At 68.4% G+C, this 111217-nt stretch carries 110 protein-coding genes (2 of these 110 running past the window's edge); 52 read left to right on the plus strand and 58 right to left on the minus strand.

What is annotated here, in order from left to right; all coding sequences use genetic code 11:
• Nucleotides 1-639: the end of a xylulokinase gene (gene xylB / locus DDQ50_RS01620; RefSeq protein ID WP_165829656.1), read on the plus strand. The gene continues 819 nt to the left of window position 1, outside the view; the window shows 639 of its 1458 coding nt (coding positions 820-1458); the start codon falls outside the window, past its left edge; the stop codon is at nucleotides 637-639.
• A 9-nt stretch (nucleotides 640-648) separates the two neighbouring features.
• The gene (locus DDQ50_RS01625) at nucleotides 649-1281 is read left to right on the plus strand and encodes a transaldolase family protein (RefSeq protein WP_116754989.1); all 633 of its coding nucleotides are present in this window, start codon (nucleotides 649-651) and stop codon (nucleotides 1279-1281) included.
• Nucleotides 1282-1386: 105 nt separating this feature from the next.
• Here DDQ50_RS01625 and DDQ50_RS01630 read toward each other — a convergent pair whose 3' ends face one another.
• Complete coding sequence (locus DDQ50_RS01630) at nucleotides 1387-2322, minus strand: patatin-like phospholipase family protein (protein WP_116754990.1); 936 nt, start codon at nucleotides 2320-2322, stop codon at nucleotides 1387-1389.
• Nucleotides 2323-2495: 173 nt separating this feature from the next.
• Nucleotides 2496-3146, minus strand: a complete 651-nt coding sequence (locus tag DDQ50_RS01635; protein ID WP_116754991.1) for an FMN-dependent NADH-azoreductase — start codon at nucleotides 3144-3146, stop codon at nucleotides 2496-2498.
• Between the two features lie 79 nt (nucleotides 3147-3225).
• Here DDQ50_RS01635 and DDQ50_RS01640 point away from each other — a divergent pair, with 79 nt between their 5' ends.
• A complete protein-coding gene (locus tag DDQ50_RS01640) occupies nucleotides 3226-3567 on the plus strand; it encodes a winged helix-turn-helix transcriptional regulator (protein ID WP_116754992.1) in 342 nt (113 codons plus the stop codon).
• A 34-nt stretch (nucleotides 3568-3601) separates the two neighbouring features.
• Here the strand turns inward: DDQ50_RS01640 and DDQ50_RS01645 are convergent, their stop codons facing one another.
• From DDQ50_RS01645 to DDQ50_RS01655, 3 genes are all read right to left on the minus strand, one after another.
• Complete coding sequence (locus DDQ50_RS01645; protein ID WP_116754993.1) at nucleotides 3602-4180, minus strand: alpha/beta fold hydrolase; 579 nt, start codon at nucleotides 4178-4180, stop codon at nucleotides 3602-3604.
• Nucleotides 4181-4183: 3 nt separating this feature from the next.
• Nucleotides 4184-5590, minus strand: a complete 1407-nt coding sequence (locus tag DDQ50_RS01650; RefSeq protein WP_377940280.1) for an MFS transporter — start codon at nucleotides 5588-5590, stop codon at nucleotides 4184-4186.
• A gap of 101 nt (nucleotides 5591-5691) precedes the next feature.
• A complete protein-coding gene (locus DDQ50_RS01655; RefSeq protein WP_116754995.1) occupies nucleotides 5692-6045 on the minus strand; it encodes a VOC family protein in 354 nt (117 codons plus the stop codon).
• 123 nt (nucleotides 6046-6168) lie between these two features.
• On the opposite strand from DDQ50_RS01655, the gene DDQ50_RS01660 reads away from it, so the two are divergent.
• The 4 genes from DDQ50_RS01660 (at nucleotide 6169) to DDQ50_RS01675 (ending at nucleotide 9407) form a co-directional block, all read left to right on the plus strand.
• Nucleotides 6169-6657: a toxin-antitoxin system HicB family antitoxin gene (locus DDQ50_RS01660; RefSeq protein WP_116754996.1), complete on the plus strand. Its 489-nt coding sequence runs from the start codon at nucleotides 6169-6171 to the stop codon at nucleotides 6655-6657.
• 75 nt (nucleotides 6658-6732) lie between these two features.
• Complete coding sequence (locus DDQ50_RS01665; protein ID WP_116754997.1) at nucleotides 6733-7578, plus strand: DUF4097 family beta strand repeat-containing protein; 846 nt, start codon at nucleotides 6733-6735, stop codon at nucleotides 7576-7578.
• A 33-nt stretch (nucleotides 7579-7611) separates the two neighbouring features.
• Nucleotides 7612-8574, plus strand: coding sequence for an ATP-binding cassette domain-containing protein (locus tag DDQ50_RS01670; RefSeq protein WP_116754998.1), 963 nt, complete (start codon nucleotides 7612-7614; stop codon nucleotides 8572-8574).
• On the plus strand, nucleotides 8571-9407 hold the full coding sequence (locus tag DDQ50_RS01675; protein WP_116754999.1) for an ABC transporter permease: 837 nt from the start codon (nucleotides 8571-8573) through the stop codon (nucleotides 9405-9407). Before DDQ50_RS01670 ends, DDQ50_RS01675 begins: the two co-directional genes overlap by 4 nt.
• Nucleotides 9408-9494: 87 nt before the next feature.
• Here the strand turns inward: DDQ50_RS01675 and DDQ50_RS01680 are convergent, their stop codons facing one another.
• Nucleotides 9495-9929, minus strand: coding sequence for an Hsp20/alpha crystallin family protein (locus tag DDQ50_RS01680; protein ID WP_116755000.1), 435 nt, complete (start codon nucleotides 9927-9929; stop codon nucleotides 9495-9497).
• 451 nt (nucleotides 9930-10380) lie between these two features.
• On the opposite strand from DDQ50_RS01680, the gene DDQ50_RS01685 reads away from it, so the two are divergent.
• The gene (locus DDQ50_RS01685; protein WP_116755001.1) at nucleotides 10381-11625 is read left to right on the plus strand and encodes a DUF418 domain-containing protein; all 1245 of its coding nucleotides are present in this window, start codon (nucleotides 10381-10383) and stop codon (nucleotides 11623-11625) included.
• A gap of 14 nt (nucleotides 11626-11639) precedes the next feature.
• Here the strand turns inward: DDQ50_RS01685 and DDQ50_RS01690 are convergent, their stop codons facing one another.
• The 4 genes from DDQ50_RS01690 to DDQ50_RS01705 are packed head-to-tail and all read right to left on the minus strand — an operon-like array spanning nucleotide 11640 to nucleotide 14612.
• The gene (locus tag DDQ50_RS01690; RefSeq protein WP_116755002.1) at nucleotides 11640-12059 is read right to left on the minus strand and encodes a carboxymuconolactone decarboxylase family protein; all 420 of its coding nucleotides are present in this window, start codon (nucleotides 12057-12059) and stop codon (nucleotides 11640-11642) included.
• A complete protein-coding gene (locus DDQ50_RS01695; RefSeq protein WP_116755003.1) occupies nucleotides 12056-12979 on the minus strand; it encodes a DUF6282 family protein in 924 nt (307 codons plus the stop codon). Before DDQ50_RS01695 ends, DDQ50_RS01690 begins: the two co-directional genes overlap by 4 nt.
• Complete coding sequence (locus DDQ50_RS01700; RefSeq protein WP_165829657.1) at nucleotides 12976-13851, minus strand: isocitrate lyase/PEP mutase family protein; 876 nt, start codon at nucleotides 13849-13851, stop codon at nucleotides 12976-12978. Before DDQ50_RS01700 ends, DDQ50_RS01695 begins: the two co-directional genes overlap by 4 nt.
• Entirely contained in the window at nucleotides 13848-14612 is a 765-nt protein-coding gene (locus tag DDQ50_RS01705; protein ID WP_116755005.1) for an IclR family transcriptional regulator, read from the minus strand. Before DDQ50_RS01705 ends, DDQ50_RS01700 begins: the two co-directional genes overlap by 4 nt.
• A 158-nt stretch (nucleotides 14613-14770) precedes the next feature.
• On the opposite strand from DDQ50_RS01705, the gene DDQ50_RS01710 reads away from it, so the two are divergent.
• Nucleotides 14771-16126, plus strand: coding sequence for an MFS transporter (locus tag DDQ50_RS01710; protein ID WP_116755006.1), 1356 nt, complete (start codon nucleotides 14771-14773; stop codon nucleotides 16124-16126).
• Nucleotides 16127-16134: 8 nt separating this feature from the next.
• Entirely contained in the window at nucleotides 16135-17244 is a 1110-nt protein-coding gene (locus tag DDQ50_RS01715) for an alcohol dehydrogenase catalytic domain-containing protein (RefSeq protein WP_116755007.1), read from the plus strand.
• A 9-nt stretch (nucleotides 17245-17253) separates the two neighbouring features.
• Here the strand turns inward: DDQ50_RS01715 and DDQ50_RS01720 are convergent, their stop codons facing one another.
• Both DDQ50_RS01720 and DDQ50_RS01725 read right to left on the minus strand, forming a co-directional pair.
• Nucleotides 17254-18264 (minus strand): LLM class flavin-dependent oxidoreductase, encoded by a 1011-nt coding sequence (locus DDQ50_RS01720; protein WP_116755008.1) that lies wholly within the window; start codon nucleotides 18262-18264, stop codon nucleotides 17254-17256.
• 84 nt (nucleotides 18265-18348) lie between these two features.
• A complete protein-coding gene (locus tag DDQ50_RS01725) occupies nucleotides 18349-19263 on the minus strand; it encodes a cation diffusion facilitator family transporter (protein ID WP_116755009.1) in 915 nt (304 codons plus the stop codon).
• Between the two features lie 358 nt (nucleotides 19264-19621).
• Here DDQ50_RS01725 and DDQ50_RS01730 point away from each other — a divergent pair, with 358 nt between their 5' ends.
• On the plus strand, nucleotides 19622-21481 hold the full coding sequence (locus DDQ50_RS01730) for a glycoside hydrolase family 15 protein (protein ID WP_116755010.1): 1860 nt from the start codon (nucleotides 19622-19624) through the stop codon (nucleotides 21479-21481).
• A 9-nt stretch (nucleotides 21482-21490) separates the two neighbouring features.
• Here the strand turns inward: DDQ50_RS01730 and ypfJ are convergent, their stop codons facing one another.
• The 3 genes from ypfJ to recQ all read right to left on the minus strand — a co-directional run bounded on the left by ypfJ (nucleotide 21491) and on the right by recQ (nucleotide 26611).
• A complete protein-coding gene (ypfJ, locus tag DDQ50_RS01735; protein ID WP_116755011.1) occupies nucleotides 21491-22378 on the minus strand; it encodes a KPN_02809 family neutral zinc metallopeptidase in 888 nt (295 codons plus the stop codon).
• Between the two features lie 52 nt (nucleotides 22379-22430).
• Complete coding sequence (locus DDQ50_RS01740) at nucleotides 22431-24605, minus strand: RCC1 domain-containing protein (protein WP_116755012.1); 2175 nt, start codon at nucleotides 24603-24605, stop codon at nucleotides 22431-22433.
• A 164-nt stretch (nucleotides 24606-24769) separates the two neighbouring features.
• Nucleotides 24770-26611, minus strand: coding sequence for a DNA helicase RecQ (gene recQ / locus DDQ50_RS01745; RefSeq protein ID WP_116755013.1), 1842 nt, complete (start codon nucleotides 26609-26611; stop codon nucleotides 24770-24772).
• A gap of 111 nt (nucleotides 26612-26722) precedes the next feature.
• Here recQ and DDQ50_RS01750 point away from each other — a divergent pair, with 111 nt between their 5' ends.
• Nucleotides 26723-27280, plus strand: coding sequence for an ECF transporter S component (locus tag DDQ50_RS01750; protein WP_116755014.1), 558 nt, complete (start codon nucleotides 26723-26725; stop codon nucleotides 27278-27280).
• A gap of 14 nt (nucleotides 27281-27294) precedes the next feature.
• Here DDQ50_RS01750 and DDQ50_RS01755 read toward each other — a convergent pair whose 3' ends face one another.
• Nucleotides 27295-28119, minus strand: coding sequence for an aldo/keto reductase (locus DDQ50_RS01755; protein ID WP_116755015.1), 825 nt, complete (start codon nucleotides 28117-28119; stop codon nucleotides 27295-27297).
• Between the two features lie 140 nt (nucleotides 28120-28259).
• Here DDQ50_RS01755 and DDQ50_RS01760 point away from each other — a divergent pair, with 140 nt between their 5' ends.
• Genes DDQ50_RS01760 through DDQ50_RS01780 form a run of 5 tightly spaced genes read left to right on the plus strand, consistent with a single transcriptional unit; the run spans nucleotide 28260 to nucleotide 32839 of the window.
• On the plus strand, nucleotides 28260-30002 hold the full coding sequence (locus tag DDQ50_RS01760) for an ABC transporter ATP-binding protein (protein ID WP_240614196.1): 1743 nt from the start codon (nucleotides 28260-28262) through the stop codon (nucleotides 30000-30002).
• Nucleotides 29999-30841 (plus strand): energy-coupling factor transporter transmembrane component T family protein, encoded by an 843-nt coding sequence (locus DDQ50_RS01765; protein WP_116755016.1) that lies wholly within the window; start codon nucleotides 29999-30001, stop codon nucleotides 30839-30841. The genes DDQ50_RS01760 and DDQ50_RS01765 overlap by 4 nt, the downstream gene beginning before the upstream one ends.
• Nucleotides 30838-31452 (plus strand): ECF transporter S component, encoded by a 615-nt coding sequence (locus DDQ50_RS01770; RefSeq protein WP_116755017.1) that lies wholly within the window; start codon nucleotides 30838-30840, stop codon nucleotides 31450-31452. Before DDQ50_RS01765 ends, DDQ50_RS01770 begins: the two co-directional genes overlap by 4 nt.
• Nucleotides 31449-32024: an ECF transporter S component gene (locus DDQ50_RS17155; protein ID WP_165829658.1), complete on the plus strand. Its 576-nt coding sequence runs from the start codon at nucleotides 31449-31451 to the stop codon at nucleotides 32022-32024. Before DDQ50_RS01770 ends, DDQ50_RS17155 begins: the two co-directional genes overlap by 4 nt.
• Nucleotides 32024-32839: a siderophore-interacting protein gene (locus tag DDQ50_RS01780; protein WP_116755018.1), complete on the plus strand. Its 816-nt coding sequence runs from the start codon at nucleotides 32024-32026 to the stop codon at nucleotides 32837-32839. Before DDQ50_RS17155 ends, DDQ50_RS01780 begins: the two co-directional genes overlap by 1 nt.
• A gap of 341 nt (nucleotides 32840-33180) precedes the next feature.
• On the opposite strand, the gene DDQ50_RS01785 is transcribed toward DDQ50_RS01780, so the two are convergent.
• The 3 genes from DDQ50_RS01785 to yczR form a co-directional block, all read right to left on the minus strand.
• Entirely contained in the window at nucleotides 33181-35415 is a 2235-nt protein-coding gene (locus tag DDQ50_RS01785; protein ID WP_116755019.1) for a DEAD/DEAH box helicase, read from the minus strand.
• A gap of 233 nt (nucleotides 35416-35648) precedes the next feature.
• Complete coding sequence (locus DDQ50_RS01790) at nucleotides 35649-38726, minus strand: efflux RND transporter permease subunit (protein WP_116755020.1); 3078 nt, start codon at nucleotides 38724-38726, stop codon at nucleotides 35649-35651.
• A 43-nt stretch (nucleotides 38727-38769) separates the two neighbouring features.
• Nucleotides 38770-40206, minus strand: a complete 1437-nt coding sequence (yczR, locus tag DDQ50_RS01795; protein ID WP_116755021.1) for a MocR-like transcription factor YczR — start codon at nucleotides 40204-40206, stop codon at nucleotides 38770-38772.
• A 60-nt stretch (nucleotides 40207-40266) separates the two neighbouring features.
• Between yczR and yczE the strand changes: the two genes are divergently transcribed.
• The 5 genes from yczE to DDQ50_RS01820 all read left to right on the plus strand — a co-directional run bounded on the left by yczE (nucleotide 40267) and on the right by DDQ50_RS01820 (nucleotide 46751).
• Complete coding sequence (gene yczE, locus DDQ50_RS01800; RefSeq protein WP_116755022.1) at nucleotides 40267-40881, plus strand: membrane protein YczE; 615 nt, start codon at nucleotides 40267-40269, stop codon at nucleotides 40879-40881.
• A 342-nt stretch (nucleotides 40882-41223) separates the two neighbouring features.
• The gene (pgi, locus tag DDQ50_RS01805) at nucleotides 41224-42951 is read left to right on the plus strand and encodes a glucose-6-phosphate isomerase (protein ID WP_116755023.1); all 1728 of its coding nucleotides are present in this window, start codon (nucleotides 41224-41226) and stop codon (nucleotides 42949-42951) included.
• Nucleotides 42952-43096: 145 nt separating this feature from the next.
• Nucleotides 43097-43900: a DUF4097 family beta strand repeat-containing protein gene (locus tag DDQ50_RS01810; RefSeq protein ID WP_116755024.1), complete on the plus strand. Its 804-nt coding sequence runs from the start codon at nucleotides 43097-43099 to the stop codon at nucleotides 43898-43900.
• Complete coding sequence (locus tag DDQ50_RS01815) at nucleotides 43897-44520, plus strand: PadR family transcriptional regulator (protein ID WP_116755025.1); 624 nt, start codon at nucleotides 43897-43899, stop codon at nucleotides 44518-44520. The genes DDQ50_RS01810 and DDQ50_RS01815 overlap by 4 nt, the downstream gene beginning before the upstream one ends.
• A gap of 143 nt (nucleotides 44521-44663) precedes the next feature.
• A complete protein-coding gene (locus DDQ50_RS01820) occupies nucleotides 44664-46751 on the plus strand; it encodes an APC family permease (protein WP_116756029.1) in 2088 nt (695 codons plus the stop codon).
• Nucleotides 46752-46948: 197 nt separating this feature from the next.
• Here the strand turns inward: DDQ50_RS01820 and DDQ50_RS01825 are convergent, their stop codons facing one another.
• The gene (locus DDQ50_RS01825; protein ID WP_116755026.1) at nucleotides 46949-47284 is read right to left on the minus strand and encodes a hypothetical protein; all 336 of its coding nucleotides are present in this window, start codon (nucleotides 47282-47284) and stop codon (nucleotides 46949-46951) included.
• Between the two features lie 525 nt (nucleotides 47285-47809).
• Between DDQ50_RS01825 and DDQ50_RS01830 the strand changes: the two genes are divergently transcribed.
• A complete protein-coding gene (locus DDQ50_RS01830; RefSeq protein ID WP_116755027.1) occupies nucleotides 47810-48700 on the plus strand; it encodes an SDR family oxidoreductase in 891 nt (296 codons plus the stop codon).
• Nucleotides 48701-48835: 135 nt separating this feature from the next.
• Here the strand turns inward: DDQ50_RS01830 and DDQ50_RS01835 are convergent, their stop codons facing one another.
• Nucleotides 48836-49906, minus strand: coding sequence for a LacI family DNA-binding transcriptional regulator (locus DDQ50_RS01835; protein WP_116755028.1), 1071 nt, complete (start codon nucleotides 49904-49906; stop codon nucleotides 48836-48838).
• A 188-nt stretch (nucleotides 49907-50094) separates the two neighbouring features.
• On the opposite strand from DDQ50_RS01835, the gene DDQ50_RS01840 reads away from it, so the two are divergent.
• Nucleotides 50095-52110 (plus strand): glycogen debranching N-terminal domain-containing protein, encoded by a 2016-nt coding sequence (locus DDQ50_RS01840; protein WP_116755029.1) that lies wholly within the window; start codon nucleotides 50095-50097, stop codon nucleotides 52108-52110.
• 211 nt (nucleotides 52111-52321) lie between these two features.
• Here the strand turns inward: DDQ50_RS01840 and DDQ50_RS01845 are convergent, their stop codons facing one another.
• The 6 genes from DDQ50_RS01845 to DDQ50_RS01870 form a co-directional block, all read right to left on the minus strand.
• Nucleotides 52322-53044 (minus strand): SDR family NAD(P)-dependent oxidoreductase, encoded by a 723-nt coding sequence (locus DDQ50_RS01845; RefSeq protein ID WP_240614198.1) that lies wholly within the window; start codon nucleotides 53042-53044, stop codon nucleotides 52322-52324.
• A 43-nt stretch (nucleotides 53045-53087) separates the two neighbouring features.
• On the minus strand, nucleotides 53088-55007 hold the full coding sequence (locus tag DDQ50_RS01850; RefSeq protein ID WP_116755030.1) for an alpha-galactosidase: 1920 nt from the start codon (nucleotides 55005-55007) through the stop codon (nucleotides 53088-53090).
• Complete coding sequence (locus DDQ50_RS01855) at nucleotides 55007-55849, minus strand: carbohydrate ABC transporter permease (RefSeq protein ID WP_116755031.1); 843 nt, start codon at nucleotides 55847-55849, stop codon at nucleotides 55007-55009. Before DDQ50_RS01855 ends, DDQ50_RS01850 begins: the two co-directional genes overlap by 1 nt.
• On the minus strand, nucleotides 55849-56790 hold the full coding sequence (locus DDQ50_RS01860) for a carbohydrate ABC transporter permease (protein ID WP_116755032.1): 942 nt from the start codon (nucleotides 56788-56790) through the stop codon (nucleotides 55849-55851). The genes DDQ50_RS01855 and DDQ50_RS01860 overlap by 1 nt, the downstream gene beginning before the upstream one ends.
• Nucleotides 56790-58103, minus strand: coding sequence for an ABC transporter substrate-binding protein (locus DDQ50_RS01865; RefSeq protein ID WP_116755033.1), 1314 nt, complete (start codon nucleotides 58101-58103; stop codon nucleotides 56790-56792). The genes DDQ50_RS01860 and DDQ50_RS01865 overlap by 1 nt, the downstream gene beginning before the upstream one ends.
• 139 nt (nucleotides 58104-58242) lie before the next feature.
• Entirely contained in the window at nucleotides 58243-58989 is a 747-nt protein-coding gene (locus DDQ50_RS01870; protein WP_205663551.1) for an SDR family NAD(P)-dependent oxidoreductase, read from the minus strand.
• A gap of 131 nt (nucleotides 58990-59120) precedes the next feature.
• On the opposite strand from DDQ50_RS01870, the gene DDQ50_RS01875 reads away from it, so the two are divergent.
• The 5 genes from DDQ50_RS01875 (at nucleotide 59121) to DDQ50_RS01895 (ending at nucleotide 64014) form a co-directional block, all read left to right on the plus strand.
• Nucleotides 59121-60155, plus strand: coding sequence for an aldose epimerase family protein (locus DDQ50_RS01875; protein ID WP_133245880.1), 1035 nt, complete (start codon nucleotides 59121-59123; stop codon nucleotides 60153-60155).
• Nucleotides 60156-60249: 94 nt separating this feature from the next.
• Nucleotides 60250-61443: a mandelate racemase/muconate lactonizing enzyme family protein gene (locus tag DDQ50_RS01880; RefSeq protein ID WP_116755036.1), complete on the plus strand. Its 1194-nt coding sequence runs from the start codon at nucleotides 60250-60252 to the stop codon at nucleotides 61441-61443.
• 20 nt (nucleotides 61444-61463) lie between these two features.
• Complete coding sequence (locus tag DDQ50_RS01885) at nucleotides 61464-62213, plus strand: FadR/GntR family transcriptional regulator (RefSeq protein WP_240614199.1); 750 nt, start codon at nucleotides 61464-61466, stop codon at nucleotides 62211-62213.
• Nucleotides 62214-62251: 38 nt separating this feature from the next.
• Complete coding sequence (locus DDQ50_RS01890; protein ID WP_116755037.1) at nucleotides 62252-63190, plus strand: phosphotransferase; 939 nt, start codon at nucleotides 62252-62254, stop codon at nucleotides 63188-63190.
• Entirely contained in the window at nucleotides 63187-64014 is an 828-nt protein-coding gene (locus tag DDQ50_RS01895; protein ID WP_116755038.1) for a putative RNA methyltransferase, read from the plus strand. Before DDQ50_RS01890 ends, DDQ50_RS01895 begins: the two co-directional genes overlap by 4 nt.
• 15 nt (nucleotides 64015-64029) lie before the next feature.
• Here the strand turns inward: DDQ50_RS01895 and DDQ50_RS01900 are convergent, their stop codons facing one another.
• The gene (locus DDQ50_RS01900; protein WP_116755039.1) at nucleotides 64030-64956 is read right to left on the minus strand and encodes a helix-turn-helix transcriptional regulator; all 927 of its coding nucleotides are present in this window, start codon (nucleotides 64954-64956) and stop codon (nucleotides 64030-64032) included.
• Between the two features lie 101 nt (nucleotides 64957-65057).
• Here DDQ50_RS01900 and DDQ50_RS01905 point away from each other — a divergent pair, with 101 nt between their 5' ends.
• Nucleotides 65058-65738: an SDR family NAD(P)-dependent oxidoreductase gene (locus DDQ50_RS01905; RefSeq protein ID WP_116755040.1), complete on the plus strand. Its 681-nt coding sequence runs from the start codon at nucleotides 65058-65060 to the stop codon at nucleotides 65736-65738.
• 17 nt (nucleotides 65739-65755) lie between these two features.
• On the opposite strand, the gene DDQ50_RS01910 is transcribed toward DDQ50_RS01905, so the two are convergent.
• The 8 genes from DDQ50_RS01910 to DDQ50_RS01945 are packed head-to-tail and all read right to left on the minus strand — an operon-like array spanning nucleotide 65756 to nucleotide 73598.
• Nucleotides 65756-66358, minus strand: a complete 603-nt coding sequence (locus DDQ50_RS01910; protein WP_240614200.1) for a helix-turn-helix domain-containing protein — start codon at nucleotides 66356-66358, stop codon at nucleotides 65756-65758.
• Between the two features lie 23 nt (nucleotides 66359-66381).
• Nucleotides 66382-67461, minus strand: a complete 1080-nt coding sequence (locus tag DDQ50_RS01915) for an ABC transporter ATP-binding protein (RefSeq protein WP_116755041.1) — start codon at nucleotides 67459-67461, stop codon at nucleotides 66382-66384.
• A 20-nt stretch (nucleotides 67462-67481) separates the two neighbouring features.
• Nucleotides 67482-68297, minus strand: a complete 816-nt coding sequence (locus DDQ50_RS01920; protein WP_116755042.1) for a carbohydrate ABC transporter permease — start codon at nucleotides 68295-68297, stop codon at nucleotides 67482-67484.
• Entirely contained in the window at nucleotides 68294-69145 is an 852-nt protein-coding gene (locus DDQ50_RS01925; RefSeq protein WP_116756033.1) for a carbohydrate ABC transporter permease, read from the minus strand. Before DDQ50_RS01925 ends, DDQ50_RS01920 begins: the two co-directional genes overlap by 4 nt.
• Nucleotides 69146-69191: 46 nt before the next feature.
• Nucleotides 69192-70502, minus strand: a complete 1311-nt coding sequence (locus tag DDQ50_RS01930) for an ABC transporter substrate-binding protein (RefSeq protein ID WP_116755043.1) — start codon at nucleotides 70500-70502, stop codon at nucleotides 69192-69194.
• A 38-nt stretch (nucleotides 70503-70540) separates the two neighbouring features.
• On the minus strand, nucleotides 70541-71311 hold the full coding sequence (locus tag DDQ50_RS01935; protein WP_116755044.1) for an SDR family NAD(P)-dependent oxidoreductase: 771 nt from the start codon (nucleotides 71309-71311) through the stop codon (nucleotides 70541-70543).
• Nucleotides 71308-72792: an FGGY-family carbohydrate kinase gene (locus tag DDQ50_RS01940; protein WP_116755045.1), complete on the minus strand. Its 1485-nt coding sequence runs from the start codon at nucleotides 72790-72792 to the stop codon at nucleotides 71308-71310. The genes DDQ50_RS01935 and DDQ50_RS01940 overlap by 4 nt, the downstream gene beginning before the upstream one ends.
• Nucleotides 72789-73598: a DeoR/GlpR family DNA-binding transcription regulator gene (locus tag DDQ50_RS01945; RefSeq protein ID WP_116755046.1), complete on the minus strand. Its 810-nt coding sequence runs from the start codon at nucleotides 73596-73598 to the stop codon at nucleotides 72789-72791. Before DDQ50_RS01945 ends, DDQ50_RS01940 begins: the two co-directional genes overlap by 4 nt.
• A 150-nt stretch (nucleotides 73599-73748) precedes the next feature.
• Here DDQ50_RS01945 and DDQ50_RS01950 point away from each other — a divergent pair, with 150 nt between their 5' ends.
• The 5 genes from DDQ50_RS01950 (at nucleotide 73749) to DDQ50_RS01970 (ending at nucleotide 77002) form a co-directional block, all read left to right on the plus strand.
• Nucleotides 73749-74564 carry a BtpA family protein gene (locus DDQ50_RS01950; protein WP_116755047.1) on the plus strand — a complete coding sequence of 272 codons (816 nt, stop codon included), beginning with the start codon at nucleotides 73749-73751 and terminating at the stop codon, nucleotides 74562-74564.
• Between the two features lie 131 nt (nucleotides 74565-74695).
• Complete coding sequence (locus tag DDQ50_RS01955) at nucleotides 74696-75100, plus strand: VOC family protein (RefSeq protein WP_116755048.1); 405 nt, start codon at nucleotides 74696-74698, stop codon at nucleotides 75098-75100.
• Nucleotides 75097-75441 carry a winged helix-turn-helix transcriptional regulator gene (locus DDQ50_RS01960; protein WP_116755049.1) on the plus strand — a complete coding sequence of 115 codons (345 nt, stop codon included), beginning with the start codon at nucleotides 75097-75099 and terminating at the stop codon, nucleotides 75439-75441. Before DDQ50_RS01955 ends, DDQ50_RS01960 begins: the two co-directional genes overlap by 4 nt.
• 86 nt (nucleotides 75442-75527) lie before the next feature.
• Nucleotides 75528-75905 (plus strand): VOC family protein, encoded by a 378-nt coding sequence (locus tag DDQ50_RS01965; RefSeq protein ID WP_240614201.1) that lies wholly within the window; start codon nucleotides 75528-75530, stop codon nucleotides 75903-75905.
• Nucleotides 75906-76078: 173 nt separating this feature from the next.
• Nucleotides 76079-77002: a MerR family transcriptional regulator gene (locus DDQ50_RS01970; RefSeq protein WP_116755050.1), complete on the plus strand. Its 924-nt coding sequence runs from the start codon at nucleotides 76079-76081 to the stop codon at nucleotides 77000-77002.
• Between the two features lie 44 nt (nucleotides 77003-77046).
• Here DDQ50_RS01970 and DDQ50_RS01975 read toward each other — a convergent pair whose 3' ends face one another.
• A complete protein-coding gene (locus tag DDQ50_RS01975) occupies nucleotides 77047-77928 on the minus strand; it encodes an NAD-dependent epimerase/dehydratase family protein (RefSeq protein ID WP_116755051.1) in 882 nt (293 codons plus the stop codon).
• 246 nt (nucleotides 77929-78174) lie between these two features.
• Between DDQ50_RS01975 and DDQ50_RS01980 the strand changes: the two genes are divergently transcribed.
• On the plus strand, nucleotides 78175-78726 hold the full coding sequence (locus DDQ50_RS01980; protein ID WP_165829737.1) for a TetR/AcrR family transcriptional regulator: 552 nt from the start codon (nucleotides 78175-78177) through the stop codon (nucleotides 78724-78726).
• Nucleotides 78727-78922: 196 nt separating this feature from the next.
• Here DDQ50_RS01980 and DDQ50_RS01985 read toward each other — a convergent pair whose 3' ends face one another.
• The 6 genes from DDQ50_RS01985 to DDQ50_RS02010 all read right to left on the minus strand — a co-directional run bounded on the left by DDQ50_RS01985 (nucleotide 78923) and on the right by DDQ50_RS02010 (nucleotide 85728).
• Nucleotides 78923-80044, minus strand: a complete 1122-nt coding sequence (locus DDQ50_RS01985; RefSeq protein ID WP_116755053.1) for an FAD-dependent oxidoreductase — start codon at nucleotides 80042-80044, stop codon at nucleotides 78923-78925.
• Between the two features lie 4 nt (nucleotides 80045-80048).
• Complete coding sequence (locus DDQ50_RS01990) at nucleotides 80049-81362, minus strand: FMN-binding glutamate synthase family protein (RefSeq protein WP_116755054.1); 1314 nt, start codon at nucleotides 81360-81362, stop codon at nucleotides 80049-80051.
• A gap of 26 nt (nucleotides 81363-81388) precedes the next feature.
• The gene (locus tag DDQ50_RS01995) at nucleotides 81389-82078 is read right to left on the minus strand and encodes a GltB/FmdC/FwdC-like GXGXG domain-containing protein (protein WP_116755055.1); all 690 of its coding nucleotides are present in this window, start codon (nucleotides 82076-82078) and stop codon (nucleotides 81389-81391) included.
• Nucleotides 82066-82968, minus strand: coding sequence for a class II glutamine amidotransferase domain-containing protein (locus DDQ50_RS02000; protein WP_116755056.1), 903 nt, complete (start codon nucleotides 82966-82968; stop codon nucleotides 82066-82068). The genes DDQ50_RS01995 and DDQ50_RS02000 overlap by 13 nt, the downstream gene beginning before the upstream one ends.
• Before the next feature lie 45 nt (nucleotides 82969-83013).
• Nucleotides 83014-84354: a type III glutamate--ammonia ligase gene (glnT, locus tag DDQ50_RS02005; protein WP_116755057.1), complete on the minus strand. Its 1341-nt coding sequence runs from the start codon at nucleotides 84352-84354 to the stop codon at nucleotides 83014-83016.
• A 162-nt stretch (nucleotides 84355-84516) separates the two neighbouring features.
• Nucleotides 84517-85728, minus strand: coding sequence for an NAD(P)-binding domain-containing protein (locus DDQ50_RS02010; protein WP_116755058.1), 1212 nt, complete (start codon nucleotides 85726-85728; stop codon nucleotides 84517-84519).
• Nucleotides 85729-85889: 161 nt separating this feature from the next.
• Here DDQ50_RS02010 and DDQ50_RS02015 point away from each other — a divergent pair, with 161 nt between their 5' ends.
• The gene (locus tag DDQ50_RS02015) at nucleotides 85890-86084 is read left to right on the plus strand and encodes a DUF3073 domain-containing protein (protein ID WP_116755059.1); all 195 of its coding nucleotides are present in this window, start codon (nucleotides 85890-85892) and stop codon (nucleotides 86082-86084) included.
• Between the two features lie 32 nt (nucleotides 86085-86116).
• Nucleotides 86117-86605 (plus strand): hypothetical protein, encoded by a 489-nt coding sequence (locus tag DDQ50_RS02020; protein WP_116755060.1) that lies wholly within the window; start codon nucleotides 86117-86119, stop codon nucleotides 86603-86605.
• Between the two features lie 78 nt (nucleotides 86606-86683).
• Here DDQ50_RS02020 and DDQ50_RS02025 read toward each other — a convergent pair whose 3' ends face one another.
• From DDQ50_RS02025 to DDQ50_RS02035, 3 genes are all read right to left on the minus strand, one after another.
• The gene (locus DDQ50_RS02025) at nucleotides 86684-87004 is read right to left on the minus strand and encodes a MarR family winged helix-turn-helix transcriptional regulator (protein ID WP_116755061.1); all 321 of its coding nucleotides are present in this window, start codon (nucleotides 87002-87004) and stop codon (nucleotides 86684-86686) included.
• Between the two features lie 255 nt (nucleotides 87005-87259).
• Nucleotides 87260-87541 carry a hypothetical protein gene (locus tag DDQ50_RS02030; RefSeq protein ID WP_116755062.1) on the minus strand — a complete coding sequence of 94 codons (282 nt, stop codon included), beginning with the start codon at nucleotides 87539-87541 and terminating at the stop codon, nucleotides 87260-87262.
• Nucleotides 87538-87723: a hypothetical protein gene (locus DDQ50_RS02035; protein WP_116755063.1), complete on the minus strand. Its 186-nt coding sequence runs from the start codon at nucleotides 87721-87723 to the stop codon at nucleotides 87538-87540. Before DDQ50_RS02035 ends, DDQ50_RS02030 begins: the two co-directional genes overlap by 4 nt.
• Nucleotides 87724-87910: 187 nt before the next feature.
• On the opposite strand from DDQ50_RS02035, the gene DDQ50_RS02040 reads away from it, so the two are divergent.
• Nucleotides 87911-88450, plus strand: coding sequence for a MarR family winged helix-turn-helix transcriptional regulator (locus DDQ50_RS02040; protein ID WP_116755064.1), 540 nt, complete (start codon nucleotides 87911-87913; stop codon nucleotides 88448-88450).
• A gap of 112 nt (nucleotides 88451-88562) precedes the next feature.
• On the plus strand, nucleotides 88563-89369 hold the full coding sequence (locus DDQ50_RS02045) for an Fpg/Nei family DNA glycosylase (protein WP_116755065.1): 807 nt from the start codon (nucleotides 88563-88565) through the stop codon (nucleotides 89367-89369).
• Nucleotides 89370-89381: 12 nt separating this feature from the next.
• Here DDQ50_RS02045 and DDQ50_RS02050 read toward each other — a convergent pair whose 3' ends face one another.
• Genes DDQ50_RS02050 through DDQ50_RS02065 form a run of 4 tightly spaced genes read right to left on the minus strand, consistent with a single transcriptional unit; the run spans nucleotide 89382 to nucleotide 94988 of the window.
• Entirely contained in the window at nucleotides 89382-91745 is a 2364-nt protein-coding gene (locus DDQ50_RS02050; RefSeq protein WP_465252661.1) for a beta-xylosidase/alpha-l-arabinosidase, read from the minus strand.
• Nucleotides 91746-91801: 56 nt separating this feature from the next.
• On the minus strand, nucleotides 91802-92677 hold the full coding sequence (locus DDQ50_RS02055) for a carbohydrate ABC transporter permease (protein ID WP_116755066.1): 876 nt from the start codon (nucleotides 92675-92677) through the stop codon (nucleotides 91802-91804).
• Nucleotides 92674-93666: a carbohydrate ABC transporter permease gene (locus DDQ50_RS02060; RefSeq protein WP_116756036.1), complete on the minus strand. Its 993-nt coding sequence runs from the start codon at nucleotides 93664-93666 to the stop codon at nucleotides 92674-92676. The genes DDQ50_RS02055 and DDQ50_RS02060 overlap by 4 nt, the downstream gene beginning before the upstream one ends.
• A 35-nt stretch (nucleotides 93667-93701) precedes the next feature.
• A complete protein-coding gene (locus tag DDQ50_RS02065) occupies nucleotides 93702-94988 on the minus strand; it encodes an ABC transporter substrate-binding protein (RefSeq protein ID WP_116755067.1) in 1287 nt (428 codons plus the stop codon).
• A gap of 291 nt (nucleotides 94989-95279) precedes the next feature.
• On the opposite strand from DDQ50_RS02065, the gene DDQ50_RS02070 reads away from it, so the two are divergent.
• Nucleotides 95280-96284, plus strand: a complete 1005-nt coding sequence (locus DDQ50_RS02070) for a LacI family DNA-binding transcriptional regulator (RefSeq protein WP_116755068.1) — start codon at nucleotides 95280-95282, stop codon at nucleotides 96282-96284.
• A 196-nt stretch (nucleotides 96285-96480) separates the two neighbouring features.
• Here the strand turns inward: DDQ50_RS02070 and purM are convergent, their stop codons facing one another.
• Complete coding sequence (gene purM / locus DDQ50_RS02075) at nucleotides 96481-97581, minus strand: phosphoribosylformylglycinamidine cyclo-ligase (RefSeq protein ID WP_116755069.1); 1101 nt, start codon at nucleotides 97579-97581, stop codon at nucleotides 96481-96483.
• 90 nt (nucleotides 97582-97671) lie between these two features.
• On the opposite strand from purM, the gene purF reads away from it, so the two are divergent.
• Entirely contained in the window at nucleotides 97672-99129 is a 1458-nt protein-coding gene (purF, locus tag DDQ50_RS02080; protein ID WP_116755070.1) for an amidophosphoribosyltransferase, read from the plus strand.
• On the opposite strand, the gene DDQ50_RS02085 is transcribed toward purF, so the two are convergent.
• A complete protein-coding gene (locus DDQ50_RS02085; protein ID WP_116755071.1) occupies nucleotides 99122-99766 on the minus strand; it encodes a hypothetical protein in 645 nt (214 codons plus the stop codon). The genes purF and DDQ50_RS02085 overlap by 8 nt on opposite strands.
• Before the next feature lie 110 nt (nucleotides 99767-99876).
• Between DDQ50_RS02085 and DDQ50_RS02090 the strand changes: the two genes are divergently transcribed.
• Nucleotides 99877-100233 carry a hypothetical protein gene (locus DDQ50_RS02090; RefSeq protein ID WP_116755072.1) on the plus strand — a complete coding sequence of 119 codons (357 nt, stop codon included), beginning with the start codon at nucleotides 99877-99879 and terminating at the stop codon, nucleotides 100231-100233.
• 77 nt (nucleotides 100234-100310) lie between these two features.
• Nucleotides 100311-100724, plus strand: a complete 414-nt coding sequence (locus DDQ50_RS02095) for a cupin domain-containing protein (RefSeq protein WP_116755073.1) — start codon at nucleotides 100311-100313, stop codon at nucleotides 100722-100724.
• A 99-nt stretch (nucleotides 100725-100823) separates the two neighbouring features.
• Here the strand turns inward: DDQ50_RS02095 and DDQ50_RS17160 are convergent, their stop codons facing one another.
• The 3 genes from DDQ50_RS17160 to DDQ50_RS02110 form a co-directional block, all read right to left on the minus strand.
• Nucleotides 100824-102218 carry a hypothetical protein gene (locus DDQ50_RS17160; RefSeq protein WP_165829659.1) on the minus strand — a complete coding sequence of 465 codons (1395 nt, stop codon included), beginning with the start codon at nucleotides 102216-102218 and terminating at the stop codon, nucleotides 100824-100826.
• Between the two features lie 154 nt (nucleotides 102219-102372).
• Nucleotides 102373-102705, minus strand: a complete 333-nt coding sequence (locus DDQ50_RS02105; RefSeq protein ID WP_116755074.1) for a hypothetical protein — start codon at nucleotides 102703-102705, stop codon at nucleotides 102373-102375.
• Nucleotides 102702-103112 carry a sterol carrier family protein gene (locus DDQ50_RS02110; RefSeq protein WP_116755075.1) on the minus strand — a complete coding sequence of 137 codons (411 nt, stop codon included), beginning with the start codon at nucleotides 103110-103112 and terminating at the stop codon, nucleotides 102702-102704. Before DDQ50_RS02110 ends, DDQ50_RS02105 begins: the two co-directional genes overlap by 4 nt.
• A gap of 51 nt (nucleotides 103113-103163) precedes the next feature.
• Here DDQ50_RS02110 and purD point away from each other — a divergent pair, with 51 nt between their 5' ends.
• Together purD and DDQ50_RS02120 are read left to right on the plus strand one after the other, a co-directional pair.
• A complete protein-coding gene (gene purD, locus DDQ50_RS02115; RefSeq protein WP_116755076.1) occupies nucleotides 103164-104441 on the plus strand; it encodes a phosphoribosylamine--glycine ligase in 1278 nt (425 codons plus the stop codon).
• Complete coding sequence (locus DDQ50_RS02120; RefSeq protein WP_116755077.1) at nucleotides 104438-105289, plus strand: phosphoribosylaminoimidazolesuccinocarboxamide synthase; 852 nt, start codon at nucleotides 104438-104440, stop codon at nucleotides 105287-105289. The genes purD and DDQ50_RS02120 overlap by 4 nt, the downstream gene beginning before the upstream one ends.
• Before the next feature lie 21 nt (nucleotides 105290-105310).
• On the opposite strand, the gene DDQ50_RS02125 is transcribed toward DDQ50_RS02120, so the two are convergent.
• Nucleotides 105311-105886: a TetR/AcrR family transcriptional regulator gene (locus DDQ50_RS02125; RefSeq protein WP_116755078.1), complete on the minus strand. Its 576-nt coding sequence runs from the start codon at nucleotides 105884-105886 to the stop codon at nucleotides 105311-105313.
• 43 nt (nucleotides 105887-105929) lie between these two features.
• Between DDQ50_RS02125 and DDQ50_RS02130 the strand changes: the two genes are divergently transcribed.
• Nucleotides 105930-106694 carry an MBL fold metallo-hydrolase gene (locus tag DDQ50_RS02130; RefSeq protein ID WP_240614203.1) on the plus strand — a complete coding sequence of 255 codons (765 nt, stop codon included), beginning with the start codon at nucleotides 105930-105932 and terminating at the stop codon, nucleotides 106692-106694.
• Nucleotides 106695-106700: 6 nt separating this feature from the next.
• Here DDQ50_RS02130 and DDQ50_RS02135 read toward each other — a convergent pair whose 3' ends face one another.
• Nucleotides 106701-107462 (minus strand): hypothetical protein, encoded by a 762-nt coding sequence (locus DDQ50_RS02135; RefSeq protein ID WP_116755079.1) that lies wholly within the window; start codon nucleotides 107460-107462, stop codon nucleotides 106701-106703.
• A gap of 138 nt (nucleotides 107463-107600) precedes the next feature.
• Between DDQ50_RS02135 and DDQ50_RS02140 the strand changes: the two genes are divergently transcribed.
• The 4 genes from DDQ50_RS02140 to purQ are packed head-to-tail and all read left to right on the plus strand — an operon-like array spanning nucleotide 107601 to nucleotide 109713.
• The gene (locus tag DDQ50_RS02140) at nucleotides 107601-108461 is read left to right on the plus strand and encodes an Fpg/Nei family DNA glycosylase (RefSeq protein WP_116756038.1); all 861 of its coding nucleotides are present in this window, start codon (nucleotides 107601-107603) and stop codon (nucleotides 108459-108461) included.
• An 8-nt stretch (nucleotides 108462-108469) separates the two neighbouring features.
• Nucleotides 108470-108733, plus strand: coding sequence for a hypothetical protein (locus DDQ50_RS02145; protein WP_116755080.1), 264 nt, complete (start codon nucleotides 108470-108472; stop codon nucleotides 108731-108733).
• Nucleotides 108734-108766: 33 nt separating this feature from the next.
• Nucleotides 108767-109018 carry a phosphoribosylformylglycinamidine synthase subunit PurS gene (gene purS, locus DDQ50_RS02150; RefSeq protein ID WP_116755081.1) on the plus strand — a complete coding sequence of 84 codons (252 nt, stop codon included), beginning with the start codon at nucleotides 108767-108769 and terminating at the stop codon, nucleotides 109016-109018.
• Entirely contained in the window at nucleotides 109018-109713 is a 696-nt protein-coding gene (purQ, locus tag DDQ50_RS02155) for a phosphoribosylformylglycinamidine synthase subunit PurQ (protein WP_116755082.1), read from the plus strand. The genes purS and purQ overlap by 1 nt, the downstream gene beginning before the upstream one ends.
• Here purQ and DDQ50_RS02160 read toward each other — a convergent pair.
• A complete protein-coding gene (locus DDQ50_RS02160) occupies nucleotides 109684-110121 on the minus strand; it encodes a DUF1801 domain-containing protein (RefSeq protein ID WP_116755083.1) in 438 nt (145 codons plus the stop codon). The two genes, purQ and DDQ50_RS02160, sit on opposite strands and share 30 nt — an antisense overlap.
• A gap of 127 nt (nucleotides 110122-110248) precedes the next feature.
• On the opposite strand from DDQ50_RS02160, the gene DDQ50_RS02165 reads away from it, so the two are divergent.
• Nucleotides 110249-111217: the 5' portion of a glycosyltransferase gene (locus tag DDQ50_RS02165; protein WP_116755084.1), read on the plus strand. The gene runs 27 nt beyond the window's last position; the window shows 969 of its 996 coding nt (coding positions 1-969); the start codon lies at nucleotides 110249-110251; the stop codon falls past the right edge of the window.

The following is a 111217-nucleotide window of genomic DNA, read 5'->3' on the forward strand; positions in this document are numbered from 1 at the left end:
CACGACCCGACGGGAAGCATCGACGGGGTCGCCAATGTGACCGGCGGATTCCTTCCCCTCGTCTGCTCGCTCAACTCGACCAAGGTCACCGATGCCATGGCGCGCCTGCTCGGTGTCGACCACACCGAACTGGCACGTCTCGCCCTCGCTGCACCGCTCGACGCCGACCGCCCTGTGCTGGCCGCCTATCTGGATGGCGAGCGTTCACCGCGTCGTCCTGCGGCACGAGGCATGCTGGCGGGCCTGACGTCGTCGATGAGTCGCGAACAGATAGCCCTCTCCGCTTTCGAAGGCGTGGCGCTCGGATTGGTGCGCGGCGAACGCCTCCTCACCTCGCACGGCATCGAGGTGACCGGACGCACGATCGCAGTCGGCGGAGGCGCGCGATCACTCGCCTACCGTCAGGTACTCGCCGACCTCACCGGTCGACCGGTCAACACGGTGGAAGCGCCCGAAGGCACCGCGCGCGGGGCCGCCATTCAGGCTGCCGCCGTAGTCCGAGGGGAGACCGTCGATGAGCTCAGTCGGTCATGGTCTCCCCCCATCACAACAACCACCTCGCCCACCGCAGATCGCAACGACGTCTGGGATCGCTATCTCGCGCTCTCGGACCTCCAAGCCGACGGTCGAACCTTCTAGGAGACAGCAATGCTTTATCTCGACAGCGCGGATCGCACCGCACTCACGCCCCTTCTCGAGACAGGGATCTTCTCGGGGGTCACGACCAATCCGCTCATCCTGCATCGGGCGGGCTTGACCGCAACGGACCTCCCCGCCCTCGCCGACTGGGTCGCCGGATTCGACGGGGCCCGATTCTTCGCCCAGGCGACAGGCCGAACGATCGCCGATGTCCGCGCGTCGGCGGACAGGGTGGCGGCTCTCGGAGACCGCGTCGTGATCAAGCTCGTCTGCAACACTGCGGGCCTGACCGTGGCGAAGGAACTGACCGACGCCGGACGCGAGGTGCTCATCACCGCCGTCTACCACCCGACCCAGATGCTGCTCGCGTCGGCCGTCTCAGCGCAGTTCATCGCGCCCTACGTTCGCCGATCCGGGGAAGCCGGACGAGACGGTACCGCTCTGGTACGCGGTCTGCGAGAGCTCGGATCCGAGACGGGGCCGCGCATCCTGGCAGCCAGCCTGAGCACGGTCGAGATGTTGCAGTCCGCAATGGAGGCGGGCTCCCACGACGCCACGATCTCTCCGGCGCTCGCGAGCTCGCTCCTCGACGACGAGCTGACGGGGGCCGCAGCGGAGGAGTTCGAGGCCGTCGCCCGTTAGGTCCGTGGCGTCCCCTCCGCGGGCGCAGACGATCGGCGCAGTGTCCAGCCGCTCTACGCGACATGTTGTACTCGCGCTCCGATGCCGAGACATGGGACCACGACGTCACTGCCAGAACTCGCCTATGCGGCCGGCGGCGGCCCGGCCCTGCTCGTAGCCGGCTCGGGCCGCAGGGATGCGAGCGGACAGTGCCGTCATGTTGTCGCCGAATGCCGCGAGCGAGGCACCGTCCGGCAGGATCGTCTCGACGCGACTGCCGCCCGCGCGGAGCTCTTCGAGCTGGGTCGCGAGCGGCGTGCCCCACTCCACCGGAGTGAGCACCCGACCGCCCAGGGGCGACAGCACGAGCACGCGCTCGGATCCGGCCGCCAGGTCGGCATTCTCACTCGACCGCCGATAGCCGCCGTCGATGTAGAAGTGTTCGCCGATGCGGTAGGCGAAACCGCCGCCGGCCGTGCTCGCGGCGACGGCGTCCACCAGTCCCACGCCCGAATTCCCGTCGAACACGACCGGTTCGCCCGTGCGGGCGTCGACCGCCGTGAGGAGCACGCGGCGGTCCGGCCACTCGCGAGCGGAGAACCGGGCCTCCACGGCAGCCCGCCATCGGTCGGTGATATCCGACGCCGCTGTCACCTCGAGCGCCATCTCGCCCATCCGTCGCCGGAGATCAGCAGCATCCGCAGATGATGCGATCACCTCGGTCAGTCGACGCAGATGATCGGTTCCGGGCCCGGTGCCGTCGGGTCTCGCCCGCGTCGACGGCGGCGGGGCGGCGAGGAGTTCCGAGAAGAGCCGGGTCGCATCCGCACCGGCGAGCTGCGCCGCAGCCGTCGCGCCCGCCGAGGTTCCGACGGTCAGGTCGGCGCCGGTCACGTCGAGGCCGGCGTCGGCGAGACCGGCGAGGACTCCGATCAGCCAGGCGTTCCCGGCGGCTCCCCCGCCACCGAGGACCAGAGCCCGGCCGGCGCGGGCAGGAGGGTGGGGCAACCCGAACGGATTGGCCGGAGTGAATTGCAGGTCTGAAGTCGAGTAGGTGTCCATCGGAGTGCCTTTCGCGTGATGCGGAAAGGGCACTCCCGGCGGCGACTAGTTCAGCCGCGCGATCGTGGACTGCGAGGGAGCGCCCACTGCGGATACTGCGCTCATGGGTCTCACCTCCTCTCGATCACGATCGTCGCGACGCTAACACGCCGCCGGGTCCACCACCAGAGAGATCAGACGGCGATCTTCGAGGCCAGGAAGCGGCCGTGCTCGCGCGCGGTCACCTCGGCGGCCTCATGCAGCTCCTTGGCCATGTCCGTGAACTGGTCGAGGGCCGGGTTGACTCCCACCAGAGTGAACTCACGCTTCACCACGCGGAGGTCGGCACCCCAGACGTCGGCGATCACGCGCTTCATCCAGTCGGTGGAGTGATCCCAGCCGGCGCGGGGCGTGCCCGGCGAGTAGTTGCCTCCGAGGACGGTCGCGAGCACGGTCGGCTTGCCGGCGATCACCGAGGGCGCTCCGGGTGCCATGCGCGGATCGGTGATCATGAGGTCGACCCAGGTCTTGAAGTGCTGCGAGACGCCGAAGTTGTAGAGCGGCACGGCGAACAGGAGCGCGTCGGCCTGCTCGAGAGCATCGACATCGGCTGCGGCGAGCGCCATCGCCGCGCGCTGCGCCGGGGTGCGAGCGCCCTCAGGGGTCGCCCCGCCCGCCACCGCACTGGCCCATGCCGTCGCGGGGACCGGCTCGGTTCCGACGTGACGGCGGATGATCTCGGCCCCCGGGTCCTCCCGCAGCCACTCGGCTTCTACGACATCGCCCAGGGCTCGGCTCTGCGAGCCCTCTACGCGGATGCTGGCATCGAGACGGAACAGCTTCATGAATCCTCCACTACGTGATGAGCAGTCGCTACGGAAAACAAAGTAACACTGAAAAACCTAGCATGGTAGATTCTTCGTCATGGTCGACGTCGCGCAGGAGCATCGCTCGTGCAATGCGGCCATCACGCTGGCCTTCTCGATCCTCGGAAAGCGCTGGAACGGCGTCATCGTCGGCGCGCTCGAGCAGGGTCCCGCGTCCTTCGTCGTCCTGCGCCGTGCCATCGGCGGGATCAGCGACACCGTCCTGTCCGAGCGCCTCGGCGAACTGGCCGAGGCGGGGCTCGTCCGGCGCACGGTGACCGAGGGGCCGCCGGTCTCGGTGTCCTACGAGCTGACGCCAGGGGGTGCCGAGCTCACCCCGCTGCTCGATCAGATCGGCGAATGGGCGCGCAAGAACATGCGCCGCCCCGGCGCCGAGTAACCGGCAATCACGACCGCTTCGTCCCGCAGCTGCGTCAATCGCGTCGGGCTGCCATCACACCTTTGATGTCGTCGGCGACAGCGCGGAGATCATCGCCGAGCTGGTGTCCGCCGGCGACGGTTCGAGTCACCGAACCCGGGATCGCCGCCGCATAGAGGTCTCGGTGGGCGAAGGGCACGATGTCGTCGTCCCGACTGGCGTAGAGGAATACGGCGGCTTCGGTCGGCAGAGCTTCGGCTACGCGGGGCGGCAGGTCGAATCCGTCTAATGTCCAGTCGGCGTCGCCGCCCGGGAACGGCACAGCGATGAGGCAGACCGCGACCACCGATCGCTCGACCTCTTCCGCGGCCAGGTGAGCGAGCAATTGGAATCCACCGGCCGAATGACCGACGAGGACGGCGGGCCCACCGCCCGACGCCAGCGTCTCGGAGATGGTCCGCCTCCACGCGTCGCCGTCGGGGTCCTCCTCGTTCGGCATCACCGGATATCGCACGGCGAACCCGGCGCCGAGGTGTTCCGCGAGGCTCGCGGCGAGAACCGCGTCCTCGTCATGCGCACCGGCGCCGGCGCCCTGGATGAACACGACTTCGACGATGCCCGGTTCGGAGGGCACCGATCAGCCCTCCGCCGGCTGGAGTCGCGCAGTCGAAGCAGGCGGCTCCTGATCCGAATCCCGGAGGTATTCCTGCGAGAGCATGCGGTACGGCTTGCTCATGAATGCGGCCAACGCGATGAGGACCATCGCGATGCCGGCGAAGAAGAACACCAGCGCGATGCCCCGGGCGTCCCCTTCACCCAGCAGCCAACCCCAGGTGCGCTGCCCCTCGTCCGAGTCGAGCAGGGGGATGACTCCGAACTGGGCGATCGGCGCGATGAGGAACGACGTGACCGGTGCCGCCGCGGACTCGAACGCCTGCGCGAACCCGAACACCCGGCCCTGCTTCTCGTAGGGCACGACGCGTTGAATGACGGTCTGCTCCGCCGCCTCCACAGCGGGGATGGTCACGAGGTACAGGAAGATCCCGATGGCGTAGATCCACCACAACTCGCGGATCGTGAACAAGCTGCCGAGCACACCCATCACGATGACGAGGATGAGCATGGTGCGGATCGGGTTGCGCCCGAGCCCGAACTTCGCGACCAGGAGCCCTCCGACGATGAACCCGGTGGAGGCGACGCCGAGCACGGTGCCCCAGATCTGCACGGGGAAGAGCTCCAGGCCGTACGGGTCCATAAGCGCCATGTAGACGCCCCCGATGAGGTTGTTGAACATAGAGAAGATGATCAGCGCGAACAGAGCGGGGACCGCTCGCACGGCGCGGATGCTTCCCGCGACATCGAACGTCGGCGGGCGCTCGCCATCGGCGTCTCGACGTTCCTCCTCGGGAATGCGGATGAAGGCGAGGTGCGCGAAGGCTAACCCGGTGAACACGATCGCGATGAGCAGCGTGCCCCCCATCCCGATGAAACCGATCGCGAGCCCGGAGAAGACGCTTGTCACGATGAACGCGACACCCTGGACCGTGCCGACCAGACCGTTCGCGTTGGCGTGCCGCTCCTCGGGCACCAGAAGCGTGACCGACGTCGAGAGGACGATGTTGCGCATGTTCTCGATGACGGAGCCGAACAGGATGATCCCGGCGAAGAACCAGAACCACGGCTTGCCCAGATCGGAGAGGTCGCCCTCGGGTGCCGCGAGGTAGATGACTCCTGCGACGAGAAAGGAGCCGAGGGTGACACTGCTGGAGAGGACGAGCACCAGGTGCTTGCGGTGGCGGTCGACGATCGAGCCGAAGAGGATGCCGAAGAAGGCGACGAACAGCATGTAGGTGCCGCCCACGATCCCGGTTGCGAGCACCGACTGAGTCTCGATGTACGCCCAGAAGGTGAGCCCGAACCAGAGGAAGCTCGTCGTGAGATTCGCGACCGCCGTATTGATCAGCACCTGCCTGAAGGTGCGCAGGTTGCGGCGGTTCAGCTGAGCTCTGTCGGCGTCAGCTGCGATCGGTGTCGAATCGGTCACGCGTCGCCCCCACCTCGGCATCAATCCTAATGTGCACACTGTACACATCAAGCTCGGGGGAAGACAGGGGCAACGCGCGCGAGTTCGACCCGCGGTAGCGATCAGGCGGGCTGCCAGAGCTCGATCCGGTTGCCCTCGGGATCGGTCACCCAGCCGAAACGGCCGACGCCCTCCATGTCCTGGATCTCGTCCGCTACATCTGCGCCGACCGCGCGCAGCTGCTCGAGCATCGCGTCAAGGTCCCGCACCCGGAAGTTGAGCATCGTCTGCTGCGTCGACGAGCCGAAGTAGTCGCTGTCCGGCTCGAAAGCCGCGAACACCGTCGGTCCGGCGGACTGCTGCCACATGCCGTAGTGGTCGGAGTCGAGTCCGAGGTTGTCGCGGTACCAGGCGGTGAGCGCCGCCGGGTCCGATGCGCGGAGGAAGTAGCCGCCGATGCCGAGTACGCGTTCCATTTCCGTAGCGTCGCACGTACAGATGCGTGCCGGCCAGGGGCCGCCAGCTCGTCGAATGCATCCGTTCCGAACGTGACACCACTTGCGCTTGACGTGACACCATAGTGGTGTCATATTGGTGGCATGGATCTCGGACCTTATGTCGGCGACCTCCAGCAGCAGCTGGTCGACGCCGCAGCGAACGGCGCGGAAGACACCCGCGCCGCCGCCGAACGACTGACCGCAGCACTCGACGCCGCAACGCGTCTGGTGCTGCTCGATGCGCTCTCCGCCGCGGCGGGTGAGATCACTCGCGACCTCGCGCCCGGTTCGGTCGACCTCCGACTGAGGGGGCGAGAGATCGAGTTCGTCGTGACAGCGCCGACCGCCGATACCGAGACCGACGACCTGCCCGCCGCACCGATCGACATCGACGAGGCCAGCACGTCGCGCACCACACTCCGCCTTCCCGATGCCCTCAAGGCGAGAGTCGACGAGGCAGCCGCCGCAGACGGCCTGTCCGTGAACGCATGGCTGGTCCGTGCGATCGCGACCGCACTCCAACCCCGCCAACGCAGATCCGCCCAGCGCTCCCTGAAGACCGGCGACAGCTTCGCCGGGTGGGCCCGCTAACCGCACACATCACTTTCACGAGCTCCGCGCGCCGCGGGGCCCGCCAGTCACGCCCAGAGAAAGGGAGGCGTCAGCATGCCCACCTACGAAACCCCCACCCCGATCGACGTCGCGATCAAGCTGCCCGTCGGCAGCATCCGGATCATCGCCGGCGAGCGCGCCGACACGGTGGTCACGGTGTCACCCACCGACCCCGGCAAGACTTCCGATCGCCGGGGAGCCGAGGAGACCAGCGTCGACTTCGACGGCCGGCGTCTCACCGTCACGGGACCCAAGCCGCGGGCGTCGTGGATCGGTCCCTCCGAGTCCATCGACGTGCTCGTCGAGCTGCCCGCCGGGTCCCGCCTCACCGCCGAAATCTCGGTCGGAGGAGTACAGACCACCGGCCGACTGGGCGCCACGCGCATCAAGGCCGCGTTGGGGTCCGTCGACCTCGACCGCACCGGCGACCTCTGGCTCCGCGCGGGGCACGGGAGCGCCGCGGTCGGCACAGCTCAGGGCGCCGTCGAGGTCACGGCTGACCACGGTCAGATCCGGATCGGGAAGGTGACCGGCGATGCGATCCTCAAGGCCTCGCACGGCTCCGTCCAGGTCGGCGAGTCCGGAGGCGACATCGAGGCGAAGCTCTCCTACGGCGACCTCGACATCACCACCGCGCTCGGCTCGGTGACAGCCAAGACCGCCTACGGCAGCATTCAGCTGCGCGAGGTGTCGGGCGGCTCCATCGAGGTCGAGAGCGGGTTCGGCCAGGTCACCATCGGCGTGAGGCCGGGCGTGCCCGCGTGGCTCGACGTCTCCTCGAAATCCGGGCGGGTGCGCAACGAGCTCGACGCCGATCGCGGACCCGAGTCGACGGAGCAGACGGTCGCCGTGCGCGCCCGCACCCAGTTCGGCGACGTCCTCATCCAGCGCGCGGCCTGACCCGGCCATCCCGATAGAGAGACAGCAACGGTCATGGCAACTCCCGCCATCGCGGTCAGCGGACTGCGCAAGTCGTACGGCGACAAGGTCGTGCTCGACGGTGTCGACCTCGTGGTCCCCGCCGGAACGATCACCGCTCTTCTCGGCCCGAACGGCGCCGGCAAGACCACGACGGTGCACATCCTCAGCACCCTCTTGCGCCCGGATGGCGGAACGGCGTCGGTCGACGGCGCCGATGTCGTCCGCGACCCCGACACCGTTCGCGCTTCGATCGGCCTCACCGGTCAGTTCTCCGCGGTCGACGGGCTGCTCACCGGCGAGGAGAACCTGCTGCTGATGGCTCGCCTCCGCCACCTCGGAGCCGCCCGGTCCAAGACGCGGGTGGCCGAGCTGCTCGAGCAGTTCGACCTCGTGGAGGCGGCCCGCAAGCCGCTCGCGACCTACTCGGGTGGGATGCGGCGTCGTCTCGATCTCGCGATGACCCTGGTGTCGACACCGAGCGTGATCTTCCTCGACGAGCCGACGACGGGCCTCGACCCGCGCAGTCGGCACACCATGTGGGACATCGTGCGCGACCTCGTCGCCGAGGGCACGACAGTGCTGCTCACGACGCAGTACCTCGAAGAGGCCGACGAACTCGCCGACCGGATCGCCGTACTCGACGGAGGCCGCATCGTTGCGGACGGAACCCCCGACGAGCTCAAACGGCTCGTGCCCGGCGGGCATCTCCGGCTGCGGTTCGCGGACGACTCCGCCCTCGACTCCGCCGCGCATCTCCTCGCCGGGTCGGCCCGCGACGATTCCGCGCTCACCCTCACCGTTCCGAGCGATGGCAGCGTCGACGCCCTGCGGGCGGTCCTCGACACCCTCGCCACGCCGCAGATCGAGGTCGTCGACCTCAGCATCCACACTCCCGACCTCGACGACGTCTTCTTCGCCCTCACCGGCAAGACGGAGCGCCCGGGACTGACCGACACGAAGGGATCCGAATCATGACCGCCCTTACCGCGAGCCGTCCGCCGGTCGCTCCATCGCGCCGACGGTCCCATGTCGTCGCCGATGCCGTCACCATGCTGCGGCGCAACCTGCTGCACATGATCCGCTACCCCGGACTCTCGCTGTTCACGATCATCGGGCCGGTCGTCGCGCTGCTGCTCGTGGTCTTCGTCTTCGGCGGCACTCTGGGTGCGGGCCTGCCCGGGGTCGATCCGGAGGGCGGCCGTGAGGCGTACATCGCCTACGTCCTTCCCGGGATCCTCGCGATCACGATCGCCGGCACGGCGGGGGGAATCGCGATCACCATCTCGATGGACATGACCGAGGGCATCACGGCCCGGTTCCGCACCATGGCGATCTCGCGCGCGTCGGTGCTCGCCGGGCACGTGCTGGGGAACACGATCCAGGGGATCATCGCCGTGGCCCTCGTCCTCGCGGTGGGACTGCTGATCGGGTTCCGCCCCACGGCCGGGCCGCTGGAGTGGCTCGCCGCCGCAGGAGTCGTCGCACTGATCGCCTTCGCGATCAGCTGGATCGGCCTCGCGATGGGCATCCAGGCGAAGTCGGTCGAGACGGCGAGCAACCTGCCGCTCATCCTGACGTTCCTGCCTCTGCTCGGCAGTGGCTTCGTGCCGACCGACTCGATGCCTGCGGGCCTGCAGGAGTTCGCCCGGTATCAGCCGTTCACGCCGTTCATCGAGACGATCCGCGGCCTGCTGCTCGGGACTCCCCTCGGCTGGAACCCGGCGCTCGCGATCGGCTGGGCTGTGCTGTTCGTGCTGGTCGGATACATCTGGTCGACGGCGATCTACGAGCGCAAATCGGTGCGCTGACGGGAGCCGCTCCTCCGCCGGACGGGAAGTCAGGTGGAGGAGCGGATCCGCAGCCCCGCGCCCGTCGAGCGCAGGGCCTCTTATCGATCAGCTCGCGAGCGTCTTCTGGTCCTGGTCGTTCGACGCCTGGTTCTGGACGTGGATCTTGCGCGGCTTCGCACGCTCGCTCACGGGGACGATGACGCTCAGCACCCCGTTGTCGTAGCTCGCCGAGATGCCGGCGGTGTCGACGCCCTCGCCGATGCTGAACTGACGCAGGTAGGACCCCGCAGGGCGTTCTTGCGCGAGCCACTTGGCTCCGCTCACGGATCCGGCGGTGCGCTGCGCCCGAATGGTGAGCAGCTGCCCGTCGACATCGACGTCGACCGAACCAGGGTCCACGCCCGGCAGGTCCGCGTTCAGTACGTATCGGTCGGCATCACGATAGAGGTCGACCGGCATGACGCGGGGCCCCGAATGCGGCTGGAGGAGCGACGCGGCGACGCGATCCAGCTCGCTGAAAGGGTCGAATGTCATTGCCATGAGTATCAATCTCCTTCCGGTTCTGAGAGTTGAGCCAAACCGGCTCAATGCCAGCAAGTTAGCACTCTAGGCACCCGAGTGCCAATGCGGGTCAGCTGAAGAATTGCCCAGAACCGGACCGGGTGTTGCCCCGCTCCGTGTTCCTCGAGAACTACGGGTGTAACGCTCACTACGCCCTGACGGCCTCGAATTCAAGCCCCTCCGATCGCAGCCGTCCGGGTGCAGAATGTGCGAGCAGCTCGAGTTCGGCGGTCGCCCCTCGTTGCGACCGGGCGAAGACGCGCGGCGTGGCTGACACGGCGGCCTCCGGGCTCGAGGCGGATTCATCGAAGCAGCTTCCGTCGTGGGCCACCGTCCTCGCCGTCCGAGATAGCGCACCGCAGCCTGATCGCCGCCCCTGCATTCGTCCGCAGGGCGACCCATCGCCCGCATGTCTGGGTAGCGTGTCTCCATGACGGCGCCCACGGCTGACCGCGCGGGCACCGGGCGCGTCATCGCGATCGACATCGCCCGGTTCATCGCGTTGGCCGGAATGTTCGCCGCCCACACCTGGAATCGCAACGAGGACGGCAGCCACACCCTCATCGGAGAGCTGGTCGCCGGGCGAGCGGCCGCGCTGTTCGCCGTGCTCGCCGGAGTCGGCATAGCTTTAGTCACCCGTCGGTTCCTCGCCGATGGCCAGCCCGGCCGCGCGCGTCGGATGCTCGTCGGGCGCGGAGCCGCGTTGCTCGCGATCGGCCTCACGCTCGGGGTGCTCAGCACCAACGTCTTCGTCATCATCGCGTACTACGGGGTGCTGTTCTGGGTGATGGCCCTCGTGGTCGGCCTCCGCGACCGCTGGCTGATCGTGGTCGCGGCGATCTCGGCTCTCGTCGGTCCGCCCGTCAACGTGGCCGTCCGGCATTCGCTGGGCATCGAGTACGAGGTGGGCACTCCCGACTGGCTCGACCTCGCCGATCCGATCGCACTGCTCCGAGGCCTCGCCGTCACCGGCATCTATCCGGCGCTGACCTGGATCGTCTACGGGATCGTCGGCCTGCTCATCGGGCGCGCGCTGCTTCGCGCATCCGGGGCGGCGGCACGGCGGACCCTGGGGCTGAAAATCGCTGGGCTCGGTGCGGCCTCTGCAGCGCTCGGTGCCATCGTCAGCGCGCTCGCCCTCGACGTGTTCGGAGGGCGGGAGGCGCTCGCGGCGGGGTACCTCAATGACGGCCCGGCGATCGTCGACGTGCTGCTGACCGGCTCGGGGGAAGGGGCGCCCCTGCCCGGCAGCCCGTGGTGGTTCTTCGCTGCGATCCCCCACACCGGCACCACGCCCGATCTGCTGCTGACCGCCGGGATCGCCGCGTTCGTCATCGGCGTTCTGCTTGCTCTGCTGCCCGATCCGTCGCGAGCCGTGCAGCGGATCCTGCTGCCGATCGCCGGCGCGGGCGCCATCCCGCTCACCGTCTATTCGGTCCACGTCACGTTGACGGCGATCGTGCCCGAGGTCGTCGCGATGACCTCACCGAGCGGGGTGGTGCCCTACGAGTACGACTCCGGTCCTGTGCTGTGGCTCGCGCATGTCGTCGTCGCGCTGCTGCTCGGCACACTGTTCGCCCTGATCAAGGTGCGCGGGCCGTTCGAGACGGTCGTCACCGCCGTGGGCCGCTTCGCCGCCCGCCCTCTGCGCACCCGCCGCACCCCCGCCCGCTGAGCGAAGCGAGCGTGTCACCCCTCGGTCGACGGGGGCTCGGGCCAGCTCTGTCGGATGTGCGCGAACTCGTCGGTGTCGAGAACTTCGGCGAGAAGCGGAAACGCCATCATCGGAACGTGGAATCCGCCGACCAGTCCGACGAGCTCGAGAGCGGCGGAGATCTCCTCCACCGTCGCCCCGTGCCTGAGCGCCTCCCCGATGTGGAACTTGCAGCCGTAGGTGAAGTAGACCGCCGCATCGGCTGAGAGCATGATGAGCTCTTTCGTCTTGCGATCCAGCGTCTCATTACGGTGCACGGCGTGCATGTAGGACGTATGGAACTGCTCCAGCAGCGGAGGATCGAAACGCGCTGAGATCGCGAGGTTCGGGTGGACGACGCCGCGATCGGTCTTGATCTGCGCGAGCAGCGAGTTCAGGTCAGTGGTTTGCGTCATGGTGTTTCCTCTTCTGGGGCGGGGATGGGTGTCGTCAGCGTGTTCGCCAGCAGGTGGCTGGGATTACGGCGGAGCATGAGATCGAGTTCAGCCCTCGAGATACCCTCGGCGGCGAGATCGCGGGCCAGGTCGGCCAGCATGATGCTCGACGGGGGACACCAGTCGAAGAAGTAGTCGGTGGTGAGCACGCAACGCTCTGCACCGACGAGACCGACGATGCGGGCGAGACCGGCGGGCGTGATTCGGCCGATCCGGGGATACGTGCCGAGGGCGCAGATCTCGATGAAACCCCCAAGCCGTGCGATCTCGACGATGGTCGCGTCATCGGCACCGATCGAATGACTGTCGGGGTGGGAGAAGACGAAGCGATCGGCGAGGCGTCCATCCCGGGCTATGGCGAGCACCTCGTGGGGCGCGAGATGGCCCGAGTAGACCATCAGTCGGTGCTCGTCGATGACGTCGAGAACAGCGTTCAGCTCGCCAGTCAGCCGACCCTCGTCGTCGAGAACCGTCGTCGATGGAAGCGAATGGGCGTCGAAGTGACCGAGCTGGGTCTCGATCGTGTGCGAGATGCCGCCCCGCTCGACGTCATTGTGGGCACCGACCGTCGGGAGGTACACGACCCCGGCTCCCTGGCGAGCTGCGAGCTCGACCACCTCGGGCCGCATCCCACCTGCGATCGGATTCAATGTCACGCTTCCCACGACGCGAATGCCCTGCACGAGCTGCTCGAGGAGGATCGCGCGGCCCATGGTCGGCCACGTGTGCGACTTCAGCACGACAGCGGTCATCCCCGCGTCGCGGCAGAGCGCGATGTCGTCCGCGTCCGCGAGAGGAGTCCGGAAGTCCCGGGTGATCTCTGGGAAGCCGTGGCGGTGCAGGTCGATCGCGCCCACGAGGATGTCGTCGAAGTCGCTCATGCTCGGATCGGACCGTCGTCGGCTAGGACTGCGCGCTCGAACTCCTCGATCTCACGGAGCCCGACCAGGGCGTTCAGCGCATCGAGCGACTGGATCCTCCCCGACCACGACGAGGAGTCGCCTTCGCGCGCGAGATCTGCGAAGAATTCGACGAACATCCGAGATGCGATGCGAAGAGCCGACGTGGGGTAGAGGACGATCTCGAAGCCGAGCTCGGCAAACTCCGCACGAGTCGTCGACGGAGTGCGGCCGGATTCGGACATGTTGGCGACCTTGAGGCCGGGTACCTCGGCGGCGATGCGCTCGAGCTCTTCGCGACTCTCGGGCGCGTCGATGAACAGGGCATCAGCCCCCTCCGCGTGGAAGCGACGCGCGCGCTCGATGGCCTCGTCGAGATCGTGGGTCGCCCGGGCATCGGTGCGGGCGATGATCAGAGTCGCGTCATCGCGGCGCGCCCTGACTGCAGCGCGCACCTTGCGCACCGCGACCTCGATCGGCTCGACCGACTTCCCGGTGAGGTGGCCGCACCTCTTGGGCCAGGTCTGATCCTCGACCTGAATGGCGGATGCTCCGGACGCCTCGAGACGATGAATGGTGTCCGCCACGTTGCTGACGTCACCGTACCCCGTGTCGGCATCGACGAGGAGCGGCACTGTCGTCGCAGATCGGACCGCTTCCAACGCCTCCCGGATCTCGGCCAGCGCGATCAGCCCGATGTCGGGGACGGCGTGCCGCCAGGCCGCTGTGGCGTATCCGCTCACGTAGATCGCCTCGAAGCCCGCGGCTTCGGCCGCTCGTGCTTCGAGGGCGGTCCCGACACCCGGGATAACCACGGGCCCGTCAGCCTGTGCGAGCAGCTTTCGCAGAGTCATACCTGTTTCCATCCCATCGCCTCGGCGATTTCGACAACGGTTCGCGTCACCGCAGCCGCGAGTTCCACCTGCGAGGCCTCGACACGCGACAGCAGGCCTCCCACGCTCACCGCACCGACGACCGCACCTCGGTCGTCGAGGAGCGGCATCGCGATGGCCCCGACACCTTCGGAGATGTCACCCCGGGTCATCGCGAAACCCCGTGCGCGAGCCGCGTCGACCCGCTCGATCACATCAGCCGCGGTCTTGGAATCGAGAGATCTCACGGCCCCCTCTACCTCGGTATCGTCGAGGGTCGACAGAATCGCCGTACCCGAGGCCCCTATCGTGAGAGGGACCGTCGTCCCCGGCGGGGTTGACAGGTCTCGCATCGGATGCGAGCCCTCGATACGGTCCGCGCAGATGGCGCCGTCTCCGCGGCGGAGCATCAGATAGACGGTCTCCCCGGTCGAGTCCCGCAGATCGCGCAGATGGGATCTGGCCTCGTGTCTGATGTCGAGGGACGACTGGACGACATGAGCCAGCTGCAGCAGCCGGACTCCGAGCCGGTACGTGCGCGTCGTCGGGTTCTGCTCGAGGAGACCGAGGCTCACCAGGGTCTGCGCGAGGCGGTGCACGGCGGCCTTGCTCAAGCCGAGCTTCGTGGCCAGCTGACTCAGACCGAGTTCGGGAGTGTTCTGATCGAAGGCGAACAGAACGGCACCCGCCCGCACCACGGTCTGCAGATCTGATCCGCTCTCCGAACCTTCGATTCGCTCCATGGAACACGAAGGTACGTGCCCGACGTGACCAAATCAATCTCCGATTTCGGATTGACAGCCTCGATGGTCACCCCTACAGTCCATTTCGCCATCCGGATTCGCGGTTCGCAGAGTGAACCATTTCCCCGCCGAGTCCGCTTGAATCCAATGGAGGATCGATGACCGACACCACCACTGCCGAACCCCAAGTCGACCTCAAGGAGGCACGACGGGTGTCGCTCGCCAGCCTCGTCGGCGCGAGTGTCGAATGGTACGACTTCTTCATCTACGGCCAGGCCGCAGCTCTCATCTTCAACAAGCTGTTCTTCCCCGAACTGGATCCGGTGACGGGCACCCTCGCGGGCCTCGCGACCTTCGGGGTCGGATTCGCCGCCCGTCCCATTGGCGGGATCATCTTCGGCCACTTCGGCGACCGGATCGGCCGCAAGACCGCGCTGATCACCACGCTCCTGATGATGGGTATCGCAACGGTCGTCGTGGGCTTCCTGCCCACCTATCAGCAGATCGGTGTCGCCGCCCCGATCATCCTCGTGGCCCTCCGACTCATCCAGGGCATCGCCGTCGGAGGCGAATGGGGCGGCGCTGTGCTCATGGCGGTGGAGCACGCGCCATCGAAGCGGCGGGGTCTGTACGGCAGCTGGCCCCAGGCCGGCGTGCCCATCGCGCTCATCGCGGCGAGCCTCGTGCTCTACCTGCTCTCCGTGACTTTGACCGACGAGCAGTTCGAGGCGTGGGGCTGGCGGATCCCGTTCCTCGCCAGCATCGTGCTGATCGCAATCGGCCTCATCATCCGCCTGAAGATCTCGGAGTCACCGCTGTTCCGCAAGCTGCAGCAGGAGGGCCGTCAGCTCAAGGTGCCGATCCTCGATGTGCTGCGCAACGCGTTCGGTCGCGTCGTTCTTGTCATCTTCGTGCAGGCGGCCCTCAACGTCGGTTTCTACATCATCAGCACCTATGCGCTCACCTACGCGACCCAGAATGCGGGGTTCTCACGCGCCGACACGCTCGTGGCCCTGACCATCGGCGCGATCCTCGACTTCCTCGCCATCCCCCTGTGGGCCGCGCTGTCGGACCGGATCGGGCGACGGCCGGTCATCGTCATCGGCGCCCTCGTGCTCGGCGTGTTCATGTGGCCGTTCTTCCTGCTCGTCGACACCGGTAATCCGGTCCTGCTCGTGCTGGCGGTGAGCATCGGGCTCGTCTTCGGACACGCGCCCTTCCACTCGGTCCTGTCGACGTTCCTCCCCGAGACCTTCGATGTGCAGTCGCGTTACACGGGAGTCTCGCTCGGCTACCAGTTCTCGGGCGCGATCATCTCGGGTCCGACCCCGCTCGTCGCCGCCGCGCTCGTCACCGCGGCCGGCAGCTACTACCCGGTGATCGTCATGATGGGAGTCGCGACTGTCGTGACGCTCGTCTGCCTGGCCCTCCTCAAGGAGACGCAGGGGCGCGACATGAGCCAGCAGCTCAAGGACAGCGCGGCTCCGTCGACGGTCTCCCCGGCGGAGCGCTGAGGGACGCCATGCTCATCACTGGCGCCGTGCTCGAAACGTCGGGAGCACCCGCGCCCTACCGTTCATCGAGACCGCTGACCGTCTGCCAGGTTCACCTCGACGCCCCTGGACCTCATGAGGTCATGATCCGGATCGAGGCTGCGGGCATCTGCCACTCCGACCTGTCGGTGGTGAACGGCGATCGGCCGAGGCCTCTCCCGATGCTGCTCGGTCACGAGGCCGCCGGCGTCGTCGAGGAGGTCGGTGAGGGCGTAACCGACCTCCGCCCCGGTGACGCCGTTGTGGCGAGCTTCCTTCCACGCTGCGGGGAATGCGCCGAATGCCGTACCGACGGGCGTGTCCCCTGCAGCCGAGGCAGCGCGTCGAACGCCGCCGGGGAACTCCTGGGCGGCGGCCGCCGTCTCCGACGCGAGCAGGCCGAGATCGCGCATCATCTCGGGGTCTCCGGCTTCGCGACCCACGCCGTCCTCCACCGCAGTTCACTCGTCCCCGTCGGAGACGGAGTGCCGCACGATGTGGCGGCCCTGATGGGGTGCGCGGTGCTCACGGGCGGCGGAGCAGTCGTCAATGCGGCCCGCCCCAAGGCAGGCAGCAGGCTCGTCGTCGTCGGCCTGGGCGGGGTCGGGATGGCTGCCCTCCTGGTTGCGTTGGCGCATGACGATGTCGAAGTGATCGGGGTCGATGCCAACCCGGCCAAGCTGCGGATCGCGGCCGATCTCGGCGCCCATGCGGTCCACACCCCCGACGACGCCTCTGCGGCGGGGATCACCGGCGATGCGGTGGTCGAGGCGGCCGGCAGTGCACGAGCCTTCGAGACCGCCGTCGCACTGACCGGCCCTGGTGGAACCACGGTCACGGTGGGGCTTCCCCGGGCCGACGCCCGGGCGTCCATTGCGCCGCTCGACCTCGTCGCCGGAGCCCGCTCGATCGTCGGAAGCTACCTGGGTTCAGCGGTGCCCGCCCGCGACATCCCGCGCTTCGTCGAGATGTGGCGGGTCGGACGACTACCGGTCGAGCGTCTGATCTCCGGACGGGTGCCGCTCAGCCGCGTCAACGAAGGGATGGATGACCTGACTGCAGGAACGGCGCTGCGACAGATCATCACGCCCCACACCTGAGCGCCGGGTTCAGACGACCGCGTCCGCCCTGAGCACCGGCAGGACTTCTCTCGCTAGAAGGTCCATCGAACGCAGCGAGTCGCCCACCGGCATGCCCGGCCAGTCGGTGCGCAGGATGAACTCGTCCACACCGATGGTGTCGCGGAAGCTCCGCAACCCCGCGAGCACCGTCTCGGGGGATCCCACGATGAACCGATCCCGCCCCACCTCATCGACGGGTCCGGCCAGGCTCTGATCGCTGACGTGACCGCGCTCCTGCCCCCAGGAGCTGTATCCGGCGTACTTGCGGGCGAGATGCGGCAGGGCGGTCTCCCGAGCGAGCTCGTCCGTCGCCGCGCAATAGACCTCGCGGAAAGCCGCGACATGACTCGGCCGACCCGCGGCCAGGGCGGCTGACCGGTAGCCGGGGGCGAGGTCGGCGAGCGAGCCGGAGTCGGCCGCGGGATTGATGATCCAGCCGTCGGCGAGACGTCCGGCCCTCTCGATGGCGCGCGGCCCCGTTCCCCCGATCCATACGGGTAGCGGGTCCTGGACCGGTCGTGTTCCGATCACCGCCTCATCGAGACGGCACCACTCCTCATCAACGGTCACTGGTCGACCCGACCAGAGCTCGCGGGCGATCTCGAGATTGCGCTCGAACCGGCGAGCTCGCTGAGTCATGTCGATGCCGAAGGCGGCGAACTCCTCGGGCCGATAGCCGATGCCCAGCCCGGCGATGACACGCCCCCCGCTCACGACGTCGAGGCTCGCGAAGTCCTCCGCCATCGCGACCGGGTTGCCGAGTGAGAAGAGGTGGATTCCCGTGCCCAGCGAGAGGCCGGGGGCGGCAGCCGCCAACCTGGCCAGGAACGGGATGGGTTGCGTTCGCTGAGTCCCCGAACTGACGAAGTGCTGACCGGTGAAAAGGGATTCCCATCCACCTGAGGCCGCGGCCTCGGCGAACCACAACTGGTCGTCGAATGCCGCGGAAAGGTCCGAACCCGTCGGGTGCTCGTTGGTGAGGAAGAGGCCGACCTTCATCGCCCCGGACCGCCTGCTGGACCGATTTTCGCTTTCACGAAGAGAGTGTAGTCACCGGCATTCAGACCGGGCAGCCGTCCGAAGTCAGGCGCGTTGCAGGACGTCGGGTTCGAGGTAGATCACACGCGCGGCGGGAACCGCGGCCCTGACCCGCTCCTCGACGGCGTTGATCGCCGCGGCCACCTCGTCGAGCGACCTCGCCGCCGGCATCGCGAGCTTGGCGGCGACGAGCAGCTCGTCGGGTCCGAGATACAGGGTCTTCATGTGGATGATCGAGTCGACGTCATCACCGCTCGTGATCGCCGCCACGATCTTGTTCACGTCCCCGGTGCTCGCTCCCTCGCCGATGAGGAGGCTGCTGGTCTCGATGCCGAGGACGACGGCCACGGCGATGAGGAGGACGCCGATCCCGATGGTGCCGATGCCGTCCCAGGTCGCGTCACCGGTGATCACCGAGAGCCCGACCCCGGCGAGCGCCAGGACGAGACCGATGAGAGCAGCGAAGTCCTCGAGGAGGACGACAGGCAGCTCGGGCGCCTTCGCGCGGCGGATGAACTGGTACCAGGACTGGTTCCCGCGCGTGTGGTTCGACTCCTTGACGGCAGTGCGCAGAGAGAAGCCCTCGAGACCGATCGCGATCACGAGGACCAGCGCCGGAAGCCAGGCGTTCTCGAGAGGGTGGGGATCGGCGAGCTTCTCGACGCCCTCGTACAGCGAGAAGACGCCACCGACGGAGAACAGGATGATGGAGACGATGAACGCGTACACATAGCGGGACCGGCCGTAACCGAATGGGTGCTCCGCGTCGGCCGCTCGACGGGAACGGCGTCCGCCGATGAGCAGGAGCACCTGGTTGGCCGAGTCGGCGAGAGAGTGCACACCCTCCGCGAGCATCGACGCCGACCCCGAGAAGAACGCGGCGATGAACTTCGTGATCGCGATCCCGACGTTGGCCCCGAGTGCTGCGATGATCGCGCGATTGCCGCCAGATGTGCTCACCGATTGATTCTGCTCCTCCGCGGGCACCTTGTTGCACCGATCAGGAGATCGGCGCGGATCAGGATGATTTCTGCGCGGATCAGGACCGGATCGGGGTTTTTACCTGATCCGTGCGACCGGTCCTGATCCGTGCAGATGGGGTGGGAAGGAGGCTCGTTTCGACGGGCTCAACGGGCGGGGCGGGGCGAGGCTCGTTTCGACGGGCTCAACGGGCGGGGCGAGGCTCGTTTCGACGGGCTCAACGGGCGAGGCGAGGCGGAGGCTCGTTGCGACGGGCTCAACGGGCGGGGGCGCGGGGTTCGTACAGGGTCTGATCATTAGGGTTCTAGCGTTCGATGGACAGAGAGGACCCTGAGCGATGGGCCCCACCCCCGCAGACGGCCAGACCGAGATCGACGACGTGAGCGAGAGCCGGCGCGACGGATACGTCGACCTTCGCGACTACGCCGCGATCGGCGACGGCCGCACCATCGCCCTCATCGCCCGCGACGGGCGGATCGACTGGTTGCCCATCCCCGCCATGCACACGGCGCCCCTCTTCTCCGCCCTCCTCGATCAGAGGCGCGGCGGATACCTCGAGCTGCGGCCCACCGGCCCGTTCACCACCCAGCGGGACTACGTCGACGGCACGAACGTGCTGCGCACCCGTTTCACCACCGCCGACGGGGTCGTCGAGGTGACCGATGCGCTCGTCACCGGTGTCGCCGGTCGCCTCCCATGGGCCGAACTGGCCCGCCGCATCGACGGGATCTCGGGCGAGGTCGACATGATGTGGTCGGTGGTGCCCGGCGACCTCTTCGGCGAGAAGAAGATCGAACGGATCGAGACCGCCCACGGCCCCCTCCTCCGTGCGCAGGCGATCGGTATCGCGCTCGTCGGGTTCGAGCACGGCCGCATCGATGCGCCCGACGACGGTCCCGGAAGCGACTTCGACGCGCCGGAGTTCCGCGGCGCCTTCACCACATCGGCGGGATCCCGCCACCTCCTCTGCCTGGTCGGCACCGACGACGAGCCCATCCACCTGCCCGACCCGAGAATCGTGGATGAGGGAGTCGACCGCACCATCGAGAGCTGGGCGACCTGGTCGCGCGAGTTCAACTGGGACGGCCCTTGGGCGGACGCCGTCCACCGGAGCGCGCTCGCGCTCAAGCTCCTCATCTACTCCCCCACCGGCGCCATCATGGCCGCCGCCACCGCCGGTCTGCCCGAGTCGCTCGACGGCGATAAGAACTGGGACTACCGGTTCGCCTGGGTGCGCGACCTCGCGTACACGACCCGGGCTCTTCTGCGCTTCGGCCTGCGCGAGGAGCCTCACGCCGCCGTGTCATGGCTGCTCAAAGCGCTCAAGGCGAACGACGGCGAGATGCAGATCTTCTTCCGGCTCGACGGGAGCCTGCCCGACGGCACCCGCAAGATCAAGGCCGACGGATGGCGCGGGATCGGTCCGGTCGTCGACGGCAATCCCGCTGCGGGTCAGCTCCAGCTGGGCGTCTTCGCCGACATGCTGGCCATCATGAACGGCTACGCCCAGGGCGGCAACATCCTCGACCGGGCGACGAGCGACGTGTTGTGCTCCTTCGCCGACGAGGCCTGCATCCGCTGGGAGGAGAAGGACGCGGGTATGTGGGAGCTCGAGGAGGAGCAGCACTACACGAGCAGCAAGATGGGGTGCTGGCAGGCCATCGAGTCCGCGATCGGGCTCGCCGATCTCGGCGCCATCTCACCGACGACGAAGCAGCGCGCGACCTGGGAGAAGAACCGGCAGCTCATCGTCGACTGGGTCGACGAGAACAGCTGGTCCGAGGAGCGGGGCGCCTACCTGATGTACCCCGGTGGTGACGCCCTCGACGCCTCGGTCCTTCTCCACGCGCCGAGCGGCTTCGACCGCGGCGAGCGCATGTCGCGGACCATCGACCGCATCGTCGAGGAATTGAGCGACGGCACCCTCGTCTACCGCTACAGCGGTGTCGACCAGGAGGAGGCCACCTTCGTGGCGTGCGCGTTCTGGGTCGTCTCCGCCCTGACGTGCGTCGGGCGGCGAGAGGAGGCGATCGCCCTCATGGATCGTCTCGTCGCGCAGGCCAACGACGTCGGTCTCTACTCCGAGATGATCTCCGTCGACGAGCACGATTTCCTCGGCAACCTGCCTCAGGGACTCAGCCACCTGGCTCTCGTCAACGCCGCCGCCGACATCGTGGACACCGCCGACGAGCAGTGACGCCTCCCGTCAGGGAGTCGCGACGGCGAAGGTGTCGCAGGCGGTGGGGCCATCGTTGTAGCCGGTGGTGAACCATTTCTGGCGGGATTCGCTGGAGCCGTGCGTCCACGTCTCCGAGTTCGCCGTGGTGCCCTGGATGCGGTCGTCACCGACGGCGGCCGCTGCGCTCAGCGCGTCGGCGACCTGGGCGTCGGTGATCGGTTCGAGCAGGGCTTCGCCGTACGTGCCGTCGTCCCGCGAGGCGCCTGCGGCCCACGCTCCCGCGTAGCAGTCGGCCTGGAGTTCGACCCGCACTCCGTTGGAGGTGGGGCCGGTCTGGCCGTCCTGCGCCCGTTCGAGCACGCCGGTCAGATTCTGGATGTGGTGCCCCCACTCGTGCGCGACCACGTACATCTCGGCGAGCGGGCCACCCGTGGAGCCGTACTTGCTGCGCAGGTCGTCGTAGAAGGCGGTGTCGATGTAGATCGCGGTGTCGGGTGGGCAGTAGAACGGGCCGACCGCGCTCGTCGCCTGACCGCAGCCGGTGTCGGTGCTCTGATCGAACAGGAAGAAGTCGGGGTCGACGTAGGAGGAGGCGCCGACGGACCCGGCCTCGACAGTCCAGAACGCGGACAACGAGGTCGCAGCCCCGGCCATGCGGCAGTCGACTGAGGCGTTGGCGTCCGCTCCGGTCGAGCAGCCGGTCAGCTCCTCCGACTCCTGACTGGTGCCGCTCCCCGACCCGCCACCATCGAGGACGGGCGCGAGGCCCGTGAGGTCGACTCCGAGGACCTGCGAGAGCAGGAACAGGCCGATGACGACGATGCCGCCGCCTCCGGCGCCGATGGCGACGCCGCGGCCCCGGCCGCGACGTCGCACCTTGCTCGAATCGATGCGCGCATCATCGTCGAAAGTCATGACGCGACGGTATCTGGCGCAACCTGAGATCTGCGCGCGAACTCCGCCCCGCCTACGAGCGCGCGGCCACCGCCCAGGGGCTGGTCCAGCCGATCCTCGAGATGACAGCACGCACCCGGTACGTGTAGGACCCGTCGGTGACGAGGGTGCACTTGCCGTTCACCGACTGCGCACCGGTCGCGCACGCTGCGGAGAACCCGGTCGAGATGGCGGCGGGGGCCGGCGAGGACACGTTGTAGTCCGATCCGTCATTCGAGACCGGCACCGACCCGTTGCCCATGCTGCCGCGGAAGTTACTGCCCCAGCACGAGACGCGGCCATCCGTCATCAGTGCACAGGGTGAGAAGCCGTACGCGTCGAGTTGAGCGACCTGCCCGGTGCCCACGATTCCGCCCGTCACGCGTGTCGGGGTGCTCACGATGGGAACAGGCGACGCCGTCGACAGCCCGAGTCCGAGCCAGCCGGCAACATTCGAACCCCAGCAGTAGACGCTGCCCGATTTCAGCGCGCACATGCTGCCGTATTGGAAGTCGGTCGTCGCGGGACCGCGCATGAACACCGAGTCGGGCTTGGAGAGGCCCGGCGTGGCGAGGAGAGTGGGGCGATCCTTCGCTACAGGCCGTCCGGCCGAGTCGATGCCGCCGCCCATGAGACCCCAGCAGTAGAAGTCACCGGTGTCCGTCTTGGCACAGACCGTGCCGTCACCGCCCGATAGCCCCGTGAACCGCGTGCCCGCGGCGATGGAGCCACTATCGACCGCGATGGGAGCCCAGCTTCCGTAACCCGAGTTCACGCCGGTTCTGTTCGGGAACGGGGTCGAGCCGATACCGAGGGATCCCTGGACCTCGAGACCCCAGCAGGCAATGGAGTCGTCACTGGAGAGGGCGCAATATCCTTGTCCACTCCCCGCGATGCTGACGACGGTCTTGCCCTGCAGCGCTCCGTTGTCGATCGTGCGCGGAGTCATGATCGTGTCTGTTGAGCCGTTCGTTCCGTAGACCCCGTATCCCCAGCAGGCAACTTTGCCGTTGACCGTCAGGAGACAGTTCGCTCCATTGGCGACGCTCACGCTGATCTGCTTGACGCGATCGGACCCGAGCGCGCTCATATTGACCGCCACCGGCTTACCCGCCTCGGAGCTTCCGGCGCCGGGGTAACGTCCCCAGCAGTACGGACGCTGGTCCGACGTGATCGCACAGGTCGTCGCCCCACCCGTCACAACACTCACCGCTCGCTTACCGGTCAATTCTCCGGTCGCGAGGACCGGAGTCGGCTGCGCCTGCCGCCCGTTGTAGACGAACGTCCCATCACCGAGTCGAGGTACGAGGGCGTAGCCCCAGCAGTAGACCTCTCCCTTATTCGTGACCGCGCACTCCGCACTGTCGCGCGAGGAGATCCCCACCACTGAGCTGGGCACGCCGCCGTCGGTGTCCGACGCGGCGAGGAGGTCACCGGTGTAGACGGTTGTCGCGTCGGTGAAGTCGCCGCGCTGCGAACGCTCCACCGTGTAGACGGGCGAATCCGCGACGCCGTTCGAACGGAGCGCGGCCGATATGTCGGACCACTTGAGCGAGGTCGAGACGCCGCTCGGGGAGCCGCTCTTCTCCGCCGTCAACGTCATGGTCGGCGATGTGATGCCGCCCGCGCCGTTCTGAAGAGCGTTGATGACGACGTCGAACGACGCCTGCGCTCCCTGGAAGCGGTCGTCCGCGGCCGTGTCGAGCCACATCCGCAGTTCGACCTTCGACTGCCCACCGGCTGCCAGGGCGCTGCCCTGAGTCTGGAACGAGCCGGGCAGCGCGGCCGCCGGCATGTCGCCGAGCCGCAGGATGGAGGTCACCGGCTGGCCCTGCTCGCTGAAGAGCTGGAACCGGAACATCGCGAGCTGCGCCGCCGTGAGAGGCGCCACCGCCTTCGGATTCACCACCGACAGCGTCCAGTCGAGCGGGATCGTGCCGGTGTTGCGGACCGTGACCCATTCGGAACGCGCCGCGGACGAGGCCTGGCCGTCGGTCATGGGGTAGACGTCGGACACGGCGATCGACGCCTGATCCCGGTCGCCGATGTTGCCGAGCGACAGGAGGGCGCCGGTCACGGTCGCGCTCGCCGAACGGGTCGCCGTGAACCAAGCGCCCGTCATCGAGACGGAGACCCCTCCGATACCCAGCACGAGTGCCAAGAGCCCGACCGCGAGAGCGCGGCCACGAAAACGCACAGAACGTGCCATGAAAAATCCCTGTATCCCCCGGGCGGCCGCAGAAATACCGTCCGAGAAGGGACGGCGAGCCGCTTTCGGACGAGTCTGACGGGGCCGCCGCACGGCTGTCACCTGCGCGGAAAGCGAAAGGTTCGCTCAGCGAACAGAACGCGCGTCGGACGCCGATTCTTGAGTCAGGAGGTGAGGACTTCGAGCAGTTTCTCGCCGTAGCGGTCGAGCTTGGCCTGGCCGACACCGGTGATGCCGGCGAGACCATCGAGCGTGGTCGGACGCACGGTCGCGAGTTCGCGGAGCGACGCATCGTTGAAGACGACGTAGGCGGGGACGCCCTGCTCCTTGGCTTCGGCGGCCCGCCACTCGCGCAGCTCCTCGAACATGGGTTGGGCCTCTGGCGGCAGATCGACGACCGCCCGACGGGCACTGCCCGAACCGGCGGACCGGGCGGCCTTCGGCGATTCCTTGCGCAGCTCGACCTTCGTCGATCCGGACAGCACCCCGGCGCTGCCCTCGGAGAGGACGAGAGTGCCGTACCCGTCATCGGCGACGGCCAGCAGCCCCTGGGCGAGGAGCTGGCGCAGGACGCCGCGCCACTGCTGCTCGGCGAGATCGGAGCCGATGCCCCAGGTCGCGAGCTTGTCGTGACCGTGCTGCGTGGTGCGTGGAGTGGTCTTGCCTCGGAGGATGTCGATGATCTGGCCGCCGCCGAAACGCTGGCCGCGTTCGCGCTGCAGGCGCACGACGGTGGACAGGAGCTTCTGGGCGGGGACCGTGCCGTCCCACGTCTCGGGCTTCTCGATGCAGGTGTCGCAGTTGCCGCAGGGCTCGGCGAGGTTCTGACCGAAGTAGGCGAGCACTTGACGACGACGGCAGTCGACCGTCTCGCAGAGGGCGAGCATGGCGTCGAGGTTGGCGGACAGGCGACGGCGATGCGCCTCGTCGCCCTCGGACGTCTCGATCATGCGACGCTGCTGCACCACGTCGTTGAGCCCGTAGGCGAGCCACGCCGTGGAGGGCAGGCCGTCGCGCCCGGCGCGACCCGTCTCCTGGTAGTAGCCCTCGACCGACTTGGGCAGGTCGATGTGGGCGACGAAGCGCACATCGGGCTTGTCGATGCCCATGCCGAACGCGATCGTGGCGACCATGACGATGCCGTCGTCGCGGAGAAAGCGGCTCTGGTTGGCTGCGCGCACGCGTGCGTCGAGACCCGCGTGATAGGGCAGGGCTTTGATGCCCTGCGCAGCGAGGAACTCGGCGGTCTGCTCGACGCTCTTGCGCGACAGGGCGTAGACGATGCCCGCGTCGCCGTCGTGCTCGTTCTTGATGAACGACAGCAGCTGCCGACGCGGATCGTCCTTCGGGACGATTCGATACTGGATGTTGGGCCTGTCGAAGCTCGAGACGAAATGCTTCGCGTCATCGAGCCGCAGCCGCATCGCGAGTTCGCGATGGGTCGCCTCGGTCGCGGTCGCCGTGAGGGCGATGCGCGGCACGTCGGGCCAGCGTTCACCGAGGTCGCCGAGAGTCAGGTAGTCGGGTCGGAAGTCGTGACCCCACTGCGCGACGCAATGCGCCTCGTCGATCGCGACCACCGACAGACCGCCCGCGTTATGGACGTTGTCGAGCAGCCGGCGGGTGCTCTCGAGCGCGAGCCGCTCGGGCGCGACGTAGAGCAGGTCGACCTGGCCGGCGAGCAGCGCCTGCTCGACGCGGCTGCGCTCGGCGGAGTCCTGGGTGGAGTTGAGGAACTCGGCCCGCGCACCGACCGCGCGGAGTGCCGACACCTGGTCGTGCATGAGCGCGATGAGCGGCGAGACGACCACTCCCGTGCCCTGTCGGGCGAGGGCGGGGATCTGGTAGCAGAGTGACTTGCCGCCGCCGGTCGGCATGAGGACGATGGCGTCGCCGCCGCCCAGAACCTGGTCGATGATCTCGCCCTGCTGTCCGCGGAACGCGTCGTAGCCGAACGTGGAACGGAGAGTCTCGAGGCCTGCTTCGAGTGCGATCGGGGCAGCCATCCGCTCATGGTAATCGCCGCCGCGGACGTCGCGGCGCCGGCATGGAGAACGCGGGACCAAGGTCCCGGTCATGCGCTGGGGAGGGGACGGAGCGCACCCTAGGCTTGGCGCATGCAGCGCCAGACGACAGCGATCCTGCTCACCTGCGCCGCAATCGGCGTGGCCGGTGGGCTCGTCTTCGTGCTCGAGGGACTGATCAGCGGAACCGTCGCCGCAGCGGCCCCGTTCCTCTACGGCGCGACACTCGGCGTCTACTTCCTGCCCGGTGCCATTGCGATGGTCCTCCTCCGCCGTCCGGGTGTCGCACTGCTCTCCGCGGTGATCGCGGGTGTCGTCGTCTCGCCCTTCACGTCGATCTCGGTGCGCGCGATCGCTGCGACCGCCCTCATCGGAGCCCTGCAGGAGCTGCCGTACGCGATCACCCGCTACCGGAAGCGGCCGGTCTGGCTCCTCTACCTCGGCGCGGTCGTGGCCGGCGCGATCTTCAGCGCTGTGGTGCTCGTCGCGTTCGACGTCGTCTCGCTGGCGCCCGGACTCCAGTTCGTCGCCGTACTGAGCTCCGTGCTCGCGCCGGTCGTCTTCACCGCGATCGGGCACGCCATCGCGCTCGGGGTGGCGCGCACCGGCGCTGCTCGCTCACTGGCATGGAGGCCGGCACCCCGCTCCTAGCGCGACGGCATGCGTCACATCTCCTCGTGCGTGTTCGGGTCGCCCCCGAAGAGTCGGCCGTCCGCCCGCCCGAGAGACGAGATCGCGGCGACCTGGTCATGGGTGAGGGTGAACCCGCCGAGCTCGAAGTTCTCCCGCTGACGGTCGGGGTTCGCCGACTTGGGGATCGGCACCGACCCGATCTGCTGATGCCAGCGGAGGATCACCTGCGCCGCGCTCACCCCGTGCGCACGTGCAGCCGAGGCGACCGGCTCCGCCTCCTTGACGGGGGCGGCCTTGCCGAGCGGGCTCCACGCCTCCGTCACGATCCCGTGCTCCTCGTGGAAGGCCCGCAGCTGCTCCTGCGGGAAGAACGGGTGCAACTCGACCTGGTTCACCGACGGCATGACGCCGGTCGCATCGGCGATGCGGAGCAGGAACTCCTCGGTGAAGTTCGAGACCCCGATCGACCTCACGCGACCCTGCTGCTGGAGAGCGACCATCGCGCGCCAGGTCTCGACGAACTTCCCGACGCTGGGGTTCGGCCAGTGGATGAGATAGAGGTCGACGGTGTCGAGACCCAGCGCGGCCGCCGAGCGGTCGAACGAGGCGAGCGTCTCGTCGTACCCGTGGTCGCGGCCCGGGAGCTTCGTCGTGACGACGATGTCGTCCCTCGCGACGTCGGTCTGGGCGATCGCCCTCCCCACAGCGTCCTCATTGCCGTAGTTGACGGCGGTGTCGATGAGGCGGTAGCCGATCTCGAGGGCGCTCAGGACGGCACCGGTGCCCTCCGCTCCCTTCAACGGGTAGGTGCCGAAGCCGATGTCGGGCAGGAGGGTTCCGTCGGAGAGTGCGAGCATGCCTCCACCGTACGACTCCTCCCCGCCGCTGACGCTGGATGCTCGTGCTCGCCTCACTCTGACGGCCGGCCATCCTTGGCTCGCGAAGATAGGTAAGGCTATGCTCAGTTGCGCTCTGATCGCCGACCCGGAGGTGCCGCTTGTCCGCAGCCAGCGCGCCTGCCTCCGACCCGCACCTCGACCGCCCGAGGCCGAGCGCTCTGCTCAGCACCGTGGGCGTCTCGATCCTCCACGAGGGCGGGACTCGACCCACTCCCCTGGCCGTCGACCTCGCCGTTCACCCCGGTGAGGTGCTCCTCGTGCTCGGGCCCTCGGGGTCGGGCAAGTCGACGCTCGCCCTCGCCCTCAACGGACTCGTGCCACATGCCGTGCCCGCGAGCCTCGAGGGCGAGGTGCTGATCGGCGGACGATCCTCCCGCGAGATCAGCGTCGCCGAGGCGAGCCGCACGGTCGGCATGGTCTTCCAGGATCCCGACGCACAGATCGTGACCGGGACGGTGCTCGACGAGGTCAGCTTCGGCCCCGAGAACCTCCTCGTCCCCACCGACGAGGTTCTCGCGCGAGCCGAACGCGCCCTCCGCGAGGTCGGACTGTGGGAGCGCCGGTCCGAGAATCCCGACCGCCTCTCCGGCGGCGGACGCCAACGCCTCGCCATCGCCTGCGCACTGGCGATGGGGTCGCCGCTGCTCGTGCTCGACGAGCCGACCGCCAACCTCGATCCCGTCGGCATCGACGAGGTCTACGCGGTCCTGCGCCGGATCGTGCGGGACGATCGCCGCTCGGTCCTGCTCATCGAGCACAACCTCGACGCCGCGATCGATCTGGTCGACCGCGTGCTGGTCCTCGACCGCCTCGGCAGGGTCGCCCTCACCGGAACCGTCGACGAGGTGCTCCGCCACCGGGTCGACGAGGTGCGGGCGCTCGGCGTCTGGCTGCCGATCGCGACCCTCGCCGCACTCGACCTCCGCGCTGCCGGAATGGATCTCGACCCCCTTCCCCTCACCGCGCGCGAGCTGACGGCCGGACTCGACGCGCTGCCCGAACTCCCCGCACCTCGTCTCCCCGGACCCGAGGGCGAGCACCGCGCACCTGCGGTCGAGGTCAGGTCGCTGTCGGTCGTGAAGCGCGGCACGACACTTCTCGACGACGTTGAGCTGTCGGTGCCCGCCGGCGAGATGCTCGCGATCATCGGAACCAACGGAGCGGGCAAGACGACGCTCCTCCAGGCGATCGCGGGTGTGGTCCCGCCCCCTCGCGGCACCGTGACCGTCGGCGGCCTCGACCCGGCGAAGGCCGACGTCCGCACGCTCGCGGCGACCATCGGATTCGTCTTCCAGAACCCCGAGCACCAGTTCCTCGAGCCCTCCGTCGCCGACGAGCTCGCCCACGGACTGCGGATCAGAGGCATCCCCGCCGACGAGGTGGAGCATCGGGTCGACAGGATGCTCGCCCGGTTCGGACTGACCGAGCTGCGAGCGCAGCACCCCTTCCTCCTCTCGGGCGGGCAGAAGCGCAGGCTCTCGGTCGGCACCGCGCTCATCGCCGGCGCTCCGGTGCTCGCGCTCGACGAGCCGACGTTCGGGCAGGACCGCGAGCACGCTGCCGAGCTGCTCGACGTGCTCGCCCGGCTGCGCGACGAGGGAACGACGGTGCTCATGGTCACCCACGACCTCCAGCTCGTCGCGGACTACGCGGATCGGGTCGCGGTCCTCTCCGGCGGGAGACTGCTCGGCGCCGGCCCCACCTCGACCGTGCTGGCGGGCGACCTCATCGAGCGGGCCGGCCTCCGACCACCACCGCTCACGCGTGCGATGCGGGCGTTGGCGAACCATCCCGAGTGGCGCTCCGTCAGCCGCCTGGCCGACCTGCCGGTCGCCCCATGACCGCGGCGACGACGGCGATGATCGACCCGTTCGCCGTGAGACCGGACTACGGACCCGTCCGATTCCTCTACCGGCTCAATCCGCTGAGCAAGATCGCGGCCCCGCTGCCCGCGATGATCGCGTTGATCTTCGTGCGCGATCCACTCACCCCCGCGATCTTCCTCGGCCTGACCTTCGCTCTCATCCTCATCGGCGCGAAGCTCTCCCGACGCGCAGCACTCGGAATCCTCCTCGGCATCCCCGCGGCGCTGATCGTCCTGACCCTGAGCTTCGCGCTGTGGACCGATCCTGCCCGTACCGCGGACACGACGAACCTGTTCACGATCGCCGACTACCGGTTCAACACCGGTGCGCTCTACATCGGCGCTTCCACGGCGCTGAGGCTCACGACCCTCGCCGCCCTCGCCCTGCTGGGCGGCCTGACGACCGACGGCCCCGACCTGGTCCGATCACTCGTCCAGCAGCTGCGCGTGCCGTACCGGATCGGGTACACCGCACTCGCCGCCTACCGGTTCGTGCCGCGGTTCGCGCACGAGCTCGAGATCATCCGCGCCGCCCATCGGGTTCGCGGCATGGCAGGTGGACGCGGCCCGATCGCGGGGCTCCGGCGCTACCTCGGCTATGTGGTGCCGCTCCTCGCGAGCGCGATCCGGCACGCGGAGCGGGTCGCACTCTCGATGGATTCGCGCGCGTTCGGCGCCCACCCGACCCGCACCGAGCGTCACCTCGTTCCGTTCCGCACCCGCGACTGGCTGTTCATCGCCGCGTTCTGGATCGTCAGCGCTCTCGTCCTGCTCGCCCTCCCCCGCGATTTCCTTCCCCTGATCGGAGACCGATGACCTCTCACGCCGTGCCCCCGACCCGGAGACGCGCCAGCACGCGCTTCCTCATGACCTGCGCCGTGCTCGGTGTCGCCGGCGGACTGCTGTCGATCGCCCTCAACTGGGCGAGCGTCGGCTTCGCGACCGTCGGCGTCGTCTTCTTCGGGGTGACGATCGGCTTGTGGGTCCTCCCCTCGATCATCGGGCTGGCCCTCCTCCAGCGCCCGGGTGCGGGAGCCCTCATCGCGGTGCTCGCCGGGCTCGTGAACGCCCCGTTCACCCCGTTCGGATACGCGCAGATCCCCACCGCGCTCATGATGGCGGTGCTCGTCGAACTGCCGTTCCTCGTCACGCTCTACCGCGTCTGGAAGCCGTGGCTGTTCTACGTCGGGTACACCGTGCTCCTCACCGCGTTCTCGACCCTCTGGTTCGTCGCAACGGACATCATGAGCAGCCCGGCGCTGCTCGTCGCCGCCTACGCCGCCTCGGCGATCGCGTCTCTGTTCTTCGTCTGGCTCGCGCTGCTCCTCGCGAAACGTCTGCGTCACGCGGGAGTCGGCCGCACGGTAGCCCGGCCGGTGCCGCCAGTCGCCGCGTCGCCCTACGGCAGCGGTGGTGCGACGTCGTGAGCCGCTTCCCGACCCGGTACCTGCTCACCTGTGCGGCCATCGGCGCGGCCGGGGGCGTCCTGCTGATCCCCGCGAACAACGTCGCCGCAGCCGTCTCCGCCTCGCTGCCGCCGCTCTACGCCGCGATCGTCGGAGTATGGATCCTGCCCGTCATCACCGGCCTCGCGCTGCTGCGTCGCCCCGGGGTCGGGGTGCTCGTCGCCCTGCTCGCGTCCCTCGTGACGGTCCCGTTCACTCCGTACGGCGCCCGCTCGATCATCACCGGCCTCATGGTCGGGATCGCGTTGGAGCTGCCGTTCGCGATCGCGCTCTACCGGCACTGGCGGCCGTGGCTGTTCTTCGTCGCCGCTCTCCTCGTCGGCGGGCTCTACGCCGGCGTCTCGTTCAACAGCCTCGATCTGCCCACCTTCCCGGCGGGGGTGCAGATCGCCTTCGTCGCCCTCCTGCTGGTGAGCGTCGCCGTCGCGGTCGCGCTCGGTCTGTGGTTGGCGCGTGCGGTCGAACGCACCGGCGTCGTCCGCGGGATCGCTCGCCCGAGAGCGGCGACTCCGGGTGCAGAGGCGGTTCGCTGATGGCGCGCGGACTCCCCCGCAGGGTCGAGCCCGATGAGAAGGTGATCCTGCACGCCCACGTGCTGCGCACCGAGCGGGTCAGCCCCTCGTTCCAGCGGGTGACGATCACCGGCGAGGCGCTGCGGCGCTACGCGCCCCTCGGGTACGACCAGTGGTTCCGGCTCTTCCTGCCCGCGCCCGGCCACAACGATATGAAGCTGCCGAAGAACCCGGGCGGGCTCCTCGGGTATGCGCGGTTCCTCGCCATCCCAAAAGCCTCGCGCCCCGCGCTCCGCAACTACACGACGCGGGCGTACCGACACGGGGTCGAAGGCGGTGCGCTTCCCGAGCTCGACATCGACTTCGTGCTGCACGGCGATGAAGGGTTCGCCTCCGGATGGGCCGCCCGCGCGCAGCCCGGCGACGAGGTCGCACTTCTCGACGAGGGCATCCTCTACGTGCCGCACGAGACGACGAGACGGCACCTGATCATCACGGACGAGACAGGACTGCCGGCACTGGCCGCCATCGGCGAGTCCCTCCCGCGGGATGCGGTCGGCGATGCCGTTCTCGAGGTGGCCGATCGAGCGGATGCCGAGTTGATGACCCTGCCTGCCGGGATGACGCTCCATGTGCTCGAGAGGGCCGAGGGGCTGCATCCCGGGTCGGCCGCTCTGGCGCGGGTGGAGGAGTTGGCGCTCGACGTCGACGGCCTGTATCCGTTCGCGGTCGGAGAGTCGTCGCTGGCAACCGGTGCGCGCCGGCACTTCGTCAGCGAGCGCGGGCTCCCGAAGGAGCAGATGACGTTCTGCGGCTATTGGAAGGCCGGACACTAGCTCGAGGTCTGCGACATGGCGGACCTGCGCTTTGCTTCGCTCAGCGGGCGGGGCGGGCGAACGTGAGCCCGCCCGCAGAGCGCAGCGACGCGAAGGGCCTCCGCTTCAGGTAGGCGCTTCGACGGGCTCAGCGGGCGGGCGGCGGCGTCCCGGACCGTGGGCCTTCGCGTCGCTTCGCTCTGCGGGCGGCAGGCCCCCGCCCGCTGAGCGCAGCGAAGCGAAGGGGATCCACCCGCCCGCTCGCGATGACGAGCTCGACGGGCGGTAGGAGCACGGCCTGGCCACCGACGACGAAGGGACCGGGCCATCGGCCCGGTCCCCTCGATTCGGTAGGTCAGTCGTCAGCGTGCGACGAGATCCTTGATCGTCTTGTCGCCGGGCGAGACGGTCGTCGCGACGGCCTTGATCTCGGCGCGGCTCAGCAGCTCCTCCATCTTGCGGCGACGGTTCTTGCCGATGAGGGTGACGACGATCCCCGAGTGGCCAGCGCGACCGGTGCGGCCGGCACGGTGCAGGTACGTCTTGTACTCCTCGGGCATGTCGGCCTGGATGACGAGTCCGATGTCGTCGACGTGGATTCCGCGTGCGGCGACGTCGGTGGCGACGAGCACGTCGACCTTGCCGCTCGTCAGACGCTCGAGGCTGCGGGTCCGGCGGGCCTGGTTCAGGTCGCCGTGCAGGCTCGTCGCGGGAACCCCCATGTCGCTGAGCTCGTCGGCCAGCTGCTCCGCGAACGCACGGGTGCGGGCGAAGACCAGGGTCTTGCCGCGACCCGCGGCGAGCTCGGCGACGAGGCGGACCTTGTCGCCCTGGTCGATGAGCAGCAGGCGATGATCGATGTTGGAGTTCGACTGATCCTCGCCGGCGACCTCGTGGACCGACGGGTTCGGCAGGAACTCCTCGACGAGCGATGCGACACCCGAGTCGAGCGTGGCCGAGAACAGCAGGCGCTGCGCATCGGGACGCGTGAGACGCAGGATGCGCTGCACGGGCTCGAGGAATCCGAGGTCGCACATGTGGTCGGCCTCGTCGAGGACGACGACGGAGACCTCGGACAGGTCGAGGTGACCCTGCTCGACGAGGTCCTCGATGCGGCCGGGCGTGCCGATGATGATGTCGACACCGCGGTTGAGCGCACCCACCTGACGGGCCTGGGGAACGCCGCCGTAGATCTGCGTGGTGAACAGGCCGACGCTGCGCGCGATGGGCTGCACCGTGCGGTCGATCTGCAGGGCGAGCTCGCGGGTCGGGGCGAGGATGAGCGCACGGGGTGCACGTCCCATGGCCCGCTTGGCGCCGCCGCCGTTCTCCATGAGCCGCTCGACGAGAGGCGCGCCGAACGCGATGGTCTTGCCGGAGCCGGTGCGGCCACGGCCGAGCACGTTGAGCCCGCTGAGCACGTCGGGGATCGTCGCCGCCTGGATGGGGAACGGCGACTCGGCGCCGAGCTCCGCGAGGGTGCGGACGATGTTCGAACCGAGCCCCAGGTCTCCGAACGTGACGCCCTCGACCTCTGACGCGACGGTCGCGGTCGCCTCGAGGCGTTCGAGGACGACGTCTTCGACGTTCGCCATGTCGCGGTTCGGGCGGCCGTAGAACTCGGACTCGCCGTAGTTCACGCTGCGCCCCTCTGCGGCACGGGGGCGCTCGAAGCGGCCGCCCTCGGGACGCTCGTGACGAGGAGCGCGGTCGTTGCGATCGAAAGTGCGCGCGGGACGCTCGTCGCGGACGGGACGGCCGTCACGCGTCGGGCGGGCGCCGGGCTCGTAGGCGCGGGCGGAGCGGTCGCCGCGGGGGGCGCGATCGTTGCGATCGTTCGTGTACGGACGGTCTCCACGAGGGGCACGGTCGTTCCGGTCGTTGGTGTACGGACGGTCTCCACGAGGGGCACGGTCGTTCCGGTCGTTGGTGTACGGACGGTCCCCACGAGGGGCACGGTCGTTCCGGTCGTTGGTGTACGGACGGTCCCCACGAGGAGCCCGATCGTTCCGGTCATTCGAGTACGGACGATCCCCACGAGGAGCCCGATCGCTCCGGTCGTTCGAGTACGGGCGATCCCCACGAGGAGCGCGGTCGCTCCGGTCGTTCGAGTAGGGACGGTCACTGCGCGGGGCGCGGTCGTCGCGCGAGTAGCGGTCGTCGCGCTGCGGGCGCTCGTCGCGCTGCGGGCGCTCGTCGCGCTGCGGGCGGTCGTTGCGGGAGTAGCGGTCGTCACGAGCGGAGGCGCTGTTGCGACCCCCCGAATACCGGTCGTCGCGGGGTGCGCGGTTGCGGTCACGGTCGCCGAAGCGCTCGTTCTGACCCTGACGTGCACGGCGCTCTTCGCCGGCCGCGGCGCCGGGGCGCTTCGGACGCGACTCGGGCGGGGTCCAGTCGGGACGACGCTCGCGACGGTCGTTCGTCTCGGGGCGTCCACGAGCGGCGCGGTCGTCGTTCGACCAGCGGTTCTTGGCGGGCGCCGCGTCGGACGCGGGACGGTAGCCGCGGTGCTTGGGGCTGACGCTGCTCGGCTTGCTGCCGCGCGCTGCGCCCGCGCCACCGCGGCGGGGAGAGGAATTACCACTGAATGAAGGCATGAAGAAGTGCTCCTGAAAAGGGCCGCAGAATGGCGGCATGATCCCGGGCACATCGGCGGCCGGGCCGGATTCGAATCGGATGTTGATCCAGCGATCCGCTGGCGGAACCGGCCCTGCGTGATCACAGTGCCCTGGAATAGATCTGAATCAGGGCCGCACCGGCGTCACCGATGCTCTCGTCACGAGCCGACCGAACTACGTTACCGGAACATCGCCGGTCTGTCACCAGCCGATCAGACGGCGGATGCCTGCTCGCGCTCGGCCTCGCGCGCCCGTCGGAGCCCCGCCCGGCGTTCGAAACCGCCGTACACGAGCGAGTAGAGGACGGGGAGGACGACGAGCGTCAGCACCGTCGACGACACCAGTCCCCCGATGACGACGAGGGCGAGCGGCTGCGAGATGAACCCGCCTCCGCCGGTCAGACCGAGGGCCATCGGCAGCAGCGCGAAGATGGTCGCGAGCGCGGTCATCAAGATCGGACGGAGACGGCGGGTGGCGCCCTCCGTGACGGCCTGGACGACGGGCAGTCCTCGATCCCGATACTGATTCACCAGGTCGACGAGCACGATCGCGTTCGTCACCACGATTCCGACCAGCATCAGCAGGCCGATGATCGACGGGACGCCGAGCGGGATGCCCGTGACGACCTGGAGCAGGATCGCGCCGGTCGCCGCGAACGGAACCGAGACGAGCAGCAGCAGCGGCTGCAGCAGGCTGCGGAAGGTCGCGACCATGACCACGTAGACGATGAGGATGGCGGCCAGCAGCGCGAGGAAGAGCTGGCTGAAGGCGTCACCCTGGTCGGACGAGACCCCACCGAGGGTCGCATCGGTGCCGGTCGGCAGGTCGATATCAGCGAGCGCCTGCGTCACCTGCGCGTTCGCGGCGGTCAGGTCGTCGGACGCGGGGGTGACCGAGACGGTTGCGCTGCGGGTACCGTTCACCGTCGAGATGCTCGACGGGCCGTCGGTCACTTCCACTGCGGCGAGGGAGTCCAATCGGACAGGCCCCCGAACCGTCGGCACCTCGAGTGCGGCCAGACCGTCACGGGTCGTCGGCACCGATGTCGGCTCGACGTAGATCGTCAGCTGCTGGTCGTCGATCGTGATCGACCCGAGCGCCGACGGCTGCATGGCCTGCGAGACGAATCCGGCGAGCGCGACCTCGGTGTAGCCGGCGGCGGATGCCGCGTCTCGATCGACGGCGACCTGGATGAAGGGCTGGGCGGCCTCCAGGTTGCTGGTCGCCTCGGCGACCCCGTCGAGGTCGCGCATCGCCGTCAGGACCTGGTCGGCCGCAGCCTGCAGGTCCTCCTGGTTGCTCGCCGTGATGTCGACGTCGATCGCGCTCGAGGTGCCGAATCCGCTCGACGCCGCCACCGAGAACGTGCCGGCGTCCTCGAGGGCGTCGAGGGTGTTGCGCACGTCGACCTGCAGGGCGTCCGCGTCGGCGTCGTCGCTCGTGGTGATCGAGTAGGTGGCCTGCGTCGATCCGCCGCCTCCCCTGAACGCCGCGAGCGCCCCGCCAGCGCTGCCGAGCGAGACCTGGACGGTCTCGATCCCATCGATGTCCTGCAGCGCCTCCTCGGCGCGCTTCGCCGCGGCGTCCTGGACTTCGAGGCTGGTCCCGGGGTCGAACGTCTCGGTGACGGAGAGGGTGTTCTGACCGCTCGAGCCGAGGAAGTTGGTCTTCAGGAGCCCCAGCAGCGGAACCGTGCCGGCGAGGATCACGAACGCGATGACGAGCGTGATCACCTTGTGCGCGAGGGTCACGCGCAGAAGCGGGAGGTACCGCTTCTGCAGGCGCGTCGGCTGCTCGGCGGATTCGGCGCCGTCGGAGTGGCGGTGGACCTTGGGCGCCTTCAGCACCCAGTAGGCCAGCACCGGGACGATGCTGAGGGAGACGAACAGCGACGCGGCGAGCGCGATCGTGATGGTCAGCGCGAAGGGCCGGAAGAGCTCGCCCGTCGCTCCCTGCACGAACGAGATCGGGAGGAAGACGGCCACCGTCGTGATCGTCGACGCCGTCACGGCGCCGGCGACCTCGCGAACGGCTCGGGCGACCGTCGAGAGCTTGTCGTCATGGTCGGTCGCGAGATGCCGCTTGATGTTCTCGATGACGACGATCGAGTCGTCGACTACGCGCCCGATCGCGATCGTCAGAGCGCCGAGGGTCAGCAGATTGAGCGTGTACCCGGAGAACTGCATGCCGATGAACGTGATCAGCACGGAGGTCGGGATCGAGATGGCCGTGACGAGCGTCGCCCGCACGGAGAGGAGGAAGACGAGGATCACGATGACGGCGAACACCAGGCCGAGCAGACCCTCCGTCGCGAGCGACTCGATCGACTGCTCGATGTACGGCGCCTGATCGAACACGGTCGTGAACGTGACGCCGTCGAGCTGGTCGGAGATGCCCGGCAGGGCGTCGGTGACGAGGTGGGACACCTCGACCGTGTTGGCCGCGGGCAGCTTGGTGACGGCGAGCGTCAGCGCGGGTTCGCCGTTGACGCGGGAGATCGAGGTGACGGGGTTGTCGACGAGCGCGACCGTCGCGACGTCGCCGATCGTCGAGGTTCCGGCCGCGAGGGGCAGCGCGGCGATGTCGTCGACGGAGCCGAGTCGGGTTCCGGCCTGAACCGAGAGGGTCGAGCCGTCCTGCGTGATGCTGCCTGCCGGGACGAGCGCACCGCTCGATCGGACGACATCGCCGATGGCGGCGGGGGTCAGGCCGAGAGCCCCGAGCGCGGCGGTGTCGGGCGTGATCGTGATCCGCTGACCGGGAGCACCCGACAGCGTGACGCCGCGGACCCCGGCGAGTTCCTCGAGCGCGGGCAGCGCGACGCGGTCGAGGTCGTCGGCGAGAGTGGTGCTGTCACCCGACGCGGCGACCTGGATGATCGGGAAGTCGGAGATGCTGCCGCTGAGAACCTGCGGATCGAGGTCGTCGGGAAGGATCGAGCGAATGCGGTTGATCGCCGCCGAGACCTTGTTCTCGCTCGCGGCGAGATCGACCCCGTAGGTGAAGGTCGCGCTGACGACCGAGCTGCCCGCACTGGAGGTCGCCGAAGTGCTCTCGACCCCCGCCACCCCGCGGATGGCCTGCTCGATAGGGGTACTCACACTGTCGTTCACGACCTCGGGAGACGCCCCCGTGTAGGTCGTGATGACCGCGATCTGCGGGAACTCGATCGACGGGATCAGCTCCTGTTTGAGCGAGGTCAGCGCGAGTCCGCCGAACACCGCCGCGACGATCGTGATGAGCGCGATGAGCGCCCTGTTCTTGAGGCTGGCGATCGCGAGGAGATGCACCTTCGCGATTATCCCGGATCGATGTAACGGGGAAGCATCGGTCTCAGACGACCGCCGACAGCGACGACGTCTCGCTCGAGACGGGCGCGTCGGCCACGTCCGCCCATACCTCGGCGAGGATGTCGACCGCGTTGCGCACAGCCTCCGGCCCCGGACCGAACGGGATGCGGATGAACCGCTCGTACGCGCCGTCGAGACCGAACCACGGGCCGGCCGGGATGCGCAGGCCGCGATCGCGGGCGCCGATCGCGAGCTGCGAGCTGACCGGCCGGTCGAAATGCACCCAGGCGGCGAGCCCCCCGTCGACTCGCGGCATCCGCCAGCTCGGCAGCCTCTCGGCGAGCGCTGCAGCGAGGGCGTCGCGCGCGATCAGATGCTCAGCTCGGCGGTGCTCGAGGATGGCGTCCAAGTCGGCGAGCAGCTCGGTCACGATCAGCTGGTCGAGCACGGCCGTGCCGAGATCGCCGTGCGGCCGGGCGATCGCGAGTTCGGCGATGACGTCCTCGCTCGCTCGCAACCAGCCCACCCGGAGTCCGCCCCACATGGTCTTGCTCGCCGAGCCGATAGTGACGACCGAGGTGCCGGCCGGTACCACAGCCGCGAAGGGTGCACGCCGGCCGCGGTCGATGTCGAGCTCCCCGGTCGTCTCGTCGATCAGCAGGGTGCTGCCCGACTCGCGGGCCGCGCGGGCGATGCGCTCGCGTGTCGTCTCCGGCATGGTCCGCGCGGTCGGGTTGTGGAAGTCGGGCATCAGGTAGGCGACCTTGGGCGCGACGCCCCGGATCAGCTCGACGGCCTCATCGGCCTTCCACCCGTGGGTCGCGTCGACGGCGAGCGGGATGAGCCGTGCGCCGGCCAGACGGAGCGCCTCGTAGGCGTGCGGGTAGCCCGGGGACTCCACCACCGCACGGTCGCCCCGGCCGAGCAGCACCCGGGCGGCCAGGGTGATGGCGGCCTGGGCGCCGGAGGTCACCATGATCTGGGTCGGCCGGGTGGGCAGTCCGCGCGCTGTGTAGCGTTCGGCGAGCGCTTCTCGGAGCTGCGGGAGTCCGATGAGTTCGTATCCGGGACCTCCGAGCACCGACGGCAACGCGCTGACCGCTCGTTCGGCGGCCCACTGGAACCCGGGGGTCGCCCCTGCGGACGCGGTCGTGAAGTCGAGCCGGGGCCCCAGCGGGCCGAGCGACCCGTGCCGGTGGGCGTGGGTTCCGGGAATGCGGATGATGCTTCCCGATCCGCGCCGGGTCTCGACGTAGCCCGATGCACGCAGCTCATCCAGCGCGGCGCCGATGGTCGTGCGGCTGACACCGAGCCGGTCGGCGAGTTCGCGCTCGGACGGGAGTCGGCTTCCCGCCGGGATCCGGCCGTCGATCGCGAGCAGCCGGATGCGTGCCGCGAGCACCGCGTAACCGGCCCCGTCACCGTCGCGCCAGCCGGCGAGCAGGTCGGCGAGCTGCTGCGGGCTGACGGTGCGGACCATCAGACCACTGTAGCGAAAGTGGACCTTTTCTTAGATACCAATTCGCGTTTCACTCATGATATGGGTTCACGTCATTCCGTCCGCATACCGACTCTTCTCGTCGGGCTCGCGCTGTACGGGATCGCCGACGGCATGATCGTGCAGGCCGCGATCGGCGTGAGTCCCTGGGCGGTGCTCGCACAGGGGATCTCCACGCAGACCGGCCTGCTCTTCGGGGTCGTGACCAACGTGATCGGAGCGCTCCTCCTTCTTCTCTGGATCCCGCTGCGGCAGAAGCCCGGGGTCGGGACACTGCTCAACGTGCTCATCGTCGGTTCGATGGCCCAGGTCGCGATCTGGCTGATCCCCGCCCCGGAACCGATCGTCGGGAAGGTCGCCTTATTCGCCGGCGGACTTCTGCTGCTCGCGGCTGCGACGGGGATCTACGTGGGAGCCGACTACGGGGCAGGCCCCCGCGACGGACTCATGACCGGCGTCTCCAAGCGATTCGGCTGGCCGATCTGGCTGTCGCGCTCGACGATCGAGATCACCGTCCTCGCGGCCGGCTGGCTGCTCGGCGGCAATGTCGGCGTCGGGACGCTGGCGTTCGCCGTGTTCATCGGACCGCTCTGCCACCGCACCATCCCGCTGCTCGCGCTGCGGGCACCGCGAACAGCGGCCCCCGCGGCCGGCTGAGGTCACCGACAAGGCAGGCACCCGCCGCCCGTTGAGCCCGTCGAAACGAGTGGCCGCACCCGCCCGCCCGCCCGCCCGCCCGCCCATTGAGCGCAGCGAAATGAAGGGCGGAGGCGAGGGGTCGTTCCTCCCTTCGCATCGCTTCGCTCAGCGGGCGGCGTCTTCGCATCGCTTCGCTCAGCGGACGGGCTCTTCGCTCGGCGGGCGGGGCGTTTCGACGGGCTCAACGGGCGGCTACCTCGGCTCGACGGGCGGGTGGCGGTCAGATGGCGGCGATAGGTTTTCTGGTGACCCGTGCCGTGTGCGCGGCAGCACCCACCGACCTGGCTCCGGGAGAATCCCATGACCGAATCCGCTCCGCTCGACCCGACGACCACGGATGCGTGGCAACTGCTCTCAGATATCGCCACCGACTTCTCACCCGACCTGCGCGCCTGGTTCGCCGACGACGCCGGACGGGCCGAGCGCTACACCTTCCAGGCCGGCGATCTCACCGTCGATCTGTCGAAGAATCTGCTGACCGACGAGATCCTCGCGCAGCTCCTGCAGCTCGCCGAGCTGAGCGGCGTCGCCCCTCGCTACCGGGCCATGATCTCGGGCGAGCACATCAACGTCACCGAGGACCGGGCCGTCCTGCACACGGCGCTGCGCCGCCCCGCTGAAGGATCCGATCTCGAACCGCCGAAGGGCTTCACCGTCGACGGCCAGGACATCGACGGCGACGTGCACGCAACGCTCGACAAGGTCTACGCGTTCGCCGACAAGGTGCGCTCCGGCGAATGGACGGGCGTGACCGGCAGGCGCATCGAGACGGTCGTCAACATCGGCATCGGCGGTTCCGACCTCGGCCCGGTCATGGTCTACGAGGCGCTCAAGCCCTATGTGCAGGCCGGTCTCGAATGCCGCTTCGTGTCGAACATCGACCCCTCCGACATCTACGAGAAGACCGCCGACCTCGACCCCGAGACCACTCTCTTCATCGTCGCATCCAAGACGTTCGGCACTCTCGAAACCCTCACGAACGCACGCCTCGCACGGCAGTGGCTGTGGGAGCGCCTCGGTCGCTCCGGTGCGATCGCCGACACCGACGAGGCCCGCAGCGGAGCCGTCGCCAAGCACTTCGTCGCCGTGTCCACCGCGCTGGAGAAGGTCGCCGCCTTCGGCATCGACCCCGAGAACGCCTTCGGGTTCTGGGACTGGGTGGGCGGGCGCTACTCCGTCGACTCCGCCATCGGCACCTCGGTCGCCGTCGCGATCGGCCCCGATCGGTTCCGCGAGTTCCTCGCCGGATTCCACACGATCGACGAGCACATGCGCAGCACACCGCTCGAGCGCAACGTGCCCGTGCTGATGGGACTGCTGAACGTCTGGTACGCCGACTTCCTCGGAGCCCAGAGCCACGCGGTCCTGCCGTACGCGCAGTATCTGCACCGGTTCCCCGCCTACCTGCAGCAGCTCACCATGGAGTCGAACGGCAAGAGCGTCCGCTGGGATGGTTCGCCCGTGACCACCGACACCGGTGAGATCTTCTGGGGCGAGCCGGGCACGAACGGCCAGCACGCCTTCTACCAGCTGATCCACCAGGGCACCCGCCTCATCCCCGCCGACTTCATCGCCGTCGCCAACCCAGCGCACGGTCTGACGGATGACAGCGGCGACGGCGGAGCAGTCGAGCCGGGCGCTGACGTGCACTCCCTCTTCCTCGCCAACTTCTTCGCGCAGACCAAGGCGCTCGCCTTCGGCAAGACAGCCGAAGAGGTCCGCGCCGAGGGCACGAAGGAGTCGATCGTCTCGGCCCGCACCTTCAGCGGCAACCGACCCACCACCTCGATCCTCGCCCCGGAGCTCACCCCGAGCGTGCTCGGTCAGCTGATCGCGTTGTACGAGCACATCGTGTTCACCGAGGGCACCATCTGGGGCATCGACTCGTTCGACCAGTGGGGTGTCGAGCTCGGCAAGCAGCTCGCGCTGCAGATCACGCCGGCGGTCGACGGCGACACCGACGCACTCGACGCACAGGACTCGTCGACGAAGGCGCTCATCGCGAAGTACCTCGAACTGCGCCGGTGACGGCCGGCGGTTGAGAGGAGGGGGCGGATGCTTCGGCATCCGCCCCCTTTCTTTTCCCCGAGCACGAACGAAACGCTTGCATCCTCCGATAAACGCGATATATCGTGTGTCTCGTCAACGCGATATATCGTGAAGGGAGACGCGGATGGCTCAGGAGAAATGGTTCGTCGACGGGCCCCGTGTGATCGATGTCGAGCATGTCCGACGCCTCAAGGTCGGCCTCATCGGCGGTGAGATCACGATCATCGGACACGACGACCCGGGCGCTCGTGTCGAGGTCCACTCCGTCTCGGGCAAGCCGCTCGCCGTCTCGATCGACGGGGACCGCCTCGAGATCGACCACCCCCAGATCGGATGGGACAACTTCCTCGACGTTTTCGGAGCGTTCCGGGACCGCGCCCGTGCCGACGTCACCGTCATGGTGCCCCACTCCGTCGCACTGAAGCTCGGCGTCGTCCGCGCCTCCGTCCTGGTCTCGCGCCTGATCGGCGACGCGTCGATCAGCACCGTCACCGGCGAGGTCGTCCTCGACAGCCACCGGGGCGACGCGCAGTTCAACGCGGTCAGCGGCGAGGTCTCGGTCCGCGCTCACGTCGGCGGCATCTCGGTCAACACCGTGAGCGGCGATGTCACCGCATCGGGTGAGATCAGCCGGTTCGCCTGCGACAGCGTCAGCGGCGCCGTCTTCCTCGACATGGTCGGCTTCCCCGAGTCGGTGGCCACCAACTCGGTCACCGGCGGCGTGACGGCGCGTTTCGAGCCCGACGTACCGCTCCGCTACCGGATCAGCACCGCGACCGGACGACTGCAGCTCGACGACGAGCACATCACCGGCCTGCGCGGCGAATACGTCTCGAGCAAGGGAGCCGCCCCCGGCGCCCAGGCCGTCGACTTCCGCGCGAACAGCGTCTCCGGGTCGATCTCGGTGCTGCACGGGATCCACGCGTGAGCCCCGCGGTCTTCGGGCGCGGCCACCTCCGCCTCTACCTGCTCGCACTGCTCGACGAGCGGCCCCGGCACGGCTACGAGCTGATGCAGGCACTGACGGAGCAGTTCGGGGGAACCTACGTTCCGAGCGCCGGCACCATCTACCCGCGTCTCGCGAAGCTCGAGGACGACGGGCTGGTCACGAAGCAGTCCGACGGGCGCAAGACCGTCTACGCCATCACCGACGCCGGCCGGGTCGAGCTCGAGTCCCGCCGCGACGAACTGGAGGGGATCGAGGGTCAGGTCACGGACTCGGTCCGGCATCTCGCCGACGAGGTCCGCCGCTCGGTGGACGACGCCATGAAGACGCTGCGCGCCGACCTCGCCGCCTCCGCCCGCGACGCCCGGGAGGGCGCCCGGTCCTCGGGGCAGCAGGCTCGACGCGACACCGACGACGCCCGTGTGACGTCGCGGATGCGACTCCAGGACGCGGACTCCGCAGTGTCACGGTTCCGCAACGAACTCCGCTCCGACCTGCGTATCGCCGCCGAAGGCGGGACGCTCAGCCAGGAGACGACGGAGCTGATCTCCGCGGGACTCGACGACCTCCTGGGACGCATCCGGGGCAGTCTCGGTCGCTGAGCAGGCGCTCGCCCCCCTGAATGGGGACTGAACGCGCTCCCGTGGCGGTATTGACAGCGCAAGGGCCGGGAGTAGTGTCGTCGCTCGTGACTCAGACCCCGGAGGCCGGCGAGGCCGACGGCGGCAGCACCGTCAAACGTTGGTTGATCGGCGACAAACTGCCGAGCGATCAGCTCGAAGGTCAGCTGCTGCCCAAGCGGTACGCGCTCCCGATCTTCGCGAGCGACCCGCTCAGCTCGGTGGCGTACGCGCCGCAGGAACTGCTGATGATCCTGCTGCTCGGCGGGCTCGCGTTCCTCAGCTTCGCTCCCTGGGTCGCGGCCGCGGTCGTCGTGCTCCTGATCGTCGTCGTGGCGTCCTACCGTCAGCTGATCAAGGCGTACCCGTCCGGTGGCGGCGACTACGAGGTCGCGAGCAAGAACCTCGGCGAGAAGGCCGGGCTCGTCGTCGCGTCGGCGCTGCTCGTCGACTACGTGATGACCGTCGCCGTCTCGGTCGCGAGCGGTGTCGACAACATCATCTCGGCACTTCCGGGACTCGCACCGCTGCGGGTCGAGCTCGCGATCTTCTTCGTCATCCTCCTCGCCGCGGTGAACCTCCGGGGTGTCCGCGAGTCGAGCAAGGCCTTCGCGGTTCCCACCTACCTGTTCGTCGCGAGCGTGTTCATCATGGTCGTGGTAGGTCTCGTCCGCACTGCCCTCGGCGATGCACCCGTCGCCGAGTCGGCGGGATACGAGGTTCAAGGCGAGCAGCTCACACAGGCCGCGTTCGTTCTGCTTCTCCTCCGCGCGTTCTCAAGTGGCTGCTCGGCGCTGACCGGAGTCGAGGCGATCTCGAACGGCGTCCCGGCTTTCCGCCGACCGAAGATCCGCAATGCGCAGTCGACCCTCGTGCTCATGGGCGGCATCGCGATCGTGCTCTTCGCCGGCCTGACCACCCTCGCCCTGATCGCCGATGTCCACTACGCGGAGCGCACCTGCGACCTCATCGGTTACGCGAACTGCGGCGACGTGCCCCAGCGGAGTCTGATCGCGCAGATCGCGTCGTCGGTCTTCGGCAACAACTCGATCCTCTTCTTCGTGATCCAGGCCACGACGGCAGCGGTGCTGTTGCTCGCTGCGAACACCGCATTCAACGGCTTCCCGCTGCTCGGCTCCGTGCTCGCGAAAGACGGCTACGCGCCCAAGGCTCTCTCGACCCGCGGCGACCGCCTCATCTACTCGAACGGCGTGCTGATCCTCGCCGCGTGCGCCGCCGTCATCCTGCTCGTCTACCAGGCCAGCGTGACCGGCCTGATCCAGCTGTACATCATCGGCGTCTTCGTCTCGTTCACCCTCGGACAGACGGGCATGGTCCGGCACTGGCTGCGCGAACTGCGGGCCGGTCGGGGCAAGGCGAGCACCATCTGGGGGGCACTGTCGATCAATGCGGTCGGCGCTTTGATGACGGGCAGCGTCCTCATCGTCGTCACGATCACGAAGTTCACGCACGGCGCATGGATCGTGTTCGTCGTCATGCCGATCCTCTACACACTCATGCTCGGCGTGAACCGGTACTACCGCGACGTCGAGAAAGAGGTCGAGATCGACCCGCACGTGACCTTCGGGTCCGTGCACGACCACGCGATCGTCCTCGTCGGCCGCCTCCAGAAGCCGACGCTCAAGGCACTGGACTACGCGATCGCCGCCCGCCACGAGAGCCTCGAGGCCGTGCACGTCTCGGTCGACGACGAGGCGACCGACAAGCTCGAGGCCGAGTGGCGCTCGATGAACATCAAGGTGCCGCTCTGCGTGCTCCGCTCGCCGTACCGCGACATCGGCTGGCCGCTGGTGAAGTACATCCGCAAGCATCAGGAGCACAGCGGCGGCGAGGTCGTCACCGTCTACCTGCCGGCCTTCATCGTCGGCCACTGGTGGGAGCGGCTGCTGCACAACCACAAGGCGCGGCGCATCCAGCAGAAACTGGCGCTGCAGCACGGCGTCGCCATCGCGATCGTGCCGTGGCTGCTCGACTCGTCCGACCTCATCTACGGGCGCCGGTCCCGTCCGGTTCCCGGCCAGGATCGACGCGGAGAGCCGGTCCGCCCCATCTCGCGCACCCCGCTCCGGCCCGCCCGGGAGGACGCGACCCGCTCGGCCGTGGCCACCGCGAACGCCCTGCGCCCGAAGGACCCGGACGTCGAGATCGTCAAGCCGATCCCGGTCAACAAGAAGCAACCCCGCAAGAAGTAACCGGCCCGCCGCCCGCCCATTGAGCCCGTCGAAATGAAGGGCAACGAAGGTGAGCCCTGCGCTTCGACAGGCTCAGCGGGCGATGGGCCGAGCCCGCCCATTGAGCGAAGCGAAATGAAGGGCTCCCGGCCGCCTCGCTACCTTCGCATCGCTGCGCTCAGCGGGCGGGGACGAGTCGCGTGCGACTCCCGTCGAGTTCACGCACGCGGCGGTTGTCGACCAGCGTCAACGCCGTACTCCGCATCGAAGAGGGTGATGCGCTTCGCGCGCGCCCGTAACGTGGCGACTCCTGACAGGACCGAGAAGATAGCGATTGCGACATAGCCCGCCACCAGCCACCAGTAGAGGGCATCTTCGGGGCTGCGGGATGAGTTGAGGGCACCGATGGCTGCCCAGCCCAAACCCACCACGATTCGCGCGATGCCACTCACCCGGCCCCGGTCGGCATCCATCCTCTTGGTGATGAGGCCGGATACCGGTGACGCGGGCGTCGGCTCGGTATCAGTCACGCAGGACAGATGAATGCGGACCATCCAGCCGAGTCCTTCGCTTCGACAAGCTCAGCGGGCAGGGCACGCTCGACAGGCCGCCACTCGGCGGGTCGATTCGTCCCGGCCCTGCACCGAGCCCCCGCCCACTGAGCCCGGCGAATGATAGGGGTCGAGCCTGCCAAGTCCCTTCGCTTCGCTGCGCTCAGCGGGCGGGAAGCTGACCGCCCATTGAGCCCGTTGAAATGAAGGGCGACCAAGAAGACACCCGCGCTTCGACAGGCTCGGCGGTCGGACCCAGCCCGCCCATTGAGCGAAGCGAAATGAAGGGTCGAAGGAGACACCCGCGCTTCGACGAGCTCAGCTGGCGGCCCGCCTAGCCCGCCCATTGAGCCCGTCGAAATGAAGGGCAACCAAGAAGACACCTTCGCTTCGACAGGCTCAGCGGGCGGTACCCGCACGAAGGTGACCGCGGCTCAATAGTGGGATTTGGCCGTGTCCTTCGTGCGCTGGAGCCGTGAGTCTGGGCGCTCGCTGGAAGTTAGTTGGAGACCGCCGTAGCGTCGAACCATGGTTGATCTCTACGAACCCCAAGACGTCACGAAGAAGTACCCGCAGCCCCCGTTCAAGCCCCAGCAGCAGCCGGTCCCCGGAACCATCTTCCAGATGGACCCGCCCGCCGATCACGGCGAGGAGAGCTACAAGGGCTCCGGTCGTCTCGCCGGCCGCAAAGCCCTCATCACCGGAGGCGACTCGGGAATCGGTCGCGCGGTCGCGATCGCATTCGGTCGGGAGGGTGCGGATGTCGCCCTCAACTACCTGCCCGAAGAGCAGAAGGACGCCGAGGACACAGCCAAGTACGCCGGCGACGGCGGTGCGAAGGTCGAGCTGATCCCCGGCGATCTCGCCGATGAGGCCTTCAACGCCGAGCTGGTCGAGAAGACGGTCGCCGCGCTCGGCGGACTCGATCTGCTCGTCATGATCGGCGGACGCATGCCGACCGTCTCCGGCATCGAGGACTTCGACACGGAGGTCTTCGACAACCTGCTCAAGGTCAACGTGCACTCCCTCTTCTGGCTGACGAAGGCCGCGAAGAGGCACCTGAAGCCGGGCGCCTCGATCATCACGACGTCGTCGATCCAGGGCTTCGTGCCATCGCCGACTCTCGTCGAGTACGCGGTGACGAAGGCCGGCATCGCCAACTGGACCCGCGCCATGGCTCAGCAGCTCGCCGAGGACGGCATCCGGGTCAATGGTGTTGCCCCGGGACCGTTCTGGACTCCGCTGCAGCCGTCGAGCGTGCCGAACGAGAAGATTGAGGAGTTCGGCGCTGAGGCCGCGTACGGCCGCCCCGGTCAGCCGGTCGAGCTGTCGTCGACCTACGTCTACCTCGCGTCGCAGGACTCGAGCTACACCAGCGGCGAGACCATCGCGGTCACGGGCGGCACCCCCACCCACTGACCCAGCGGTTCCGACCTACTCGTCGGCTTCCACGAAATGCCCTTCGACAGCTTCACTGTCGAGGGGCATTTCCGTGCCACCGGTGAATGACGCGCGGTCGCGCCGCGACCCGACAATCGACGGGAGGCGATGAGGTCACATCGGGTCCACGACAGGAACAGGACGTTCGCCGCCTCCTGAGCCGCGCACGACGAGTTCGGGGGTCACGAGGCGGTGCGCCTCGCCCGGACGGGGTTCGCGCATCGAGATGTCGCGGCCCGAGACACCCATCAGCAGCTCCAGCACGCCGTCAGCGACCATGCCGAGACGCTGTTCGACGCTCGTCAACCCGACTGCCGCAGCCACGGGCGTGTTGTCGAATCCGGTGATCGCGACGTCCGTACGTCCCAGCGCAGTGGTGGCGATCAGAGCGCCAAGGGCGAGCGAGTCGCTGGCCGTCGCGATGGCGTCGACGTCGGGTCGACGATCGAGGAACTCCGCCACCGCGACCCTGGCCGCGGTGACGTCCTCCTCGGCCTCGATCGAGAGCGAGGCGAGCTCGGACTCGGAGGCTCCGCGCGACGACATCGCATCGGCCCAGCCGCGACGCCGGTCGTCTCCCGTGGCGGACGGGCTCGGCCAGCCGAGGTAGGCGACGCGGCGAGCGCCGGTGGCGATCAGATGCTCGGCTGCGGCGCGCAACCCGGCGCGTCCGTCGACGTCGACCCAGTGATGCATCGGATCGCCCATGTCGTCGGCAGCCCACGGTCGGCCGAAGGTGACGAACGGGATGCCCTGGTCGAGCAGCCACCGCGTGCGGAGGTCGGAGTGCGAGGTCGAGGTCAGCACGAACGCATCGGCGTCCCGGTCGTCGCGGAGCCGCTCGATCTGCTCGATCTCCCCCGCGTCGTCGTCGGCCGTGAAGAGCAGGACCCGCATGCCGCGCGCGTACGCCCCCTCGGTGAGGGCATGGAGGAACCGGTCTAGCACGGAGCCGGAGATGCCGTCGCCCATGGCGGCGAGACGGATGCCGATCGTCGACGACTTCTGACTCCGCAGACGACGGGCCGAAGCATGCGGACGGTAGCCGAGCTGTCCGATGGCGTCCTCGACTCGGGCGCGGGTCTCGGGACGGACGATCTCGGGCGAGTTGACGACGTTCGAGACGGTCTGACGCGAGACCTGTGCGATGCGTGCGACGTCGTCGATGGTGGGCTTGCCTGCCATCGTTGCTCCCTCCGAGTCGGCCCCGCACCGGCGGACACCGGCGCTGCCATGATCGTCCCACCCCGGCGCTCGAGAACAGCATCCCGCATTTCGCTTTGATCGTTCAAATCAGAATGGATAGAGTGACGACCGGCCGACCTCGGCATCACCCCCCGCACCCTTGACGCTCGACAGAGGAGTCCTCGCTCATGGCCGGTCTGCAACCCCTTCTCGACTCGGCGACCGTCGTCCTGGCCGCGCCGGCCCAGGCGTGGTCGGATCGCTCGGGCGAGCTGAGCGGCAAGGGCATCTCGGGCTTCTACGTCGGCGACCGACGCGTGCTCAGCCGGATGAACGCGACCGTCGACGGCAGCGTCCCCGAGATCATCTCGACGTCGGCGGCGGCGGATCGGGCCGAGTTCGTCTCGCTCCTGCGCACCGTCGACGACGCCTCCCCCGATCCGCGCGTGCGCCTGCGCCGGAATCGCGTCGTCGGACCCGACGGTCTCCGCGAGGAGTTCACCGTCGAATCGACGCTCTCGACACCGGTCGACCTGATCCTCGCCGTGACGATCGAGGCGGACTTCGCGCGCATGGACTCCATCAAGTCCGGCCTCGGCGACGATCTGCCCGCCGCCCTCCCGACGGTCGACGGCGCTACGGCGACCTGGACCCACGTCGGAGTGACCGCCGCGCTGACGGCTCCCGATGCACGTCTCAGCGCGACACGCACGACACTCGTCGTCGAGTGGAACGTCACGGTCGCTCCCAAGTCCCAGGCGACGGTGGCCCTGGACGTGACAGCCCGGATCGACGACGCCGTCGTCACCGCGCCCGCGTCCGCGTCGCCGTGGGAGGGCGTGTCGGTCCATGCCGACGATGTCCGCCTGCGCCGGTGGGTCGACGCGGCCCTCCGCGACCTCGGCTCCCTCCGGATGAGCGTCGCCGACTCGGACGATGTGTTCCTCGCCGCGGGCGCACCGTGGTTCTTCACGCTCTTCGGCCGTGACTCCATCTGGGCGGCACGGATGATGCTGCCGTTCGGGACCGATCTCGCCCGCGACACCCTCCGCGTCCTGGCCGGCATGCAGGGCACGCACTCCGACCCGCAGACCGCGGAGCAGCCGGGCAAGATCATGCACGAACTCCGCTCATCGAGCCTGGAGCTGCCGGGCGAGGGCATCGTGCTGCCGCCGCTCTACTACGGCACCGTCGACGCGACCGCCCTGTGGATCTGCCTGCTGTCCGACGCGTGGCGGTGGGGTCTCGACGATGCCGAGATCGAGCCGCTCATCCCCCACCTCGAGGCCGCCCTCGCCTGGCTCAGCGACTTCGGCGACAGCGACGGCGACGGCTTCCTCGAGTACATCGACGAGAGCGGACGCGGACTCGCGAATCAGGGCTGGAAGGACTCCGGCGACTCCGTCCAGTGGAATGACGGAACCCTCGCCAAGGGACCGATCGCACTCTGCGAGGTGCAGGCCTACGCCTACGAGGCCGCGATCGGCGGAGCAGACCTGCTCGACCGATTCGGACGCGACGGCGGCGATGAATGGCGCCAGTGGGCGGAGTCGCTCAAGAAGCGCTTCGCGGAGCAGTTCTGGGTCGACGCCGACGGCGGCGCGTACCCGGCGATCGCGCTCGACGCCGACAAGCGCCCCGTCGACTCGCTCACCAGCAACATCGGTCACCTGCTCGGCACCGGCCTGCTGTCCGCGGAGCAGGCGGGGCTCGTCGCCCACCACCTCGTGTCGGAGCGGCTCAACTCGGGCTACGGGCTCCGCACGATGGCCACCGACGCGGCGGGGTACTGGCCGCTCAGCTACCACGGTGGTTCCGTCTGGGCGCACGACACCGCGATCGCGATCCTCGGCCTGCGCCGCGAAGGCTACGTCGCCGAAGCGGCCGAGCTGAGCGAGGGCCTGCTCCGCGCCGCCGAGGGCTTCGGCTACCGCATGCCCGAACTGCACTCGGGCGACGCCTTCGGCACGGTCGGCGCACCCGTACCGTACCCCGCGGCCTGCCGCCCGCAGGCCTGGTCGGCCGCCGCCGCGGTCGCGGTGCTGGCCGCCGCCGCGGGGCTCGAGCCCGATCGGGACAGCGGAACCCTGATCGTCGAACCGGGTGACTCCCCCCTCGCCCGCGGCGTGATCGTCTCGGGCCTCGCAGTCGGGGCCGACCGCTTCACCCTCGACGCCGACGCAGGACGCCTCTCACGCGAGTGATGCCTGCACCAGCCGTCGAACCGCAGGTGCACCGCGCCTCGATACGCGCTGCGCGCTCCTCGATCTCGCAGAAGTGGGCACCCGCCGCCCGTTGAGCTCGTCGAAACGAAAGTGCGCCACGCCTCGATACACGCTGCGCGCTCCTCGATCTCGCAGAAGTGGGCACCCGCCGCCCGTTGAGCTCGTCGAAACGAAGGCGGGACGCGGGCGCTCAGTAGGTGGCGCGACCGCCGCTGATGTCGTAGACCGCGCCGGTCGAGAAGCTGATCTCATCGGAGGTCAGCCAGGCGACGAGAGCGGCGACCTCCTCGGCACGACCGACCCGACCCATGGGGATGAGCGAGGTGATGTGCGCGAGCACCTCGGGTGAGGTCGCCGCGTTCATCGGCGTCTCGATGACGGCGGGCGCGATCGCGTTCACGATGACGCCCGTCTTGGCGAGCTCCTTGCCGAGCGACTTCGTGAGCCCGATGACAGCGGCCTTGCTCGCCGAATAGGCGCTGAGGTTGGGGTTGCCGTCCTTGCCCGCCATGCTGGCCATGCTGACGATGCGCCCCCAGCCGCGCTCGATCATGCCGGGTACGACGGCTTTCGTGACGTTGAACAGCCCGTTCACATTGACGTCGAACGTCTTCTGCCACTCGGGCAGGTCGATCTGCCAGAACGGCTTGTTGGGCCCCACGACACCCGCACTGTTGATGAGGATGTCCACGGGTCCGACCTGAGAGACGGCGGCCTCGACCGCGGCCGGGTCGGTGATGTCGATGCTGACGTCGGCACCGGCGGAGAGGTCGAAGGTGACGACCTCGATCCCGTCGGAGCGCAGCCGGGCTGCGCAAGCCGCACCGAGTCCGCTCTGACCGCCGGTGATGATCGCTCGTCGCGTTCGTGCATCCTGCTGGGGTTCCACATCGACTCCCTTGTTCTCGTTCACTCTTGCACCCCGCGCGGCCGCGCATCGGAGCGATCGGCCGGGCTCAGTCGTCGCGCCCCTCGGGGTCCTTGATCCGCGAGGCGAGGATCAGCCACGAGGTCGCGGGGCCCACGACCTCGATGCCCGCCTCCATGAGCGCCCGGCCCGACTCCTCGCTCACCGCCGCCCCGTCGCCGAGAATCTCGACGCGGTAGCGCGCGTCGGGCTCGAGCGCGGTGAAGCGCAGTCCCCCGGCCACGGGCTGCCCGTCGAGCTGGAAGGCCGCCAGCAGATGCTCGGTTCCGAGCTCCAGCTGCAAGCGCGGCGCTCGTTCGCCGCGGCCATGGCGGAGCGGGGCCGCTGTCAGCCGCCGCAGACGCCCGGCTCGGACCAGCGGCGCGAGTCGGTCGCGGTAGATCGCGACGTGCTCGCGGAGACGCTCGAAAAGGTCGTCCCGGAGCCCGGTCAGCTTCATCGACACCCCGAATCGCTGCAGCATCGCCGCTCGGAGCATCGCGTCGAACGTCGAGGCGGAGATCGCGCCGAAATCGACCGCCTGGTCAGGGTTGTCGCCACGCCATTCGGACCAGCTCCAGTGCAGCATGGCGGCCGGCGGCAGCATCAGGCTCGCTCCCCACAGGACCTGGAGGTGATGCTCGGTCCAATCGGGGTCGGAGAGGAACAGGCAGTGCACGTGCTGCGCGAGACCGAGGTCGATCCGCAGACCGCCCGACGAGCAGGCCTCGAGGATGACCTCGGGGTGCGCCTCGCGGAACTCGTCGAGCACCCGGTAGAGGCCCTGATAGTGGCGCAGCAGGCCATCCCCCGCGCCGTGGCCGTGGTCGGTCCGGTCGCAGCCGCTTCCGGGATCGACGTTGAAGTCGAGCTTCAACCAGGTGGCACCGGTCGAGGAGACCGCGCGATCGAGGGCGTCGGCGACGAAGCGGCGCGACTCCGCGGATCCGAGGCAGACGTAACCGAGGAACGTCGGATCGTCGGGGTCGAGCCCGACCCCGGTCGGCTGGTGCCCCGCGGGCGCGCGGCGCAGAGCGAGCAGTTCGGGGTGCTCGCGCCGCAGCCGAGATCCGGCGCCCACCGCCTCGGCCTCCATCCAGATGCCGAATTCCGCGCCCGACGCCCGAACGGCGTCCGCCAGAGCAGGAAGACCGGAGGGGAAGCGCGCGCTGTTGACCTGATCCCAGTCGCCCCGTTCGAGCTGCCAGTCGCTGGACGCCTCGGGCCTGCCGAACCAGCCCGCATCGAGGGTTGCGACCTCGAGACCCGCATCGACCGCCCTGAGGGACTCGGCGAGGAACACCGCCTGATCGATATCGACGTCCTCGTAGGGCCACCAGTGGTTCCACTCGGTGGGCATCCGCTCCGACCACTGCGACCGCGGGATCATGTCGGCGCCGACAGCGCTCACGAGGAGCAGTCCGGCCGACTCGATGTCGGTCGCCACCGATACCAGGACGGCCGGAGCCTCGAAGCTCTCACCCGGCGCGAGGGCCACCGCGAAGTCGGCGGGCGAGATACCCGCTGTCACCCCGCCCAAGCCGTCGACATCGATATGCCAGTTGCCGCTCCACGCGACGGTGATGACGACCGCTGCACCGTCGCGCTCCAGCCCGAGCCACGGGTGGATGCCGAGCGACGATCGTCCCGCGCTGGTTCGCAGGGCGAGCGCGCCTTCGAGCGCCTCGACGACGGGTTCGAACTCGCCACCCCACGCGGACTCGAAGTGCAGCGAACGCCACCGCCCGGGTTCGAGCTCAGCGGTGAAGGCGTCGGCGTGCGTCACGGTGACGGTCTCGTCGGACACGTTGAAGAGGCGGAGCCGGAACTCCCACACTCCCCCGTCGGTCCCGCGCGGCTCGGCCCACCAATCGGCGGATACCCCGTCGGGCAGATCGTCGGAAGGACCGACCCCCGAGAGGACCTGCCCGGCGAGGTGGATCCGGTCGCCGGTGAGTTCCGCCGCCATCAGCGCCCGAGGCTCGCGCCGAGGCCGCTCATGACGTACTTCGCGGCGAACGACAGCAGGACGAGCGGCGGGAGCGCCGTCAGGATCAGACCCACCGCGACGAACGGCTGATCGTTGGTGAACCGGCCGCCGATCTGCGCGAGCGCCGGAGTGAGCAGTCGCAGCTGATCGTTCGGCAGCAGGATGTAGGCGAAGAGGAGCTCGTTCCACATCGCGATGAACTGCAGCACGAGGAGCGTCGCCAGACCGGGGATCGCCATGGGGCTCGCCACGTTGAGGAACGTCCGCCAGAATCCGGCGCCGTCGACCCGGGCCGCCTCGAGCACACTCGTGTCGAGCGCGCGGTAGGTGACGGTGAGGAAGAAGATGGCGAACGGCAGCCCCGTCGCCACATAGACCAGGATCAGGCCGGGCAGCGACCCCACCAGTCCGATCCGCGACAGCAGCAGGTAGATCGGGATGATGAGCACCTGGGCCGGGATGAGCATGACCGACACGAGAGTCGCCGAGATGTACTTCGCACCCGGCACCGGGTATTTCGCGAGCGCGAACCCGGCGAGACCGGCCACGAGCAGCTGGATGACCAGACCGAACCCGACGACGATGACGCTGTTGAGGATCGCCCGGCCGAGCCCGTAGTTGTTCCAGACGGTGACGAAGTTCGACAGGGTCAGCTCGCTCGGGATCCCGAACGGGTTGGCGAGGTAATCGGCTCGAGTGCGGAACGCGGTGAACGCCAGATAGATGATCGGATAGGCGATCGACAGGCCGACGAGGCACAGCACGATGAAGATCGGGACGCGCGCCCGCCGGGGCAGCGTGGACGAGGTGGTCGTGGACATCAGTCGTCCTCCGTCGCTCTGAAGAATCGCAGCTGGATGAGGGTCAGGCCTCCGATGAGGAGGAAGACCATGACCGCCAGCGCCGAGCCCTCGCCCAGGCGGCTCGACGAGAACGCGAGCGTGTAGATCAGGTAGTCGAGAGTTGTGGTGTCGTAGCCCGGACCACCGGCCGTCATGACGAAGATGAAGCCGAAGAGGGCGGTGAACGTGTAGAGCACGTTGAGGATGGAGACGAGCGCGACGACACCGCGGATGTTGGGAAGCGTGATGTACCAGAGGCGCTTCCACCAGCCGGCCCCGTCAACGGTCGCCGCCTCGAAGATCTCGGGATTGATCGACGAGAGGCCGCTCAGCAGGATCAGGGTCTGGTAGCCGAAGCCCGACCAGACGAGGGCGACGATGATCACCGCGATCGAGGTGCCCGCGCTCGAGAAGAAGTCGATCGGCGTTCCACCGGCCGCGACGATGGCGGCGTTGACGGGGCCGCGGTAGGAGAAGAGCGACTTGAACATGAGGCCGATGACGGCCGTCGAGAGCACGTTCGGCACGAAGAAGAGGACTCGGAAGAGCTTCCATCCGCGGATGCGCTCGTAGAGCAGCACCGAGCAGACGAGCGCCGCGACGATGACGAGCGGCACCGAGATCAGGAAGATGATGTTGGTGAGGAACACCTTGTGCAGCAGCGGGTCCGCGAGCAGCTTGGTGTAGTTGCCGAGGCCGATGAAGTCGAAGTTCAGGCCGTTGGTCTTGTTGAACGAGATCCAGACGGCGTAGCAGACCGGGTAGATCATGAACCCGATGACGAGCACGATCGCGGGGGCGACGGCCGCGAGGCCGATCATGCGCTCGCGGCGGCGCCACGGGGCCAGTTTGGGGGGACGCCCCCCGGCCGCCCCCGCCGAAGCGGGGGCGGCCAGGGAGGCGACGGCTGGTGCAGTCATCAGCCAGCAGTCTCGCTGTCATAGGCGGCCTGCAGCTGCGACACGGCGTCTTCGGGCGTTGTCTGCCCGGTGTAGACGGTGGCGTTGACCTTGTAGAACAAGTCGATGACCGACTGGGGCATGACATTGTCGAACGGGTAGACGACATCCTCGGCTGCAGCCACGTACTCGGCCTCGGACTTGAGGTAGTAGTTCGTGATGACCGAGGTGTCGGCCTGAGCACTGTTGGACGGCTCGGTCTGGAACAGCTCAACGTACTGATCGATCGTCGCCGGCTCGGCGAGCTTGTTCAGGAACTTCTTCGCGAGGTCCTGGTTCTTCGAGTAGTTCGTGATGCTCACCGCGACGTTGGGTCCGCCGGCGATGGTGCTCGGGTACTGGGCGCCGTCGAGCATCGGGATGGGGAACACACCCGCATCCTCGCCCATGGCTTCCTGCAGAGCGCCGTTCTCCCACGCACCGGAGATCATGAACACGCCGTTGCCCTGGACGAAGCCCGTCAGCAGGTCGGCGTTGCCCACGCTGCCCGCATCGGGGTTGGTCAGACCCTTCGAGTAGAGCTCGGAATAGGCCTTGTACGCCTTGACCATCGCGGGGTCGTCGACGGCGATGTCGCCGTTGTACATGTCGGTGAAGGCCGAGGGGCCGAGTTCACCGCCGACGAGGGCCGCCATCACCCAGGCGCCGACGTAGCCCTCCTGGTTGGGCGTCCAGAACGGGACGGCATCGGTCTTGCCGAGCGCGTCCTCGCCGAGCGAGACGAGGTCCTCCCACGTCGCGGGCGGGGTGCTCAGGTCGAGCCCCGCCTCTTCGGCGAGGGCCTTGTTGTAGAAGACGTAGAAGTACGAGCCTCCACCGTAGGGAAGGGCCAGGAGCGCACCGTCCTCGGTGTACCCCTTGCGGACGGTGTTCCATCCGGTGAGGTCGCTCAGCGTCTCATCGCTGAAGGTGCCGTCGAGGTCGAGGAGGAAGTCGGAGTAGTCGACCGTGTTGCCACCGGTGTAGCCGACACGGATGTCGGGACCGTTGCCGGCGATCGACGCGGCCTGGAACTGGGCGCCGTCCTGGGCGATGTCGCCCGAGGTGGTGACGATGTCGACCTTGACCCCGGGGTTGTCCTCCTCGAACTGCGTGGCGACCTGGTTGAGGAACGAGTTGTCGGCGATGGCGCCGTCATCCGTCTTCTTGGTCAGCAGACCGCCGTCCCAGATGGTGAGGGTGGTCTCGCCGCTGTCGTCGCCTGCCGAGCAGGCGGCGAGGCCCGCCACGAGTCCGGCGGCCACCACGATGGCCCCGATACGAGTGCGTTTCATTGCTGGTCCTTCCTGTGATGCTTCTCTTGTGCTGGACGGCTCCCGCTGCAGGAGCCGCTTGGTGCGGTTTGAGCGATGCGTCCGTCGACATCGACGGACGACCGCGTGGCCGACGCTTGAACGATCCAATTACTACACATCAGAAGGTGGCCGCCAGTCCACCATCCACGGGGAGAACGGCTCCGGTGATGTAGGTATTGGATGCGGAGACGAGGAATTCGGCGGCGACCGCGACCTCGTCGGGGGTTCCGGGACGGCGGAGCGGGAGCCGCCCGTGCTCGAGGTAGACCGAGGCGAACCAGTCGGTCTCGTACTCGGTGCCGCCATCGGGCAGCACCGCCATCGGGGTGTCGATGAAGCCCGGTGCGAGGGCGTTCACCAGGATGCCGTCGGGTGCGAGGTCGACGGCCAGTGCACGGGTGAGGTTGTGAACGCCGCCCTTGCTCGTCGCGTAGGCGTACACCCCGGCCTGAGCCTGGAGGCCCTGCACGGATCCGATGTTGAGGACTCGCGCTGTCGACGACTCGCGGAGGAACGGGAGGACGGCGCGTGTGACGACGACCGTGCCGGTGAGGTTGACGTCGATCGTGCGGCGGTAGAGATCGAGATCGGCGTCGTCGAGAGAGGTCTCGGTGGCGATCCCCGCTGAGTTGACCAAGACGTCGAGGCCGTCGAGTCGCGACGCGAGAGCACCGACAGACTGCTCGTCGGAGACGTCGACCAGATGAGCGCTCGCCCCGAGCTCATCGGCGAGGGCGCCGAGTCCGACCTCATCGCGATCGGCGAGGACGAGTCGATCGCCCGCTGCAGCGAGACGCCGCGCGATGGCCGCGCCGATGCCGCTCGCGGCGCCCGTGACGAGCACGGTGCGGGGGGACTCTGACATCGACATTCCTACCGAGCGAACAACAATGGTCTGACCTAAAGGTACTCGACGAGAACCCCGGTGGGGCCGTCTGCGAGCGACTCTAGCGTCTCTGGCCTTTAGATAATACCTTTTCCCCAGGAGGTGGTCCGGTGTCGGCATTCGAGCCCCCGTCCTCCCCGCTTCCTGCGGTGGGAATCGCGTGGTCGCACGGCAGCGCGACCGTATCGCCGCTCGCCGCCATGCTCCTCGATGCCCGATTCGACGTCGACGGACGCGTGGTGCGGCCGTTCGCCCGAGCGGAGTGGACGCGTGACCAGTCCCTCCACGACGCCGTTCCCGCAGGCGAACCGGAGCACATCCGGGCGCTGGGCGGCGACTTCGTTGCGCTTCCGTTCGGGTCCGCCGAGGTGCCGAGCGACGCCGGTGTCGACTGGGCCGCCGTCGCGGGTCCGGCGAACGATCCGCCGCACGGGCGGGCGGCCGACGCTGAATGGGACATCACCGAACTGACGGCCGGGTCGGTGACCCTGGCGCTCGATCTCCCGGTCGATGATCCCTTCGCACGCCTGGAGCGCACGATCCGCGGGATCGCCGGACAGGCCGCCATCGAGTTCGAGCTGCGGATCCATGCCCGCCGCCCCCATCGCGCGCCGCTCGGCCTGCATCCGATCTTCCGCATGCCCGAGCAGGGCGAGACACTGACGCTCGCGTCCCGGTTCGCGTCAGGACGGACCTATCCCGGCAGCGTCGCCTCCGGGAGTGCGCTGCTGATCCCGGGTGCGGAATTCGCTGCGCTCGACGGAGTCCCCGGCCCGGCGGGTCCCGTCGACATCTCACGCCTGCCCTTCGCCGAGACAACCGAGGAGGTCGTCCAACTGCTCGAGGCGCGCTCCCCGGTTTCGCTCACGTGGTCGTCCGGGTACTCCGCGACACTCGAGTGGGACGACGAAGTCCTGCCGTCGGTCCTCCTCTGGATCTCGGACCGCCACCTGCAGGACGCCCCGTGGAACGGCAGGTACCGCGGGCTCGGCGTCGAGCCGATCGCCTCGGCGTTCGACTTCCCGGCATCCACCTCGACGGCGCTGAATCCCCTCGCCCGGGCCGGGTCGGTGACATCGGTCCGCCTGAACCCGCACGAGCCTCTCGTCCTCCACCATCGCGTCATCATCAAAGGTACGACCTGAAGCGAAAACCTCGTCGAAAGTTGCGCCGCCTGAGAGCGGCTCCGGCGATAACGTATGATCTAACCGACCAAGGGCGAGACGGAGGACTCCCATCGTGCGAATCGACGCAGTGGATTTCTTCTACGCGAGCATGCCCGACGTGACCCTCGAGGCCGACGGCAGCCAGGATGCCCTGCTCGTCAGGGTGAGCGCCGGCGGCTATGTGGGCTGGGGCGAGTGCGAGGCATCGCCGCTCGTCTCGGTGGCGGCATTCATCACCCCGCGCTCGCACGGGGTGTGCCAACCGGTCGAGGCCTCGGTGCTCGGTGAGGAACTCGACGGTCCCGACGACATCCGTCGCATCGCATCCCTCGTCGAGCGCAACAGCATGGATCTGCTGCAGGCGGCTCACACCTTCTCCGGCATCGAGATCGCCCTCTGGGATCTGCTCGGACGCGCTCGGGAGCAGCCCGTCTGGCAGCTCCTCGGCTACGAACGCGCTTACTCGAAGACCCCGTACGCGTCGATCCTGTTCGGCGACACCCCCGCCGACACCTACGCACACGGAGTGGCTGCGGTCGCGCGCGGGTTCAATGCCTTCAAGTTCGGCTGGGGCCCATTCGGCACCGGGACCGTCGCGGCGGACGCCGACCACCTGCAGGCGGCGCGAGAGGCGATCGGCTCGGACCGTCACCTTCTCGTCGATGCGGGTCAGATCTTCGGGGCCGACGTCGATGCGGCCGCGGAGCGACTCGGAGCGCTCGAGGCCGCGTCGGTCATGTGGCTCGAGGAGCCGTTCCGGGCATCCGAGTTCGACGCCTACGCCGCGCTCGCTGCGCGCGCCACGACCGTGCGCCTGGCCGGCGGCGAGGGTGCGCACGAGGAGGCGATGGCCCGCAATCTTCTGAAGTACGGGCACGTCGGATTCCTCCAGATCGACACCGGCCGGATCGGCGGGATCGCTCCCGCGAAACGCGTCGCCGATCTCGCGGCCCAGGCCGGCATCACTTTCGTCAACCACACCTTCACCTCGCACCTGGCGCTCTCGGCGTCGCTCCAGCCGTTCGCGGGGCTGGCCGATCACCGGATCTGCGAGTACCCGGCCGAGCCGAAGCAGCTCGCGGTCGACATCACGAGCAACCACCTGCTGCCCGATGCCGACGGCGAGATCCACGTGCCCGACGCACCCGGGCTGGGAGTCGAGGTCGATCTCGACGCTCTCGCTCCGTACCTCAGGTCGATCGACATCTCCGTCGACGGTGAGACGCTGTACTCTAGCCCGCAGTCGGGCCGCGTTCTGCTCGGATAGTGCTGACCACTGGAGGGCCGTTGAGCAACAGTGCGTCACCGCCGGACGTGCAGTCCGGCTACTCGATGCGGGGCCGACAGGGTCATGTGATCGAGGCCATCGGCCGCGCCATCGTCGGCGGCGTGTACCAGCCGGGAGATCTGCTTCCGCGAGAGGCGGAGCTGACCACCGAGCACGGCGTCAGCCGCACATCGGTGCGGGAGGCCATGAAGGTCCTCGCCGCGAAAGGCCTGGTCGACATCCGCCCCAAGGTCGGCACGCGCGTCCGCCCGAAGGATCTGTGGAACACGTTCGACTCGGACCTGCTGACCTGGACCCACTCCGAGGGCTTCGGCACCGAGCTGATGCAGGACCTCATCGAGCTTCGGCAGATCGTCGAGCCCAACGCGGCCCGCCTGGCCGCAGGGCGCGCGTCGATGCAGGATCTCGGCCAGCTGGAGAAGACGGCTCTGGCGATGGCGGCGAACGCGCACGACAACGTGGCGTACGCCGAGTGGGACGTGGCATTCCACATGGCCGTCTACGCGGCCTCCCACAACACGTTGCTGCAGCGATTCGGCATGCTCGTCGCCGATTTCATGAAGATCGCGTTCGACGTGCAGCAGGCCGCCGCCAGCGAGTCGCTCACCGAGGACGCGGCCCGGCACATGCTCGTCTTCGAGGCGATCAACCGTGGCGACGCGAATGCGGCCACCGACGCCATGCTCGAAGTGGTCCTCGACGGCAAGAGCGCGCTCTTCGCCGCGCTGACCGAGCACTCGAAGGACTAGGCCCTCCCGCCGATATCCCGCAGCGAAGGAGCGCGCCCGTGTCCCGTCTGTCCTGGGCCGATCTACCGTCCCCGTTGCGGCGACGGATCGAGTCGACTCTCGGTGGCGAGGTGGTGGCCGACAGATCCTCCACCGGAGGCTTCTCGAAGGGAACGGCGTCCCGGGTCGAGACGCGCACCGGGGGCACCGGATTGGTCAAGGCTGTGAGCCGCGCACACGATGTCGACAGCTACGACCTCTACCGACGCGAGGGCGCCGTTCTGCAACTGCTCGCCCCGCTCGCCCTCCCGGCTCCCGATCTGCGACTGGTCATCGATGACGGCGACTGGATCGCGCTCGTCTTCGACGTCGTGGACGGGCACCACCCGGCGGCCGACGATCCCACCGCGCATCGCGCGGTGCTCGACGGGCTGGTCGGGATGCCCGCGATCGAAGTCCCCATGCCGGCTCTTGCCGACGCCGCCGCGGAGATCTCCGCTATGACCCGGGGGTTCCGCGAGATGACGGCGTTCGCGGGCGCCGCGGCCCTTCCCGCTTGGGCTCGGGACCACCATCACGAACTCGTGGCACTGACCCGATCCGCCCCTGGTGCCATCCGCGGGAACCGCCTCGTCCACTTCGACTTCCGCGCGGACAACGCGCTCATCGACACCGATGGGCGGCTTCGCGTCATCGACTGGACCTGGGCGTCGGTCGGCTGCGGCTGGCTGGACTCGCTCACCTACCTCCTCGATGCGCGAGTCCACGGCGGGGGGTCCGACGCCGACGACCTGATCGAGACCCACCCCGTGTTCGCCGACGCCTCGCGGGGCGACATCGACTCGGCGCTGGCCTCGTTCGCCGCTTACTTCCTGTACGCGACCTCGCTTCCCTCCCCCGCCCATCTGAGCGACCTGCGAGCCTTCCAGCGTCTCGAGGCGTCGGTTGTGCTCGAATGGTTGGCGATGCGACGCGGATGGAAGATCGAGGGCGGGTGACCGCGGGCTCTCTGGCGTCCTGGCTGCGCTGTCCGATCTGCGGGCGTGATCTCGACGCGCTCGGCGACGAGGTTCTCGGCTGCTCGAGCGGGCACCGATTCGACGTCAGCAAACGCGGCTATGCAGGGCTCCTCGTCGGGAAGGCCGCGGCAGCTCGTCCTGTGACGGTGGGGCAGCTCGATGCTCTCGATCCTCTGTTCGCCGCCGGCCTGTTCACGACGACGACCGACGCGCTGGATGCGGTGCTGCCGCGCACCGCCGAGGCGCGCATCCTCGACGCCGGATCGGCTGCGGGCCATCTGCTCGGGCCGATCCTGGCGAACCGGTCGCGGGCCGGCGCTCTCGCCGTCGGCGATAGCCCCGCCGTGGTCGCTCGCTCGATGCGGAACTCCCGCAGCGACGGGCTGCTCTGCGACACCGCACACGACTGGCCGGTGCGCGACGGGACGGCGACCGCCGTCGTGAACCTGCTGGCACCACATCGGCCTGCCGAATTCCACCGACTGCTCGCGCCCGGCGGCGTGTTCATCGCGGCCGTCGCGGGGTACGACCACCTCGCCGAGCTGCGTCCCGCCGGCGAATACCCCGAGTGGCGGGACGCGGCGGCCGAACTCGTCGACGATGTCTTCCCGTGGTTCGAGCATGACCAGTCACGGACCGTGACCGAGCAGCACGAGACCAGCGGAGCGACGGGGCCCGCCCTTGTCGAGGCGCGCGAACTCATCGGCGGCACGGCCACCGCCCGCGCCGTCGAACCGCCGGCCGGCAGCATCACGATCGACCTGACCGTCATCCGATTCCGTCGCAGACGTCGGCCGGTCTGATCGGCCCGGACCCGATTACCGCTCGTCGCGGACGAGCGGGAGCACGGCGGGAGCCCCGGCGATCGACCCGTACTCGTTCGGCTCGCAGACCATGTCGGACGAGAGCGGGGCGGTGGCGAACTGCTGGAGGCCGGTGACGCGCAGAAGGTCGAGTCTCGCCTCCGCCTCGCTTCCCGGTGCCACGGTGTAGACCACGATCCGCAGATCGCCGCCCGGCACGGTCAGAACATCGCAGTCCACCTCGATCGGCCCGACGGGTGTGCGTGTGACCGTCTTGCGGCTCGATCGGTGCTCGGCGACTCGCGCCTCGGCCCATCGACGTTCGAACTCGGGCGACTCCGCGCGAAGTCGCGTCACGAGATGGGCGAGGGCGCCATCGTGCGGGTACCGCCCCACCGCGGATCGGAGATCGGCGGCGAGATCCCGCGCGAAGTCCTCTTCGTGCTGCTCGTCGAACTCGGTGCCGTCGTGGCCCGAGGTGAAGTGCCGCCAGACGAGGTTCCGGTCGATCCCGGTGAATCGGGAGGGGTCGCCGTTGAGGGCCGCCCAGAGCGGGTTCCACATGAGGATGTCGTGCGTCGCGGAGAACACGGCGAGGGGCACATCGCCCAAGCGGTCGACGATGCGCTGCACTCCGGGCGTGATGTGCCGTGGCACGACGCCGCGCGCGGGCGGAGCGGCCCCGGCCGCGCGGTAGAGGTGATCGCGTTCGCTCTCGGTCAACCGCAGGGCGATCGCGAGCGCCCCCAGCATCTGCGATGACGGATTCGTCGCCCTGCCCTGCTCCAGGCGCACGATGTAATCGACGCTGACCCCGGCGAGCGCGGCGAGCTCCTCGCGTCGGAGGCCCGAAGTCCTGCGGCCGGCGCCGGCGGGCAGACCGACCTCGGTCGGGCTCACCCGGTCGCGCCACGACCTCAGCACCTCGGCGAATTCACTCATCTGCTCATCTTGCGCCTCGGAAATGCCTCCATGCTGGTACTCGCAGTCCCACCGTCAGACGGTGCCTGGGCGACGCGAGGCAGACGGCGCAGTCTGAGGTCATGACAACGACACTCATCACCGGGGCCAACAAGAGCCTCGGACTCGAAACCGCCCGACGACTGATCGCCGAGGGCCACACCGTGTACGCCGGCATGCGCGACCTTCAGAGCGGTGACGCGGCTCGGGAGCTCGGGGCGATCCCGGTCCAGCTCGATGTCACCGATGCCGGCAGCGTCGAGGCGGCCCTCGCCTCACTGCCGGAGCTCGACGTTCTCGTCAACAACGCGGGAATCCTCGGCGCCTCGTTCGGCGTCGACGATCTCGACGCCGCAGCCATGGACGCCGTTCTGCAGACGAATGTCGTCGGGATCGTCCGGGTCACCCAGGCCGCTCTGCCTCTTCTGCGCCGCTCCGCGAACCCCGTCGTCGTGAACGTAGCGTCGGGTGTCGGCTGGCCGATCTTCCTGCGCACCGAGACGCGTGACGAGTTCCCGGTCGGCGCCGTCCCTTATGCGGCGTCGAAGGCGGCGGTGATCACGCTGACCGTTCAGTACGCGAAGAACCTGCCCGAGTTCCGCATCAATGCGAGCGATCCCGGATACACGGCAACCGACTTCAACGGTCACGGAGGGCACCAGACGGTCACCGAGGGAACCGACGCGACGGTCGCGCTCGCGCTCCTCGGCCAGGACGGGCCCACCGGCGAATTCCACGACCGCACGGGCCGCATCGACTACTGAGCGTGCACCGGAACGGGTCAGTGCTGGTTCTGACCGATGGCCAGGAAGCGGATCGGGACCTCGAGCAGCTCCTGCGGCCCGTGCGGGGCTTCGCCGTCGATGAGCAGCGAGTCGCCGGGGCGCAGGTGGTACCTGTACGAGCCGTGGCCGTAGACCATCTCGCCCTCGAGCATGTAGAAGAACTCGGTGCCGGCGTGCTGGAACTGCGGGAACACCGCCGAGCTCTCGGTCAGGGTGACGAGGGTCGGGTCGATCGCGCCGTCGATGCCTTTGAGCAGGCCGAGCTGGCGGTACTCGTGGCCGAGCCGGGTGCCGCTGCGCACGGTGACGCTGCCGCTGCCCGACGGGGTGAAGACGGCCTCGCGGTCGACATCGGCACCACGGAACAGCGCTGTGACCGGAACGCCGAGGCCATCGGCCAGCCGCTGCAGGGTGGTGAGACTCGACGATGTGGTGGCGGTCTCGACCCGGGAGATCATCGCCTTGGAGATGCCCGTCTTGGTCGCCAGGTCTGCGGATGACATGCGCTGGGCGGTGCGGTACTCGCGGACCCGTTCGGCGATGACGGCCTCAAGCCGACCGGTCGTCTCCGACTCGTCGGAGCCCTCGGTGGTCGTCACCGGCTCATACTATTCGGCGGTGCTCAGCTCTCCCGAACGTTCAGCCGCTCGCCCGACTCGCGGTCGAAGAGGTGCCAGGCTCCGGGACGGACCCGGATCCCGACCGTCGCCGACTCCGCCATCCCGGACAGGTTCGACGCCTCGACGACGCTGGTCAGCGTCAGTCCCGACGCGGAGAGGGAGACGATCGCGCGCGGTCCGAGCAGCTCGATCAAACCGACCGTCGCTGTGGCGGGCGCCGAGATCGCACCCGGGGCCTCGACGAGCAGGTCGTCGGGCCGCACGCCGAGCGTCACGGCGCCGTCCTCCTGGTCGGTCTGCAGCTCGAAGCGCACGCCGGTCTCGGAGACGAAGGTCCCACGCTCGATCACCCCGTCGATGAGATTCATCTTGGGGCTTCCGACGAAGGCCGCGACGAAGGTGTTCGCGGGAGCGCTGTAGACCTCGAGCGGAGTGCCCTGCTGCGCGATGCGTCCCTCCCGCATGACCACCATGCGGTCCGAGAGCGTCATCGCCTCCTCCTGGTCGTGGGTGACGTAGAGCGACGTGATGCCGAGCCGGCGCTGGATCTGGAGCAGCTCGGTTCGGGTCTCGACCCGGAGCTTGGCGTCGAGGTTGCTGAGCGGCTCGTCGAAGAGGAACACCGACGGCTGCCGGATGATGGCGCGTCCGATGGCCACCCGCTGCTGCTGCCCGCCGGAGAGGTCCTTCGGCTTGCGCCCGAGCAGGTGGCTGAGGCCGAGGGAGTCCGCGACCGAATCCGCACGCTTGAGCGCCTCGGTGCGGGGAGTCTTCGTCGCGCGCAACGGGAAGGCGATGTTCTCGCGCACGCTGAGGTGCGGGTAGAGGGCGTAGTTCTGGAACACCATCGCCACGTCGCGATCCTTGGGTTCGAGGCCCGTGACGACCCGGTCGCCGATGGCGATGTCGCCCGAGGTGATCGGTTCGAGACCGGCGAGCATCCTCAGTGACGTCGATTTGCCGCAGCCCGACGGCCCGACGAGCACCGTGAGCGAGCCGTCGGGCAGGACGAGGTTGAGGTCGTCGACGATCTGCGTCTGGCCGTAGCTCTTGCTGACGTTGGTGAATGTGACAGTTGCCATCAGTTCTCTTCTTTCGAAACCTAAGACTTGACCGCGCCGCCGCTGATGCCCTGGACGAGCTTGCGCTGGATGAAGAAGCTCGCGATCACGACGGGGATCACGGCGATGAGGATGGCGGCGCTCATGGAACCGAGCTGGACGCCGCGGAAGGTATTGAACCCTGCGATGGCCACCGGGAGGATCGCCGCCTTGCCGGGCGCGAGGATCAGTCCGTAGAACATGTCGTTCCAGGACAGGGTGAAGCCGAAGATGGCCGCCGCTCCGAGCCCGGGCAGCACCTGCGGGAGGACGACCCGCCAGAACGCGCCGAACCGGCTGAAGCCGTCGACGCGCGCCTGCTCCTCGAGCGAGCGGGGCACCGCCTCGAAGAAGCCGATGAGGAACCAGGTGACGACGGGGAGCACGAAACTCAGGTGGGCGAAGATCACCGGCACGAGGGTGTCGTTCAACCGGAGCGCGTACGCCATGGTGAGGAACGGGAACACCAGCACGGCCGGCGGAAGCACCTGGGCCGCGAGCATGCCGAACCTCGTCGCCGTTCCGCCCGCCCGGTACTTGGCGATCACGTAGGCGCCCGAGCTGCCGACGACGACACTGATCAGAACGGTCGTCAGTCCGACGATGGCACTCCGTCCGGCGGCGTCGAGGATGCCCGACGAGAGCACGTTCTCCCAGCTCGCGAAGGTCGGAGCGAAGAACACCAGGTTCGGGTCGTTCAGCTGCGACGGTGTCTTGAAGCTCGCCAGGGCGATCCAGATCATCGGGAACAGGACGAAGATCGCTGCGGCCCACAGCAGTGCGATGCGTGCGATCGCCAACCCGCTGACTCGTCTCATGCGCTTCGGTTCCTCTCGAGTCGACGGAAGGCGACGACGATCACGGTGAGCACGACGGCCAGCACGACGAACGCCATCGACGACGCCTCACCCAGGCGGAAGAACTGGATGCCGGTCTGATAGGTGAAGTACTGGATGGTCTGCGTCTCGGTGCCCGGACCGCCCCGGGTGGTCGCGTAGACGTATTCGAACACCTTGAGGGCGTCGAGCGCGCGCAGCAGGATCGCTACCACCAGCACGGGCGCCAGCAGCGGCAGTGTGATGCGGCGGAAGATGTACCAAGGGCCGCCGCCGTCGACACGGGCGGCCTCGAGCGGCTGCTTCGGGATGGACTCGAGTCCCGCGAGAAGCAGCAGGACCATGAACGGCGTCCACTGCCAGACGTCGATGAAGGCGAGCGTGAAGAGCGCCCGCCCGGGCCCGAAGAAGTCGTAGTTGATCCCGATACCGCGCAGCAGTTCGGGGATGGCGCCGATCTGGTCGTTGAGCAGGAAGCGGAACGTGAGCCCGACCGCGATCGGGGTGATGAACATGGGCGCCAGCAGCATCGAGCGGGTGACGTCGCGCGCCCACTTCTGCTTCTGCAACGACAGGGCGATGGCCAGACCGATCACGAGCTCGAGCCCGACCGCCACGACGACGTAGAGGGCCGTGACGCCGAACGCCTCCCAGAACGATGCGTTGGTGAAGGTCGACGCGTAGTTCGCGATGCCGACGATGTCGGGGGCGCCGCGATCGGTGAGTTTGTAGTCGGTGAAGCTCAGGTAGAGGGCGTAGAGCAGCGGGAACCCGACGACCGCGACGAACACGGCGATGAGGGGCGCGAGCATCCCGTATTTGAATCTCACGATCCGCATCCTTTCCGCGTCATCGGGTGTCGGGTTCCCATCCGTCTCAGCCCTGGATCTTGACCGCGGCGGCCTGCGCTGCGCTCAGAGCGTCCTCGACGCTCTTCGTGCCTGCCACGGCTTCGTTCAGCTCGGTTCCGACGGCCTGGATCATCTCCTCGCCGCCGGCGCCCTGGCTGAGCGGTGCTGCGTCGGAGAGGATCTCCTTGACCGCCTCGTAGTAGTCCGCGCCGAAGCCGTCGTCGAGGACCGCTTGGTCCTCGAGGGTGCTCTCGCGGATCGCGGCGCCGCCGGCGCTGACGCGCTCGACGTCCACGGCCTTCGAGGTGATCCAGGACGCGAACGCCCATGCGGCGTCGGGTGCTCCCGAGTTGGTCGGAATCGCCCAGCTCCAGGCGCCGAGCACCTGCTTGCCACCGGGCATCGGCGCGAGCTTGAACTGGCCGGCCAGGTCGCCGGAGGCGCCGTCGGGGTCGTTCAGTGCGGGGAGGTTCCAGTTGTAGCTGATCATCGAGGCAGCCTCTCCGCTCGAGACCGAGCGGAACGCCTCGTCGAAGGCCCAGTTGAGGCTGTTGTCCGGGGCGGCGTTCTCGTACGCGGTGATGTACGCCTCGAGTGCGGCCTTGGCCTCGGGGGTGTCGAGGCTGGGGTTGCCCTCGTCGTCGTAGATCGAGCCGCCGGCTGCGAACAGCCAGTTGGCCCACTCCTCGAAGATCTTGTATCCGCGCTGCGGCTGCATCGCGATGCCCGAGCGATCGGCGGTGGTCAGCTGCTGGACGTCGTCGACGAGCTCGTCGAGGGTCGTCGGGACCGAGAGCCCCGCCTCCTCGTAGTCGGCCGTGTTGTAGAGGTAGCCGAGCGCGTAGTTGTAGAACGGCACCCCGTATCGGACGTCGTCGACGGTCGTGATGTCGGTGAGCGGGGTGAAGAAGTCGTCGGCGTCGTAATCGGTCGTCGAGTCGATCCGCTCGTCGAGCGGCTCGAGGAAGCCCGCCTGCGCGAAGTCGACCATCCACGGGTTGTCCGCCACGATCAGGTCGTAGGCGGGGTCCGGTGACTGGAACGACGAGACGAGCTTGTCGCGCATCTGGTCGAAGGTGAGGGATTCGATGTCGATCGTGATGTCGGGGTAGACCGTGTTGAACTCCGACACCAGCTCTTTGACGATGTCGGTGTCCGGCACGTTCTCCATCAGGATGCGGACGGTCCCCTCGGTGTCGGTGGGGATGTCGCCGAGTCCGGATGATTCGACTTCGGCGGGGCCTCCCGATCCGGCGCATCCGGTGAGCGCGATCGCGATCGCGCTCGTCAGGGCAACGCCGGCGGCGAACCGACCCGATTTCTTGGTGAGTGACATGACAGGTCCTTTGCTGGAGGGTGCGGGTGGGAAAGAGGTCAGTCCATGAAGGCGCCGCCGTTGATCGCGAGCGCCTCTCCGGTCATGAAGGCGGAATCGTCGCCGAGCAGGAACGCCACGACCCGCGCGACGTCCTCCGGCTGCTCGAGCCGGCCGAGGGGCGTGTCGTCGATCCAGAGCTGCTTGACGGCCTCGGGTTCGGTGCCGCGCAGCTCGGCCTCCCAGGCCAGCTCGCGCTCCTGCATCGGTGTCGCGACGTAGCCGGGGCAGATGCTGTTGACGCGGATGCCGTGCTCGGCGAGCTCGAAGGCCATCGCCTGGGTGAGCCCGACGACCCCGAACTTCGAGGCGACGTAGTCGGCGAGGAAGGGGACCTTGCCCTGCTTGCCGGCCATCGAAGCGGTGTTGACGATGGCACCGCGTCGGCCGGTGCGGACCATGGCGCGCGCGGCGGCCTGCCCGCAGACGAAGACTCCCTTGAGGTTGATCTCGAGGGTCTTGTCGTACTTCTCGATGGGCATCTCGAGGAAGCGCTGCATGAAGGAGATGCCGGCGTTGCTGACCCAGGCGTCGAGGCCCAGGCGATCGGCGACGTCGTCGGCGACCCGCGCCGCGTCGTCGGGTGAGCTGACGTTCAGCACCGCGGACTCGTGGGACTGCCCCGCGCTCGAGTCGAGACCGGCTGCGGCCTGTTCGGCGGCCTCGCCGTTGATGTCGGAGACGACGACCTGCCACCCGCGCTCGGCGAGAGTGGAGGCGATGGTCCGACCGATGCCCGATCCGGCTCCGGTGACGACGACGGTCTTCATTGGCGGGTTCTCCTTGCCAGTTTGTGCGAGATCGGGGCGACGGCCGCACCGAGCTCGCGCCATTCGAGGTAGGCGCGGTCGTAGATCTCGACCTTGTGCGGGTCGGGGACGACGGGGGATCCGAGGGTGATGAAGCGGGCGGTGTCGGACCAGTCGTCGAGCGATCCGATTCCGACGGCCGCGATGAGAGCCGCGCCGAGCGAGGCACCAGGGTGATCGACGACGGGGAACATCTCGGTGCCCAGCACCTCGGAATGGATCTGCTTCCAGAGGGTCGACTTGCTGCCGCCGTTGGTGATCGACACCCGACCCAGCTCGATGCCCATGTCGCGGAACACCTCGACGTGGTGGCGGAATCCGAACGCGATCGCCTCGAGGACCGAGCGGTAGAGGTCGGCTCTGGTGTTGCCGAGGTGCAGACCCGCGAACGTTCCACGCAGGTCGGGGTCGTGCAGCGGGCTCTTCTCACCGAGGAAGTAGGGAAGGCAGAGCACCTCGGCGGGTCGGCTCTCGGTCGCCTCGATGTCGAGCTGGGCGAGCGATTCGCCCCCGATGAGGCCCTGGTACCAGCGGATGAGACTGCCGCTGGTGGCCATGCAGCCGTTGGGCAGCCAGCGGCCGGGCACCGGGTGGGCGTCGAGGTAGAGGCGCTGGTCGACGATGGGGGTGTCGCTGGCCACCAGGATGTCGCCGGCACCGCCGAGTTTGACGAGCCAGTCGCCGTGCTTCTCGACCCCGGCCGCGAATGCGGACAGGACGTGGTCGGCTCCGCCGACGACGAGTGTCGTTCCCGTCCGCAGTCCGGTGCGCTCGGCGATCGAGGCGCTGACGGATCCGACGACGCTGCCCGGTGCCTGAACCGGGGGCACCAGGTCGGCGTCGAGGCCGGCAGCGGCGAACACCTGCGGCACCGGCTCTCCGGCGATGGTGAACAGACCCGATTCGAGCGCCCAGTTCAGTTCGACGTGAGGCTCCGCGCCCAGTGCCATGAGCACCCAGTCGTACGAGCCCACGATGAACCGGGCGGCAGCGAGGTCTTCGGGGCGGTTCTCGTGGAACCAGCGAATCGTCGGGGCGACCGATTGTTGGGTGAGCGCCGACCCGGTGAGGGCCACGAGGTCGAGGTCGGTCAGCTGGCCCGCGAGGCGGTCGACCTGGTCGTTGGCGCGAGCGTCGTTCTGCAGGAGCGCACGACCCACGGGTGCGCCGTCGTCGCCGACGAGGATGACCGCGGGAACCATGCCCGAGGTCGCCAGCGCGCCGATCTCGGAGGCATCCACCGAGGACTCCGCGAGGAGCTGCTGGATCGAGTCGATGATGTTGGCGAGCCACTGCGCGGGGTCGGCTTCCGCCCAACCCGCGTTCGGGCTGTACAACGTGGCCTCGCGGGAGGCCTGGGCGACGATGCCGCGTTCGGTGTCGAAGAGGACGGTCTTCGTACCGGTCGTGCCGATGTCGATGCCGATCGTGTAGCGGCTCATGCGCTCGCCGCGCCCAGGTCGGCTGCCTCGCGCCCCGGTCCCGGAACGCAGACCACGTTGGCGCCGACGGCGCGTGCTCCGACCAGGGCGGGGTGATCGGTGGGGCCGTCGGTGACGAGCGCGTCGACGGCGCTGAGGGGCGCGATGCTCATGAGCTGCACCCGGCCGAGCTTGGTCTCGTCGGCGACGACGATCACGCGGTCGGCCGCCTTCATCGCCGCGCGCTTCACGCTGCCCTCTTCACGGTGGTACTCGGAGACGCCGCGGTCGGAGTCGACACCGGCGATGCCCATGACGTAGGTGTCGCAGTTGTACCGACTGAAGGTCTCCTCGGTCTCGGAGCCGATCAGGCTCAACTCGCCGGGCCGCACGCGCCCACCGGCCATGAGCACGGTGGTGTCGGGCTCATCGGCGAGTTCGACGGCGACCAGGATGCTGGGCGTGACGATGGTGAGGGCGAGGCCCCGCCCCCTGATGGCCTTCGCGACCGCCAGGACCGAGCTGCCGCTGTCGAGGATCACGGTCTCGTGGGGCTGCAGCAGATCGACCGCGGCTTCGGCAATGTGCATCTTGCCCTCGGCGGCCGCGGCGGCTCGCGTCTCGAAGGATGGCTCGGCCGCCTTGCCGCGCAGCAGGATGGCGCCTCCGACGACGCGACGCACGATGCCCGACGCCTCGAGGGCTTCGACGTCGCGCCGGATGGTCATCGCGGAGACGTCGAACTCCTCGGCGAGCGTCGCGAAGTCGATCTCGCCGTCGGCGATGACGCGCTGTTCGATCAGCGCCCTTCGCGTCTTAGCTGCCATAGCTACATCCAAACCGACTTTTGTTACTCGATCACACTTCGTGTGTTTCAAACATGTAAATTCACCGCACTTCGCCGCGGTATGTGTGAATATATGACAGACAAGGGCCGTCGTCTAGTACGCCGGCACATCTCAAACGAAAGGCTCGCAATGAGCGACTGGCTCGGATCCGTCTTCCCCGTCATCAAACCCGTCATCGCGATGCTGCATCTGTCTGCGCTGCCCGGCGACCCGGGGTTCGACACCGCTGCGGGCATCCGCGCAGTGGTCGATCGGGCGAAGTCGGAGCTCGCGGACCTGCAGGAGGGCGGGGTCGACGGCATCATGATCTCGAACGAGTTCAGCCTCCCCTACCTGACCAAGACCGAGCCGATCACGGCGATCAGCATGGCCCGCATCATCGGCGAGCTCCTCGGCGACATCCGCATCCCCTACGGAGTGAACGTGCTCTGGGACGGCCGAGCGTCGATCGATCTGGCCGTCGCCACGGGCGCACAGTACGTGCGTGAGATCTTCACGGGCGTCTACGCGAGCGACTTCGGCCTGTGGAACACCAACATCGGCGAGGTGGCCCGCCACCGCGCGCGTGTGGGCGGCGGCGACGTGAAGCTGTTCTTCAACATCGTGCCCGAGTCAGCGAAGTACCTCGCGGACCGCGACCTCAAGTCGATCACCGAGACGACCGTTTTCGCGACGCTGCCAGATGCGATCTGCGTCTCAGGACTGACGGCCGGAGCGCCGACCGACGTTCAGGCTCTCGCCACGGTGAAGAGCGCCGCCGGCTCCGTGCCGGTGTTCGTGAACACCGGGGTCCGCGCCAACAACGTCGGCGACCAGCTCGCCATCGCCGACGGCGCCATCATCGGCACCTACTTCAAGAAGGACGGCGTGTTCGAGAACCGCGTCGAACAGGCTCGCGTGCACGAACTCATGGGAGCCGCGCGGGACGCCCGCGCATCCTTCTGAGCCTCTGGTAACCCTGACGAAGTCGGGCGGTCATCCGAAGATCCGCGAGACCGCCCGACAACCGACGTGTCGGGATCAGCGAGTCCGTCGGGGATCTTGACGGGGCACTTCGATTTTAGAAGTATGGCCGCATGAGCCTGTTCATCACCTGCCCCGTCGCGGACGTCGAGCGCGCGACGGCTTTCTACACCGCGCTCGGCTGGACCCTGAATCCCGAGATGTCCGACCACAACGTGTCGTGCTTCGCGATCGCGCCCGAGCAGTACGTCATGCTCGGCAGCCGCGAGATGTACGCGAGCGTCGGCGGGGTCGAGGAGCTGATCGGCGGGCCCGGAACACCGTCGAAGGTCACTGTCTCGTTCGACCTCGGCAGCCGCGAGGCGGTCGACGAGCTCACCGAGCGCGCCGGTGCCGCGGGCGGGCGGATCGGCGACACCGACGATTACCCGTTCATGTACCAGCGCCAGTTCGACGACCTCGACGGTTATCACTACTCGCCGTTCTGGATGAAGCCGGACGCCGATCCGACAGCGTGAGCGACCTCGCCGCAGCCCTCGACATCGTCGGAGCGCGGTGGGCTCTGCTCATCGTGGAGCGCCTGCTCAACGGGCCGCAGCGATACGGCGACCTGCAGCGCGACCTGGGAGTGCCGGCGAGCATGCTCGCGACCCGCCTTCGCGAACTCGAAGCAGCGGGGGTGCTCGTTCGCCTGCCCCTCTTCCACAACACCCGCGCCTACGCGCTCACCGATCGCGGAGTCGCCTTGCGCGAGGCGATCTCCGCGCTCGGACGGTGGGGCGTTGCGGAGGCCACCGTCGAAAGCGACGTCCTCAATCCGGGAGCCGCCGCCCGGATCGATCGGCTCCGCCGAGAATGAGCCCTCCCCTCCCTGAGGCTGACGCTTCCGCCCTGTAGTGAGCGTTGTAGAGTCGGCCCACCCTTAGCCGATCGACAGGAGCGGTGATGACGTCGATGCGCATCGAGCTGATCCCTCTACGCTGCACCGACGTCGACCGCGGCCTCGCCTTCTACGTCGACCGAGTCGGTTTCGCCCTCGATCACGACGTGCAGCCCGGCAACGGCATGCGGATCGTGCAGCTCACGCCGCCGGGGTCCTCGTGCTCGATCGTCATCGGCTCGGGCATGGGCATGTCGGATGGCGCCGCCGTGCACGGCATCCACCTCGTCGTCGACGACCTCGAGGCTGTCCGCTCCGAACTGCTGTCGCGCGGCGTCGAGGTCTCCGAAGTGAGCGACATGGGCGGCGGGGTGCGTTATGCCTATTTCGAGGACCCGGACGGCAATTCCTGGGCGCTCCAGGAGATCCGACTCCCCCACTGAGGCGCCTGGCGGTTGGGGCGCTCACAACTGCGCCGCCCCGAGAGACCCGGCTGCCGTTCAGCTGCGCGCACCGGCCGAGGAGGCCGGCCCGGGAGGTGGGGTCGGCTTGCACATGCCGCAGCGTCATCTGGTCTGCTCGAAGCACATCCCGTCCCGATGCGAAAGGTCCGCAAATGCGCCCGTTCCCGACCCCGCCCCGTGAGGTTCTGATCGGCGACGCCGCTGCGTTCGTCGGCATCACTCCCCGTGCGATTCGCCACTACCACCAGGTCGGCCTGCTCCCCGAGCGCGAACGGGGCAGCGACGGCCGTCGCCGTTACGGCTACGAGGAGATGATCCGGCTGCTCTGGATCCGTCGCATGGCCGAGGCGGGGATCGCCCTCGATGACATCCGCGACGCCTTCGTCGACGCCTCGACGGGCGGCGCCGACGGCGAGGACGAGGTCGCGCGCGTCCTCGCCCGTCTGGAGGACACTCTGGCCGCTCACGAGGCCGAGCTGCAGCGGAAGCGGGCCTCGGTGCAGCGCATGCGGAACCTCGGCGGCCGTCTGGGATTGCTCGACGATCTCGTCTCCGGCCGCCTAGAGGGCGTTCCGGAGGGCACATTGCGACAGGACGACCTGGATGCCCTGCTGGTCACCGAGCGGATCTTCGGTCCGCTCGGCGCCGCCGTCCAGGCGGGCCGCTTCGTCGCTCTGGCCTCCGACGAGGCGCTGCGAGCAGAATCCGACCGCATCGACGCCGCCGAGGAGGCCCTCGACGACACCGTCGCGATCGATGACCCCCGAGTGGCACAGGTCGCGGCCCAACGACACGCCTTCGAGACCGCGCTCATGCGCGTCATCGAGGAGTCCGGTCAACTCGAGGAGGACGACGCTCTCTTCGACGCCTGGGACGAGCTGCACCCGCCCGCGGACGCCGACTCGACGAGCGGCGCCGGACCGGCAGAGGGCTCCCGGGCGAGGAGCGCGGCGGAGACCATCTGGAAGATGCCCTACGACTTCTCGCCGGCCCGACTGCGGCCCATGGAACTGGCGGTCCTTCTCGGCGCCTCCGAGGCACCGGCGGCCGACATGGGGCGCGAAGAACCCGGGTGACGGAAGCCTTCCTCACCCCGACGATCGGGTCTCGGGCGGGCGACTCACGACGTGTAGTAGCCGGCCTCGAGGTCCTCGAGCAGGGTCGGCCCGGTCGGCTCCCACGCGAGGAGGTGTCGTGTGGCGGAGCTGGAGGCGGGCTGGTCGCCGCCGAGTAGGGCGCCGAACATGCCGAGCTGATCGGAGTCGACGGATGAGGCCGTCAAGCCGGTCTTCCTCGCGATGACGTCGGCGACCTCGCGCATCACCACCCCCTCCTCTCCGACGGCGTGCAGCACAGCCCCGGCGGGTGCCGTCTCCAGAGCGAGACGGAACAGCCGGCCTGCGTCGCTGATATGCACCGCGGGCCATCGATTCGACCCGTCTCCGACGTAGGCGGCAGTTCCCAACTGACGGTCGAGCCCGACCAGCATGGCGATGAGGCCATTACGGTCTCCTTCTCCGTGGACGGAGCGCGGCATCCGCACGAGTCCCGACCGGATGCCGCGCTCTGCCAGCGCCAGCACCGCCCGTGCCGTGCGGGAACGCGACCCGGCCGGTCCCGCGGGATCGAGCTCGTCTCCCTCGGTGGCCAGCTGACCGAGACTCGTGGGAGTGCCGGACGCGGCGAAGAATGCCTTGCTCGTGCCGCCCAACGCATCGCCGAGTCGTTCGAGGAGACGCACCTCGTTATCCACGGCCGAGTCGAACTCGGCAAAATCGAGAGTGAAGGCGAGATGCGCGGTGGCGTCCGCGTCCAGCGCCTCGGCGACCAACAGATCGTGATCACCCATGTCACCCATGACGGGCGTGACACCAACGAGACGCACCCTCTCGGCCGAGGCTTCCGATCGAACGAGACCTCGAACCTCGTGGCCTGCCGCGACCAGCTCGGTGGTGAGAGCTGTCCCTATCCAGCCGGAAGCTCCGGTGACGAATACGCGCATGTGATCGCTCCTGTCGACGAGGATCCCCGCTCTTCGCGACGACCCGATTGAGCCCATCGATTGATGCGACTCTGACACATCACAATACCCGTGATGTGTCAGAGTCGCATCACTTGGCCGCCGATCAGCAGTTCGTGCGTTCAAAAAGCACCATTGGCGGTCAACCATGCAACCCGATCACATCACTAGAATCGGGGGATGGCGCGATGGCAACCGGATACGCGGGGGAGGCTGCTGCACGCCGCCGTGGAGCTCTTCGCCGAGCGCGGATACGACGACACGACCGCAGCTCAGATAGCCGATCGGGCCAATGTGACACGCACCACGCTGTTCCGGCACTTCGCCGACAAGCGGGAGATCTTGTTCCAGGGACAGGACGAGCTGGTCGACCTCGCCGTGAAGGGCGTGCAGGATGCGGCGCCGGGCAGCACTCCGCTTGAGATCCTCCGGGCCGGGATTCTGCCGCTCTGCACGGTTCACACGGAGGACAGGCGGCAGGTCCGTCAGCGGCTCGCGGTCATCATTCCCACCAGCCTTGAGCTGCAGGAACGCGCAGCTTTCAAACGGTCCGCGATCACTGATGCCCTCGCTGGCGCCCTGGCCGCGCGATTGGGCGATCCGCATCAAGCCAGCATGCTCGCGGATGCCGGGGTACGCGCGTACTACGACGGCTATGCGACGTGGATCGATTCCGACGAGAGCGATGCCTTGATCGATCACGTCAGCGCCGTACTAGCGAAGGTCGAGTCCGCTCTCGTGGGTCTGGCCTTCTCGACGCTGGCGATGGCCCGCACCTGACCGCGATGCGTGCGGGCGCCGCCCGAGAGGACAGATCCGGAGGAATGGATCGAAAGCAGCGACCCAGCCGAGCGACAACTGCGTGTCGGTGTTCCTGAAAACCGTTGGCTTCTGCAACTGCCGCCGCACCCCTCCCCCTCCCGGAGCCACGGCGCAGGCCGACAAATCGCCTCAGAGTCCGTGCGTGTCGCTGAGGTCAGGCGGCGTGGGCGGGGAGGCGGAAGAGGTCGGGTGCGTCAGCCGTTCCGGTGGCGACGTCGGCGATCAGCTCACCGAGCAGGGGCGCGAACTTGGCGCCATGACCTGAGCACGGGGACGCGACGACGATCGAGCCGATGCGGTCGATCACGAAGTTCTCCGTCGGGGTGCTCGTGTAGAGACACGTCGTCTCCGCGTACGGGACCGGCTCGACGTCCGGAAGCTGCCGCCGCACGTAGTCGATGATCCGTTCCCTCGCCTCGCGTCGCACCAGCCCATCCCGACCCGAGGCGGTCGTGGGCAGCCCGAAGTCGTGCTCAGCGATCTTGAATCCGCGGAACCCGGCGTCGCGACCGCCGGGCAGCGAATAGACGCTCAGCCGATCCTTGTTGACAAAAATCGGCCAATCGGTCGGATCGCCGACCGATTCGGGGAACGCGAAATGAAACGCCTGCTGCTGAGTGACCACCAGCGGGGGCAGCCGCGCCGCCCACTCCCCCGGCAGCACATCGAGTAGTTCCGGCAACCAGGCGCCCGCCGACACGATCAGCACGGCGCAGTCGATCTCTTGCCCATCGGTCGACGTGACCACCTGACCGGTCGGACACTCCCGGATGGCCGCCGCAGCCCACCCCGTGAGCACCTGCGCCCCCGCGAGGCGAGCCTGCTCGACCATCGTCAGCACCGCCCGCTCCGCATCGATGACACCGGCACCGGCGTGATGGACGACATCCCCGTCGAAGCGGTGCTGCGGCCAGCGCTCCATCGCGGCTCCGGCGCTCAGGCGCTCGTTGTCGAGCCCGAGGCGCGTGAGGCTCGCGACGATGCCATCGAGGTCGCGACCGTCGCCGAAGTCGAGGCCACCCGTGATGGTGAGGATGGCTTCCCCGGATGCAGCCTCGAGCTCGCGCCAGCCATCGAGCGCTCGCACGGTCAGCGCGGAGTGGAACTCGTCGGGGTACGCGTGCCGGAAGATGCGGGCGCTGCCGTGAGAGCTCCCACCCGCGTTGGCCGGAGTGGTCGCCTCAGCGAGCACGACCTCCTCGCCGTGCTGCGCCAGCCGCCATGCCGTCGCGGCACCCGCGAGACCGGCACCGAGCACCAGGTACTTCGTCTGCATCGGTTCAGAGTCCTGCGCCGGGAATCCACGAGGTGCCGGCCAACGGAACACGAGCCATCGCGGCCGACTCGATGGTCAATGCGACGAGGTCTTCGGGCTCGAGATTGAGTACATGCGATTTTCCGCATGCACGTGCGATCGTCTGCGCCTCAAGGGTCAGAACCCTCAGATAGTTGGCCAGACGCCGCCCACCCTCGATGGGGTCGAGTCGCGCGGACAGCTCGGGGTCCTGCGTCGTGATGCCCGCGGGATCGCGACCGGCCTGCCAGTCGTCGTAGAACCCTGCCGACGAACCGAGCTTCTGGTACTCGTCCTCCAGCTCGGGCGCATTGTCGCCGAGAGCGATGAGCGCGGCGGTGCCGATCGACACCGCATCCGCCCCGAGGGCCAAGGCCTTCGCGACGTCGGCTCCTGTTCTGATGCCTCCTGAGACGATCAGCTGGACCTCGCGATGCACCCCCAGACCCTGCAGTGCCTCGACGGCGGGTGGGATGGCGGCGAGAGTCGGGATGCCGACATGCTCGATGAAGACGTCCTGAGTCGCCGCCGTGCCTCCCTGCATGCCGTCGAGCACCACGACGTCGGCGCCGGCCTTCACGGCGAGCTGGGTGTCGTAATAGGGCCGGGACGCACCGATCTTCACGAAGATCGGCTTCTCCCAGTCGGTCAGCTCGCGAAGTTCGGCGATCTTGATGGTCAGATCGTCCGGGCCCGTCCAGTCGGGGTGCCGGGCGGCGGACCGCTGGTCGATGCCGACCGGCAGGGTGCGCATGCCCGCGACGCGCTCCGTGACCTTCTGGCCCAGCAGCATCCCGCCGCCGCCGGGCTTCGCCCCCTGGCCGAGCACGATCTCGATGGCGTCGGCCGCGCGGATCGCGTCGGGGTTCATGCCGTAACGGGACGGCAGGTACTGGTAGACGAGCGTCTTCGAGTGGCCGCGCTCCTCGGGCGTCATCCCGCCGTCGCCCGTGGTCGTCGACGTTCCGACGGCGCTGGCACCGCGGCCGAGCGCCTCCTTCGCGTTGGCGGACAGGGCGCCGAAGCTCATACCCGCGATCGTGATCGGGATATCGAGATGGATGGGCTTCGACGCGTGCCTTGCGCCGAGGGTGACATCGGTGTCGCACCTCTCGCGGTAGCCCTCGAGCGGGTAGCGCGACATGCTCGCGCCCAGGAATAGGAGGTCGTCGAAGTGCGGCAGCGCACGCTTCGCCCCCGCCCCGCGGATGTGGTAGATCCCGGTCTCGGCCGCGCGCTGGATGCCGCGGATCGTGGCCCGGTCGAACGTGGCGGATTCGCGCAGCGCCCGGTCAGTCATGGTGGTTCTCTTTCCCGTGGGGAGTGTCAGTACGCCGAGGAGTTCTCGGAATGGAAGTGGTACAGCGTGCGCGCCGAGCCGTAACGGCGGAACTCGGACGGCGACTCGGTGCGGCCGGCCGCCGCCAGCAGTTCGGCCAGTTCGGCGAGATGCTCTTCGCGCATGGGCTTCTCGATGCAGTCGGACCCCAGGGAGCGCGCCTGCCCCTTGAGATAGATGCGGGTCTCGTAGATCGAGTCGCCGAGCGAGTCGCCGGCGTCGCCGCAGATGACCAGACGGCCGGCCTGCGCCATGAACGCCGACATGTGGCCGACGTTGCCGCCCACGACGATGTCGACCCCCTTCATCGAGATTCCGCAGCGGGCACCGGTCGTGCCGTCGATGACGAGGAGACCGCCGTGCGCGGTCGCGCCGGCCGACTGCGACGCGTTGCCCTTGACGTGCACGCGCCCCGACATCATGTTCTCGGCGAGCCCCGTACCGGCGCTGCCCTCGATCGTGACCGTGCCCTTCTGATGCATTCCGGCGGCGAAGTAGCCGACGTGGCCGTCGATGACGACGTCGATCTCGCTGTCGATCCCGACGGCGACGTTGTGCGCGCCGCCCGGGTTCGTCACCCGCCAGTGCTCGCCGTCGTGCGCCTTGTGCAGCGCCGAGTTGAGCTCGCGCACCGTCGAGACGTGAAGGTCGACGACCTCTTCGTTCAGAACTCCCACGTGTACACCTCGCCGGGTTCAGGTTCGAAGATGTTGGCCGTCTCGATGCCGGGCAGGTCGACGAGCGCGCGGTACTCCGACGCGACGGCGACCCACTGGTCGGTCTCGGCGATGATCGCGGGCTTGCAGGCGATCGGGTCGCGGAGCACCGCGAGGCCGTCGGCCGTGGTGACGACCAGCGTGTAGAACCCGTCGAAGGTCTCGCGCAGATTCTCGAGGCCCGTCGTCAGGTCGTCGCCCTCGCGCAGGCGCATCGCCAGGTAGCGGGCGGCGACCTCGGAGTCGTTCTCGCTGTCGAACTCGATTCCCTGCGCCCGAAGACCGCGGCGGATCGTGGCGTGGTTCGAGAAGGAGCCGTTGTGCACGAGGCACAGGTCGTCATCGACCGTGAACGGGTGGGATCCCGAGGCGGTGACCGCCGACTCCGTCGCCATCCGGGTGTGGGAGACGCCCTGGGTGCCCGAGACCGACGCGAGGCCGAAGGTCTCGGCCAGGTCGACGGGGTTGCCGACGCCCTTGAGGTTGGCGACGTGGGTACCGCGTCCGATCTGGCGCGCGCCCGGTGCGACGGCGCGGAGGGCGGCGGTCAGGATCGCGGTGTCGACCGCGGCGCTCACGAGCGTCGTATCGCCGAGTGTGCGGACCTCGACCGCGCCGGCGGACGGGAGCTCCGCGGCGAGCGCCGCCGACAGCTCCTCGTCGCTGGACGGGCTGTCGAGCAGAGTGACGGTCGACTGCCCAGCGTGGACGAAGCGCTCGACGTCGTACACGGCGATACCCGCCGAGTCGGGTCCGCGGTCGACGATCTCGCAGAGCATGGCGTGCATCATCGATCCGAGCTGCGGGCGCAGCGCCGGATCCTTGAGCTGCAGCGCGGCGATTCCGCACATGAGCCCACCTTCTTTCTGTTGCTGATCTCGTTTCGAGGGGTGCGGTCAGACCGCGGTGAGGTAGTTGTCGACTTCCCAGCTGGTCACGGTGTTGTGCCAGCGGAAGAACTCGTCCTGCTTGACGCCGGCGTAGTACTCGGCGACCCGGCCATCGAGGCCGAGTGCGTCGATGAGCACCGGGTCGGCGCGGAGCGCGTCGACCGCGTGCAGGAGAGTAGGCGGGAGGGCCGCGGCGCCGGGCTGCGGGACGCCCTTCTTCCCCGGATCCCCCGGGTCGGCGTCAGCACGGACACCGGAGAAGCCTGCGGCGAGCGTCGTGGCGATGGCGAGGTAGGGATTGGCCGAGCCGTCGCCGCCGCGAAGTTCGATGCGGTTCCCGTCGGGGACGCGGATGAAATGCGAGCGGTCGTTGCCGCCGTATCCGGCCGTCGTGGGCGACCAAGTCGCTCCCGACTCCGTCGTGACGGCGCCGCGGCGCTTGTAGGAGTTGACCGTCGGCGCGAGGAACGCGGAGAGACCGGCCGCGTGTTCGAGCACTCCCGAGACGAACGAGTAGGCGAGCGGCGACAGCCCCAGACCGCGCGCATCGTCCTCGGCGGGGAACAGCGCCTGGTCGCCCTTCCAGAGCGAGATGTGCATGTGCATTCCGTTACCGGTGCGGTCGGTGAAGGGTTTGGGCATGAAGGTCGCCGTCATGTCGGCCTCCTCCGCGAGCATCGAGATGATGTAGCGGAGGGTGACGACCCGGTCAGCGGTCTGCAGGGCGTCGGAGTACTTGAAGTTCTGCTCGAACTGGCCGGCGCCGTCCTCGTGGTCGTTCGCGTAGTTGTCCCACCCGAGTGAGTTCATGGCCTTCGAGATCGAGGCCAGGTGGCCGAACATGCGTGTGACACCGCGAGCGTCGTAGCAGGGGCGGCCCGAGGTGTCGCGGGCGTCGGCGGTCACGAGTGTGCCATCCGCGTCCTTCTTGAGGAGGAAGTACTCGACCTCGGCGCCGACCATCGCGGTGATGCCCTCGGAGTCGAGTTCCGCCAGCAGGTTCTTGAGGATCACGCGGGGCGCGTAGGGCCACGGCTCACCGTCGACGTAGGGGTCGCAGTGCACGAGCGCGAGGCCGGGGCGGATGAAGTCGAGGTTCGTGTAGCTGCTCGGGTCGGGCATGGCGATCAGGTCGGGATCGGACGGCACCTGGCCTATGGCGCCCGCCGCGAACCCCGCGAATCCGAGCGCACCCGCCTCGAGTTCGTCGAGCGCCTGGACGGGCACGAGCTTCGCGCAGGGCTTGCCGTTCATGTCGACGAATGTGGCGAGGAGGAACTCGACGCCGTCGGCCTTCACACGTTCAGCGAGGGTGGCGGGGGTGGTCGCCGCGAGTGGGTCTGTCATCTGGACTCCAGGGGCGTTGCATGTCAGTGAACGAGGTTTACTGAAACAACGGTAGCCCGTGCGGCGACGCGAATGAGCCGTCCGGCGTTAAATCCGTGTTACGACGCTGAGGCCATCGACGACGGCTCGACAGCCATCCCCCGACGGGTACTGCGCCCCCGCTCAGTCGTCGGCGAAGAAGCGGGACAGGATCGAGACGCTGTCCGTCGAGGTCGTCACAGAGGGTGCCGCTGAGGCGCCCATCGGATCGCCGAGCGGAGCCGACGCCGCGAGGATCGGCTCGGGCTCACTGGAAGCACGCCGTCCCCCGAGCGCGGTGAAGACCTGACGCGCGAGAAGCCGGCCGGCGCGGTTCGCGCCGATCGTGCTCGCCGTCGGGCCGTAACCGGCGAAGAAGACGCGGGGATCCCGCTCCGCCGCTCCTGTGGTCACCACGACGCCGCCGGCCTTCTCGTGCAGTCGCAACGGGCTGAGGTGGCGGATGTCGGGGCGGAAGCCGGTCGCCCAGATGATCGCGTCGATTCGATCGCTGCTGCCGTCGGGCCAGACGACCGAGTCCTCGGTCAGTCGCTCGAAGAGCGGACGGGCGACGAGCACGCCGCGTTCGATCCCCGCGGCGATCCGGCGGGTCTTGGCGACACCCGTACCGCTCACGATGCTCGGGAGCGCCTTGCCCGCCCGCGCGGCGGCATCCTGCTCCGCCACCGCGTTGATCGCGTCCTCCAGATCGAGCGATCCGTGATCGCGGTAGTCGATCGGACGGCGGGACGTCCAGAACATCTTCGCCGCGACCCCCTCGAGCTCGAGGAGGAAGCCGATGGCGGACGTGCCGCCGCCGACGACGAGAACGTTCTTGCCGCGGAACTCCTCCGCCGAGATGTAGCTCGACGTGTGCACCTGCCGCCCCTCGAACTGCCACGCACCCGGATAGTAGGGAACGAACGGCGCACCCCAGGTTCCGGTCGCATTGACGAGCGCGAGTGCGGTGATCTCCCCGGCGGATGTCTGGACGACGAGGTCGGCACCACGGTCGAAGACGGCGCCCACCGTCACCGGGCGCTGCACCCGGAGGTCGTAGAACTGCTCGTACCGGCGGTAGTAGTCCTCGACCACCTCGCGCGCGGGCAGGCTGCGATCGGCGGTGTCGAAGCTCACCCCGAGGGCTTTCATGCCGGGCAGGTCATGAACCCGGTGAGCGGAGCCGAGGCGCAACGACTCCCACCGGTGCTGCCACGCCCCACCCGTCGACGGTCCGCGGTCGACGATGATCAGGTCGGTGCCCGGCTTGAGTCCGAGCTTCTGGAGGTAGTAGGCGACCGAGAGTCCGGCTTGGCCCGCGCCGATGACGACGACGGACGCGGTCTGTCGATTCACTCTCCACCTCCCCCGTCCCGTAGTGTCGCGTATAGATGAGTGACGCTACTCAATGGTGCCCCATCTTGCCCGTGCTAAAGTGGGCGCGAGTTTTTCGCATTCCCTGTTGAGGTCCGCCGAAGTATTACCCGCCGGCGAAGAGTGGTGAGGGGGTCACGCACATGGGGCGCGGCCGTCAAAAAGCAAAGCACACCAAGGTGGCACGCGAGCTGAAGTATTTCAGTCCGGCCACCAACTACGACGCGCTCGAGCGCGAGCTCGGCACGGGCCCCGGCCCGGGTGATGCCGAGTACGACAAGTGGGCGGAATACGCCGAGGAGTCCGCGGAGAACCGCGACGAGTCGCGCAGCGCCTGAATTCCCGCCACGAGATCGTCGAGTGAACTGACGTGATCGAAGACTGGAGCGACTTCTTCGTCGCGACCGTCGGCGCAGCCGCCGCATTGGCCGGTCTCATCATCGTGGCGATGACCGTCAACATTCAGACGATCCTCAAATCGCCATCCATGCCCTCACGGGCGGGCGCGACGATCGGGTCGCTGGTGCTGCTGGTCGTCGTCGGTGCTGCGTCGCTCATCCCGTCGATCACCGGCGAGTGGCTCGGCGTCGCGGCACTGGTGGCTGTCGCCGGTCAGGCGGTCTTCGCGGGCCGGTCGGCGTACATGCTGTTCCGCCACGACCGTCTGGCACCCCGTGGACTCAATGGCGTGAAGGCCGTGCTCGCGGTCGTCGAGATCGTTCCGTTCATCATCGGCGGAGTCCTCCTCGTCACCGGCGCGACCTCGGCGGGGATGGTCGCCGTGGCGATCGGATTCCTCCTCGTCTTCGTCCTGGCCGCGATCAACGCCTGGGTTCTGCTCGTCGAGGTACTTCGCTGACACCGGTCCCGCGAGACTGCCCTACCGGGAACGCACGGAACCTGCCTCGAGCAGATCAGGTCGCCTGAAACGACCTGCTCAGCACTCGCGACTCATCTCCTCGGTCACCCGGCGGAGGAACAGGCTCACCAGTTCGGCCTCTTCGGGGGAGAGATCATTCGCGAGATCGCGGATCCGCGCCGTCAGAGGATCGACGTCGTCCGGGTCCTGGGTGGTGTCGTCGGGGATGACGAGCTTGCGCCTGCGGTCGCCGGGATGATCCTCGCTGTGGGCGAGTCCGGTGCGCTCGAGCCGTTGGATCAGCGCGGACACCGACGCCGACGTGATCTGAAGATGCTCGGCGATCTCCTTCGGGCTGATCGGATCGCCGCTCTTCGCGCGTTCGAGGATGAGGCGCATGGCGGTGCGATCATTGTCGCTCGGCCCGCAGTCCCCCTGTCGGCGTCGCGCGAGGTGCGCTTCGGCGCGACGAAGGTCTTGGACCGCCCATGCCGCGTCGACTGAGGGCGTTACTTTCGTCTCTGAAGTCGATGAAGCTTCCACAGACGCCTCCGTAGGCCATCAAATGCTAGACAGCCTACGCTTATTAACGACGAGTGGCGCCGCGATCCAGCCTCTACGGAGTGCGGATGCGATTGCCTGCCCCGGGTTCGGTCAGCCGCCCATCGTCGCGCCGGCCATGATTCGCTTCAATCCGCGCAACTCCGATTCCAGCTCCGGGCCGGTTATCTCGCCGGCGAGATAGGCGGCGCGACTCTCGACGAGGTCGCGCGTCAGCCGATCGGCGAGGGCTGGCGATTTCCACCTCAGGTCCGAGAGCTCCTCGAGAAGTCGACTGACTGCAGCGGAGTCGCCCCTGACTGCAGCTCGGATGGGCCGCCCCTGACTCGGGACGACGGTCGGGGCCGCGTCATGGGCCGACAGATAGAGAGTCACAGTGCCGTCAAGCCGATCAAGGCGAGCACGAGGGTGACCGCACCGAGGATTCCGCCGGCGACGACCACCGCTTGAGCCGGCGACTCCTGCGCCAGCGCGCGAACCTGCACGACCTCGAGGAAGGCGTCGGAATGATTGTCGGAGGCACGAACCGGTGGGGGCGCCGGGAGATCGACGGACATCGTCTCGCCTTTCACTAGTCGGACTAACTGCTAGACAGACTAGCTAGATTTGCGAAGTTCGCCAGACCGCGTATCTGAGTGTCGGCCGTGAATCGTCTCGACGGCAGGGTTCGGGTCGCGCGGCTCGAAATGACTCGACTCCATCGCGGAGGATCCACACAGCCCTGGCGGGATCTAACATTCTGGGATGGGCCGCCCTCACGACGACGACGCGTCCGGGTACTGGTACTCCGACGCCGAGGCCGCCTCCCCTGTGGAGCTGTTGAATCTTCTGCGCCGCTACCGCGCAGCGGAAGTTGCCATGCGCGCTCGCACACGCGCCTCGATGAAGATGAACGAGACGGACCTTCTCGCGATCAGATACCTTCTCCGCGAAGCTCGAGCGGGTCGTCACGTGAAGAACCGCGATCTGGCGGAGCGGCTCAACATCTCGTCGGCCTCCGTGACGGTCATGCTCGATCGACTCGAGCGCAGCGGCCACATCGAGAGGCGCCCGCACCCGACGGATCGGCGGGCGATCGTCGTGGTGGCCACGACCGACTCCGACCGCGAGGTCAGGGAGACGCTCGGAGAGATGCACCAGAGGATGCTCCACCTGGTTGAGGACATGACGGACGGCGAGCGACTCACGGTGGCCCGCTTCCTCGCCGGCATGACAGCCGCCGTCGAAGAGGCCAAGGACCTCGACGCCGAGCTCCGAGAGATCGTCCGCGATTCTCGGGCGTGATCAGCCAGTGGAACGCTAGTTCGCACGGCTACAAGAGTGTCTAGGAAAACAATCACCGCGTCATCTCGAGCGATACGAACGTTTTCGCGAGATGAGATGACGGAGGGCACCCGTGCCTGAAGGCGACAGCGTGTACCGACTCCGCGCGCGCCTCGCCCCGGCTACGACGGGGAAGACGATCGTGGCGGGCGAGCTGCGTTCCGGTCCCGCCGCCGGGACGAGTGTCGCCGGTGCGCGCCTCATCGATTACGGAACCCACGGCAAACACCTGATGATGCGGTTCGACACCGGCAAGACGCTTCACACCCATCTGCGGATGCAGGGCTCGTGGACGATAACGGGCGCTGGCCGCACCCTTCCACGGCGTGAACTGCACCGGGTGAGGGTTCGCATGCTCTTCGACGACTCGACGACCCTGTGGGGAATCGACGTCCCCGTCGTCGAGCTGCTCCCCACCGCCGAGGAGCGCTCGGTGCTCGCTCACCTCGGGCCGGATCCGCTCAGGGACGACTGGGATCCGGCCATCGCTGCAACACGGTTGAGGTCGGATCCCGGCCGGGCGTTCGTGGCGGCCCTGCTCGACCAGCGGAACCTGGCCGGTCTCGGCAACCTGTGGGTGAACGAGCTGGCGTTCCTGACGGGGATCAACCCGTTCGCGCCGGTCGGGGCCGTCGATGTCGACGCCCTCGTCGAGCGGGCGGCACGGTCTCTGCGACTCTCCGCCACCGTCCCGGGGATGTACCAGGTGACGACTGGCGACACCAGGAGAGGCCGCTCGCACTGGGTCGCCGGTCGCGCCGGGCGCCCGTGTCTGCGATGCGGCACCACGGTGCTCGTCCGGGCCGAGGCGGTCGCGGATCCACAGCAGCGACGCACGTGGTGGTGTCCGAACTGCCAACCGATGCGGTCGAACACCTGACGGGCGACCGCGTCACCTCGGTTCGAGGACGGGCTGGGAGGAGCTGACGAACGGTGTCTCGGGTTCCACCTGCTCCGCGTCGCTGACGACGACCTCGACGAGACGCTCGTCAGCGATCGTCACCCGGTAGACGGGTCCGGTGATCGCGAGCGCCGTCTCGGTCTCCCGCTCCGCGCAGGAGGGGCCGACCCAGAGCTCGACATCACCGGGCTCGACGATGCGCTGGTAGGCGGCATCGCTGAAGGCGAGGCGGCTCGTCGGGACCCGGAAGGAGACCCGCACCTCGGCGCCTGGCTCGAGGTGGACGCGCTGATAGCCCAGCAGTTGCGCCACCGGGCGCGTGACGCTCGCGTAGACATCGTGGGCGTACAGCTGAACGAGATCGGTGCCCGCGCGCGGGCCGGTGTTCCGCACCGTGACCGTCGCCGTGAACGCATCGCCCGCGGCCACCTCGGACGCATCCAGGTCGAGAGCGCTGCGTTCGAATGTCGTGTAGGTCAGTCCGTGACCGAACGGGAGGACGGGCGCGCTGTCGGCGCTCGTCACCTCGGAGGCGCCGCCGAGCAGGGGGTGCAGGTAGGAGAAGGGCTGCGCACCCGCGCTCCGCGGAAGCGACACGGGCAGATGGCCGGATGGCGCGACCCTGCCGGAGAGCACGCCGGCGATAGCCGACCCGCCTTCCTCCCCGGGGAAGAACGCCTGGACGACCGCGGCCGGGGCGGCAGGCCCGGAAACCGCCCAATCGATGGCGTACGGTCGGCCCGTGAGAAGCACCATGACGACGGGCGTGCCTGTCGCGATGATCGCCTCGACCAGGTCGCGCTGAACTCCCGGAAGATCGAGACTCTCGACGTCATTGCCCTCGCCGACCGTCCCGCGGCCGAACAGGCCGGCCCGATCCCCCACGGCGACGATGGCCAGGTCCGAATCCTGCGCCGCTTGGAGAGCAGCGGCGAATCCGGATCGATCGTCGCCCTCGACCGCGCAGCCTTCCACGACGGAGAACTCGCTGCCGGGAAGCTCATCGCGCAGCGCCTCGGCCAGGGTGGGGATGTCGAAGCCGAGCGGAACGTCGGGGTGATGGGCGAGCACGTGGTTCGCGAACGAGTAGCAGCCCATGAGCGCCTCGGACGAATCGGCGTTGGGACCGATCACCGCGATGCGGCGACCCGACGCGCCGACCGCACCGGTGAGCGGCAGGACGCCGTCGTTGGTGAGCAGCACCAGAGACTCCTCGGCGAGGCGACGGGCGATCTCGCGGTGCTCGGGGGTGTCGAGGTCGATGGTCCGAGGCGGAGAGGCGAAGTCGGCGTCGAGCAGTCCGAGCTCCTCCTTCTGAGCAAGAACGCGCAGCACCGCCTGATCGACCAGAGCTTCGTCGGCGAGACCCGCACGGATCCTCTCCCGCAGGGGCGCGAGGTAGGCGTCGCCGCTCGGCAGCTCCATGTCGATGCCCGCGGCGAGCGCCAGCTCGGCGGCGACCCCCTTGTCGGCTGCGACCGCATGGGTGAGATGCAGGAAGGCGACCGCGAAGTAGTCGGAGACCACGACACCGTCGAATCCCCACAGCTCGCGCAGGATCCCCGTCAGGTACTCCGGTGTCGCGGCGACCGGCATGCCGTCGATCTCGGCGTACGAGTTCATGACCGACCTGGCGCCGCCGTCGAAGAGCGCCATCTCGAACGGCGGGAGGAGGACGTCGGCGATCTCCCGCCGCCCCATGTGCACGGGCGCGTGGTTCCGTCCCGACTGCGAGGCGGAGTAGCCGACGAAGTGCTTCAGCGTCGCGTGCACCCCTTCGGCCTGCAGTCCCTTCACATACGCGGTCGCGATGGTGCCGACGACGTACGGGTCCTCGGCGATGCACTCGTCGACGCGTCCCCAGCGCGGATCGCGGATGACGTCGAGCACCGGCGCCAGCCCCTGATGGATGCCGAGCTCGCGCATCGAACCTCCGATGAGACGCGCCATCTCCTCCACCAGCTCGGGGTCGAAGGCGGCTCCCCAGCCGAGCGACGTCGGGAAGGTCGCCGCCTTCCACGCCGCGAGACCCGTGAGGCATTCCTCGTGCACGAGAGCGGGGATGCCCAGCCGCGTCTCCGTCTGCAACCGCCGCTGCTCAGCCCACAGCCACTCGGCCCGCTCCACCGGATCGACCGGCCGCGTTCCGTAGACCCGGGTGAGGTGGCCGATACCCGACACCGTCGCCTGGTCGTAGCGGCTCGACGACTTCATCTCACCCGCCATGGGAGCGACGACGTCGCCGCCCTGGTCGACCCAGTAGCCGACGATCTGGGCGAGTTTCTCCTCGAGCGTCATCCGGGCGTGCAGGGTACGGACACGATCGGACACCGAGGGCAGGCTTGTGACGGTCACGGCCTTCTCTTTCTTTAGCAGGAATGGAACAGGGCCGTACGGGCCGGGGTGAGGCGTCAGCCCTTGACTGCCCCGGTCAGGCCGCCGACGATGCGGCGTTCGAACACGCTGAAGAAGATCAGCGCTGGGATCATCGACAGGGAGGTGAAGGCGAGGACCTTCGCGGTGTCGACGGAGTACTGGGACGAGAACGCCTGCACCCCGAGAGGCAGCGTGAACACCTCGGAGTTGTTCAGGATGAAGAGGGGCAGCAGGTAGCTGTTCCAGGCCGCGATGAAGGCCAGGATCCCGACGGTGATGACACCGGGAGTGGCCAGGGGCACCACCATCCGCCAGAAGAACCCGATGCGGCTGCAGCCATCGATGAAGGCGGCTTCCTGGATCTCATCCGGGATCGCCCGCAGGAACGGGACGAGGATGATGATGGTCGTCGGAAGCGCGAAGGCGATCTGGGGCAGGATCACCCCCGGCAGGGAGTTCATCAGTCCGAGGTTCTTGATCACGATGTAGAGCGGCGTGATCGCGACCGTCATCGGGAACATGAGCCCCGCCGCGAACAGTGCGTACATCGCCCCGCGTCCACGGAACCGGTAGCGGGCCAGCACGTAACTGGCCATCAGACCGAGCACCACCACTCCGACGGTCGTCGCGGTGGCGGAGATGATCGAGTTCAGCACCTCCTGCCAGAACACCCCGCCCGTCAGCACGTCGAGGTAGTTCCCGACGTTCCACGGGCTGGGCAGACCCGACGGGTCGGTGGTGATCTGCGAGTTGGTGCGGAAGCCCCCGATGATGATGAAGGCGACCGGCGCCAGCATCGCGATGATCACGACGACCGCCACGACATAGGCGACGGGGGTGCCCCAGCGCCGCGGTGTCTTGGCGACGGAGATCTGCCGCTGAGGCGGCTTCACTGCGGTCAGGGTGGTCATGGGGTCTTCCCCTTCTCAGTCAGCGCACCATCGGTGTCGCGCCGCAGGACGAATCGCTGGTAGACGAGGGCGACGGCCAGCGAGATGAGGAACAGCACCACGGCGACGGCGTTGCCATAGCCGTAGTTGCCGGCGTTGCGCCCGTTGGTCACCAGATAGGTGGCCATCGTCGAGGTGCCCGCCGTCGAGGAGACGTACTGACCCCAGATGATGTAGACGAGATCGAAGAGCTGAAGCGCCCCGATGATCGACAGGAACGCCCAGATGCGCAGCGTCGGCGCGAGGAGGGGGAGCGTGATCCTCCGCTGGATCTGCCAGTAGGAGGCGCCGTCGATGGCCGCCGCCTCTGACAGCTCCTCGGGGATGCCCTGCAGGCCGGCGAGGAACAGGATCACCGCGAACCCGACGTACTTCCAGGTGATGATCACCATGAGCGACCAGATCGCGATGTCCGGATTCGACAGCCAGTCCTGTGTGAGCGAGCCGAGACCGACCTTGTCGAGCAGCCCGTTCACGGCGCCGTTCGTCTGGAGCATGAGGCTCCACCCGGTGCCGACGACGACCTCGGAGATGACGTAGGGCACGAAGATGAGCACACGGATGACGGACTGGCCGCGCAGCTTGCGGTTCAGTAGAAGCGCCAACAGGATCGCGGCCGGCCCCTGGAGCACCAGGGACAGCACGACGATGATGCCGTTGTGCTGGACCGCCGCGATGAACGTGGGGTCCTGGATGATCGTGAGGTAGTTCTTGAACCCCACGAAGTCGGTGGGGATCCCGTAGCCCTGCCAGCTGAAGAAGCCGTAGTAGGCCGCCATGACGACGGGGAAGATGACGAAGCCCAGGAAGACGATGAGGGCGGGGCCCGTGAGCAGAGCGATCTCGAGCCGTCCGCGCCAGTCGGTCTTCCGACGGCGGGGTGCCGGGGGCGGCGTCACAGCAACGCCGCCCCCGGCTGTTCCGAGATCAGTCTGCGAAGGGTTCTGCAGGGCAGGACTCTCGCGTACTGACACTTTCCCTCGACCTACGCCTTCGCTGCTGCAGCGTTGACGGCCTCGACGAGCTCCTCGGGGCCGCCCTTGCCTGCGAGCAGGTCGACGACTCCGACGTTCAGCGCGTTGCCGACGTTCAGTCCGTAGACCGTGTCGAGCCACTGCGACACGTACGGAGCTGCGTTGTAGGCCTCGAGGATCTGCTTCAGGTACGGCTCGGTGACCGCCTCCTGAGCGACGGTGTTGACGGGCGGAGCGTTGAACGCGGCGTAGTACTCCTTCTGGACATCGGCCGTGCCGATGTAGTTGAGGAAGTCGACGCACTCGGGCGGAGCCGAGGCGGAGCACGAGTAGCCGTCGACGCCGCCGAGGATGGAGCCGGGCTCACCCTCTCCGCCGGGGATCTCCGGGAAGGGGAACCAGGCGAGGTCGGGGAGGGGCTTCTCGTCGGGGGTCAGCGAGGCGATCACTCCCGGATCCCAGGCGCCCATGAGCTCCATGCCGGCCTGGTGGTTGGCGAGCAGACCCGCCGAGCTGCCGGCGCCCTGCTGCGCGGAGGTCGTCAGGAAGCCCTCGTTGAACGGCTCGGTGTCGGAGAAGGCCTGCAGGTCCTCGCCCGCCTTGATCCAGCACTCGTCGGTGAACTCCATGTTGTCCGCCGCGTCGGCGAGCGTCTCGGGGCTGCACTCGCGGAGGGCGAAGAAGTAGTACCAGTGCGCGGCCGGCCAGGCGTCCTTCGCACCGAGGGCAACGGGCTGGACGCCCGAGTCCTTGAGCTTCTGCACCGCGTCGTCGAGTTCGTCGATCGTCGTCGGGTTGGCGGTGATCCCCGCCGCGTCGAAGAGGTCCTGGCTGTAGAACAGGCCGCCGGGGAGCACGGCGACCGGCATCGCGTAGAGCTTGTCGTCGAGCGTGTTCGCGGAGAACGATCCCTCGGGGATCTCGCTGGTCACCTCGTCGGACACCTTGCCGGTGAGGTCCATGACCTGGCCTGCGGCCACCATCGCCGCCATCTTGCCTCCGCCGCGCTGCAGGAAGATGTCCGGGGCGTCACCCGAGTTCAGTGCGGTCTGCAGCTTGCCGTCGAGGTCCTCGTTCTGAATGGACTGGACATCGATCGTGACGCCGGGGTTGGCCTTCTCGAAGTCCGCGGCGGTCTTCTTCCAGAACGCCTGACCGGCACCCGTCGTCGAGTTCTGCCAGAGCGTCATCGACACTCCGTCACCCGAATCGCCCGAGCCTCCGCCGGCACATGCGCTGAGCATCAGCGCCCCGACTGCAAGGGTCGCTGCCCCTGCGAGAACCTTTCTAACCTTCATTGGTTCCAACCTGTCTCTTCGTTGAGTAGCGCTCCGCGGGGGCGAAGCATCTGGTGTTTCCCGCCCGGCGAGGGCGGTGCTGTGGCGAAGGTCTCCGCCTCATGGCCGCATCAGCCGAGTCTCGACGCACCTTCGGAGCGGCTGCCGGCAGCGAAGAGAGCGCGCGGTAGCCAATCGAGTACAACGTCGTAAACCCGAATGAAATCACGGATGCGAGTAATGGTGAGCGCTCCCACCGGCACTGTCAAACGTTTTCGAAATCCTTTTCGGAAAACGGTTACGATGGCGCCCATGACCCGCCGACCGACCATCAGCGATGTCGCGGCCGCCGCCGGCGTCTCGATCGCGACAGTCTCGAAAGCGGTCAACGGTCGCTACGGCATCTCGAGCGAGACGTCGCAACGAGTGCTGCAGGTGGTGGCCGAGATGGGGTACGAATCCAGCCTCGTCGCCAGCAGCATGCGCTCGCGGCGCACCGGGGTGATCGGTGTGCTCGTGGCCGACTTCGAGCCCTTCAGCGCCGAGATCATGAAGGGAGTCGGCATCGGGCTGCGAGACTCCAGCTACGACCTCCTCGCCTACGCCGGCTCACGTCAGGGGGACAGCGAGGGGTGGGAGCGTCGCTCCCTCAGCCGCCTCAGCGGCACCCTGATCGACGGGGCGATCGTCGTCACCCCCACCGTCGTGACGACGTCGGCCGAGGTGCCGATCGTCGTGATCGAGCCCCACACCGGGCACGCCGACAACCCGACGATCGAGTCCGACAGCTTCGGCGGCGCACTGCAGGCCACCCGCTACCTCGTCGAGCTCGGACACACCCGGATCGGATTCCTCGGCGGACGACCCGACCTGCGTTCCGACGGTCTGCGCGACGCCGGGTATCGACGCGGCCTCGCCGAGGCGGGCATCCCCTACGACCCTCGGCTGGTTCGCAGCGGTTTCTACCAGGAGGCCGCCGCCCGCGGCCCGGCCGTCTCGCTTCTGACGCTCCCGCAGCGGCCGACGGCGGTCTTCGCCGCGAACGACCTGTCGGCGATCGCGATCGTGAAGGTCGCCACCGAACTCGGGATCGATGTGCCGCGGGACCTGTCCGTCATCGGGTTCGACGACATCCCCGAGGCCTCGCAGATGAACCCGCCGCTCAGCACGATCCGCCAGCCGATGCAGAAGCTCGGAGGTGCCGCCGCGGGTCTGCTGCTGGCCCTGATGGCGGGCGAGTCGCCCGAGGCGACGAGGATCCGGTTGCCCACCCGACTGGTCAAGCGGGCGACGACGGCGCCGCCGCGGCGGGCGTGAGGCTGCATTCCGGTACGGGAATATCCGCGGTGTAGCGCTTCGACGGGCTCAGCGGGCGGCCTGGCGCGTAGGTCCACGACCCCGCCCACTGAGCGCAGCGACGTGAAGGCCGCACCAGCGACGCCTGCTGAGCCCGTCGAAGCGAAGATCACCGCCCGCCCACTGAGCGGAGCGAAGTGAAGGACCTCGCGAACCCTCAGCCCGCGTAGGCCCCGACGAGCCTGACGGCTCCCCCGTCGACGCCCTTGGCGCCCTGCTCGAACGCGGCGAGGTCGCGAGCTCCCGAGCCGACGAACCCGACTTCCCAGGACTCGATGCCGAGGGTTGCGAGCGTCGCCGCGACCGCGCCGGCCACTTCGGGATCGACGACGGCGAACATGCCGACACCGAGGTTCCAGGTCTCCTCGTGGTCGGTCACCGAGGTGCGCGAGATCGAGCTGAGCACCTGGAAGACGGAGGGCGGCGTCCAGGTCGATCGGTCGACCTCGGCCCAGGTGCCGTGCGGAAGCACGCGGGCCAGGTTCGCCGCGATTCCTCCGCCGGTGACGTGGCTGAAGGCGTGGACCGCGTCGGCCGCGATCGGGTCGTTGAGCAGCTTGAGGAGCGCCGCCGTGTAGAGCCGAGTGGGCTCGAGCAGCGCCAGCCCGACGGGACCACCGAACTCGTCGAGGTCGTCGGTGTATCCGATGCCGGCGTCGGAGAGGATCTTGCGGACAAGCGAGAAACCGTTGCTGTGCAGACCCGACGAGGCCATCGCGATGATCGCGTCGCCCTCGCGGACCTTCTGCGGGCCGAGCAGGCGGTCGGCCTCGACGACGCCGACGGCAGCGCCGGCCAGGTCGTACTCATCCGCGCCCAGTAGGCCGGGGTGCTCGGCTGTCTCGCCGCCGACTAGCGCTGTCCCGGTCGCCTCGCAGGCGCGCGCGACTCCGCCGACGATCTCGGCGATGCGTTCGGGAACGAGCTTGCCGCAGGCGATGTAGTCGGTGAGGAACAGGGGCTTGGCGCCGACGACGACGATGTCGTCGACGATCATGCCGACGAGGTCCTGCCCGACGGTGTCGTGCTTGTCGAACGCCTGCGCGATGGCGACCTTCGTTCCGACGCCGTCGGTGCCTGACGCGAGAAGCGGCTTGCGGTAGCCGAGCAGTGCTGTGGCGTCGAAGAGTCCGGCGAATCCGCCCACTCCGCCGAGCACTTCGGGGCCGTGGGTGCGGGCGACCGCGGCCTTCATGAGTTCGACCGCGCGGTCACCGGCGGCGGTGTCGACACCGGCCTCTGCGTAGCTGTTCGCCATCGGCTGTGGGCTCCAATCGCCGGAGGCCGCCCGGGCCATGGCAGACTTGCTCGGTAAGCCACCACTCTACGGTCTGGAGCACCCGGCTCAATGTGCGGCATCGTCGGCATCGTCTCGTCCGAGCCCGTCAACCAAATGGTGTACGACTCTCTTCTCCTGCTGCAGCATCGCGGCCAGGATTCGACGGGTATCGCCACGGTTGAGGGCAGCACTCTCCACATGGTCAAGGCCAAGGGGCAGGTGCGCGAGGCCTACCGCACGCGCGACATGCGCTCGCTGCCCGGGACTCTCGGCCTCGGCCACGTGCGCTACGCCACGAAGGGGTCCGCGTCGAACGACGAGGAGACGCAGCCGTTCTACGTGAACGCGCCGTACGGCATCGTGCTGGTGCACAACGGCAACCTCACCAACACGCGCGAGCTGACCGATGAGCTGTACCGCATCGATCGGCGCCACCTCAACACGTCGAGCGACACCGAGCTGCTTATCAACATCCTCGCCAACGAGCTGCAGTCGCAGATCGGTCCCGGCGAGCTCGATCCCGATCAGCTATTTACCGCGGTGTCGCGGGTTCACGAGCGGGTGGAGGGGTCGTACGCGACCATCGCGCTGATCGCCGGCCACGGGCTGCTCGCCTTCCGCGACCCGTTCGGCATCCGGCCGCTCGTGCTGGGTCGCCGCGCGGGCGAGAGCGGCGGCGTCGACTGGATCGTGGCATCCGAGACGGTTGCGCTCGAGAGCCAGGGCTACGAGACCGTCCGCGAGGTCGATCCGGGCGAGGCGATCTTCATCACCTCGGACGGCGAGTTGCTCAGCCGTCAGTGCGCGAAGAATCCGACGCTCATCCCGTGCTCGTTCGAGTACGTGTACCTGGCGCGTCCCGACTCGGTCATGAACGGCATCTCGGTCTACGAGGCCCGTCTGCGTCTCGGCGACCGCCTCGCCGACACCGTCGCCGCGTACACGCCGATGGGCGACATCGACGTCGTCATGCCCATCCCCGACTCGTCCCGCCCCGCGGCCATGCAGGTCGCGCAGAAGCTCGGCATCGAGTACCGCGAGGGGTTCTACAAGAACCGCTACGTGGGCCGCACGTTCATCATGCCCGGGCAGGCGCAGCGCAAGAAGAGCGTGCGTCAGAAGCTCAACGCGATGGGGACCGAGTTCAAGGGCAAGAACATCTTGATCGTCGACGACTCGATCGTGCGCGGCACGACGTCGAAGGAGATCGTCGACATGGCCCGCGCGGCCGGTGCGAACAAGGTCACCTTCAGTTCGGCTGCTCCCCCGGTGCGCTACCCGCACGTTTACGGCATCAACATGCCGAGCCGTCGCGAGCTCGTCGCATTCGACCGCAAGATCCCCGAGATCGCTCGCGAGATCGGCTCGGACTACCTGATCTATCAGGAGATCGCCGACATGGAGGCCGCCATCCTCGAGGGCTCGTCGGTGTCACGCCTGGAGAAGAGCTGCTTCGACGGCGACTACGTCACCGGCTCCGTCAGCGAGGAGTACCTCCGCTGGGTGGAGGCCACCCAGCTCAGCTGACCTGGTCCCGCGCTGTCCGGACCCTCGACACGGCATCGACGAACGCGTCGGGCGCCCGGCGCAGAAGAAATCCGGAACGGACGTCGAGTCCGAGCTCGAATGTGCTCTGGTCGACGTGGCCGATGCGCAGAACCGCACCGGACGCGGGCCCGAGTCTGGCGACAGCGTTCGAGAGAACGGGTGCCACCGCAACGTGGGAGATCTGGTCCCACGGGATGGTGGTGATGACCTCGTCGGATCTGACCACCCTCCTGAACTCCACTCCGCGGTCGGTCAGAGCGACGAGTCCGATCGTGAAACTCGAGATGCTCGACCCGCTCGACAACGGGTCGTCCTTCAAGAACTTCGTGAGACCCGGGACTGCGTTCACCACCCATGCTGCATGGATTCCCGGCGACCTCCGGAGGTCTCGGAGGCTCAGAGCCATCACCCCGAAGTAGCCGAGGTAGATCAGAACGATCACGGCCACGTTGATCAGCAGGAGGGCGGACTTCGGAAAGTCCTCGCTTTCGCGCAGTCCGAGGAACTGGAATACAAGTAACACCACGGCGGCCACGGTGCTGACGATCGTGATCGTGAGCAGCCCGGGGTCGCGCCGGGGCGGCGGGTTGTACGAATCCAGGTCGGCGGGAGTCATCGCCGCAACCTCATCGACGCGGGTCGACGAGGCCGCCCCGATCGGGCGAGTTCATCGCACCCACACCGCCTCGTGTGGCTGAGACGGATTTCGCGTCCTAGCCTCGTGCCATGGAGGTCGCCGAAACGGTGTTCCCGTGGCTCAGCTGCGGCGTCGCCCTGTTCGCTGTTCTCGCGCTCCCGCTCTCGCTTCGCAAGCCGAACCGGCTGCGCGACCTGCAGTTGACCTTGAACGCCGAGCCCAACGGCTACGTGGTCTTCGGAGTGCTACTCGGTATCACCGCACTCGGATCGGCTCTGCTCGGAGTGGTGCTCGTCGGGAATGGCTTCGCCTACGCCTGGGGTATCTTCGCGATCGCCGCCGCGCAGCTGGTCGTGATCGGCCAATACATCGTCATCGCTCGGCTCCCGTTCCCGACCTTCCATGAGGACGAAGACCCGGAGACCGACGAGATTGCGCCAAAGTAGGGCGCCCACTCCGCCTTCGTCGCCTGCTGCCCCGGTGATGTGACCCGCGAGGCGCGGGCTCTGTCGACAATCAAGGCATGACCGATCCCAGAGAGCCAGCTCCGACCAGAGACGCTCGGCAGGACGCCGTCTCCATCCCCGACGTGCTGGAAGGGTTGACCGCGTTCTGGTCGCAGCAGATCGTCGGCCAGGCCAACGAGACGCTGCTCAAGGTGGCGAAGGGCATAGGGTCCACCAACTGGCACTCGCATGATGATCAGGACGAGACGTTCCTGGTCTTCGACGGCAGCCTCACAGTGCAGCTGCGCGATCGCGACGTCGTCCTCGGACCCGGCGACCTGTTCATCGTGCCTCGAGGAATCGAGCACTGCCCGACCGCGGATCTGGAGACCCGTTTCCTCATCCTCGGCACGAGTATCACCTCCAACGCCGCGGGCGGTAAGCCCGATTGGAGCTACGGCGACTCGGGTCCCGACACCTCTCCGCGCTGACCTCTGCGCAGATCAAGAAGATGGTCGTCGGATCGCGCGACGTCCGCCGATTTCGACCCGGATCGGGCCCGATCTCCTCGATTCGTGTCGGAGGGCGGATCAGGCGCGGGTGCGGCGGTTCGCGGTGAGGGTCAGCGCCCCGGCTCCGAGCAGCAGCGATGCGAGGATCGTCCACGGCGCGAGTTCGAACCCGGTGTCGGGCAGGCGCGGCGCGCGGGCGGCAGCGGGGGACGCCGAACGGTAGGCGCTGATGCCGTACTTGTTGGCCGAGGCGATGTCGACCGTGTAGGTCTGCGCCGGGTCGAGCCCCGAGATGTCCGTGCTCGTGGCGCTGCCCGGCAGGTTGAAGCGCTGCACAACCGCGCCCGACGAGTCGCGGACCCGCACTAGGCGGTCCGTCACCGTGACGCTCTCGAGGTCGGCCCAGATCGCCGACAGTAGACCGTCGCTCGACGACGTCGTGGACACCGTCGCAGGGGCCGACGGTGCGGCGGCGTTCGCGGTGACCCGGATCTGGCCGGTCGCGTAGTCGTAGCCGACCGTGCGGCCCAAGAAGAACTTATTGCCCGTGTTGAGGTGCCCGTCGGTGATCGTGTTGTAGACCGAGAACGAACCCGGACCCGAGTCGACGGCGAGCCAGCTCGCGAACGAGGTCGCGCCGGTCGAGGCCGCGAAGGCCACCGAGGTACCGGCATGCAGGTGACCGATCTTCGTCTGGGTCGTGGCAGTCGTCGGCGAGGTGATGTGCGCGTAGGGCGCGAACGCCGCACCCGCGACGATGCCGCCCGGTGCACCCGTGTCGATGGTGGTGGCCTGGCACACCGATTCCTGCTCGATCTGCCAGCACAGGTCGATCGGCTTCTCGTAGACCGGGTACGCGGCACTGTTCGGATAGCTCAGGCCGGTCACCGCCGCTGCCAGCAGAACGGTCGTCGACGAGCCGGCCGCTGCCGGTGCACCCAGGGTCAGCGTCCCGCTGGTGTCGCCGAAGTTCAGTGTGTGACCGGCCGACAGGGTGGTGTCGTCGAACTGGAGGAACGGGCTGTACCACTTCACCGTCGTGGAGGTTCCCGAGTCGATCGCCTCGTCGAGCCCCTGACTGATGCCCAGGACACCGTCGATACCGGGCATCGCGCAGCCGGTGCAGCCGCTGCCGTCGAGGAAGTTGATGCCGGTCGCGGTGTTGCCGCCGATCGAGAAGTCGGCAGTGGACACGGTGCCGACGACACTCGACCCCACGTAGGTGACCGACGCTGTGGCGCCTGTCGCGACCGCTCCGGCAACGGGCGAGTACATGACGAGGGCTTCGGAACCGGTGTCGAGGACGACCGTGTAGGGGTCGGGGTCACTGCCGAGCAGGATCTCCACCGTCGGGTAAAACGATCCGCTGTCGCCGGTGTCGGCGAACGTCACCGGGATATCACCGGGTGCGGCAGCGGCAGGCGTCGCCCCTGCCAACGCGGATGCGGCGACCAGAGCCGCTCCCACTGCCAACGCCGACACCCTCGCGAAACGGCGCACAGAACCCATCTCGAAACCCCCCGGTCCGCGCCCCCGCGGACATCCTGCTACCCAGAGATCTTCACGGGCGATCGTCACGCTATCAGGGCGCAAACGGGGGCGCCGGGAGGCTCAGCCCCCGCGCGTCTCAGAGCTGCGAGCCGGCCTCGTCGTCGTCGCCGTTCTCGCGCTGCCGGACGACCTCCACCTCGCGGGCGTTGCGTCGAGACGCCCGGTCGACGATCAAGGCGACGACCGCGCCGGCGGCGCCGAAGACGACCGCGGCGATCAGGAGCAGGAAGCCGAAGATCTGCAGGGGCCCGAACTCCCCGTCGGCGGGGAACGCGAAGGTGAGGATCAGCGCCACGATCGCGCCGACGATCACCCCGGCCAGCACAAAATTGAAGATGCGCGGGGAGCGCCTCACCCGTGCGGTGACGCGTTCGGTCTCGTCACGAGGGGCTTGGGGTTCGTCAGTCATGGCTGGTCAAGTCTCGCCGATTCGGGAGGCGACTCAAGAACGGAGGGGAAACCGGCGATGGGCAGCTGCTCGGACAGGTCGGCGCGCAGACCGGACGCGTGCACCCGAGCCGTCTCGACAGCCTGCTGCCAGGTGAGGGCGCCACCCGCGAGAGCGAGCCACGTCGCGGCATCCATCTCGACGACGTTGGGCGGTGTGCCGCGGGTATGGCGGGGGCCCTCGATGCACTGCACCGCCGCGAACGGGGGCACCCGCACCTCGACGGTGTTGCCCTCGGCCCGTTCGGCGAGGAGCTGCAGGGTGAAGCGGACGGCAGTAGCGAGATCCTGTCGGCCCGCGTCGGGGTCGGCCTGCACACGAGAGACGGCCGACCAGCCGTCCTCGTCGGAGATCCTCGCCCGAGCCACGGCTCAACGCTACTCTCCGCGCCCGACAGCTCCCCCCGATAGCCTGGGACGGTGCGAATCCTGGTCCTCGGCTCCGGTGCCCGCGAGCACGCCATCGTCGACGCCCTCACCAGGTCGGGCGGTGAACACCAGGTCGTGATCGCGCCCGGCAATCACAGCATCGCCGAGACCGCGACGATCGTCGGCATCTCCGACATCGAGGACGGCGACGCGGTGTCCTCGTTCGCTCTTGAGAACGCGATCGATCTCGTTGTCGTCGGGCCAGAAGCCCCGCTCATCGCGGGGGTTGCGGATGCGCCGCGCGAACGCGGGATCCCCGTGTTCGGTCCGAGCAGGGCCGCGGCCCAGCTCGAGGGCAGCAAGGCGTTCGCGAAGCGGATCATGGCGGAGGCCGGAGTACCGACCGGACGGGCGACCCGGGCCGGGACGCTCGCGGAGGCCGAGCACGCGCTCGCCGAGTACGGGGCGCCCTACGTCGTCAAGGCCGACGGGCTCGCCGCGGGCAAAGGCGTCCTCGTGACGGCCGATCTCGAGGCCGCGACCGCGCACGCACGCCACTGGCTTGGTCACGGGCCGGTCCTCATCGAGGAGTTCCTGTCGGGTGACGAGGTGTCGCTGTTCTTCCTGAGCGACGGGCACGACGTGCTGCCCCTCAGTCCCGCGCAGGACTACAAGCGCCTTCTCGACGGGGACGAGGGCCCGAACACCGGCGGAATGGGCGCCTACTCCCCGTTGCCCTGGCTCGCGGACCGATTCGGCACCGAACAGGACTTCGTCCAGCGGGTCCTCGATGACGTGGCCCAACCCGTCGTCCGCCAGCTCGAGCACGAGGGCACCCCGTTCATCGGCCTCCTCTACTGCGGCCTCATCGTCGACGGCGACCGCATCAGCGTCATCGAGTTCAACGCCCGCTTCGGCGACCCCGAGACCCAGGTCGTGCTCCCCCGACTCGAGACCCCTCTCGGCGACCTGCTGCTGGCCGCGGCATCGGGCGAGCTGGCAGGACGGGACTGGCCGGAGTTCTCCGACGATGTCGCGGTCGGCGTCGTCCTCGCCAGTGAGGGCTATCCCGAGGCCCCTCTCACCGGACGGCCGATCACCGGATGGCAGCAGGCACTCGCGGTGCCCGGCACGCGGATCGACCACGCCGCAACCGCCTGGAGCGACCATCACAACGGCCTCGTCGCCACGGGAGGGCGAGTGCTCACGGTCGTCGCGACCGGCGGCGACTTCACCGAGGCCCGCGAGCGCGCGTACCAGGCGCTGTCGCACCTGAGACTCGAGGGCGGACAATTCCGCTCCGACATCGCCGCGAAGGTCACCCGATGAGTGCCGCCGAGATCCCCGGCTGGGCCCACACCTATTCGGGCAAGGTCCGCGACCTCTACCGCCCCGAGGACGGCGACACCGGAGTCCTGCTCGTCGTCGCGAGCGACCGGGTCAGCGCCTTCGACCATGTGCTCGAACCCGGCATCCCCGGCAAGGGCGAGCTGTTGACCTCGCTCAGCCGCTGGTGGTTCGACCACCTTCCCGTGCCGAACCACCTCATCGAACCGCAGCGCCTTCCCGTCGAGGTCGAGCGCCGGGCGATGCTCGTGCGCAGCCTCGACATGTTCCCCATCGAGTGCGTCGTCCGCGGGTACCTGTCCGGCAGCGGATGGGCGGAGTACCAGCAGTCCCAGAGCGTCTGCGGCATCGGCCTCCCCGCCGGGCTCACCTCGGGCGACCGTCTGCCGGTGCCGATCTTCACGCCCGCGTTCAAAGCGCCGATGGGCGAGCACGACGAGAACATCACCTTCGCTCGAATGATCGAGATCGTCGGCGCCGATGCGGCATCGGAGCTCCGCACCCTGTCCCTCGACATCTTCCAGCGCGCAAGCACGATCGCCGAGTCGAAGGGCGTCATCCTCGCCGATACGAAGTTCGAGTTCGGGCGGGACACCGACGGGGTCATCCGACTGGCCGACGAGGTGCTCACGAGCGATTCGAGCCGCTACTGGGATCAGGAGGCATGGGTGGCGGGGGTGCGCGGGCAGAGCTTCGACAAGCAGATCGTCCGCGACTGGCTGTCCGCCCACTGGGACGGCACCGGAACGCCCCCACCACTGCCCGATGAGATCGTCGAGCGCACGTCGGCTCGCTACGCCGAGCTGCTCGACCGCTTCACCGGCGCCTGACCCGACGACATGACGGGCGGTTCAGTCGATCGGGGCTGAGCTGCTGAGCGCCGCGGCGATGGTGCGGATTCCGAACGCGAACGCCTCATCGACGTCGCCGCCCATCCGGAAGGCGCCTGCCAGCTCCATGCTGATGAAACCGTGGGCCCAGGCCGTCACCAGGCGCGCGCCGTCGAGTCCTCGGTCAGGGCCGGTCAGTGTCTCGACCGCTTCGAAGACCGGTTCACCGGCCCGTGCGAGCGCTTCGGGATCGAGGCCCGACGAATCGGGGGCGCCCGCGAAGACGAGTCGGTACGCAGCAGGGTGCTGACGCGCGAAGGCACGGAAGGCGGTCGCCAGCGCGGCCAGGCGGTCGCGTACGTCGCCACCGGTGTCCGGGACCTCCCGGAGCGCGGATCGGAGCTCGGCGAGCGCCGACTCCGCGACGAGCGCGATGAGGTGCTCCCGGTTGGTCACGCGCTTGTAGAGCGACGGCGCCTTGACCCCTACGCGCTGTGCGACAGCCTGCATGGTGAGGCCGGTGAGTCCGTCGGTCTCGAGGATCGAGGTGGCGGCGTCGACGATCGCATCGAGAGAGGTGCGGTCCGGTGTCGGCATGGTTCTCCAGCACTGTTCGGTATGGCTATTGCAATTAGCCATCATGGCTACGTACCATAGCCATACTACTCAGATCCTCCTCGAAGGGATGAACAACATGAAGCTGGCACCGGGCCTGCACCGCATCGGCAACGACATCGTCGCCCTCTATCTCGTCGTCACCGACGACGGCATCACCGTGATCGACGCCGGCTTACCGGGCCAGTGGCACGACCTCGCGAAGGAGCTCGCCACTATCGGACGGACCGTCGGGGACATCCGCGGCGTGATCCTCACCCACGGTGACAGCGACCACGTCGGGTTCGCCGAGAGGCTCCGACGCGACCACGGCGTCGCGGTCTACGTGCACAGCGCCGATGCCGCGCGCTCGAGGGGCGAGGAGAAGACCTCTCCCGCCTGGGGATCGCTCAAGGTCGGACCGCTCCTGGGCTTCATGGGGTACTCGATCCGCAAGGGCGGCCTCCGCGCTACTCACCTGAAAGAGGTCGTGCCGGTCTCCGACGGAGATGTGCTCGATCTGCCCGGCGCACCCGTGATCATCGGCATGCCCGGGCACTCCCCCGGCAGCATCGCGATCTCGGTTCCCGCGGTGGACGCGGTCTTCGTGGGCGACGCCCTGACCACGCGCCACGTGCTGACGGGGGCCGTCGGTCCGGCGCCCGCGCCGTTCACCGATGACCCGGCGGAGGCGATCGAATCGCTCCGCCGCATCGCCGGCCTCTCCGCCACGTGGGTGCTGCCCGGGCACGGCGCACCCTGGTCGGGTGGTGTCTCCGAGGCCATCCGGCTGACCACGGCTGCCGCCTGAGCCCTCCTACTGCGCCTGGGTGACGCTCATGATGACCGACGACGCGTTCCAGTAGACGGTGTACTGCTCGGTCCCGAGGTACAGACCGGTCCGGTCGAAGATGTCCTCGTTGGCGCAGGACGAAGCGGTGCCACCGGCGACCCTGACGCCCACGACGAGGCAGTAGTCGCCGTCGACGTCTCGTGCGGTCCATACTCCTCCGAGGTCACCGACCTGGCCGACGTATCTCGAACTCGCGGGGTCGATCCGGTCCACGCTGCTCGGCAGGACGTCGCGTTCCCCCTGGGGCAGGGCGAACCAGCGGTCGAGGCCGTCCGTTCCGAGCTCCTCCGGCGTCTGCGGCACCGAGTAGATGGCACGACCCGTGGTGGGGTCGTAGACCGAGGTGGGGAGACCCGGGTCGACGGCGGTCGGGGCGTCGGCGGAGGCCGCATCCTCCGGCATCAGAGCCGCGATCGCCGCTGCGGTGGCGGCACTCCCGACCGCGGCCGCCACGACGGCGGTCACGAGGAGAGCGGGCCACGGTGAGCGCCGCCTGACGGGCACCGCCGTGGCGGGCGGGGAGTCCTGCTCCGGGTCCCAGGCGGCGAAGCGGTCATCCGCCTCCACGGCGGCACTCTCGTCGACGGGGACCGGGCTCTCGAGAACGGCGAGGCGTTCGCTCTCGCGTCTCTGCAACTCGGCCGACGCCTCCCTCACCTGCTCGCGGGTGGAACCGCGGCCGAAGACGATTCTGCGGAGCACGTCATCGGGTTCGTCGACAACCATGCCTCACCCTCGCACGCGACGAAGTCCTGCCGCACGTCGCCCCGCGCAGGAGTCAGCGGAGCAGCGGCGAAAGGCGTGCCCGATGAGCGGGTGCCACCACCGGTCGACACGGTCAGCCGCGAGGGGGACACTGGACGCGTGCCAGAACTGCCCGAAGTGCAGGCGCTCGTGACCGACCTCGCCGCACGACTGACCGGTCGCACCATCGACCGGGTCGACATCGTCTCGTTCGCCGTGCTCAAGACCTTCGACCCGCCCGCGTCCTCCCTATCGGGGCAGACGATCACCGGGGTGAGCCGCCACGGCAAGTTCCTCGACATCGAAGTAGGCGACAAGCACCTCGTCATGCATCTCGCCCGCGCCGGCTGGCTGCGCTGGCGGCAGGCCGAGCCCGCCCCCGCCACACGACTCGGGAAGGGTCCGCTCGCCGCACGACTGGTGCTCGACGACGGATCCGGCTTCGATGTCACCGAAGCCGGCACCAAGAAGAGCCTCGCGATCTGGGTCGTCACCGATCCGCAGACCGTACCCGGCATAGAACGACTCGGCCCCGATCCTCTCGACGACGACTTCACCGAGGAGACCTTCGCCCAGATCCTCGCCGCCGCCGGACGTGCGCAGATCAAAGGCGTCCTCCGTGCGCAGAGCAACATCGCGGGTATCGGCAACGCGTACTCCGACGAGATCCTCCACGTCGCGAAGATGTCGCCCTTCAAACCTGCCGCCATGACCGACGACGAGCGCCACCGCCTGTTCGAGGCCATGCAGGTCACATTGCGCGAGGCGGTCGCCCGGGCCGACGGGGTGGCGGCATCGGAGCTGAAACGGGAGAAGAAGGAGGGCCTCCGGGTCCACGGACGAACCGGGCAAGCATGCCCGGTCTGCGGCGACACCATCCGCCAGGTCACCTACGCCGACTCGAACTTCCAGTACTGCCCCACCTGCCAGACCGGCGGCAAGCCCCTCGCCGACCGCGTCCTCTCCCGACTGCTGAAGTAGAGCGGCGGATGGTCCGTTCGGAGGGTGACCGCGCCCGGGATGCGGAGCTCACGAGGCGAGCCCGGTGGTACGCGGCCTGGTCGCTCCAGCGGATCGTCGTCGGAGTTCTGGTGTTCCTCGGAGGCATGGCCTGGCTCGTCGGGTCGGGTTTCGGCCTGCCACCGTGGGCGTTCCTTGTCTGGACCGCGGCGGTGCTCGTCGGCTGGGCCGGATGGACGCTCCTCCGACGCCGTCGGGACAGGAGCGGCGGAGGAGAGCCGCCGGTCTTCTAGACTTGACGGGTCTTCCCCTGAGAGAGGTGGCCCGTGCCCACGATCGTCGTCGACGTCATGCCCAAGGCCGAACTGCTCGACCCGCAGGGCAAGGCCGTCGCCGGGGCGCTGCGGCGCATCGGCAAGACCGAGTTCTCCTCCGTCCGCATCGGCAAGCGCTTCGAGCTCACCGTCGACGGCCCCGTCGACGAGAAGGTCCTCGCCGAGGTGCGCGACATCGCCGAGTCGTTGCTGTCGAACTCCGTCATCGAAGACGTCGTGGCGATCCACGAGCAGGGCGCCTGATGCGCATCGGCGTCATCACCTTCCCCGGGTCGCTCGACGACCGCGACGCGCAGCGCGCCATCCGTCTCGCCGGCGGAACCGCCGTTCCCCTCTGGCACGGAGACCACGATCTCCAGGGTGTCGACGCGATCGTCCTCCCCGGCGGCTTCAGCTACGGCGACTACCTGCGCTGCGGTGCCATCGCCGCGGTGTCGCCGATCATGACCGAAGTGATCGCGGGCGCCAACGCGGGTCTTCCCGTGCTCGGCATCTGCAACGGCTTCCAGATGCTGACCGAGACGCACCTGCTGCCCGGCGGACTCATCCGCAACGAGGCCGGCAGCTTCGTCTGCCGCGACCAGACCCTCCGCGTCGAGAACGCGTCGACCACCTGGACCAACGGGTTCACCGCGGGCGACGAGATCGTCATCCCTCTGAAGAACGGCGAAGGCGGTTACATCGCCGACTCCGAGACCATCGCGAGGCTCGAGGGCGAAGGCCGAGTGGTCTTCCGCTATCTCGGGGTCAACCCCAACGGCTCGATCAATGACATCGCGGGCGTGAGCAACGAGCGCGGCAATGTCGTCGGGCTCATGCCGCACCCCGAGCACGCGGTGGAGCCCGGGTTCGGGCCCGATACGAGCGCAGCGATGCGGTCCGGTGTCGACGGGCTGACGATCTTCCGCTCAGCTCTGAAGAGCGTCCTCGCCGCCTAGCGACCGCGCCAGAGCGACCGCGTTGCGCACGATCGTCTCGAGCACCGCGATGTCGACATCGTCGAGGCTCTTGATGTAGACGCAGCTCTTGCCCGTCGTGAAGGCCCCGAGGGTCTCGAAGAGCGGGTCGGGATCGCCTTCGTACGCCGAGTACAACCCGTACAGGGCGGTAGCCGCCTTGCGCGGCGCGAACCCGACGAGCACGGTGTCGCCTTCGCGACCCGACTCGTAGCGGTAGTGCACCGATCCGAAGCCGACGATGCTCGGCCCCCACATCACCGCGGGAAGGCCCGTGGTGTGCTCGAAGAGGTCTTTGAGCCGCACTCCGTCGGAGCGCCGCCGTTGATCGGGAACGGACCGGAGGAACTCGTCGACGTCTGCCTGAGTGGGCGCGGTGGCGGGGCTCATGGCGAGAGGTTAGTCCCGCCCGTCCCGGCGATGCCAGGCGGGCCTTCACCGCCCGATGAAAGCGGGTCGCGATCGGGGGCTTCCTACCTGAACGGGGGCGTCAGGCGGGGGCGCTACGGTGTGCCCTGTGATCGGGTACTACGTGCATCACCGCGGGAGCGGACACCGCCACCGCGCCCTGGCGATCGCCCGCGAACTCGACACCCCCGTGACCGGGCTCTCCTCCGCCCTCGCGCCGGTCGGCTGGACGGGCGAATGGATCGAGCTCGCACCCGACACGGGGCCCGAGACCGTGCATCCCGTCGACCCCCGCGCCGGTGGCCGCCTGCACTGGGTTCCCCGGGGCGGCACCGGGCTGCTCGCACGCATGGCGGCCATCTCCGCCTGGTTCGTGGCCGCCCGGCCCGAAGCGGTGGTGGTCGACGTCTCCGTCGAAGTCGCACTGCTGGCCAGACTGCACGGCATCCCGGTTGTGACGATCGGACAGCCGGGCGACCGCCGCGACCCCGCTCACCGCCTTGGATACGACATCTCCGAGGCGATCATCGCGCCTTGGCCCGCGGGACTCGACCCGCTGATCGTCGACGAACCCAACACGGCCAAGATCCGTCCGGTCGGGACGATCGCGCGGATCGCCTCGACCGACGCCACGAGCGCTCGACGGGGAGGCGTCGCCCTCCTCCGAGGTCACGGCGCGTTCGGCACCGATCCCCTCTCCCTCGCGGCGGACTCGCTGCGACGCAGCGGGATCCCGGTGACCGAGATCACCGGTTCCGTCGAGCAGATCTCCCACTCCCTCCGCGACGCCACGGTCGTCATCTCGCACTGCGGGCAGAACGCCGTCGCCGAGATCGCCGCCACGCGCACCCCTGCTCTGCTCATCGCCGACGACCGGCCCCACGACGAGCAGAGGCACCTCGCGCGAGCCCTCGAGAGGTTCGGGGTCCCCGCGGTCGTCGTGGCAGAGGCTCCGTCACCTGACCGCGACTGGGCCGCCGACATCGAGCGGGCCCGGCGATTCGACGGCATCGGATGGAATCGGTTCACGAGTGGAGACGGGGCCGCGGCAGCCGCAGCCATCATCAGCGAGGTCGCG

It is taken from the genome of Amnibacterium flavum, assembly GCF_003097495.1.
Classification (GTDB): Bacteria; Actinomycetota; Actinomycetes; order Actinomycetales; family Microbacteriaceae; genus Naasia; species Naasia flava.

What these genes read in the sequence shown, in the direction of transcription:
- DDQ50_RS01625 (WP_116754989.1), top strand. Translation starts at nt 649, where the DNA reads ATGCTTTATCTCGACAGCGCGGATCGCACCGCACTCACGCCCCTTCTC.
- DDQ50_RS01630 (WP_116754990.1), bottom strand. Translation starts at nt 2,322, where the DNA reads ATGGACACCTACTCGACTTCAGACCTGCAATTCACTCCGGCCAATCCG.
- DDQ50_RS01635 (WP_116754991.1), bottom strand. Translation starts at nt 3,146, where the DNA reads ATGAAGCTGTTCCGTCTCGATGCCAGCATCCGCGTAGAGGGCTCGCAG.
- DDQ50_RS01640 (WP_116754992.1), top strand. Translation starts at nt 3,226, where the DNA reads ATGGTCGACGTCGCGCAGGAGCATCGCTCGTGCAATGCGGCCATCACG.
- DDQ50_RS01655 (WP_116754995.1), bottom strand. Translation starts at nt 6,045, where the DNA reads ATGGAACGCGTACTCGGCATCGGCGGCTACTTCCTCCGCGCATCGGAC.
- DDQ50_RS01660 (WP_116754996.1), top strand. Translation starts at nt 6,169, where the DNA reads ATGGATCTCGGACCTTATGTCGGCGACCTCCAGCAGCAGCTGGTCGAC.
- DDQ50_RS01665 (WP_116754997.1), top strand. Translation starts at nt 6,733, where the DNA reads ATGCCCACCTACGAAACCCCCACCCCGATCGACGTCGCGATCAAGCTG.
- DDQ50_RS01670 (WP_116754998.1), top strand. Translation starts at nt 7,612, where the DNA reads ATGGCAACTCCCGCCATCGCGGTCAGCGGACTGCGCAAGTCGTACGGC.
- DDQ50_RS01675 (WP_116754999.1), top strand. Translation starts at nt 8,571, where the DNA reads ATGACCGCCCTTACCGCGAGCCGTCCGCCGGTCGCTCCATCGCGCCGA.
- DDQ50_RS01680 (WP_116755000.1), bottom strand. Translation starts at nt 9,929, where the DNA reads ATGGCAATGACATTCGACCCTTTCAGCGAGCTGGATCGCGTCGCCGCG.
- DDQ50_RS01685 (WP_116755001.1), top strand. Translation starts at nt 10,381, where the DNA reads ATGACGGCGCCCACGGCTGACCGCGCGGGCACCGGGCGCGTCATCGCG.
- DDQ50_RS01690 (WP_116755002.1), bottom strand. Translation starts at nt 12,059, where the DNA reads ATGACGCAAACCACTGACCTGAACTCGCTGCTCGCGCAGATCAAGACC.
- DDQ50_RS01695 (WP_116755003.1), bottom strand. Translation starts at nt 12,979, where the DNA reads ATGAGCGACTTCGACGACATCCTCGTGGGCGCGATCGACCTGCACCGC.
- DDQ50_RS01700 (WP_165829657.1), bottom strand. Translation starts at nt 13,851, where the DNA reads ATGACTCTGCGAAAGCTGCTCGCACAGGCTGACGGGCCCGTGGTTATC.
- DDQ50_RS01705 (WP_116755005.1), bottom strand. Translation starts at nt 14,612, where the DNA reads ATGGAGCGAATCGAAGGTTCGGAGAGCGGATCAGATCTGCAGACCGTG.
- DDQ50_RS01710 (WP_116755006.1), top strand. Translation starts at nt 14,771, where the DNA reads ATGACCGACACCACCACTGCCGAACCCCAAGTCGACCTCAAGGAGGCA.
- DDQ50_RS01715 (WP_116755007.1), top strand. Translation starts at nt 16,135, where the DNA reads ATGCTCATCACTGGCGCCGTGCTCGAAACGTCGGGAGCACCCGCGCCC.
- DDQ50_RS01720 (WP_116755008.1), bottom strand. Translation starts at nt 18,264, where the DNA reads ATGAAGGTCGGCCTCTTCCTCACCAACGAGCACCCGACGGGTTCGGAC.
- DDQ50_RS01730 (WP_116755010.1), top strand. Translation starts at nt 19,622, where the DNA reads ATGGGCCCCACCCCCGCAGACGGCCAGACCGAGATCGACGACGTGAGC.
- ypfJ (WP_116755011.1), bottom strand. Translation starts at nt 22,378, where the DNA reads ATGACTTTCGACGATGATGCGCGCATCGATTCGAGCAAGGTGCGACGT.
- DDQ50_RS01740 (WP_116755012.1), bottom strand. Translation starts at nt 24,605, where the DNA reads ATGGCACGTTCTGTGCGTTTTCGTGGCCGCGCTCTCGCGGTCGGGCTC.
- recQ (WP_116755013.1), bottom strand. Translation starts at nt 26,611, where the DNA reads ATGGCTGCCCCGATCGCACTCGAAGCAGGCCTCGAGACTCTCCGTTCC.
- DDQ50_RS01750 (WP_116755014.1), top strand. Translation starts at nt 26,723, where the DNA reads ATGCAGCGCCAGACGACAGCGATCCTGCTCACCTGCGCCGCAATCGGC.
- DDQ50_RS01755 (WP_116755015.1), bottom strand. Translation starts at nt 28,119, where the DNA reads ATGCTCGCACTCTCCGACGGAACCCTCCTGCCCGACATCGGCTTCGGC.
- DDQ50_RS01765 (WP_116755016.1), top strand. Translation starts at nt 29,999, where the DNA reads ATGACCGCGGCGACGACGGCGATGATCGACCCGTTCGCCGTGAGACCG.
- DDQ50_RS01770 (WP_116755017.1), top strand. Translation starts at nt 30,838, where the DNA reads ATGACCTCTCACGCCGTGCCCCCGACCCGGAGACGCGCCAGCACGCGC.
- DDQ50_RS01780 (WP_116755018.1), top strand. Translation starts at nt 32,024, where the DNA reads ATGGCGCGCGGACTCCCCCGCAGGGTCGAGCCCGATGAGAAGGTGATC.
- DDQ50_RS01785 (WP_116755019.1), bottom strand. Translation starts at nt 35,415, where the DNA reads ATGCCTTCATTCAGTGGTAATTCCTCTCCCCGCCGCGGTGGCGCGGGC.
- yczR (WP_116755021.1), bottom strand. Translation starts at nt 40,206, where the DNA reads ATGGTCCGCACCGTCAGCCCGCAGCAGCTCGCCGACCTGCTCGCCGGC.
- yczE (WP_116755022.1), top strand. Translation starts at nt 40,267, where the DNA reads ATGGGTTCACGTCATTCCGTCCGCATACCGACTCTTCTCGTCGGGCTC.
- pgi (WP_116755023.1), top strand. Translation starts at nt 41,224, where the DNA reads ATGACCGAATCCGCTCCGCTCGACCCGACGACCACGGATGCGTGGCAA.
- DDQ50_RS01810 (WP_116755024.1), top strand. Translation starts at nt 43,097, where the DNA reads ATGGCTCAGGAGAAATGGTTCGTCGACGGGCCCCGTGTGATCGATGTC.
- DDQ50_RS01825 (WP_116755026.1), bottom strand. Translation starts at nt 47,284, where the DNA reads ATGGTCCGCATTCATCTGTCCTGCGTGACTGATACCGAGCCGACGCCC.
- DDQ50_RS01830 (WP_116755027.1), top strand. Translation starts at nt 47,810, where the DNA reads ATGGTTGATCTCTACGAACCCCAAGACGTCACGAAGAAGTACCCGCAG.
- DDQ50_RS01835 (WP_116755028.1), bottom strand. Translation starts at nt 49,906, where the DNA reads ATGGCAGGCAAGCCCACCATCGACGACGTCGCACGCATCGCACAGGTC.
- DDQ50_RS01840 (WP_116755029.1), top strand. Translation starts at nt 50,095, where the DNA reads ATGGCCGGTCTGCAACCCCTTCTCGACTCGGCGACCGTCGTCCTGGCC.
- DDQ50_RS01850 (WP_116755030.1), bottom strand. Translation starts at nt 55,007, where the DNA reads ATGGCGGCGGAACTCACCGGCGACCGGATCCACCTCGCCGGGCAGGTC.
- DDQ50_RS01855 (WP_116755031.1), bottom strand. Translation starts at nt 55,849, where the DNA reads ATGTCCACGACCACCTCGTCCACGCTGCCCCGGCGGGCGCGCGTCCCG.
- DDQ50_RS01860 (WP_116755032.1), bottom strand. Translation starts at nt 56,790, where the DNA reads ATGACTGCACCAGCCGTCGCCTCCCTGGCCGCCCCCGCTTCGGCGGGG.
- DDQ50_RS01865 (WP_116755033.1), bottom strand. Translation starts at nt 58,103, where the DNA reads ATGAAACGCACTCGTATCGGGGCCATCGTGGTGGCCGCCGGACTCGTG.
- DDQ50_RS01870 (WP_205663551.1), bottom strand. Translation starts at nt 58,989, where the DNA reads ATGTCAGAGTCCCCCCGCACCGTGCTCGTCACGGGCGCCGCGAGCGGC.
- DDQ50_RS01900 (WP_116755039.1), bottom strand. Translation starts at nt 64,956, where the DNA reads ATGAGTGAATTCGCCGAGGTGCTGAGGTCGTGGCGCGACCGGGTGAGC.
- DDQ50_RS01905 (WP_116755040.1), top strand. Translation starts at nt 65,058, where the DNA reads ATGACAACGACACTCATCACCGGGGCCAACAAGAGCCTCGGACTCGAA.
- DDQ50_RS01915 (WP_116755041.1), bottom strand. Translation starts at nt 67,461, where the DNA reads ATGGCAACTGTCACATTCACCAACGTCAGCAAGAGCTACGGCCAGACG.
- DDQ50_RS01920 (WP_116755042.1), bottom strand. Translation starts at nt 68,297, where the DNA reads ATGAGACGAGTCAGCGGGTTGGCGATCGCACGCATCGCACTGCTGTGG.
- DDQ50_RS01930 (WP_116755043.1), bottom strand. Translation starts at nt 70,502, where the DNA reads ATGTCACTCACCAAGAAATCGGGTCGGTTCGCCGCCGGCGTTGCCCTG.
- DDQ50_RS01935 (WP_116755044.1), bottom strand. Translation starts at nt 71,311, where the DNA reads ATGAAGACCGTCGTCGTCACCGGAGCCGGATCGGGCATCGGTCGGACC.
- DDQ50_RS01940 (WP_116755045.1), bottom strand. Translation starts at nt 72,792, where the DNA reads ATGAGCCGCTACACGATCGGCATCGACATCGGCACGACCGGTACGAAG.
- DDQ50_RS01945 (WP_116755046.1), bottom strand. Translation starts at nt 73,598, where the DNA reads ATGGCAGCTAAGACGCGAAGGGCGCTGATCGAACAGCGCGTCATCGCC.
- DDQ50_RS01950 (WP_116755047.1), top strand. Translation starts at nt 73,749, where the DNA reads ATGAGCGACTGGCTCGGATCCGTCTTCCCCGTCATCAAACCCGTCATC.
- DDQ50_RS01955 (WP_116755048.1), top strand. Translation starts at nt 74,696, where the DNA reads ATGAGCCTGTTCATCACCTGCCCCGTCGCGGACGTCGAGCGCGCGACG.
- DDQ50_RS01965 (WP_240614201.1), top strand. Translation starts at nt 75,528, where the DNA reads ATGACGTCGATGCGCATCGAGCTGATCCCTCTACGCTGCACCGACGTC.
- DDQ50_RS01970 (WP_116755050.1), top strand. Translation starts at nt 76,079, where the DNA reads ATGCGCCCGTTCCCGACCCCGCCCCGTGAGGTTCTGATCGGCGACGCC.
- DDQ50_RS01975 (WP_116755051.1), bottom strand. Translation starts at nt 77,928, where the DNA reads ATGCGCGTATTCGTCACCGGAGCTTCCGGCTGGATAGGGACAGCTCTC.
- DDQ50_RS01985 (WP_116755053.1), bottom strand. Translation starts at nt 80,044, where the DNA reads ATGCAGACGAAGTACCTGGTGCTCGGTGCCGGTCTCGCGGGTGCCGCG.
- DDQ50_RS01990 (WP_116755054.1), bottom strand. Translation starts at nt 81,362, where the DNA reads ATGACTGACCGGGCGCTGCGCGAATCCGCCACGTTCGACCGGGCCACG.
- DDQ50_RS02000 (WP_116755056.1), bottom strand. Translation starts at nt 82,968, where the DNA reads ATGTGCGGAATCGCCGCGCTGCAGCTCAAGGATCCGGCGCTGCGCCCG.
- glnT (WP_116755057.1), bottom strand. Translation starts at nt 84,354, where the DNA reads ATGACAGACCCACTCGCGGCGACCACCCCCGCCACCCTCGCTGAACGT.
- DDQ50_RS02015 (WP_116755059.1), top strand. Translation starts at nt 85,890, where the DNA reads ATGGGGCGCGGCCGTCAAAAAGCAAAGCACACCAAGGTGGCACGCGAG.
- DDQ50_RS02025 (WP_116755061.1), bottom strand. Translation starts at nt 87,004, where the DNA reads ATGCGCCTCATCCTCGAACGCGCGAAGAGCGGCGATCCGATCAGCCCG.
- DDQ50_RS02035 (WP_116755063.1), bottom strand. Translation starts at nt 87,723, where the DNA reads ATGTCCGTCGATCTCCCGGCGCCCCCACCGGTTCGTGCCTCCGACAAT.
- DDQ50_RS02040 (WP_116755064.1), top strand. Translation starts at nt 87,911, where the DNA reads ATGGGCCGCCCTCACGACGACGACGCGTCCGGGTACTGGTACTCCGAC.
- DDQ50_RS02055 (WP_116755066.1), bottom strand. Translation starts at nt 92,677, where the DNA reads ATGACCACCCTGACCGCAGTGAAGCCGCCTCAGCGGCAGATCTCCGTC.
- DDQ50_RS02065 (WP_116755067.1), bottom strand. Translation starts at nt 94,988, where the DNA reads ATGAAGGTTAGAAAGGTTCTCGCAGGGGCAGCGACCCTTGCAGTCGGG.
- DDQ50_RS02070 (WP_116755068.1), top strand. Translation starts at nt 95,280, where the DNA reads ATGACCCGCCGACCGACCATCAGCGATGTCGCGGCCGCCGCCGGCGTC.
- purM (WP_116755069.1), bottom strand. Translation starts at nt 97,581, where the DNA reads ATGGCGAACAGCTACGCAGAGGCCGGTGTCGACACCGCCGCCGGTGAC.
- purF (WP_116755070.1), top strand. Translation starts at nt 97,672, where the DNA reads ATGTGCGGCATCGTCGGCATCGTCTCGTCCGAGCCCGTCAACCAAATG.
- DDQ50_RS02085 (WP_116755071.1), bottom strand. Translation starts at nt 99,766, where the DNA reads ATGACTCCCGCCGACCTGGATTCGTACAACCCGCCGCCCCGGCGCGAC.
- DDQ50_RS02090 (WP_116755072.1), top strand. Translation starts at nt 99,877, where the DNA reads ATGGAGGTCGCCGAAACGGTGTTCCCGTGGCTCAGCTGCGGCGTCGCC.
- DDQ50_RS02095 (WP_116755073.1), top strand. Translation starts at nt 100,311, where the DNA reads ATGACCGATCCCAGAGAGCCAGCTCCGACCAGAGACGCTCGGCAGGAC.
- DDQ50_RS02105 (WP_116755074.1), bottom strand. Translation starts at nt 102,705, where the DNA reads ATGACTGACGAACCCCAAGCCCCTCGTGACGAGACCGAACGCGTCACC.
- DDQ50_RS02120 (WP_116755077.1), top strand. Translation starts at nt 104,438, where the DNA reads ATGAGTGCCGCCGAGATCCCCGGCTGGGCCCACACCTATTCGGGCAAG.
- DDQ50_RS02125 (WP_116755078.1), bottom strand. Translation starts at nt 105,886, where the DNA reads ATGCCGACACCGGACCGCACCTCTCTCGATGCGATCGTCGACGCCGCC.
- DDQ50_RS02130 (WP_240614203.1), top strand. Translation starts at nt 105,930, where the DNA reads ATGGCTACGTACCATAGCCATACTACTCAGATCCTCCTCGAAGGGATG.
- DDQ50_RS02135 (WP_116755079.1), bottom strand. Translation starts at nt 107,462, where the DNA reads ATGGTTGTCGACGAACCCGATGACGTGCTCCGCAGAATCGTCTTCGGC.
- DDQ50_RS02145 (WP_116755080.1), top strand. Translation starts at nt 108,470, where the DNA reads ATGGTCCGTTCGGAGGGTGACCGCGCCCGGGATGCGGAGCTCACGAGG.
- purQ (WP_116755082.1), top strand. Translation starts at nt 109,018, where the DNA reads ATGCGCATCGGCGTCATCACCTTCCCCGGGTCGCTCGACGACCGCGAC.
- DDQ50_RS02160 (WP_116755083.1), bottom strand. Translation starts at nt 110,121, where the DNA reads ATGAGCCCCGCCACCGCGCCCACTCAGGCAGACGTCGACGAGTTCCTC.